We start from the raw sequence: 115,343 nt of genomic DNA, 5'->3' as shown, positions 1-115,343 counted from the left end.
TTCTTTCAGTTGGTCAATGGCCGCTTCTTTTTTTTGTTCTACAAGAATTGTCTTTTGCTTACAAGTCTTCTCATCAGCAGTGCTATTATCACTAATATAAATAAATGAACCGGCTGGGGTTGATCCCTGGCCTGCACATCCACTTAAGAAGACGGTTAAAAATAAAATTATAGCTGTTTTCTTAGCTATTTTGAGTTGCTTGATGCTCATGATCTCTACCTTCTTTATAAACCGGAAAGTAGTGTATTACTTTGTATTATTATACCACTTTTTTCATCATATTTTGACTTTAAGGATCTTATATGGGCACTTGACAATTCCTATTTATAAAGCCCTTACCGGAGACGGTAAGGGCTTTATAGTCAGGCATTTTTCCAAATCTTAACCTTTCCATTAAAAGAATAATCTGCTTTTTAAACAATGATTAGGAAAACAGAAAATACTTTCCGGGAGATACAAAAACCTCCCTTACTCTTGTATATAACCAAGCTTTCTCGATATCTCTTTTGTGTATTCCATAAGCGTTTTGCTAATATTTCGGGTCAATTCGTCACTCATCCGTGAAGTAGGCCCGGCCACACTGATAGCCCCAATCGGTTTACCCAGATGATTAAAAATGGGGGTGGCGATACATTTTAATCCCACTTCTAACTCTTCATCATCCTCAGCATAGCCCTTCTCCCTAGTTTTTAATAATTCCTTATACAACAAATCCGGATCGCAAATTGTTTTTTCCGTCCGTTTTTGAAAGGATGTCTTTTTTAAGATATCTTTAATTTCTTCTTCTTTTAAATGAGCTAAAATGACTTTACCCACGCCGGTACAGTAAAGCGGCAGCCTCTCCCCTACTTTTGAACAAATCCTCATGGAGTGAGGACTCTCGATTTTATCAAGATATAAGACATCACTGTCACTGTGCACAACAAGGTGCACAGTTTCTTTATAGATATCAGCCAAATTCTTGAGATAGGGTGTAGCAATACTTAATAGATCGGCCTTAACTTTCGTACCCAGCCGAAACAGTTCTATACCCAGGCGGTATTTCCCCGATTCTTTATTTTGTTCTAAAAACTGGTGTTGCTCTAATGTGGAGATAAGTCCAAATGTAGTGCTTTTGTTTAAACCCAGCAACCTGCTTATTTCTGATACACCTAGCTCCGGCGTCCTTTCAAAACACTGCAATATTGAGATAGCTCTACTTACCGATTGTACTAACCCGTTTTTTGCTTCTTTCACGTATAAACACTCCCACTGTTTATTCAAGGCTATATAAATTCTCAAACTTAGTAGCATGAAAATTCATTTCTACGTTGCTCCTCAATTTCCTTCCATCAAACAACACGTATTATGAGTTAAGAAATTAATTTATAATAGCCTGTCATGATTATCCTCCATGGATTTTACTTATTTAAAGAGCTGGAAGTCAAAGGTCTGGGTTATTATTAACGTTAAACCAGTTCTCGCTAAATCAAAAGCCCTGGCCAAACCGGCTGCATCACCGGCACATCCCAGCCCCCAAAGAGGTAAACGCTTGATATCCGGCCTCAACCCCATCACGTTAAAGAGGTGCGCATCGATGGCGGGTGTGGCAATTCCCATGGAAGATACAAAAATGAGAGCATTAATTTCCGAAGGTGCTAATCCAGCCCGCTCCAGGTAGTTATCGATAGCAGAAGCACTGAGACCCTCAGCATTCTCCAGGTAGAGCTCCTCCCAGCTATTGAGTAAAGAAGCAAAAGTGAGGGGCTAAAAGACCCTCATTTTTCATTCAATCCCAAAATACCGGTTAATGGCGGCAAAGGCTGTATTCACCATAAACTCAATGTCTTTTTCATCTACCACATAGGGAGGCATGAAATAAATCACATTGCCCAGGGGTCGAAGCAGTACCCCTTTGCCCAGGGCAATCCTGTAGATCTGGTAGCCTACCCTCTCTTTCCAGTCAAAGCCCTTTTTCAAGCGCTTGTCCTCTACCAGTTCCAGGGCCCCCACCATCCCAAGTTGACGGAATTCCCCAATGTACGGGTGGTTTTCCGCTTTTTCCCTGGATAAGAGAGCAATAAGCCGGGACTTATGACGGTTTTTCTCCAGGATATTTTCCTCCTGGAAAATGTTGAGGGATTCATTGGCCACGGCACAGGCAATGGGATTTCCCGTATAACTGTGGCTGTGCATAAAGGCTTTCAATTCCCTATAGTCGGCGTAAAAGGCCTGGTAGATTTCCTCCGTCACCAGGGTCAGGGCCAGGGGAAGATACCCTGCTGTCAATCCTTTGGACAGGCACATGAGATCCGGGCTAATTCCGGCATGTTCACAGGCAAACATTTTTCCCGTGCGGCCAAAACCCACAGCAATCTCATCGGCGATTAAGTGAATATTATACTCACTGCATAGTTCCCGCAGTCGCCTCAAATAAACAGGGGGATAAATCTTCATCCCGGCGGCTCCCTGGATCAAGGGCTCGATGATTACACCGCAAATCTCCTGGTGCTTCTCTTCTACCAATTTTTCCAAGTTCTCAAAACACTGGGCGGAACAGTCTTCTCTCCTTTGTCCATAGGCACAGCGGAAACAATCGGGCCCCTGCGCTTTATATGTCCTCATCGTCAATTTCTCAAAGACTCTGCTGTAAAGATCTAAATCCCCGACAGCCAGGGCCCCTAATGTCTCGCCGTGATAGGCATCGGAGATGGCCACAAACTTGGTTTTGGCTCCATGACCCGCTTGCTGGTGATACTGGTAACTCAGTTTAAGGGCAACTTCCACCGCCGAGGAACCATTATCGGCAAAGAATACCTTCTGTAACCCTGGCGGCGTTATTTCCACGATTTTCTCAGCAAGCTGGATAGCAGGCTTATGCGAAAAGTTGGCAAAAATCACATGCTCCAGCTCTTCACACTGCCGCCTGATGGCCTCGTTAATCCTTTTGTTACTGTGTCCAAAGAGGTTTACCCACCAGGAGGATACGGCATCCAGGTAAGCTTTTCCCTCCATGTCATATAAATAAGGCCCTTCCCCTCTCTCTATGACGATAGGGGGAAAATCTTCATAGTCCTTCATCTGAGAACAGGGATGCCAGACATACTGTAAATCCTTTTGCTGCCAGTGATTCATAGTTTCTTCCCCACCCTGTGTTTATTCTAGTATTGGCGCCAAAAATTTAATTCAGTAACAAAGAGAAATTCACATGGTTTTCGATCAGTTCCAAACAGTTCCCTGCCTTGCCGGCATCGACAACGATGTCACGTCCTTTGGGGATTACCCCCAAAGTGGGCACACCGGTAATTTGTTCAATAATTTTGGGGTTTGTCTTTTCCGCTAAGGTGGCGCTGTCCGCATTATAGCCGTTGTAAATAATGCCCTTAATCACCAGCCCCAGCTCTTGAGCGCACTTGACCGTCAGCACCGTATGATTGATGGTCCCTAAATTGGCCCTGGCTACGATGATCAGGGGTAAATTCAGGGCTTTGATCAAGTCCGGCAGTAAAAAAGAGGTGCCCGAGAGCGGGACATAGAGACCCCCTGCCCCTTCCACCACAATCAGTTCGTATTTTCCCGCCAGCGCGGCGTAATTTTTTAAAATGATATCCCGTTCAATGGTGACCCGGGAAATTTCGGCGGCCAGGCTGGGCGCTAAGGGGGCTTCCAGGGCATAGGTATTGTATTCATCAGGGGGTAAATCGCAAACCTTTTTGTAAAACTCCACATCCAGTGGAATTAAACCGTAACGGCCTTTAACAGCCCCGCTCTGTACAGGTTTAAAGGGAACGGCATTAACCCCTTTTGCTCTTAGGGCACCTACCAGGCCGGCAGTAACCACCGTTTTACCCACCCCCGTGTCTGTACCCACCACAAAAAAACCTTTCGTCATAATACCTCCCGAATATGTATTCTAAAAAAATAGTAGTGGACTGTAATGTAATTGTCAACCTCTAAAAAATATGGGTTGACGTTCAGGAACTCCAGGCCATATAATTTTGTATATAACTATGTGAACCATTGATCATGTCGAAGGTTACATTTAAGAGGGGAGACACATACTATGCGCCAAGCTCGAGACATAGCCTTAATTAGCCTGCTAGCCGTCATCATCGCTATCTCCGGTTCCTTTAAGGTTCCCAGTCCTTTTCCCGGCACGGAGTTTCAACTGTCTGCTCCGCTGGCCGTGGCCATCGCCGCCTGTTTTGGCTTTACCAGGTACATACTGGCAGGCCTGGTGGCCTCCTTGCTTACCCTTTTGTTAGGAACCCATACCGTCATGAACGTGATGATTGCTATGACTTTCCGCCTGGTGGCGGGAGGCGCCATTGCCCTTTTGGGCCCCCGTTTCTGGGTTGTGTGCCTGGCCGGGCCTCTCGGTTCTACTGCCGCCCGCGTAGTAGTATGGTTACTGCTGGGGAAAGGTTTACTGCCCCTGCTGGTGGCAAGTCTGCCCGGCATGATATTTACGGCCTTGACGGCCTGGCCCCTTACGAAAATCCTGGCCAGGATAAAAAACGCCACCTCCTGGAGAGATGTGCCTTATGCAGAAAAAACTGTATAACATCAGAATGAGAAGCGCCCAAGGAGGCAGCCACGAAAAAGGCGGCCAACACATCTCCGGGGCGGAAAGGATCGTACCTGAAGAAGACATTTTTCAAGCTGTGTCCAGCCTCTTAAAACGCTCCTTAACCCACAGTAAAGGGAAGGCTGATTTTATTAATATCTCACTGGAAGAAATAAAAAAAGAAGAGATCATTTATCTCTCCTCTTTACCCATCACCACCCTGGAAGTCAAAGACTACCTGGAAGGAAGAAAAGGGGCTATCCAGTGCTTACAAGCCGCCGGGCTGTCACTCCGGCAAGCCCAAGCCGTTTTAAATCTTTTAGTGGAAGCTCCCTCTATGCGGGGAGCCATGTTAGTAGATATCCATACCTTAAAGCGCCTGGAACCGGACCTCCAGCGGGGAGTGAGGGCTACAGGCATGGACTGGGCCCCGGAAATTTATCCCCAGCTGCACGCCTACCTGGAAGGAGAAGGCCTGAACAATACCCATGTTAGGGAGGCCCTGGCCTTAGCCAGCAAAGTGGCCAGAGCCCCGGGTATTGTGGCCGAAGTTTGCTGGTCCGATGACCCCGAATATATAGCAGGCTATGTGGCTTCCCCCACCTTGGGCTATGTGCGGCTAAACCATTTAAAGCCCGCCGGTGTCGACAAAGGAGGCAGGATTTTTTGCTTTGATCCCAGCAAAGCCAATTTGCAGGAATGCCTCCACTGGATGGAAGAGCAAATAACCATCATAAATGAGATTGGCCCCTATCAGGGGACATTCCCTTTAAAAAATTACTTTGGAGAAAAGGAGTATGGAACGAATCGTTGACCGCTTAACAGAGATAAAGAAACAGGGATTGTATAGAGATTTAAAATACTTAAGCGCACCCCAAGGTCCCCATACCGTTATAGACGGGCGGGAAGTTTTATTGATGGCTTCCAACAGTTACCTGGGCCTTTGTAACGATGAGCGGCTCAAAGCAGCAGCCATTAAGGCTCTCCAGGAATACGGCGTTGGCTCCGGGGGCTCCCGCTTAACCACGGGAAGCTACCGGCTCCACCAGGAATTGGAACAGGCCCTGGCCTGCTTTAAAGGTACGGAAGCCGCACTGGTCTTCAATACGGGATATATGGCCAACATAGGCGCTATCGCCGGTTTAGCCGATAAGTCCTGGGTTATTTTCAGCGATGAGTTAAACCATGCCAGCATTATTGACGGCTGTAAATTAAGCGGCGCCAAAATTGTCATTTATAAACACTGCGACATGGAAGACCTGTACCAAAAGGTAAAAGAATTTCAAGGTTGCCCCAGCCTCATTGTCACCGACGGTGTTTTTAGCATGGATGGCGATATTGCTCCCCTGGATGATATTGTCCGGATTGCCCAACAATTTGATGCCCTCACCATGGTAGATGATGCCCACGCCAGCGGGATTTTGGGTCCCAACGGTGGAGGTACAGGAGAACTCTTCGGTTTAAAAGACAAGATCGATATGCAAATGGGAACCCTGAGCAAGGCCTTAGCCAGCGAGGGTGGCTATGTAGCTGGCAAACAATGCCTTATTGATTATTTAAGAAACAGGGCCAGGAGTTTTATTTTTACCACGGCCCTGGCCCCAGCCACCGTCGCCGTGGCCCTGGCCGCATTAGAGATCGTAGAGCAGGAACCGGAACCGCGCAAGGTCCTCCTGGAAAATGCCCAATGGCTGTGTACCCGGCTTAAAGAAGCAGGATTTAAAATCCTGGAGAATAAAACGCCCATCATTCCCATCATCATCGGCGAGGCTGAGAAAGCGTTACAGTTCAGTCAAGCACTGCTGGAGGAGGGAATCTACATTCCTGCCATTCGCCCGCCTACAGTCCCTCCTGGCACCAGCCGTCTGAGGCTCACCTTAATGGCTACCCACACCCGGGAGGATTTAAACTATGCCTTAGCAAAAATAATTCAGGTAGCCAGGGAATTGACCATTATAAAGCCCTGAGAGAACGCATAATGCCCAGCATAAAAGACCCATCAGTATGGGTCTTTATATATTTCATTTTAGTATTTCTGACTGCTACAAAGAAAAACTCCAAATATTTTGGGGTTTTTCTAAAAAAAAATATTGATAACCTAAAAACTTGTACTTTCTGATATATAAATTAAAGCCGGCTCAGCCGGCTTTAATCCCTTTTTTGCCCCCAATCCCATCCTAACTTAAGGGCTTTAATATTTAATTCAGCCACTTTAGGTAACCTCAAAGCCACGGCTTTCTCCAGGGACTCCAGAGAAACAATATTGCCGGCACTGGCTAAAGCCCCTACAGCCAGGATATTAGCTGTCAATTCGTTTCCTATTTCCTCCCTGGCTAACTGTGAAACGGGCACCTTCACAATTTTAGCCTTTACTTGCGGTAATTCCGGCACAATACTGTTGTCTACTACGATCAGGCCGTCTTCCTTAATATTTGAAGCATAGATCCTGGCAGCTTCCTGTGACATGAGTAAAAGATATTCAGGTGTTGTTACCTTGGGATATTTGATGGTCTCATCACTGATAATAACCTCGGCCTTACTGGCCCCACCCCGGGCTTCCGGACCGTAACTTTGGGTCTGTACCACTTCTTTGCCGTCAAGGATGGCAGCTTCGGCCAGGATTATCCCCCCCAGGATAATACCTTGTCCCCCGGTACCACTTAAGCGTATAGAGAGTTTATTGGCCATCCCCTTCAGCTCCTTTCCTAAACCGGGCAATCAATTGCTCATAAAGTTCCGTATACTCAGGGGCAGTTTCTTTATGAAGTTCACCGATGATGATCTTGCCGGCAAGTTTTTCCGGCTCCATTTTTTGTGCAGCTTTCACATTAACGGCATTGTCACGCTGCCATTTGAGCATATCGGGGGCATTGCCCATCTTATTACGACGACCATAGGAAATCGGGCACATGGTTACAGCTTCTACAAAGGAAAATCCTTTGTTGCTAATAGCATTCTTTATCAGGTCAATAAGCATTTTGGTGTGGAAAGCCGTACCCCGGGCCACATAAGTAGCACCTGCCGCCTGTACAAGGTTACAAATATCGAAGGAACGTTCCATATTACCGTAGGGCGAGGTAGTAGCAAATTTACCATGGGGCGTAAGAGGAGAATACTGTCCCCCCGTCATACCATAAATATTATTGTTAAAGAGAATGACGTTAAGGTCAATATTACGGCGGGCTGCATGAATAAGGTGATTTCCGCCAATCGCGGCGCCGTCGCCATCACCTGTGATGACAAAGACATTAAGCTCAGGCTTAGCCAATTTCACACCGGTAGCGAAGGCAATGGCCCGGCCGTGGGTAGTGTGAATAGTGTCAAAGTTAAGATAACCGGTGGCCCGTGAGGAACATCCTATACCAGAAACAATCACGGTTTTATCCAGATCCAGGTTGCTCTCCCGGATACCCTCCAGAATAGCCTTCATGATAATCCCGTTGCCACAGCCAGGACACCAGATATGGGGTAAGCGGTGGGAACGCATTAAGTTTTCCACATCAATTAACATTGGCCCGCCACCTCCTTAATTTTCATTACTATTTCTTCAGGGGTAATAAGGTCTCCATTTATCTTATTTACACCGCTTAATGTTTGATTGGTGATGACTTTCTGGACCTCGCCTCTTAATTGTCCGGCATTTAACTCAGGCACTATCACTGCCTTTTTACCAGTACAAAACTCTTTGACAAGCTGTTCAGGAAAAGGCCAGATCGTCTGGAGCTGGAGCAGTCCCACCTTATATCCCTTACTTCTTGCCATATCCACAGCCTCTGCTGCAGACCGGGCGGTACAGCCAAAAGAAATCAGGAGGTAATCGGCATCCTCTGTACAGTAGGACTTATAAAGGGTAATTTCCTCCAAATAGGGATCAAGTTTTGTCAATAAGCGGGTCGCTTGTTTGTGAATCGTGTCGGCCTTGCCAGAGGGATTACCGTTTTCATCATGGAAGAGACCGGTAACATGCCAGCGGTATCCTGTTCCAAAATCAGCAATAGCGGGAATCCTCGTGCTGTCGGCTTCATAAGGTTTGTATTCTGCGGGTGGCAAATTCGTTCTTTTCCGTTCGATTAGAGTAAGTTCTTCCGGAGAAGGTAAAATCACTTTTTCCCGCATATGCCCGATAACTTCGTCCAGTAAGACGATAACGGGGACACGGAATTTTTCAGAGAAATTAATGGCCTGAACCGTTATATCATAACTTTCCAATACGGAGGCGGGTGACAAAGCGATAACGGGATGATCTCCGTGGGTACCCCACCGGGCTTGCATTACATCTCCTTGCGCAGGAGCAGTTGGTCCACCTGTACTGGGACCCAGCCTCTGTACGTTGACAATGACGCACGGTATCTCAGTCATAGCAGCGAAACCAATGTTTTCCTGTTTGAGAGAAAAACCTGGTCCGCTCGTGGCCGTAATGGCTTTAACACCAGTTAAGGCTGCACCTAAAATGGCCGCCATACCGGCAATCTCATCTTCCATCTGGATAAACTTTCCTCCCACTTTGGGAAGATTTTCTGCCATGAATTCCGCAATCTCCGTTGACGGCGTGATGGGATAACCTGCATAAAAACGGACACCCGCATCTATGGCCGCCATGGCACAGGCTTGATTACCTTGCAGAAGTTGTGCTTTTCTCACTTTTCTTCACCCCCAATTTTAATACAGTAGTCAGGACAATGTTCTTCACAAATCCTGCAGCCAATACATAGAGCAGGGTCTTTGACTACAGCTTTGCCCAGCTGGTCCTTGATTAGTACGCCTTTAGGACATAAGGCATAACAAATACCACAGCTTTTACACCATTGTTGTTTAACCTCAACAGTATATTTTTTTGTCTCTTTGTTCACTTCTCCCATTTCCTCACCTCCTCATTAAATTTTGGGCTTATTATTGAGGCCCCGAAAATTGTCATTACCCAGTGTGGTACGCTGGGCATACTTTTTAGTGTCAATACCACGCTGGGTGAGCCAGTTTTGCGTGTAACCAGTAATTACCACGGGAATAGAAGCTATATCTTCCATCTTCCCTGCGCCCGTAAGCAGCATGAGATATTGAATTTCTTTCTGCATGCTGTTTAAAAAGTCCAAAAGAGCTTTTTCTCCATAGCGGTCATATATTTTGAGTAAAACTCCCGCCATACCTGCGGCTTTAGCCCCCAAAGCCAGGGCTTTTATGATATCCAGGGCGTTGTAAATCCCTCCGGAAGCAATGACTGTAAAGGGTAAATCTAAGCTGTTCACTTCCAGTAAAGAAATGGCTGTGGGTAACCCCCAGCAGCGCAGGTAATCAAGGTGCTCCTGGGGGTTCCTTGCCAGTTCGATGGCTGCAAAATTAGTACCCCCTGCTCCACCAAGATCGAGAACGGTAAAACCTAATTGATACAGCTCTTGGGCTGTTTCTCTGGAGATACCGAAACCTACTTCTTTCAGGATAACCGGTACTTTCACAGCTTCCTTAATCTTTACCACATTTTCGTAAAGGGAGGCAAAATCCCTGTCACCCTCAACCATCAACAGCTCCTGCACCACATTTAAATGGAGCTGTAAAGCATCGGCTTCAATCATTTCTACAGCCTCTTTGGCGTATTCAGGTTTAACCAGGGCCCCCACATTGGCCAGGATAAGCCCCTCCGGATATACCTTTCTTACTACCTCGTAGGTATGTCGAACACCGGGATTATAAACGGCCGCCGTTTGCGAACCCACGGCCAGAGCGATACCGGTTTCTTTTGCCACGCGGGCTAAAGCTTCGTTAATTCGTTCCAGCCCGGGGGCTCCACCCGTCATGGCATTGATGATTAAAGGAAAATTTATTGTTTTGCCAAAAAGTTTTATAGTTGTATCAATACTGTCTGCATTTCCTTTGATCAGGGCCTGGTGGACCAATTCCACATCAGACCAACCCGCAGGCTTGGGACCTGTTTGTTCACGCAGGGCATGTTCCAGGTGATGATATTTTCTTTCTTCACGTTTTAAATCCATAACTACGCATTCCCTCATTAAAAAAACGTTATATTGGTATTTTTTATTGACAGAAAATGATAACTCAGTTAAAGACGAAAAAAGTATTCAAATATATTCGGTAATCAGACGTCGGAAGTCGGTAATCGGAAATCCAGCCCCACAGCGGCATTTATATACTGTACATCTTTGTTCACGATTAAAAGTATGGATGTATCGTTGTATCCAAGAAATCGAAAAGCTGGCAGTGCCAGCTTTTTTGCTAGTTTTCTTCTTTTTCTTTTAAAACATCACCGATGGTAGTGCCCGTTTCTTCCTGTTGTTGTTCCAAATACTCCTTAAATTCATTTTTCTCTGTTTCACTGACAACATCTTTAAGACTTAAACTAATGCGTTTATTGTCAGGATCAAAATCAATAATCTTGGCCTGAATTTTTTGCCCTACTGTCACAACATCCTCTACTTTATTGACACGCTTATTGGCTAACTGGGAAATATGGATAAGTCCATCTACTCCTGGCTCCAGTTCCACAAAGGCACCAAAAGGAGCAATTCTAACAACCTTGCCCTGTACCACCATGCCTACAGCGTATTTTTCTTTAGCCGCTTCCCAGGGACTTTTAATTAACTGTTTGAGTCCCAGGGAAACTTTTTCTTTCTCCCTGTCAAGTTTCAGGATATATACTTCAATTTCGTCCCCTTCTTTAACAACCTGGGAAGGATGACTAATACGACCCCAGCCCATTTCGGAAACATGGAGCAATCCCTCCACCCCACCAATGTCAACAAAAGCACCATAGTTGGTGAGACGTTTAACAATACCTTTCCTGGTTTGTCCCTCAGCAATATTGGCCCAGGTGGCGTTTTTCTTCTCCCGGTACTCTTCTTCCAATAATACTCTCTGGGATAAGACAGCTTTTTTCTTTTCTTTATCCAGCTCAATAACTTTTAAGCGCAATTCCTGATGCAAATATTTACTTAAATCATCTACAAAAGTGCGTTCCACCTGGGAAGCGGGAACGAAGCCACGGATACCCACATCCACCAGCAACCCGCCTTTCACAACTTCGATGACAGGAGCAGTAATTACGGCATTATTTTTCTTGGCTTCTTCCAGTTTAGCCAGAGCTTCATCAGCTAAGGCTCTTTTCCTTGATAAAATAATGTTCCCTTCCTTGTCCTCTTTCAGAACCTCTACCATGATTTCCTGTCCCACAGAGAACATGGTTTTCGGGTCAGCAACCCGCCTGTAAGCCAGCTCTGTGGCCGGAATGATCCCTTCGGATTTACCGCCGATATCCACTAAAACTTCATCATTGGCTATTTTGACAACAGTTCCTTTGATTACTTCGCCAACCTGGATATTTTTTAAGTTAAAATCCCCATTCATATCTGTAAAATTTGCTTCGTTGTGTTCTGTTGCTCCTATTTTAATTTCTTCCATTGTTTTAATAACCTCCTCAATAATCCATTGTGGTGTTGATGCACCGGCGGCAATTCCGGCAGTTTTTTTATTTCTAAACCATTCTGGTTTTACTTCTGCAGCATCCTCTACCAGATAACTGGGTACGCCTGCTTTTTCGCATATTTCCCAGAGCTTTCTGGTATTGGAACTTTCCTTCCCCCCTACCACAACCATAATGTCTGCTATCTTGGCTAATTCTTTTACGGCGTCCTGTCTCTGACGGGTTGCGGAACAGATGGTATTTAAAACTTTGACATGAGGAACCCTTTCCTGCAAATACTCAACCAGATCCTTAAATTTTTCTTCTTTCTCCGTTGTTTGGGCTAAGACGGCCACCTTACGAGCCAGAGGCAAACCTTCCAAATCATGGGCACCGGCCACCACCAGAGCATGATTATTGGTCCACTCTTTAATGCTCTTAACCTCCGGATGGTTCTTATCACCCAGTATAATGACCTGAAATTCCTCTTCCCAGGCTTCTTTGGCCAGGCGCTGGGCTTTCTGCACATAAGGACAAGTAGCATCGATAATTATGCTATTCCCCTGGCCTAATTTTTCATAGACTGTAGGCCCAACACCATGAGTCCTGATTAATACCTGGGAGTTTTCGGGGAGTTCATGATCAGCTAAAGTTTCCACCCCACGTTCCCCCAGGCGCCTAATCTCCTGGGGATTATGAATCAGGGGACCGAGACTAAATACCTGTCCTTTAATGGCAGCATCTTCCGCCATTTCGATGGCCCTTTTCACACCAAAACAAAATCCCGCATGTTCCGCTACAATAATCTTCAAATTTTACACCTTCCGGAAAACAACTAAAGAAAAATTGGGTTAAAATTAAACATTTATTATATATACAACACGAAAATACTTTTTCCTGCTAGTTAGTCTTTTAAATTTTATAAATACCGATAAATACTACTTCTCTTCCAGCAATTTTTTGACTTTCAGCATTATTTCCGCAGAGACACGTTCTAAATCCTCATTAGTTATCTTGTTATTATATAATCCTGGATATACCACAGGTTTACCAATTTTAACACGAACATTCCCTCTTATCGTTAAAGGAAAGGTAGTTCGTGTACCGATAAGCCCTACAGGTACAATGGGCGCCCCTGAACGCAAAGCAAACAAAGCCGCTCCGGGATGGGGCTGTAATAGTTCACCGCTCTTGCTGCGGGTTCCTTCCGGGAAAAGGCCTAATATTTCCCCCTTTTCCAGGTATTTGGCGGCCAGCCGCAGGGCATTACGGTCAGGCTTACCCCGCTTGACGGGAAAAGCACCCAGCGCTTTTATTATCCTGCCCAGAATTGGAATCTTAAACAGTTCTTCTTTAGCCATAAAATGAACAGGGCGCCGAATGGAGCAGGCTAAGAAAGGCGGGTCCCATAAACTGATATGATTGGCCACCAGCACCACTGGTCCACTTTTGGGAATATTTTCTTCCCCCGTTATTTCCCAACGGTTAAACAACCTTAAATAAAATGATACGAGAGCATGGATTACCTTATAAAACATTTTTACGACTCTCCTCTTCTCTGCCCAAGTAAACCCAGGATCTTTTGCAGTACTTCCTCCTGTGTAAGGTCCGTTGAATCAATGATAACGGCATCCTCCGCTATTTTTAAAGGGCCCGCCTCCCTGTTTTTATCCATTTCGTCACGCTGGGCCAGGTTCTCTCTGATCTTGGCATACTCCTCCGTATAACCTTTTAATAGTAGTTCATGATAACGCCGGGCTGTCCTCTCCTCAAGGGAAGCTGTCAAATATATCTTGCATTCCGCCTGGGGCAGCACTACGGTGCCGATGTCTCTGCCATCCATGACCACATTCTGATTGCTGGCCAGTTCCTGTTGTTTACGGACCAGGACTTCTCGCACACTGGAAAATTGTGCGATTTTCGAGACATTTTCACTGACATCGGGGCTTCTTATTTCTTCCGTAACTTCCCTGCCGTCACAAAAAATAAGCTGCCTGCCTTGTTTAGTACGCACAAATTGTATGGCAGTATCTTTCGCCGTGTTGGTTAAGGCTTCCGCATTATCGAGAGAAATCCCCTGCCGCAAGGCCTTATAGGTAATGGCACGATACATGGCTCCGGTATCTATGTAAACAAATCCCAACAGGTCTGCCAGTTTCTTGGCCACCGTACTTTTCCCGGCACCTGCAGGTCCATCGATTGCAATCTGTATGTTCCTCATTCCTTTCCTTAATTTAAACCAAGATTATTTTATCATATAGCACTATTATTTTTACAAATAAATTTAGGAAAAAAACATTCCCGGTATACACCGGGAACTAAGTCAGGCACTGCTTGATTTTATTAATTTCCTGCATCAATTTATGGAATTTGCCGGGGGTCAGAGACTGCTCCCCGTCGGAAAGGGCACAACTCGGCTGGTGATGGACTTCCACCATCAGGCCATGAGCCCCTACCGCACAGGCTGCCTTGGCCAAAGGCGGAACTAAAAACCATTTACCACAGCCGTGACTGGGATCAACGATGATGGGTAGATGGGAAAGGGTTTTTATGGCCGGTACTGCCGAAAGGTCCAGAGTATTCCTGGTGAAAGTTTCAAATGTTCTAATTCCCCTTTCACAAAGGATAATCCGGGGGTTCCCCCCCTGCATTATATATTCGGCAGCCAGCAGCCATTCCTCTATGGTAGCGGACAATCCCCTTTTCAGTAAAACGGGTTTCTCCAGGCGTGCCACTTCCTTAAGTAAAGGGAAATTCTGCATATTCCTGGCCCCTATTTGAATCATATCGGCATAGTAAGCCACCACTTCCAGATCGCGAACATCCAAAACCTCGGTCACTACAGGAAGCCCTGTTTTCTCTCTGGCTTTAGCCAACAGTTTCAGGCCCTCTTCTTCCAACCCCTGAAAAGAGTAAGGGGAAGTACGGGGTTTATAAGCCCCGCCCCGTAAGAGGACAGCCCCGGCTTCTTTCACAGCCTTGGCAATAATCATGACCTGTTCTTCATTTTCCACGGCGCAAGGCCCGGCAACGATCTGGAAATTCTCTCCGCCAAAGGGGATACCATTCACTTTGACCACTGTATCAGCGGGTTTGTATTCTCTGCTTACCAGCCGGTACGGCTTTTTTATGTTAATAATTCTTTCCACACCGGGAAGGATTTCTAAGGTCTCAAGGGAGAGATACTCGGCACCATCCAATACAACAATTACCTTTTTATCCTTTTCCTCATGGACCTGAATCATCACATTGAGCTGTTCCAGCCTTGCCATAACCGTATTAAGATTTTCCGTGGAAATATATTTGTCCAAAATGATTAACAATTGTGATGGCACCTTCTTTATCTTGGAAAGTCCAGGATGACACCCTGAGGTATGATTCTATGTTTTAGTACTTCTCTCCAGGGTAAAAATATTTTCAGTTCCGGGTAATTTAAAGCCATCTCCCCGGTATGATCAGCGTAGTAGTAGACATTTTGCGCGTAAGCTTTTTCCCTGGCTATGTTCCATACCACCGGGAGAAAATATTTGTCCTCTTCCCCCTCTTCCCGGTCTTTATCGAGAAAGAGCCACTGCAACCGGCAGAAGGAGGCTATTTCTTCTACCTCATATCTCTCATCGTCTCCAAAAAAACCTGCCCGGCCCAGATGAGGGGGCATTAAAAAACTAAGCTCCCTGGCCGCTTCCGCATTGATATGGCGAGGATTTTTTTTATCAAAAACAAACCCTATACAGTTAATCTTTAACTCCAGGGCAAATTTTAATTCCTCCTGGGTTTGCACGCCTCTCAGGATCAGATACATTCTTTCCTACCCCCGTGGTTTACAGTACTCAAAAATAAATCTCCCGATGTTCACCAGGAGAGAGTTTTTTGCACCATATCAGGACGTAAATTCACAGCCTCATTCAAATAAACATGTTTTATTTCGCTTCCCGTCTCCAGATAAGCATGGATCAGGATACGTATGCATTTGGGCAGTCCATGGGGTACATCGGCTTCCACGGTACCCAAAAGGGGAGTATTGTTTAAGCCCAGCTGGCGGGCGGCTTTGGCCGGAAATTCAGCATTAAGGTCGGGTGTGGTCGTAAAAATAATACTGACCACATTTTCCTCAAGCAGCCGGTTTTCTTGCATAATTGTCTCCAAAAGCCTGCCTGTCTCCTTTAGAATCTCCTGGCTTTCATTTTCCTTCACGGTGGTGGCCCCGCGAATACCATATAGCCTCAACACCATAAAATCACCCCGCATAAGGCGCTGCCCGGTGACTTAGACCAATGGCCACTTCATCCAGGTGTAATAAGCCAATACCAAGAAATACGGCCACACTGATATGGTCGTTTTGCCTGGCCATGCCAATTTTACCGCCTACATTGAGTCCCACCGCTTTAGGCATAATTTGCGAAAGGGCCTCACGCGTAGCCCCGGCAATAGCCCCTTCGTCATAATGGGTTTCTTTAATCACGCCTTCACGTTTCGCGGCCACAATGGCCCGCTCCACAATTTTTTTAACCGAAGTTATGTATTCACCACCGCAATCCACTGCGGCAGCCTTAATTCCTAAACTTTCCAATTCCTTTTTTAAAGCATTCTCTTCCTCTCTCGTTTCTGTGAGAGCCATTCTGATTGCTGCGGAAGCTATTTTTTTCGAACCGTAGGCCATACTCTCACCGTCCTTTAATACTAGTCCCGATTCACATGGAATTATATTATAGTATGGTAGAAATTGCAACTAGCGAATCACGATAGGGTCAAAATACATCCTTCCGGTGCCGTGTACCTGGCTGTAGAGGAGAGGTATGGTAATATTGGGCGTTTTCTTGGCAATAAAGACAGTAAGAGGAAGCTGGGTATGGGGATTTTGCACCATAATGATGTCCCCATGTTTAACCTTAAGGGTTAACTCTTTATGAAGAAAATTCCCAACCTCTTTACCCTCAATAAAAACCTTTAACTCGGGTATACTCAAATTCTCCCGCAGTTGCAGACTCACGGTAGCCCAGGGTGTGGCAGCAATACCCGAAGCATATTCCAGCAAATCCCGGGTATTCAGCGGTTCTCCTTCCATTCTTATGGCAGCATTTAAATGGGAACCCATATTGGGAATAAAATACAATCCTTGAACCATTATAAGTATGACAAGAAGTATATAGACCAGTTTTAAAACTGCCTTTTCAATGATATCCATAATATTTCTTCTCTTCATAACCATTATCCCGACCAGCCTACGTGTTCTTATTTACCATTATCATAACCCACAAGCTTTCCTGCTAATCAACAGCTGACTAATGGCAGCAAAAAAGGAGAAACCCGGAAGGATCCTCCTTTAAATTCATTTACTATTTTCTATTTCTATAGGATTCAGCCAGAAGCATGATGGTATGAACGATTTCCAGGTTCACATTGCCCCTGTTGAAACCGTCTGTCAACTGCATTCTGCAGGCACCGCAGCCTGTCACAACCTGGGAGGCTCCGGTAGCCTTAATGGCCTCCGTCTTATGTTTATGGATATCCATGGAAAGGTCATAATGGGTCAAACTGAAAGAACCTGCCCCGCCGCAGCAGCGGTCTGCATTCTTCATTTCTTTAAAGGTTAAACCGGGAATGGCTTTGAGAATGTCGCGCGGTGATTTGCTTACACCCATTCCCCGGTTTAAATGGCAGGGGTCATGATAAGTAACAGTTCTTTCTACAGGTCCCAATTTCTTGGGATCCAGACCAATCATCTTCACAATAAAATCAGCAATATCCAAAGTCTTCTTACCTATTTCCCCGGCTTTATCCCCGTAACCTTCTTTGTCTTCGGCCAGCAATTCCTGATAATAATGCTGCCAGGAGCCTCCACAGGTACCGCAGGCAGTGACAAGATAATCAAATTTTTCGGGGCTAAAAGCATCAATATTGGCTTTAGCCATCTCCCGGGCCGTCCCCACATCACCGTGGATATAGACGGGAGCCCCACAGCAAAGCTGCCCTTCGGGAATAACGACTTCTACGTTATTTTCTTTCAGGACATCGATGATGGCCTTACCCTGGTCCGTGTAGACATAGTTCATCACACAACCAGTAAATAAAGCCACTCGCTTTACAGGGTTCTGAACTTTTATTTCTTTGGGAAACTGTTGCCGTAAAGGGGTACTGGCCAGCGGCGGAACTACGCGTCTCATGTCTAACCCTACAGGGAAGCGGGGTGAACCTGCAAACAAAGTGGGATGCTTTTTAAAGGCCAGTCCCTGCAAAAGGGCGCCTGTTCTAAGGCCCAAATCAAAAAGCCCGCCACGCTTTAAAACAGAGAAAATCATTCTTTTTATGGGATGGAGGCCTTTTTCCCTGGCGATAGCAGATCTTGCGGCCAGGATGATTTTATCAACCTTTACACCACAGGGACATTTAGCGTTACAGGCCTTACAAGTCAGGCACAAGGCCAGTTTTTCGGCAAAACCGTCCCCAATCCTGTAAGCAAGTTTTTCATCCAGAACAGCTTCCACAAGTTTAATTTTACCTCTTGCCACCGTGGGTTCACGGCGCACCTCCAGGTAAATGGGACAGACTTCCTGGCAGTTACCACACTTCATACATTTCATTAATTCCGCTTTGACCTCTTTAAGGGAATCGTAAACCGTTGCCAAGACTATCCCCTCCCAACTATTTTACCAGGATTCAAAAGATAATTTGGATCTAAAGCCTCCTTAATTTTCCGCATCACTTCCAGTCCGGCTTTGCCGAACTCCCATTCTAAATATTTGGCTTTAGCCATACCGATTCCGTGCTCACCGGAAAGAGTCCCGCCAAGTTTCAAAGCAACTTCAAAGATTTCATCCACAGCCTTATGGACCCGCTCCATTTCTTCTTTATCCTCGGCATTTGTAAGAATGGTGGGATGAAGGTTGCCGTCACCGGCATGGCCGAAAGTGCCAATGGTAAGATTATATTTCTTGGCAATTTCCCTCAACGCTTTGATCATATCAGGTATTTTACTCCTGGGAACAGTGGCGTCTTCTAAAACTGTAGTGGGCTTAACCTGGGCCAGGGCAGGCAGGGCTGCTCTTCTTGCTGTCCATAAACCGTCTCTTTCTGCATCGGTTTGGGCCACCTTTATTTCATCGGCGCCGTTTTTCTTGCAGATTTCTTCTACAATTTCCGCTTCTTTTAAGACCACTTCTTTAATGCCATCCACTTCGATCAAGAGTATGGCTTCAGCCTGTACGGGCAAACCGATCTTCATAAAATTTTCTACAGTACGGATGGTCACGTTGTCAAGTATTTCCAGGGTGGCAGGTATAACCTTATTGCCGATAATATCCCGGATGGTATTAGCGGCTTTATCCAGGTCACTGAACACGGCCATCATTGTCTTTCTATATTCAGGAGCAGGAATGAGCTTTGCAGTAATTTCGGTGATAATGCCCAAAGTCCCCTCCGAACCCACGAATAACTTGGTCAAATCATAGCCGGTAACGTTTTTGACGGTTTTGCCGCCTACACGTACCACACTGCCGTCTGCCATGACTACTTCCAGGCCCATAATATAGTGTTTGGTCACACCATACTTGAGCCCCCTTAAGCCCCCGGAACACTCGGCCACAGAACCACCCATGGTCGCAGTGGTGACTGTGCCGGGATCAGGGGGATACATGAGCCCATAGGGAGCCACAGCATCATTGAGTCTTTGAATGACCAAACCAGGCTGTACGGTGGCAGTGAGGTTTTCCGCATCAATCTCCAGGATTTTATTAAGATTTAGCATGGACAGGACAATGCCCTTGTTAATGGGAATGGTGCCGCCGCTTAAATTAGTGCCCGAACCCCTGGTATAGATAGGTGTCATGTACTTATTGGCCAGTTTTACAATCTCCACGATTTGCTCTTTCGTATGGGGTGTCACCACCACGTCGGGCAATTCACTGGGCATGTCAGCCGTGGCATCGAAGGAATGACAAATTAAATCTTCTCTCGTCGTTAAAACATTATCCTTTCCCAACAGTTTAATTAAGTCATCAATGATGGGCTTTACCACAAAACTTCCCTCCCGCTCTAAATAAGATAAAAACCAGAAGGGGGGGAGCATATTCTCCCCCCAGCTAACCCTCCATGTTTACTTTTCCTAATTAATATAGATTTGTTACACCCATGAGGAACATCACGAAGAATGCCGCCGCAATAGCATAGATAAAACAAGGCACGGCATTCCGCTTAATAATCGTTCCTTCTACACCCATAGTACCCACGGTCGCACAGGCAGCAACGACGTTATTGACGCAAATCATGTTACCAACGGCGCCACCGATAACCTGTAAGGCTACAATGAGGGTATGGGACATTTTCAGTTGAGAAGCGACATCAAACTGGAAAGAGGCGAAAAGAATGTTAGATACCGTATTGGAACCGGATATGAAGGCACCCAGGACACCCACAAAAGGTGCAACGAGAGGCCAGGCTGCACCAAAGATGTCTGCTGCAGCTTTCGCCATGGTCACCATCATGCTGGGCATCTTGCTGGGGTTGATGTTGGAGTTCAGCATTAACTGTACCATGGCTACACCAAAGACTAAGGCAATGGTAGCACCAACCAGCTGCTTAAAAGTCATCTTCCAGGCCAGGGCAGCCTTATCGCCAGGCATTCTGTGCAGGAAGATGGTAAGTATGGCGACCAGAATAAAAGGTACGGTACCAGGCAAATACAAATAGGCTAAGTTGTAGGTAAAGGCTTTATAACCGAAGATGGCGGGAAGAGCGATAACCTGTTTAGTTAACCAGCCCTTAAGCCCCAGGGCAGGAACCCTGGTAACTACCAGGATTAAAGCGATCAGGGCATAGGGAGCCCAGGCCAGCCAACCAGGCATAGTTGCTTCCTCTTTTCTTTCTTTAGTGGCTGCCGTAGCGGCCATAACACTCTTCCAGCTGTTATCCCACCTGTTTTCGGGAACAAATTCCCAGGTAGTCTTGGGCATAAAAATACCATTTTTCGCTGCCCATAAAACAATGGGTAAGCCGATAAAGGCCCCTACCAGTGATGGGAACTCGTTACCCAGGAACCAGGCCGTAATCAGATAAGGAACAGTAAAGGCGAGACCGGCAAAAATGGCAAAAGGCGCAGCAGCCAAACCGGGTTTGATGGATTTTTCTTCGCCAAAATATTTTGTTAAGAAACAAATACCCAGCAAAGGAATAAATGTTCCTACTACCGCATGAGGCAGGGCTACGTATTTTGTTAACAATAATCTAAAAGCATCAGCTGACATGGGTGCACCTGCCGCAGTCAGGTTAGCTGATACCGTAGACATGGCGCCAAAAATGGGAGTACCAACGGCACCGAAACTAACGGGAGTACTGTTATAAATTAAAGCAACCATGGCCGCAGCCAGGGGCGGAAAACCTAAACCCACTAAAAGGGGCCCGGCTAAAGCCGCCGGAGTACCAAAACCGGCAGCACCCTCAATAAACGCACCAAATAACCAGCCAATGATAATGGCCTGAATGCGGCGGTCTTTGGTTACCCCCATGAAACCTTTGTTAATGGTAGCCATAGCCCCACTCTGTTTCATGGTATTTAGAATTAAAACTGCACCAAAAATAATAATGAGTACGTCTAAAGCTTTCAAAGCACCGAAAATAGTGGCGCCCAATACCGCTTTAATCTCCATACCCCAAGCCGTTAGAGCCACTATACAGGTCAGAGCCCAGGCTACAGGCAGAGCTTTTTTGGCAGGCCAGTTAAAACTGGCCATCAGAATAACCACAACCATAATCGGTAAAAAAGCAAGCAGTGCTAACATATCAGAACCTCCCCATCACAAAAATTACAAAAAAACACATCGAAGAAATAACCCCACTACCCTCCCTTCTGTTAGTTTTCTGAATTCCATGTTGTCAGACCACTATACCATCAGTAATTTAATATTCTCTATTTTTCAAAAAAATCCTTCATTTACTATACTATTTTTTTTAATCTTCCGGGGCATTATTGCAAGGCTGTCAGCTTTATCCCCTATATTTCTTCTATCTTTGTAATTAAAGCAAAATAATCAAGGTACTCTGATGGTGGTAAACCACCAATAAAAACCAGTTCTGTTTCCTGTTTCTTTTCCTTGATTAACTCTTCAAAAAGTTTTTGATAGAAAGTATAACAAGGGAGGAGGTTAGTGAATCCCCCCAGCATGATAATATCGTATCCCGTTCTCCTGATGACACCCATGGTTTCCAAATATATATTTGATTCAGACTTTTCCTTCCGACGCAAATCAATAACATCCAGCCATGCTTTACAGTTTGTGAAGATCGGTGTTACTGTTTCAAGCACTGCCATTTCTATCTCATAGATTAAAAGACAGGATTTAAGCCCGTGTCCCCAAGCTCTTAAACCCATACCCAGGGGAGCCAGGTAAGTCTCTTTGCCCTCCCCGGCATATAACTGAACCAAGCCCTTTAATCGATTATCCATATCTTCACTCCTCAATACTAAAATCTACGGAATAAATTCAGGTAACAGGTGAAAAAATAAGAAACAGATAATTTATAAGGATGTGAGATAATGAGACTGACAATAACCGCTCTTTTTAAAGGATATGAACAGGCTAAATTAGCCCTTAAAGAAGTGGCTTTGGAGAATCTGGCCAGCGACCATATTAGCTTAATTTGTCCCCGTGGTAAAAAAACTGCCATGGAAGCCGGTGCGGAGCTTTCTCCTACGGGGGCACCGACTCCGCAAGCTATGAGCGGTCTTCATGGTTATTTGGTTCAAATGGGCCCCTTAGCAGTTCCCGAGTTAGGCCAAATACACATTGCCGGTCCTTTGGCAGGTGACCTCACTACCGGTTCGGACCGTAGTCTGGTACAGGCTTTGATGGGATACGGATTATCCGAGGAATACGCAAAAAATTATATGGATGCTATTAAAGATGGCTGCCTTTTTACATTAATCACCACCTATTCCACGAAAGCCAGCGCCGTTGTGAACACACTATCCAGTTATGGAGGTAAAGAAATTACTAAGTGGAATAAAAATACGGGTAACAACACTAAGGTTACCAAATCACCTTAATACCTCTTCTTTAAGGCAAATAACCAGCCTGTCATCATAGCTGACAGGCTTTTTTTAGTTCCCTGATTTCGCCTTCCTCCAGTTTTCTGTATTGTCCCGGCTTTAATTGACCCAAAGACAGCGGGCCAAATTTAACGCGTTTTAAGCTCACTACAGGATGTCCCACAGCTTCACACATGCGCCGCACCTGTCTATTTCGCCCTTCGCGGATTGTCATCTCTAACCGGCTATAATCTTCCCCGGTCTCCAGTATAGTCACCTTAGCAGGCATAGTAAGTCCGTCTTCCAGTAACACTCCCTTTTGCAGCCGGAGGAGACTGTTTTTGTCCAGGATACCCTTCACTGTAACCAAGTAAGTTTTGGCCACCTTGTATTTTGGATGCATAAGCCGGTAAGCTAATTCCCCATCATTAGTCAATAAAAGCAAGCCTTCCGTATGATAATCCAGCCTGCCCACAGGATAAACCCGTGTCTTGATTCCCTTGAGCAAATCTGTAACTTTAGTCCGGCCCTGGGGGTCATGCATGGTGGTAACAACCTGCAGGGGTTTGTGCAAAAGGTAATATTCATATTTATTGGTAGTCTTTACAGGTTTTTGGTCAAAGGTCACTATATCTCTCTCTGGATCAATCTTACTGCCTAACTGGGTGATGGTAATCCCGTTCACTTTGACACGGCCTGCCAAAATTAATTCTTCCGCTTTCCGCCGGGAAGCTATACCGGCCTGAGCAAGATATTTTTGTAATCGTTCCAAGAAAAATCACCTTTCGGTCAGTCTCACTACCTATTTTGCCCCACAATTTATATTTCTTCAATGCAAAAAAACTTTATTAACGATATAAACGGAAGCCAAAAAGGTAGTCAGATCAGCCATTAACCCCACCGCCACTGAATGGCGATATTTCTTGATGCCTACAGAACCAAAATAAACAGCAAGGACAAAAAAAGTTGTATCAGTACTTCCCTGCATGGTGGATGCCAGGCGACCGATAAAAGAATCGGCGCCGTGGGTCTTAATGAGTTCTGCTGCTATGCCCAAAGAACCTCCGCCGGAAAAGGGACGCATAATGGCTAAAGGCAGTACTTCCGGGGGAATGTTTAAGACAGAAAAGAGGGGTGACAGTATTTTTACCATACTATCCATTACCCCGGAATGCCGGAATATACTGACGGCTACTAACATGGCAACTAAATAAGGGATAATCTTGATAGCAATATTAAACCCTTCCTCCGCTCCCTTGACAAAACTTTCATATACTTTAACGCCTCGCAAAGCCCCATAGGAAAGTATAAAAAAAAGCAAGAAAGGGATTGCCCATAAAGAGATGGTGTTAATAATATGTTCCAGCACGGTTCCACCTCCTGACTACCTAGAAAATCTCCGTAATATCTTGTCGGCGATAACGGCTACAGTCATGCCAAGGGTAGTGGCAAACACCGTAGTACCTACAATCTCCGTAGGATTCTGAGAACCTGCCGTTAATCTGATGCCGATAATTGTTGTGGGTAAAAGGGTTATACAAGAAGTGTTTAAGGCTAAGAAAGTACACATGGCATCACTGGCTTTATCGCTCTGCCCGTTAAGGGTTTGTAATTCCTGCATGGCCTTCAAGCCAAAGGGTGTGGCTGCATTACCCAAACCCAGGATATTGGCACTAATATTTAGAAGGATAGCTCCCAGTGCCGGGTGGTCGGAAGGTATAGAAGGAAATAGCTTCCCGGTTAAAGGTTTAATGAGCTTAGCTAATGTTGTAATCAATCCAGCTTCCTGGGCTACCTTCATGACACCTAACCAGAAGCTCATGATACCGATTAACTCTAAGGCATACCTAACGGCAACCTGTGCCGCCTGAAAAGCAGCGTCTGTGACAACCTGGGGTTTCCCCTGCCAGGCGGCCATGAAAACACCAGATAAAATCATGAATAACCAAATGATATTAATCATAACTACCTCCATCCTGTTCTCTTGTAAACTTATGAAAAAATAGTGCTGCCTAGAACAAAGATGGATGGCTCTATTTTTATCCAAAAAAATAACCGGTTTTTTCACCGGTTATTGTACTTCACGGGTAGTTCCTGCATTCTCGGCCCTTGCTTCAGGTGTCGGTTTTGTTGGTTCCTTGCCACGTCCACTTACCATGCCCTGGATACGGTCAACTACTTGCGGTGCCAAATCTACCAGTCTTTCCATAAAGGCGTTCTTACTGTCTACGGGCATTAACCTGACCTGTCCATTCCCCACGACCAAAAAGCCCACAGGCTGTACCGATACACCGGCTCCGCTGCCTCCGCCGAAAGGTAAAGATGTACCTTCGCCTTTTTCATTGACACCGGGATCAAACTCACTTCCTCCGGCGGCAAAACCGCAAGCCACCCTGGATACGGGAATAATGACAGTTCCGTCCGGAGCTTCGACAGCATCACCTACTACTGTGTTCACATCAACCATTTCTTTAATACTTTCCATGGCTGTCTTCATCAGTCCTTCAATAGGATGCTCGCTCATGCGCTTACCCCCCTTAATAAATTCCGTATCTGCCCAATATATTTCAACAATTGGTAAATGACAATAATAATATGGCCCATACGCAGTTCAAATATGCAGGAATAATCGACGACAACCAGATTAGTTCTTTTGAAATTAGGAATGACAGCAAGTTCGTTTTGGGCACAGCCCATATCAAAAAATTTTGCCATTTGACTGTAGATATTACCAAGCAAACCCCATACTACCCCCACAACAATAGCTGTTTCTGCCGCATCTTCCAGGCCGATTTCCGTATATATACGAAGCTTCTTAACTTTTACAGGTTTAGCGATTTTTTTGATGAATTGAAAAGTACCGAGATAAACCCCCCGGGATATCTTATACAAGCGCCACAGGCGAGCAAAAAAACGGGCCCAGGGTAAATTTGCGGCCCGTAAATCCTCAGGAGGTTTCTTTTTCCAGGGACGATTCCGGGAAAGGTTCCAAAAAAGACCGGTCATGGGGTTGACCAGTTTTATGCGAATGGGTATGAACCACACACGAATGTTTGCCTCAATGAGGATTAAATTAGGTTCACGATAAAAGTGAAAAAATAATTTGATGGGAAGTAGACTTATGCCAAGGATAATGATGAAAAAAAGGCCTATTGCTTTAAGCATAAGTCACCCCCTTTACAGCTTATTACCATATATTAGTATTCCTGGTATTTTTATGGGCTATACGCTGTGGGATGTCCGCTTTCCAATCTCCGACTTCCGAATAGAAAAAATAAAACTATAGCTGAAAGCCATAGTTCTTAACCATTTATTTGAAAATCGGATGCATCACAGGCGCAAGTCTCGCTACGTCGGTAGTCGGGGGGGAGGAGCAAAAATTTCATTTAGCGGTTAAAAACATCTCTTCTTGCTGAGGGGGGAGGTCCGCTAAAGATTTAAGACCGAAATATTTTAAGAATTCCTGTGTTGTTCCATAAAGAATAGGACGACCCGGTCCGTCCTTTCTGCCTACCTCCTCGATCAGGCCCCGCTCCAGTAAGGTGCTTACGGAACTATCGCTCTTTACACCCCGTATTTCATCAATTTCACTACGGGTAATCGGCTGTTTATAAGCAATAATGGCCAGAGTCTCCAGAGCAGCCTGGGAAAGGGCGCTAAGTTGGGGCTTTAATAATTTTTCCAAGTATACGGAATGTTCGGGTCTTGTGGCGAAAGAATAACCCCCTGCCACCTCTAACAGTCTAAATCCTCTGGTTTCTCTTTCTAACTGGGCCTTGATCTCACTGACAACGGCTACCACGTCTTTTTCATCAATTTCCACGATTTCAGCGATAGTTTTGGCTGATAAAGGATCACTGGAAACAAACAACAAAGCTTCGATAATGCTCCTAACCTCTTCAGGAAATAGCGTGGGCACTGGTGTGTCCCCCTTCAATCTGGCTTGAGAATATGAGAATTTCCTCAAATAATTGTGGTTGCTTGATGTGGATACGCCCTAAACGAATCAGTTCCAATAAGGCGAGGAAGGTGACGATGACCTCCTCTTTACTGGCTGCTTCGGTAAAGAGCTCTCGAAAAGGCAGTCCCAGGGGTTTATTTTTTACCTGTAATAAAATATAAGAAATCTTGCTGCGAATAGTAACCTGCTCACGTGGCAGTGTGAGAACTTCTTTTTTTTTCTCGATTCTGGCCAGTACTTTATGAAAGGCAAAGATTAAATGCTGTAAAGTTACATCACCTACGGGGTTGGGCGGTGGATAATCTTTTAGTAATTTTGCCTCATCAATGTGCCGCATAAAAATTTTAGCTTGACTATACTCCATTTCTTTAAAAACCGACGCTGTCTCTTTAAAAATTTTATATTCCAGAAGTTTTTCCACCAGTTCCTCCCTGGGGTCACCGCCAAATTCCTCCTCATTTTGCATAGTGGATTTGGGGAGCAGCATCCTGGCTTTGATAGAGAGAAGGGTACTGGCCATAATGAGAAATTCACTGGTAAGCTCCAGGTCCAGCTCCTCTGCCGCCGATAAATATTCTAAATACTGCTGTGTAATGAGGGCAATGGGAATATCGTAGATATCAACTTCGTTCTTATCGATGAGATGAAGTAAGAGATCCAACGGCCCTTCAAATACAGGCAATTGTACCTTGTAGGACATACTTTCACCACTTTATATTTTCATAACAGAACGTACTAAATCCAGGGTTTTCCGTGCTTCCGCCCGGGCCTTTTCCGCACCGTTCTCCAGTATCTCCTTTAAAAGCTGAGGCTTGTTTTCATAATAAACTCTTCTTTCACGGATAGGTGTCAGAAATTCCTCAAGCCTGCCGGCCAACCGCTTTTTACAGGCCACACAGCCTATGCTGCCGCTCCGGCAGGATAAGCGTATCTCCTCAATTTCAGCGGGATTATAGATATTTTGATAGGTGTGCACCAAACAAACTTCGGGATTTCCGGGGTCAGTTTTCCTGATTCTTGCGGGGTCTGTAACCATCATCTGTACTTTCTCCAGGATCTCTTCCACCGCCGCACCCAGGGGAATAAAGTTATTATAACTCTTGCTCATTTTTCTGCCATCTACACCCGGGAGCAAAGACACCTTGGCTAAAATGGCCTGAGGTTCAGGTAAGATATCAGTCTGGTAGAGGTGGTTAAAGCGCCTGGCTATTTCCCGGCACAACTCCAAGTGAGGCAACTGGTCTTCCCCTACGGGAACGGCATTGGCACGATAGATTAAAATATCTGCCGCCTGTAAAAGGGGGTAGCCCAGGAAGCCATAGGTGGAGATATCCTTCCCTTCTTTACCCAGCTGCTGAATCTGGTCTTTGTAGGTAGGTACTCTTTCCAGCCAGGATAGAGGAGTAATCATGGAAAATAAGAGATGAAGCTCAGCGTGTTCTTTCACATGGGATTGTACAATAATTGTACTTTTTTCCGGGTCTAAACCCACACTCAACCAGTCTAAAAGCATCAACCTGATATTCTCTTTTATTTCCGATGTATCTTCATAGGCCGTGGTAAGGGCATGCCAATCCACAATGCCAAAAAAACAATTATACTCATCCTGTAATTTAACCCAGTTTTCCAGGACGCTCAAGTGTCCGATATGAAGTTTTCCCGTTGGCCGCATGCCGCTAAAAATTGTGCCTTTCTTCATTACTGTCCTCCTTTAAATTAACTTCCTATGATCAATTGGCCAAAGCGTAAAATAGTAAGGATAATTCCCCGTGCAGGAGTGATAAGAAAATCTGTGATGTTTGTGACTATCAATAACATAAGAAGCAAAGGGCCATAGGCCTCTAATTGATATAAAAATCCATGCAGATGGCGCGGTAAGATACCAAAAACAATTTTGGAGCCATCAAGGGGAGGTACGGGTATCAGGTTAAACAAAGCCAAATAGACGTTAATGCTGGTCAAGGCCAGAGAAAACGCAGCAAGATACGTATATTTGTCAAATAGATTGTACAATATGCCACCCAGCAAAGCAACCAACAGATTAGATAAAGGACCGGCTAAAGCTACCAGCATCATTCCCCTTTGCCGGTTGCCCCGGAAATAATAGGGGTTCACCTCTACAGGTTTGGCCCAGCCGAAGCCTGCCACCAAAAGCAGCAAAGCACCCAGGGGATCAAGATGTGGGATGGGGTTTAGGGTTAACCGCCCTTGCTGGCTAGGGGTAGGGTCACCCAGGAAGGCCGCCATTCGCCCATGGGCATATTCATGTATGGTTACGGCTATCAGTATTACCGGTATTTTGATCAATAATTTGGTGATGGAAAGCATTATTATTTCCCCCTTTCTATATAGTGTCGTAGGTAAGCCAGGCCTTCCTCCCTCGTCGTAAATTTACCATGAAAAAAAGCCTCTTTTATTGTAATGAGAAGTCTTCCTATTTCAGGACCTTCTTTGAATCCTGCCCGGATCAGGTCTTTCCCGGTTAAAGGCAGCTCCGCAGCCTGCACTTTTTCGTAAAACTCCTGCCAGCTGCCTGCCCGCTCCCGGAGATGGTAATAGCAGAAATAAATCCCCTCCGGGGGAAGATCCCGCAAAGCATGATAAATCTTTCTTTCGGGGAGGCCTGGCCCTGTTTTTACTAAAGTAAGCACGGACAGGGTATGGGCCAATTCTTGCTCATCACGTTTGCTAATCCCCCAGTAATTGCTTAAAGCGGGGAGTTTATCCGGTTGTGTTTTGAGCAGAAACAGTAAATAGATGAACCAGAGACGTATCTTCCTCGTGTTTGGGAAATCTTGAAATGCACTTATCTCCTCAGTGTTTTCCCGCTGAAAGGATACATTGATGAACAAAAAAGGCCAGCCGCCCAGCTCATAGATATCATTTAGGCAGGCGCTTATCCGCGTTTCTTCACATAGTAATTTCCACTCATGGAACCTTCTGGCCGGGGACACCTGAGTGAGATAGGGCCAATCCTTTCGAAGGGAAGCTAACGTGCCCTCTTCTATGGTGAAACCGAGACGGTTTTTAAAACGTATCGCTCGCAGAATACGGGTGGGATCGTCACGAAAACTCCCCTTGTGTAAATAACGGATCATTTTCTGCCGCAGGTCTCGCTCTCCGCCAAAGGGATCAATTAAGGGGCCCCAGTCCCTCTTCCGGACAGGCATAGCCATGGCGTTAACCGTAAAATCACGCCTGGCCAAATCCTCTTGCCAGCTTGCCGGTGAAACTTTCGGTAGAGCGGCAGGTTTTTCATAAACTTCCTTCCGGGCCCGGGCAATATCAATGTTATAACGCCCCGTTACAATGGAAACTGTTAAAAAGTCACTGTTGATGCTTACCTCACCTTTGAGTACAGTCCCTAATTCTCTCCCCAGGGCAAAAACATCACCCTCTAGAAGAAAATCGTAATCGCGTATGACACCATCCAAGAGGAGATCACGCACTGACCCTCCCACGAGAAAGAAAGGGCCGTAATGCAAGAAGCGGCAAAGGGTTAAGATAAGGTCCTGATCCAGCATCTTTTCCTGTCCCAAATCTTTGCATAATTTGCTTTATTATAACACAAATAAGCGGAGGAAGCATGTTCCTTGTGTTTATACTTTTTTACTCACCTAAAAGAGAAACCAGGGTAACCCCTGGTTTTAACGGTTTTAAAACACTTACCCGCATTGGGTTTTGCTTTCTACTTTTCTTTGCAACAAGTCCACAAAGGCTTCTAAACGCGTCCCAATGCCTGCCTCACCTGACTGTTCATCGACATAAATGGTAAGTACCGGTATGCCATAATATTCGCTGACCTTGGGGAAAATGGTATGGGCCACGATTTCGGGCATACAGGTTAAAGGCGCCACCTGGACAATACCGTCATAGCCCTGTAAGGCGAAGGATGCTGCTGCCCCTATGGTTTCCTGGCCGTGCCCCCCCACAAAATGATTAAGGAAAGGGTTTGCGAAATCACTGAAAGAAATCTTTGCTTTCCTACGAAAAAGACCTATGAGCAAATGGCTTTCAATCCACTCACTTAAATACAAGGACCGGGTAACATGGGCACCCAAGTGAGCCAGTTTTTTCTCTATATCCACACTGGCAAAAGGTTCCAGTAGAGTATAAATCTCGCCTACCAGGCCAATCTTTAAAACCGGCTTCGTAGTATCTTGAGGAATATGGAGCAGTTTTTGTTTGGCTAGACCAAAAGCATCGTTCAAGTCCGGAATATTTTGGGCCCTGTCTATAGTTAACAAGGAATGGGCAAAGATTTTGTCGGCCGTACCCTGTACATATTCCCGCGGCCTAATTTCCTGTACCAGTTTTTCCAGTTCATCGACAAGACAGGCCTTATGGTAGCCAAAACGAATACCCTGTATGACCTTCCACCAGGAGACGGGGCCCACAATTCTTTTCACCCTTTTAATAAACTGCCACACACTGACATCAGGTGGTTCAATCACAAGGGATTCATAATCATAGCCCATGTCCACCAGTATTTCCTTTTCCAACTGGGCGTAGAGCCCGAATCTGCAGGGGCCTACCCCGCCGGCCATTAAAATCGTGTCTGCACCCAGTTTTTTTGCTTCGATAAAGTTACCCAGGTTGATTTTAAGCGGCAGGCAGGCAAACTCGGGTGCATGTTGCACACCTAAATTTAAGGTATTTTTACTGCTGGGTGGAGGTACTACCACATCAAGACCCATATATTCCAGCATACCTTTGATGGTTACCCAGGTATTCCCCATATGCGGAAATGTTATTTTCATCTATCTCCCTCCTCCACCTGAGTAAATCCAGAAAAGCCTCTATTCTCGTATTAATTCCTGCTTCACCGGTATGTTCATCCAAAGTGATATTAAGATAGGGTATTTTCATTTTCCCTAAATACCTAATTATCATATTCCCTACGATAGAATCAATACCACAACCAAAAGAAGTTAAAATGACCACTCCTTTGTTGCCAGGCATTTCCCGGAAATACCTGGCGGTACCCAAGAGTGATTTCCCGTAAGTCCAAAACATTCTTTTGGATAAAACCCGCGACTCTACCTGCTGGACATATTTAGGAACTTGATTGGACGTTATAAGGTTGCACCCCATTTGTTTCAACTTGTTTCTAATCCCCATATTTATATAATCATCGTAGAGGTTATACTCGTGGCCTAAAAGCAAAATATTAAGATCACCGCTGTTATCCAGGGTCTCACTTTTGAAAAATACCTCTTCCGGATAGATCCCCTGCAAAAGGTCAAGTTCATACTTTTGTTGCACTTTCATGGCTGACCGCCAGGCCTTCTGCACCCGATTAAAGTTTTCCCCCATTAGCTCGGCAATTTCCTTTAAAAATTGATGATGGTTTTCCTTTGCCCGCATATTTAAATTCGGTGAAAGAAAATCCGATTTAGCCGGTATGTTGGCCTTTACCATATCAGGAATGCCAATGATCTTTGGACATATATAAGAACCTTTTTCAATGCTCACCAATCTGGGGACGAAAATATAATCCAGTTCTCTTCCGGCTAATTCAGCCACATGCCCGTAAAACACTTTTACGGGAAGGCAGGCTTCATCTACAACCTTACTAGCTCCTTTATCCATAATGCCTTTATTCGTTTCAGATGTGGTAACAACTTCCATGCCTAAAGATTCAAAAAAAGAAGACCATAGAGGGGAAAAATTATAAAAAAGCAGTCCTCTGGGAATTCCTATGCTTTTAGTCAATACGCACCACCCTTAATCGTACGTTTTCTATATTTTTAACATATATTTTTAGTTCTAAACCTTTTACTCCTTATCTTTCCCACCTAATTCTGCATCAAAAAATTCCATATTCTGTTTTAAATCTTTCCCCAGTTCATATTGTTGTGTTGTTGTGGTCACACTGCTGAGCCTCCCAGTTTTTAATGACTAATTCTAAAGCTTTCGTGGTTATTTCCGCTCCTTTATAGGCGCTGTCCTTACCCTCCATTTTCCCGATATCTCCGATACCGACCACAACGGGGATGACATCTTCCAATTCATTTAATACATCGACAGTATCCCCCATAAGCGCATCGTTGTTGTAAGCGGGGTTCCCGCATTTATCTACCGGAACATCCACTACCTCTTTGTTTTTAGTCACCGCATAATCAACATGTATGCCTTCGATACTTTCGGTATTAGAAGCTACAGCCAGGACACCGATGACCTCAATATCAGGGTGTTGAGCCACGTATTCCAGTACCTCTTCCCCTTTCCCCTTCCTGCACGAACCTTTGTCGTCAACCATGACCACGACAGGGTCATGGTTCGCCTTTTTGACAAGATCTATTAACTGTTGTCCACTGATCGGTGTAGGATTTCCAGCCGAGGCCGAAATACACCTTCCCCCAATATTGCTGACCGCCTTTTCTACTGCCTTCCGGGCTATATCGTCACCATCAGTGACAAAGATGACTCTGTGTTTGCCTGCAGACGGTTCCATCATGTCCCTCACCCTATCCCTTGGGATTAAATAATGTAGCCACCACTAAGCCAAAGACAACAGCAGCGGCAATACCTACAGAAGTGGCTTCCAGTCCTCCTCCCAAAGCGCCTAAAAGACCTTTATTTTTTACAGATTCAATAGCTCCCTGGGCTAGAGAGTGGCCAAAACCTGAGAGCGGTACGGTAGCACCGGCTCCCCCCCATTCAACCAACGGCTGATAAAGACCCAGGGCACTTAATACTGCCCCCACGGTTACATAACCTACTAAAATATGACCCGGAGTAATGTTAAAAGGAGTTAAATCCATTATGAGTTGACCAAATAAACATAAAGCCCCACCTACCAAAAAAGCCTTAATTAAATCTTCCATCTCTTTTCACCCCTCAGCTGTATTCCAAAACAACCCCATGGGCTATACAGGGTATGGAGTTGCCTTGGAAGCTACTGGTAGGACTTAAAAGTGCTCCCGTACCTACCAGAAAAATTCTTTTGTATACACCTTTTCGCATTTGCTCTAAAAGATACCCTGCAAGCACCACGGCAGAACAACCACACCCACTGCCCCCTGAATGAGTGTCCTGTTCAGGACTGTAAATAAGAATTCCACAATCAGATACATTTCCTGTATCCATACCCTGTTTTTTAAGTAGTTCTTTTAAAATATTGTTGCCCAAGAGGCCTAAATCCCCCGTAATAATCAGATCATAGTCATCTATTTTTCTTCCAGTATCCTGAAGATGGGTTTGGATGGTATCAAAGGCGGCCGGGGCCATGGCTGTTCCCATATCATTGGCATTCATTGTCCCCATGTCTACCACTTTACCAATGGTAGCCTGGGTTATTTTAAACCCATGGGATTTATTCTCTACAACAAAAGAGCCGCAGCCCGTTACGGTCCACTGGGCCGTCTTGGGACGCTGTACACCAAGTTCCGTGGGAAATCTAAATTGCCTCTCCGCCGTGTCATGATGACTGCTGGCCGAAACCCCCACTTTGGCGGCATAACCCCCATCAATAAGAACTCCGGCTAAGGCCAAACCCTCCGCTAAAGTGGAGCAAGCGCCGAACAGTCCGAAAAAGGGAACTCCCAGGGAACCGGCTGTAAAATTGGCCGTAATGATTTGGTTCAGTAAATCACCCGCCAGGTAAAAATCCAGGTCAGTGGGTAATAGCCCTGCTTTTTCCAAAGCCAGTTCCATACTGTACTGCATTAACTTCTGTTCGGCTTTTTCCCAGGTTTTTTCCGAGCCTAATGTATTATCCCAGATCACGTCGAAGTAATCAGCCAAGGGACCCTGCCCCTCCATGGGCCCCACCACGGAAGCCCAGGATTTGATAGACGGTATACTATTGAATTGTAACGTTTGTTTTCCCAGCTTTTTCAGTACCATGTCTAATCCCTACTTTATAAAGTAATATATAAGACCAATAAAGATAGACACCACCGTACCATAAGTAATTACCGGCCCGGCAATGGTAAAGAGTCGTGCCCCTACGCCATAGACAAATCCCTCTCTTTTAAATTCCAGGGCTGGCGCCACCATAGAATTAGCAAAACCCGTAATCGGAATAATAGAACCGGCGCCGGCAAACTTCCCCAGTTCATCATAAAGACCTAAACCGGTAAAAAGAGCGCCGAAAAAGACTAAAGTCGCCGACGTAGCTGTACTGGCTTCTTTTTCCACTAGTCCTCCCTGTTGAAATAAAGCAAACATGACCTGACCAATCACACAAATTAAACCACCGACGACAAAGGCTAGGATAGCATTTCGCAATACTGTCATAGGAGGCGCCATTCGCACAGCCATCCTCTGATAATTCAATTGTTTTATTTTCAAGAGTTCTTGCTGCTGCTGTTCAATCTCGCTCTTGAGTTTAATGATTTCCTCCCTGTCATCCTTTTCTTTTTGTGCTTCTAAGAAGAGTACAGTTTGGTGATCCTGCTGTAATTCTTTGTTCAACTGTTGTTCCAGTTTTTTTTCCAGGTTTTCTCCCCGCTCTTGATAACGCTTAATCAGTTCCTGGCGTTGGGCCAGCCGTTCCTTAATTTTTTCCACATCGAGAACTTTTGCTGTCAATGTATCAACCTACCTTCGTTAAAATTAATCAATAAGTGACAACCTTTATTATTTATCCGAATCTGTGATGTTATACGTACTTCCTAAACAACGTGTAGCACAGGACAAAAACAAAAACCACTTTGTTAAGAAATTGTTAATTAGTCGAGGTGCCAGGCACCTAAACTTTCTGAATTTTTTTGAATTAATACAGGCGTTTCTATTGTTTTAGTAAAAAAACAGAGTCTTACTTTAAGACCCTGTTTGAAAGGCGTCACTTTGCAGCAAGTGCCGTATTTTTTTTAAGGCTTGTCTTTCGATACGGGATACTTGTACCTGGGATAATCCTACCAAAGCTGCCACTTCTGTTTGAGTTTTATCTTGATAAAACCTTAAAAGGATGATTTCCTTCTCCTTGTCAGGCAGCTTTTCCAAGATTTCTTTAAGGGCAATCCTGTCAAACCAGTTCCCGTCGTCCTTTTCATTACTCAGCTGGTCCAGTACATAAATGGGGTCCCCATCATCCTGGTAAAGGGTTTCGTGTATGGATGTGGGCAGCTGGACAGCTTCCAAACTGGAAATTATTTCTTCTACGGGTAAGTCTATCGCTTCCGAAATTTCTTGTAAGTTGGGTTCCCGCCCTAATTCCTTGGTCAGGGAATCCCTGGCTTTATTAATTTTATAGGCATTTTCCTTCAAGGACCGGCTGACCTTTACGGGATTATCATCGCGTAAAAAACGACGAATCTCACCTATGATCATGGGAACGGCATAGGTGGAAAATTTTACGTTATAAGAAAGATTAAACTTGTCAATGGCTTTGATTAAACCTATTGTACCAATCTGAAATAAATCCTCTAATTCGTAACCCCTGTTGGTAAACCTCTGGACGAGATTGAAGACTAGTCGTAAATTACAGTTGATGAGCTTCTCCCTGGCGGGGTGATCTCCCGCCTGGGCTCGGATTAAAAGATCCGTCATCTCATCATCGTTTAACAGGGGAAAACGGGGCAAATTCATCTCTGATAATCTAACATTCATAAATTTTACCCTCTCTTATGAGACGGCCTTTTGAATTCCGGCACCTTCTAGCTTTTTGGTAAGTATTACTCTGGTACCGTTATTGATTTCCGACTCTACTTTAACTTCATCCATAAATGACTGCATAAACACAAAGCCAAGGCCCATACGCTCGGGATCAGTGGTGAAGGCTGGCTGCATTGCTTGCGGAATATCAGCTATACCTACTCCCTCGTCAATTACCTCTATAACGATGGAGTCTTCATAAAGAGAACCAATCAGTTTAACAATACCCGCAGGCTTATTCCGGTAACCGTGGATAATGGCATTGGATACAGCCTCCGAAGTGGCTACCTTAATTTCTTCCAGGTCATTTAAGGTTAAATCAAGCTGCGAGGCTAAAGCAGCTATGGTAATCCTGGCCAGCCCCACATTTTCCGGTATACTGATAAATTCTAATTTTATTTGGTTTCTTACTATTTTATCCATTTTTATGCCTCCTTAAGTGACTTTCTCTCCAAATAAGTCCATGCTTCATTTTCGCTGTTAAAAGCAGGAATAATCGAGAGGATTCCTGATAGTTCCAATATTCTTTTGATGTTAGTGTTCATACCGTAAATAATCATGATTCCCCGCTTTTCCTGTATTTTACGGTACCTTCCCAAAATCACACCCAAACCCGAACTATCTATAAAGCTTACCCGTGTCAAATCCAGGAAAAGATTTTTCGTAAACATTTCATCTATGGCTTTATCCAGCCTTTCCCGGAATTCCTTTGCTGTTACCAGATCCAATTCCCCGGTAATTTTAACAAGCAATGTTCTGTTTTTGCTGTTAAAAATGAATGACATGTCTTTACCTCCTTGTCCACTTTATGGATAGGTATTCTCCAAAAACAGGCAAATTCCTGCTAATATCTGGAAATTGTTTTTATAAACATATAAAAAGGCGCTCCCAAGCAAATTTGGGTTCGCCTTTATTCACCATTAAGCTTATTTAACCATTTAACCGGTAACTACTCCCCGTACGACTTTGCTGAATTCTCGCCACCAGGAGCCTTTGTCCACACTATCTTTCGCTACTAAATTCACTCGCTCTATGATCTCACCATCTTTAAGGATGGAAATATGTCCCACAACTTGACCGGCTTTAACGGGGGCATTAAGGATGGGAACAGCCGTTACTTGCGTGGTCAAATTTTTGTCCTGACCTTTAGGCAAGGTTATCCCCACTTTTTTCTCGGGGATAGCTGCTACCGAGTCCACCTGGCCTTTACCGACCTTTACCTGGGTGATAATTTCGTTTTCTTTATGAAACTGTTTAAAGGTATATTGGGAGTACCCCCAGTTCCACAAGATTTTAGTATCGGCAAAATGCCCGCTTTTTTCCGGTGATCCCATTACGACAGAGACAAACCTTAAACCATTCCTCTCCACGGTAGCCGCCAGGCAATACTTAGCATCATTGGTCCAGCCGGTTTTAAAGCCATCAGTGCCCGGATACTGCCAGAGGAGTTTGTTTTTGTTATCATACTGAAAAGGCCGGTCCGTACCCTCACGAATACGGTAATGTTTTACTGAACAAAGTTCTCTTAATTCCGGATACCTTAAGGCATATAAAGCAATTTGGGCCAGGTCGTAGGCAGAAGTATAATGGTTGGGATCGTGGAGACCATTGCAGTTGACAAAATGGGTATTTTTCAAACCTAGTTCCGCGGCTTTTTTATTCATCATATCCACAAAAGCTTCATGAGTACCGGCAATATGTTCGGCAACTGCTACACTGGCATCATTCCCCGAAGCCAGGGCAATCCCTAACAGTAGTTCTTTGAGGGTAAGTTTTTCTCCCGGTGCCAGGTAAATCTGGGATCCTCCATAGGAGGCCGCATTGGGACTGGCGATAACCTCATCATTCATGCTGGCCTTCCCTTCTTTAATGGCCTCCATGGCCAGGACAAGGGTCATGAGCTTGGTGACACTGGCGGGAGGTAAGGTTTTATGAGGATCTTTCTCGTAGAGAATTTTTCCGGAATGGGCGTCTATGAGAATGGCTGATTCCGCTTTAACAGGTAATTCTACACCCAATACTTGTTGGGGAGCAAGGAACATAATTAATAAGATTACCACAAGGGTGGCATAAATATTTTTCAATTTTTTTGACATGTTTCTGCACCTCCTAGCAAACTAGTTCTAGTTTTCCCCCCGATGCTAAAGAAGTATGTAAAAACATATTACATAGTACGGAGCAACGAGGTAAAACTATGAGCAGGAGGTGACAATATGGAAAAGGCTATTGCATTTTTTTTATTATTGATAATAAGTGCCAGCCTGGTTTATCTCTTCGTAACCCACATACTCCTGGCAATAATAAAGTTAGTTAGACAACAACAGCAACTAAAGTAGCCCATTGTATGATTCACGTCCCTTCTTCGTCACCACACCATAGATGAGGGGGTTTTTCTCAACTTTGGAAGGAGAAAATGTAAATGCTTCCCGTACATATTTCATGGCTTCAGCCATTCTTTTTTCTTCATTATAGTAGAGAGTTAGCAAAGGCTGGTCCAGTTTAAAATAATCCCCTCTTCGACCATGAACTTTTAAACCAACAGCCAGATCAATGGCAGCATCTTTCGTTTCCCTTCCTGCCCCTAAAACCATGGCCGCTAAACCAAGGGCCTGTGCGTCAATTTCGGCCAGATATCCTTCAGCCCACGCTTTTACAATCAATTTGCCCCGTGCTTGGGGTAATAAAGTTAAGTTTTCCAATACTTCCGGATTGCCGTGCTGGGCTTCTATAAGTTCTTTCATTTTAGCAAGAGCCCTTCTCTCCTCAAGCAGCCCGGTAAGTATGCCTTTTGCTTCAGCAAAATCTTTTGCTTTTCCTGCAGCTAAGATCATATAGGAACCGAGCCCCAGGGATAACTCCCGTAAAGGGCCGCTCACTTTTCCCTGTAATACTTCAATGGCCTCTTGGACCTCCAGGGCATTGCCTATGGCCGAGCCTAATGGTTCATTCATATCTGAAATAATGGCTACTGTTTCCCTACCCGCTCTGGTACCAATTCCTACCATTGTCTCTGCTAACCTAAAAGCTTCTTCCGTGTCTTTCATAAAAGCTCCGCTGCCGGTTTTTACATCCAGCACGATGGCCTGTGCACCGGCAGCGATTTTTTTACTCATAATGCTGCTGGCAATTAGTGGTATGGAATCTACAGTGCCTGTAACATCACGTAAAGCATATATCTTTTTATCAGCCGGAACTAAGGCGCCGCTCTGACCGACCACAGCTACGCCGATTTTATTGACCTGCTCGATAAAGGCCTCTTTACTGAGTATAGTATGAAAACCGGGGATACTCTCCAACTTATCGATGGTACCGCCTGTATGACCCAAACCACGCCCCGACATTTTAGCTACGGGTACACCGGCAGCCGCTACCAGAGGGGCCAGCACCAGTGTTGTTGTGTCAGCCACTCCTCCGGTACTGTGTTTGTCCACAATAGTCCCCTTTATGGCGGTAAGGTCAATGGTTTCACCTGAATTTACCATGGCTAAAGTAAGATTGGTTGTTTCTTCCATATCCATGCCACGAAAATAGACGGCCATACAAAATGCTGCCATTTGATAATCTGGAATGTTGCCTTGAGTAAAATTATGCACTAAAAATTCTATTTCTTCTTTGGTGAGGCTATAACCGTTACGCTTCTTAATAATCAAGTCTGTTGTTCTCATAGGAGGCTCCTTTCCTCATAATCCTTATTTTTGTTCATTGCCATGAAGAAGCTCAGGGAGAAAACTCTCTCCCACACAGGTATAATCCAGGTGATAGAGTTCTGACAGGGTGGCGGCTACATCCGCAAATGTTCTGCGCGTCCCTAAATTTACATCTCTTTTTACCCCTTTACCATAAACCAGCAGGGGAACATATTCCCGGCTGTGGTCTGTACTGGCAGTGGTAGGATCATTGCCGTGGTCCGCAGTGATGAATAACCAGCCGTCCTCTGCTACAGCCTCTATGACATCCTTTAACTGGGCATCCATCTCTTCCAGGGCTTTAGCATATCCCACAGGGTTATTACGGTGCCCGTAGGTAGCATCAAATTCAACCAAATTGGTGAAAATCAAACCACTTTTGAGCTGTCCCCACAGTTCCAAGGTTTTTTCCATCCCCTCATTATTACTCTTGGTGGGGAAACTCCGGGTAAGGCCCTGCCCGGCAAAAATATCATATATTTTACCTACGGCGATAACTTCTTCCCCTTTACTTTTCAGGGCATCCAAAACAGTAGGTTCAGGGGGCAACAGGGAATAGTCGTGCCTGTTCGCCGTTCTGGTAAAATCCCCCGGTCTTCCTGCAAAGGGACGGGCAATCACCCGCCCTACCGCCCAGGGACCGGTTAATAAGCTTCTTGCTTTTTTACACATCTCGTAAAGTTCAGGAAGAGGAATGACTTCTTCATGGGCTGCGATTTGAAACACACTGTCCGCGGAGGTATAAACGATGGGAAATCCTGTCCTCATGTGCTCTTCGCCCAGTTCTTTAATGATTTCGGTACCGGAAGCCACTTTATTGCCCAACACTTTGCGCTTGATAAGTTTTTCAAAGGCTGTGATAATTTCGGGGGGAAATCCCTGGGGAAAGGTTGGCATCGGGTCGCGGGTCAAGATGCCGCTTAATTCCCAGTGACCTGTGGTGGTGTCTTTCCCTTTGGATAGTTCGGCCATACGTCCATACCCGCCTAACGCCATAACATCTCCCGGTACCCCCGGTATGTCCGTGATTTTGCCTAAACCTAAACGGGCCAAATTCGGCAGTTTTAAACCTTTAACGGCTTCCGCTATATGTACCAGGGTATTACTACCCTCATCGCCATACAAATGGGCATCGGGTAAAGCACCGATACCTACACTATCCATAACGATCAACATTGTTTTTGTCATGTGCTTATCCTCCTTTAAGTTGGGGACATTCCCGCCCCTTTTCTCCTTTGCGCTTTCCGACTTCCGATTTCAGAATTCCGCTGAAAGCCACTAGTAACTAGGAGCTATCCTAAATTATCAATCAGAATGAAGGTTTTACCACAAACGTTCCCTATCGGAGCATAGCTAAACAGACTTGGCGAAGTGAGGTAGAAAAATCAGATGGGCTGACAGGAGGTCAGACCCAACCCGAAGCCAGTCCACGGATGGACTGTTGAGGGTGGGCTGATTTTTCCCGAAACGAGCCTTAGTCTGTTCTATGCGAAGATCGGGATACGTGGTGGCAAACCTTAATAAATATTTTCTTTCTTCTGCTGGTTATGCCCGCGGATGAGTTTTGTTGTATACTTCTTTAAGCTTACTTTTCGTTAGGTGGGTGTAAATCTGTGTAGTAGAGATATCGGCATGCCCCAGTAATTCCTGGACAGATCTTAGGTCAGCCCCATTGATTAAGAGATGGGTAGCAAAGGAATGCCGCAAGGTATGGGGCGAAATTTCTTTATTGATGCCAACTGCCACAGCATACTTCTTTATAATTTTCCAAAAGCTCTGCCTCGTCATACGCTTTCCGTGATAATTGAGAAACAGGGCTTTTTCTCCCGTTTTTTTTACCAGGAGGGGCCGTGCTCTTTCTAGATACTGTTGAAGACTGTGGGCAGCCAAAGAACCTATAGGAATAATCCTCTCTTTGTTTCCTTTTCCGACACAGCGTACAAAGGCCAAATCAACGTCTACATGATTGAGGTCTAAACCGGTCAACTCCGAAACCCTCATGCCCGTGGCATACATCACTTCTAACATGGTCTTGTCTCTTAAATTTCCCGGGTCTGAACCCCGGGGCCCCGCTAAAAGCTTGTCTACCTCTTCCACCGTCAACACCTTGGGCAGTTTCTCGGTCAGTTTGGGGGCATCCAAGTGAATGCTGGGGTCTGCCTCCAGGTATTTCTCAAGGCATAAAAAGCGAAAAAAACCTTTGAGAGACGAAATTCCCCTGGCTACTGTAGCCGGCGAGAACGTGCTTTTTTTAAGATAAAAAACGTAACCAGCCAGTAAATCTTTGTCGATTTCCTCTATTTTTACTTTTTTCGTATTTTGCAGGTACATGAGAAATTTGGTCACATCTCTTTTATAGGAGTCCAGTGTATTGCGGGAAAGCCCTTTCTCCACCTGAAGATACTCTATAAATTCGGCCAAAAGCTTGTCCATGCAAGAAATGCCTCCCTTTTGTAGAAAATATATATTACCATTTCCACAAAAGAGAGTAATTTCCTCTTTACTTCTTGGGGACTGTGGTAGCCGGATTAGCATTTTTAGTCGGGGAGTTGGAATTAGCTGGTTGGCCTTGTACCTTTACCGGTTGTGTGGTTACATCCTTCTGCAGGTTATCGGAAGGAGCTACGGTGGCATTATCCTTGGGAGTCAAATACCAGTTCAAACCCAGTCCCAAGCCTACTAACAAACACACACATACCAGTAAGGCCAAAAGTTTTCTTTTCCACCTGGTTATCGTAATTAAAACCATAGTCATCCCTCCTTTTTTAGTTATATATGTGGTGTGATAAACTCTTAGAATATGTACACATTCTCCAGTCCCTTAAATTTAAAAATTTTTAGATGGACGATTTACTTATAACCCTTTGTGTTTTCGGTCATTCTATAGCTAAAGAACTTTGTTGGATTAAAACATGGGAGGGATAGCTGTGGAAAGGAAATGGAAACAAACGACTCAGGAAAATAACCGCGGTACCTGGACTATATTTCCCGATCTTTGTAAAGGCTGTGGCCTTTGTATTGAAAAATGTCCCGTGAAAGTCATATATTGGTCAGAAGAACTGGGCTTTATGGGGACACCCGCCGTTAAAACACGGATGGAAGGCTGTATTGTCTGCGGAATTTGTGAGACTGTCTGCCCGGAACCTGCTATCAGAGTGGAACGCAAAGCTAAAGAAAAAGCACCTACAGCCCGTGTGGTCAATGAAAGTTAGTTGAGATAGGTAAATTTCTTTGTCAACACACGTAAAAGACCAAGAGCTTTCATTTAACTTCTTGGTCTTTTGGCTATGAACATCCTATTGTAATATCCCTTTTAATCCTGACCGTAATTGCCGGTAATTGATTCCACCTTATAGAAACGTTCTCTTAAGTGCCTGATGGTGCCTTCCGGAACGCCAAATTCCCTGGCCATTTCCGTATCGCTTTTATTCTGAGCCAAGCCGTCGATGAACTGATCCGCATCGATACCCACTTCATCACATACAAAATGCATACCAGGTTCCACGCCCCAGGGCGGGCCCTTAAACCCGTGTTTTAGTTCAGTAGATCCTGTTTCATATTTGTAAGTACTGCCTTCACCGTCTAAGGCGACAAAGGCGGCTGACCCCATGGCTGCAGGTACAAAAATATGTCCGACGGGAGCATCGCCCAAGAGATCCTGTTTAGACTTTTCCATGATTATTTATTCCCCCTTTTTCCACTGGGATTCTACTGCTATTATTTACTGAGGAGAATGATTTTATTTCAAATCTCTTAAAAAAGGAAGGATTAGATTGTCTGCTTATCACGGCAAGAATACCCTTTCCACCATCCGGCCGGAGAACAGAGAAGAAGCACTGGTTAAAATTAAAACAAAGCCGGAACACATCAATTTTATCATCAAAATATTGGAAACCCACAGTCACCTGACCATTCCGGTACAACTGGATCCTCAAGAGGGATATGTAGGGTTACACACCCCCAAAGACCGATTACAGGAACTTCTCATCATTTTAGAAAATATTCCCCGGCCTTTGGAAATCATAAATAAAATAAATAAATAGAGAAAAGCACCCGGTTTTGGCCAGGTGCTTTTAACTTAATTCATTTATTATCCTCGAGCCTGTTCTTTAGCATAAAAGTTCTCAAAGAAGTCTTTGGTCTCCGATACTACTACTCCGCTTAATAAGAGGAGTCCTATGAGGTTAGGTATAGCCATGAGCCCGTTTAAGGTATCAGCCAGGTCCCAAACAAAAGAGAGCTTAGCCACAGCGCCAACAAGAACGGCGATGACCCACAAATAACGGTAAGGTTTGATGGCTTTGGTACCGAGGAGGTACTCAGCACATTTTTCCCCGTAGTAAGCCCAGCCTAAAATGGTGGAGTAAGCAAAAAGGATAATACCAATGGAGACGATAATTCCACCCCAGTTACCTGGTAAACCTTTACTGAAAGCGGCAGTGGTTAAAGCTGCACCTGTCAGAGTCTTGGGGTTAGCCATTTCCCAGGTTCCGGTGATGGTCAATACCAAACCGGTGATAGAACATACCACAATAGTGTCAAGGAAGGTACCGGTCATAGATACCAGTGCCTGGCGGGCAGGATGGTCAGTCTTGGCGGCAGCGGCAGCGATAGGCGCACTTCCCAAACCGGCTTCGTTGGAGAAAACACCACGAGCCACCCCGAAACGAATAGCTTGAGCCACAGCAGCACCGGCAAAACCGCCGGCAATTGGTTGGGACCCGGCAAAGGCGGCCTGGAGAATAGTGGCGATGGCCTGAGGCAGATTACTAATATACATTATAATGATAACTAAACCACCAAGGATATAAAATACGGCCATAAAGGGAACTAACAAAGCCGTTACCCGTCCTATACTCTTAATACCGCCCAGGATGACCAGGGCCGTTAAAATGGCGAGAACAACACCGCTGGCCCAAGTAGGCACCTTAAAAGTGGTTTCAATTGCTGCGGCTACAGAGTTGGATTGAACCATGTTGCCGATACCAAAACCGGCTGCTGCACCAAAGAAGGCAAAGAGTAAACCCAGCCATCTCATATTAAGTCCTTTTTCCAGGAAATACATGGGACCGCCGGCCATTTCACCGTTCTCATCAACAACCCTGTATTTCACCGCTAAGATAGCCTCGGCGTATTTGGTAGCCATTCCAACCAGGGCCGTTACCCACATCCAGAAAACAGCACCAGGTCCACCCAAGGTTACGGCTGTGGCCACACCGGCGATGTTACCGGTACCAATGGTAGCAGCCAGTGCCGTCATGAGAGCCTGGAAATGGCTGATATCCCCCTGTGAAGTTTGGTCTTGATTTTTGCTGAAAGCTAATTTCAAAGCATAAGGTAAATACCGGAAAGAGACAAATTTTAATCTAAGTGTGAGAAATAATCCGGTACCAACTAATAAGACCAGCATGTACGGACCCCATACCAGGGAGTTGACCGTACCTACAAATTTTTCAATGGCTTCCATCTGTTCACTCTCCTTATATTACTGTAAACAAAAAGATAATACCGCTAAAAGACCTGATTCACCCCCTCAATAAGAATAAAAGGAGATACCAGCATCATTATTATACTTAAAAAACATTGTCTAAACAACGGCTTTTTCGAAATTATCTCGCATATTGTATACAATTTGTTTCGTGTAGGAAAACACATGTAATGAAATTGTATACCAACTAAGCCAGGCTTAAAAGCCTGATAAAGACAGGGGAAATATATCCTTCAATGAAGGCCGCCCCCAGCATGAACAAGGATAGACCAAACATAATGATAGAGTAATGCAATACACCCCGTGAGATGGGTTGGGACCTGAGCCCTTCCCGTCCTCTGATTAAATACAGGGAAAAGTTTATAGCCGTAACCCCGGCCAGAATATAAGCCGGCAGTGACAAGATATTAGGAGGAACAATGGCTAATAAGGCCAGGACAACGCCCCGCCAGGCTTTCTCCTGGAGGATAAAGCCGATGGTAAAGCCTAAAACGAAACCTCTGGTGAAAATAATCACCAGAACCAGGGGCAAACCGATTATGGTAAGCCCTAAGATAAAAATTTTGCCCAGATTATAAAGATTTCTTAACATCGCCTGTTTCGTATTCATAGCGTAGTTAAGCTCCTCACTGATCTGGGTTAAACCATTATCTAAGTATTGATGCAGGGAAGAGGTCTGTTTACTGTCGAGGGCCTTTACTCCCAATGAACCAAAAATTAAGCCTGCCGTAAAACAAAGCAGTACAAAAAGATATACCCACCAGCTTGAACGGAAATGTTGTGTCATTTTACTCTTAAGCTTATCCACAGCTTACCTCCTCCTCTCCCTAAATGTTATGAAGAAAAGGAGGTAAATATAACTACTAGTCCATAAATTGACAGTAACCCCTGGCGATGAACAGTTGGGCTAAATAGTGTACGGCCAGCACATCTTCCAAAGCATTACTGCTGGCGGCCACCAGGGTAATCGGTGACTTCTTGGCCATGGCTATAGCCCTTTCTACTCCCTTGAGGGCGGGTTCTACCCCTTTCATCCCCAGGGTACGGGCAACAGTAGCTGTGGTTATCATCCCTCCCAATTGGTAAACGGCATCATAGATCACACCACCTGCATCAGTTACGGCTACTGCAACTTTGTTATGCCAATGGGTGAATTTAGCAGTCTCCGCACCCAAATTGGGCCAGATCTCTCCTACCGGGAGTCCCTCATTTTCTACACCCCTGATGACATCTGCGGCATTGGCCTTTCTCTCCTCGCAGCTCCCAACCCGTGGTTCTGTTATGATAACCACTTCTGCTCCTTTATTTTTAGCCTCCCTTGCTGCCAATTGTCCGATGCGAAAAGGGTTAACTAACGTGTTACCGGAAGCCTTGGGGGAGGGGCAAGCGCCCCAGATACCTACTGCTCCTGCTTCTGTGACGGCCTCTAAGGTGGTGGACATACTGATGACATCTACGACTACAATCAAAGCACTCTTTTTAACTGCCTCCAAGGCCCCTGAAAGATTATAAGCAATGGTGAGACGGCTTCTTTCACTCTCCCATGATCCGGCCATACTTTCCCCCCGCGCCAGCTTCAAGTTTAAGTTTTCCTTCCCTTGCTTTCATGATTAATTCCACGACTTCGTTACTTACTATTTTAGCCAATTCTTCCGGCCCAACCTGGTGCAGGATGCTCATCTCGCTGCCAAAAGTGAGAAGAAGCTTTTCAATGGTTTTCTTCCCTACACCGGGTAAAAACGGTAAAGGTACTTGATAATAATAAGGTACAGTACCGAACTCCTTCTCACCGGGAGGAGCTAGGGCCATAATCCGGTCCAACACGCCCACGACCACATGTTCCCTGCTGCCGCAGAACGGGCACGCAGTGACGGCTTCATCTTGAAGAAGTGAAACCTGGCATTTGTTGCAGAAACTGCGGTGATATTTTCCTAACTGTGGATCCAGGCCATAATTTGCTTTAAGATACCTTCCCTTCTTTTTTTCCAGTAGATAGAGAAATTCGTTAAAAGTGGGCTCTTCCAGTACGACCAGGTTGTATTCCCGTCCAATTTTCTCTAAGGAATGAGCGTCAGAATTCGAGAAAAACACTCTCTCCCTTAATTCAGGCAGCAGCATAGCCATATTCCGGTCAGCCGACAAACCCAACTCCACTGCTTTGATTGACTCTGCTTCAGCACCAAAGACCTGGGTAAGGGAAGAAGCACAAGCCCCATAAACTCCCTTATGCGGTGTAAAAACATGGGCAGGAATAAAAATTCCTCCCATGCTCTTAACTACCTTTAGCAGAGTTAAAGCCGGCAGGTTGGTGGCCTGGGTACTTAATTGCGGGTTTTTCACGTGTACTGCCACAAAAGCAGCAAAATCCAGAAGACGGTCCAGGGTAGGAAAAAAGGCCAGATAATGAGCCCGGCAGCCGGAGTCTTCCTTGGCTTCCATTTCTATTCCTGTGAAAATGGTTATCTTTTCCCCGTAGCGAAAACCACCCTGGGAAAGGGGTGCAAGTTTACCCTCTTGGAGAAGCGCGCGTAAATCTGCCAGTACACCGGGTGAACCACAGTCTACTACACCTATCATATCAATTCCCTTACGGGTAAGACATTCATTGAGTATATTGAGGAGGGTTAAATCACGGCTGGCTGTAATCTTAACGGGCAGCCCGTCACCGGAACGGCCAATATGGATGTGTAAATCGAGATAAAAGTTCTTCATGTCTCTAGTCCTTTCAGTTTAACGAGCCACAAAACACCGATAATCGTCTTAGCGTCAATGATCTCACCGTTTTTTACTTTTTGATAAACTTTGGCCAGGGGTAGCTTAACATACTCTATAATTTCGTCAGGGTCAGGAGAAGCTTGTTTTTCTTGTAAATCGGTAGCCAGGTACAGATGGATAATTTCATTGCTAAAACCCGGAGCTGTATAAAAAGAAATTAACTTTTGCCAGTTTGCCGCCGTAAACCCCGTTTCTTCCGCAAGTTCCCGCTGTGCACAACGAACCAGGTCTTCTCCCCTTTCCAGTTTTCCGGCGGGAATCTCCCAGGTTATCCTCCCAATAGGATAACGGTACTGTTTCACCAGAAGAATTTCTTCCTGAGAAGTACATGCTAAAACAGCAACAGCACCGGGGTGCTGTACCGTATCCCGTATGGCCTTCTTGCCGTTACTCATTATCACTTCATCTTGCCGGAAAGTGATAAAAGAACCTTCTTTTTGCAAAAGAATTTTACTGAACTTTTCCTCCATACTGCTCTCCTCCTGTCATAAAAATATGGTTTATACATATACTGGTTATAAAAACCACAGGATAAGGGGGAAATCATCATGGTCATCACCAGCCGGGGGCTTTTTATGGTGGGCAAATCCCATGACATATTACTGCAATTACAATTGCTTCAGAAACAATACAATTATCTCAAACAAGTGCTGCAAATAAAACTACATTAATTCACAATTTACCCTCCTGGCGACTTCTTCTCCGGCCGCGGCCCCTGCTAAAAAAAATAGTGGATCTTCTTCATAGCTTCTACCCATATGAGACATCATAAGTCCTAATTCACAGGCCAATCTTATACCGTCGTGTCCTCGTCCCCAGATCAGCCGGTGTTTCTCCATGCCTTCTCTTTTGAGCTGAGTAAGGACGATTTCTTTTTGGCCATCATTAAGTGCCGGTAAAACAATAGAGGCAGCCCCCAGCGCTACTTTGCCCAGGGCTGTTAAGGTATGATGGCTGATGCCTAAATGACGTGTGCGTTTTTCAGCAAAACTCAGGCGCGGGATGCAATAAGCCACCCCGTCCAGGGTGGTTACCGCATTGATGATCTGTCCCACTTCTAAGGCCGTATTGCCCCAGGTAGTACCGGTTCCTACCACGCCGGGACCCATTAAAACAATAATGACATCAGCTTTTAATATCTCCTTGGCTGCCAGTAACCCGCTGTATAAGTTCACTGCCTCATAGTCACCACCAAAAGCATGCCCGGTAGTAACAGTGCCACACAGCAGAGAATTCTTCTTTAAGCTGGCTACAGCCTGACTTAGGGCCAAGGGCAGTGCCCCCCCGTCTGTCATGACATAGGCTATCTTAAGCCTGGGATTTACGGAGACAAGCCCGCAAACACAGGGAATAAGCATGCTGTGGAGAGAACCGCAAATCACAGGCGTCCCGGACAAAGACTGGACCCGGACCATTAAGGCATGGTGGGGACTATCAGGTTCTTCCACCGCACAAACTTTTAATTGTAAAGGGGTATAACGTAACTTCATGATGTGACCGGGGGTAGTGTACTTCACCTGCTGATCTTGTAGTTTGCCCATGACAAAGTGATACCCCCCGCTGCCTAGCTTTAAGTCAACAGCAGTAGTATTTAATAACACCTCATCATTAGGCTGCAATTGACCCGTTAAGAAAGGAAAAACGTAGGCTTTGGCCTCTGCGCCCTGTATCTCCACAAGGGCCTCTTCCAGCCCTTCGGTAATTTTTTTAAGAGACTTCACAGTCCCTGTTTGTCTGTTTAGCATTTTCATCACGCCTGTTCGGTAAAGTGTATGTAAGCCGTATAGCCTTAAGGCAATTATCTTCGCCCCCAGTGATCAATCATCCTTAAAAAATAGTTTCTTTCAATGAGCAGGCTTAACGAAATTTTTTCACTGACGATATGAATAACAATTAAGAAGATCACCAGGCTAAGCCTGACTATTGCCGGTGTATGTAAGAATAATATGCCCACCGTCATTCCCAGGGGGTTAGCCCCCGTATCACCCAGCATGGCTTTACCTTTTAAATCGTAATGAGCATAGGCAAAAACAATCCCGGTTACGGCAGCTGCCAACCAAAGTACCGAAATCCGTAAGAAAACGGCAACTGAGACAAAAAAGAGGGTTCCTTTGAGGGCTCGCCCCGGCCTTAAATCCAGTAGGTTTATAAAATTTACGCTTAAAACGATTATAAGCCAGTTCATTACCGCGTAGAAGCCACTGTCACCGCGTACTAAGATAAGCCAGAAAGCGAGTACTCCTGTACCCAAAGCCTTTACAACGCCCGTACTCAATTTTTTCTCGCGCCAAAGAAAGAAAAAATGACCTTTTAAACCTTTTTGCCGGTTATCTCCCAGGAGATCGTCGAGCAAGCCCAGCAAGGTAACACCAAATATAGCGAATAAATAGACACTGATTTCAGGATTTTTTCCCATCCAGACCAAGGGGAAAGTAGAGAGGCACAAGACTACAGGAATAATAATACCAGCAACGGCCGGTATTATTTCCCCTTGCCAGTTTCTCTTTGTGGCACCGCCTCGCATCAATAATTCCAGAAAATAGGGGAAAAGCATTCTTGTTATCATAAAACTGGTTGCTGCAACCAATAAAATCAATATGGTCACCTCAAAGCCCGGCAGGTTAAAGTTGAACAGATATCATACATTTGTTTTCCCCGGTGTTTAAATCCGGCCCAGTTGCGTCCCGGAGGTGAATGGGACATATCCGTATCAACCTCTAAGATCCGGTAACCTTTCCTGAGGGCATCTATGGTCATCCCTACCTCCAGGCCAAACCGTGGGGAAAAAGGTAATAAATCCTTCACCATGTCTTTCCACATGGCACGCTGTCCCGAAAGTGGGGCACAAACATCCTGTCTCGTCAAGAGTTTTATCCCCCACTGGGCTGTTCTCTTGGCAAGGCCAAAACCCTTTCCGCTTTTCCCGGGTTTAAATTTGGCTATGGTCATATCGGCAGTACCAGCCCTAAGAGGTTCGATTAAAAGTACGGCTTCCTGTACGCTAAAGCCCAAATCTGCATCTAGGAACATAATAATGTCTCCCGAAACATAAGCTAAACCAGACATGAGCGCATACCCTTTGCCCCTGTTTTTGGGTAAGCGCAGTAGGTTTACTCCCCATTTGCAGGCAATCAGGGATGTTCTATCCCGGGAACCGTCATCTACCAGCAGTATTTCTTCAAGACCCTGCATTTTCGTTAAAGCTTCCAGGGTTAGAGAGAGACTGCCCTCCTCGTTATAGGCGGGAATAAGCACTGAAACGGACAAATAACCCTACCTCCTTTTACTGGTTAAATGCCGGCAAGATAAAATCAGCCGTGGCTTTAATTTCATAGTGCCCGTGATAACCTGCCATGGCCAGGATGAGAGCAATTTGTCCCGGTACTGTGTTGATATCATCAACTGTTGATACTGTAAACTCCTTGTATAAACGATCATTTACAGGATAACCCGTACTACCTTTTACCACATACACGGGTATACCCTGTCCCTGTAACTTCTGGAGTAAAATTTCTTCAATTCTCTGCGCTAATGTAAGATTAATACCGGCTGTATTCAAATAACCGTGAGTGATAAGAACACAATCCACTCTATCTCCCGTCCCTCCCAGAGCGCAGACTAAATCATCGATTCTTTCACTATCTGCATAAAGATCTGGGGAAAATTTGGTATAAGAAATAATCTCAGCACCGGCAATTTTAAGATTATAGAAAAACTGTTGGGGTATTTCCATGTCACCATTTTGGATAATGGCGATCCGCTTAGCCGGCAACTTATCTTTAAGCACGTAGGGAATGGATTCCTCCGCATAACGTTTATAAAGCTGGGCTGTTTCCTGTATGGCTGTCAACTGTTCTTGGTATTTTTTAGCCTCATTTTTTAAGGCTTCATAATCACCCTCAAGCTTACTCACCATGCTTTCCTGCTGCTCAACTATCTCCGCTACCAGGCTTTCGCCCACAATAGTACTACCGATAAAGATGCCCAAACCAAGGGCAAGAAAAACGGCAACCAGAGAGGCTACATGATATCTGATGTCAATAATCACATTAATTCCTCCCTAGATTCCTAATAAAAATCTGAACTTAAGCAAAAGGAGCCGTCCATATTGCGAGAGGGCCGTTGATACTGAGGCTATAATGAGAAAAGGAATAAAACTTGCTGCTACTACCTGTAAAACATGTCCAAAACCAACACTCTTACCATAAAGCTTACTGACTCCTTTAGCATCCACCAGGACGCTGCCTACTTTCATACGGGTTAAAAGTGTACTGGCCATCCCTCTTCTTCCCTTTTCCAGGAAGTCAATCATATTGGAGTGGGTACCTACCGCCACAATAAGTTCTGTCCCCGCTTCATAGGCCAGAAGCATGGCTACATCCTCACTGGTTCCCGGTGCAGGAAGAATGGTTGCCGGTAAATTCATCTTTTTGATCCGCTCATATCCCGGAGCACGGCCATTGGGGTAGGCATGGACAATAATCTCCGCACCACAGTTGAGGGTGGCATCACTGATACTGTCCATATCACCGATGATTAAATCTGGTTTATAACCGCATTCAATTAACGCATCAGCACCCCCATCCACACCTACCAGGACAGGTCTCACTTCATCAATATAAGACTTAATGGCCAACAAATCTTCACGATACGTTTTCCCCCTGATGACAATGAGCGTGTGCCTGTTCTTAAATTTTGTTTTAAGGGAACAGGGAACAATAAGATTTTTTAAGATCAGGTCCTGCTCCATCCGGGCATATTCCAAAGTATTATCCACAAACTTTTCTAGAACATGGTCAATATTGGCCCTGCTTAATTCCATCATTCTCGTAATAGTTTCTTTTGTTTGCCTGACACCGATGGCGTACAATTCCCCATTCACAAATATCCTGTTCTGCTCTATTTCCACAATCTCATCATCTTGTAAAGAAAGAATATCAGAACCCACGTTATCAATAAGGGGGATGTTATGGTTAAGGAGGGCCAAAGGCCCCAGGTTAGGATACTTGCCGGTAATGGAAGGTTTGACATTAATGACTGCTTTAACCCTGGCCTTGATAAGCGAAAGGGCAGCCACCTCATCTAAGTCGGCATGATCGATGACGGCAATTTCATAAGGTTGTATTCTTTTAACAAGATTTTTGGTTTTCCGGTCTACTTTTACTTTTCCTTTAAGTGTCATTTTACTTGTTATTTCCCTATATCACTCTTTGTTTTTATTATGTGCCCCCTTGACTTAAAATTTCCCCTGTCAACCCTGGTAATAGTTGCATAGCGAGACTAGGCGCGCATGCGACGTAGCGAGACTTGTGCCTGTAGTACAAAGAAAACAACAAAAAAGCCACCTAAATAAAAGATGGCTTGTAATAAAATTCTTTAACTGACTTTGGTGCCTATGCGCAGTTTGTCAGCAACCATGGCGATAAATTCTGAATTAGTGGGCTTCCCGCGCTGGAGGTTAATGGTATAGCCGAAGAATTTATTCATCATTTCTACGTTACCACGATCCCAGGCAAGTTCAATGGCGTGCCTGATGGCTCTTTCCACACGGCTTGGTGTGGTTTGGTATTTTTCCGCAATCATGGGATACAATTCCTTAGTAACAGCCCCCAGGAGATTAACCTCATTGATCACCAGTAAGATGGCATCCCTTAGGTATTGGTAGCCTTTAATATGGGCGGGGACACCCATCTGGTGGATAATATTCGTAACTTCCACATCCATGCTTCTTGTTCTCACCGGCGGCTGGTAAGGTGCAGGTGTACTGGGCTTACTGGTAGCCGTATAACCGGTGCCTAACTGGCGTACCCTGTTGGCTAGGGTATTCAAATCAAAGGGTTTCAGTATAAAGTAATCGGCTCCCAATTCTACCGCTCTTTGGGTCATAGACTCCTGACCGAAAGCCGTCAGCATAATGACTTTCGGTTTATGACCGAAATCAGATTGATTCATTTTCTCCAGAACCCCTATGCCATCTAAATGGGGCATTATTATATCCAGAACCATTACGTCCGGATTCTTGTTGTTCATTAAATCCAGGGCTTCCAACCCATTGTAGGCCACGCCTACAACAACCATATCGTCTTGTTTTTGAAAATAATCGGTTAAAATGTCTACGAAATCCTTATTATCGTCTGCAATTAAGAGCTTAGTCATTTTATGCATTTTTTCCCCTCCTGAAAATCTAAAGTTCTTAGTGTAATTTGAATTCGACAAATTGGATAATATATCCTGCAATATACTTCCAATTAACTGCAAATGTTTGCAAATTATTTTTCCCTAAATGTCGGGTTAAAATCTAAGAATGCCTAATAATTAAGACACAATCTACTATTTTTTTACAAAATATTATGTAATTCGCAATATCTGTTATTTTTATGCTCCAAATTCGTAATTGTTTTAATTTGGTAAAAAATAAATAGATTTCGCAAAAAAACCTTGAGGCCCCTGCCCCAAGGTTTTTTGCTGCTCTTGTAAAATACCGGCTTCAAAGAGCATATTTTCAATAAACACACCGTAACCTCGCGTAGGATCATTGACAAAAACATGAGTAACGGCACCAACGATTTTGCCGTCTTGAATAATAGGGCTGCCGCTCATTCCCTGGACGATACCGCCTGTATGATTTAGCAATTTTTCGTCAACAATACGAATAATCATATTCTTTCCATCAGCTCGTCCTGGCATAATTTTCTCAATCAAAATATTGAACTGTTCTATCTCTTGACCCTTCACTACCGTCAGAATCTGGGCATTTCCGGTGTGAATCTGGTTGAAATAAGCTGTGGGTAACGGGTCTTTGTATAAAGGATTGAATATGTCTTTACTCATAATACCGTATATTCCGCAGTTTTCGTTTTTTTCGATGTTTCCAAATTCGGTATTTTCAAGAAAGACACCAACTTTTTCTCCCGGTACACCACGTTTGCCCATTTGGATGTCTTCAATGGAGGCACTTAAAATTTTCCCCTGACGAATATTTAATTTTTGGCTTGTTTCCCCATCTGTAATGACATGCCCCAGGGCACCGTATTTTTTCGTTACCGGATCGAAGAAAGTTAGAGTTCCTACACCACCGGCATTGTCCCTGACAAATAAGCCAATACGATAAGATTTTGTATCCGTACAATACTGAGGATAGACCACCCGCTTATATAGTTTACCGTTTCTTTTGATTACAATGGTAGCCGCCTGTTTCTGCTGTCCGATTTTATTAATGAGTGTACCTACCTGATCATCCGTCATTACCTTTGTACCTTCGATTTCCAAAATAATATCTCCCACTTCGATATCAGCCTCTTTGGCAGGAAGCCGGGGTTCAGAGCTCTCATTTAGTACGGGAGAATGCCCTACAACCATTACGCCTTCGGTTCTAAGCAGTACACCAATGGAATGTCCGCCAGGCACTAAGGTAAGATTGGGTAACACATCAACATTAATTTTCTTTAAAGGGATAAAACCAAAAAGCCTTAATTCCAGACTGACTTTTCCCGGTTTAGTGACAACTGGTTTGTCGGAACCTAAAATGTAACTGCTTTTTTCTAATAATTCCCCACCTTTGAGTTTAAGAAGTTTTTCTTCATCTTTCACCCTAACATCTATGGTATTGAGAATGGTTAGGGGAAATTTCAGTGGCAGCTCCAGGGTTTCTCCCACGGCTATCAGTTGTTTATCTTGCAGTGAAAAAAAGCTTTGAGCTTGTGGTGTAAAAGAACTTGCCACTACTAATATCGATAAGAAAACTCCCAGGATTTGCCTCTTTTTTTTCAGCATACTTTATCCTCCTTATGCCGGCAAATCCTTCCTCTCTCATCTTAAGTTTTTGATGATTTTAAAGTGTCCTGAGTTGAATTCTTTTATGTTTGGCAGCTTAGCAAAAAAGGTGGTGTTTGTGTTTAAATCCACCATTACTCATAAAAGATGTTAGGTATAAGAGAAAAAACGCAAAATAAATAAAGCTCCCGGAAAAGGAGCTTGTAAAAAATACCAATTCTATCTTTTTTTCAAGATTTGTGAAGCATGCTTCCGTAAATCGGCTGTCTGCTTATCCCCACCTAACATACGGGAAATCTCATCAACTCTTTCCAATTCACCTAATATTTTTACCGTCGTTCTCGTCCTGCCTCCTTCCACCTTCTTTTCTAAAAAGAGGTGGTGATCGGCTAAGGCAGCGATAAGAGGCGAATGGGTTACACAGATAACCTGCTGGCTTTTGCTGATTTTTTCCAACTTTTCGGCAACTTTCTGGGCAGCCTTCCCGCCTATCCCTGAATCTATTTCATCAAAAATGAGTGTCCCCACGTCATCCAAATCGGCCGTAATTGTCTTCAGGGCCAGCATGATGCGGGAAAGTTCCCCTCCAGAGGCGATTTTGGCAACGGGTAAGAGCGGTTCTCCCGGGTTGGGTGAGATATAGAACTCGATCTTTTCCATACCCAGGGGTGCAGGTTCGCTAGGTAAGAAAGTCACTGAAAAATTTGCATGGGGCATGGCTAATTCTTTTAGTTCCCTGATGACTTTCTCTTCCAACTCTAAAGCTAATTTTTTTCTGGCCGTAGACAGTTCCAGCGCTGCACACTCATAAGTCTTCCAGGCGGTGGTAACTGAGTCTTCCAGTTCCAGAGCCCTCTCTTCACTCCACAACCAGGTCTTCAATTCTCGTTCCGCTTTTTCGGCATAGGCAATCACATCTTCCAGGGAAGGACCGTATTTTTTCGTAAGATCTTTGAGGTATTGGAGGCGCTTTTCCACCTGTTCTAATCTGGCAGGTGAAAATTCAATGTTTTCCCGGTAATTGCGCAGTTCACCGGCAACTTCCTCAATGACATACAAGCATGGCTCCAATTGATTGAGCAAATTTTCTAAAACAGGGTCTAGCCGGTTTAGCTCTTGTAAATTAATTAAAGCTTTACTTAAAAGATCATAGACTGATTGTCCTCTTTCACCGCTAAAAAGTTGGTTATATGCTAAATTAACGTAGTTGGCGATTTTCTCCCCATTAGCTAAAAGATTGGCTTCCCGTGCCAGTTCCGTGTCTTCACCGGGTTTTAGCCTGGCCTCTTTTATTTCATTAATCTGATAGGTGAGAAAATCTATTTTCTGCAGGCGCTCATGTTCTTTTTCCCGTAAATAGAATAATTCTTTCTTTAGCGACAGCCATGTTTCATATTTTTCCCGGACATCTTTCACCAGTTGCAGGTGCTCGGCCCCCCCGAGATTGTCCAGGATAAAAAGATGTTTTTCCGGCTGCAACAGGGATTGATGGTCGTGCTGGCCATGAATATCGATAAGACCGGTGCCAATGAGCCGATAGTTTCCCAATGTTACGATTCTTCCGTTTACACGACAGGTGTTTTTACCGTTGAGGGAGATTTCTCGTGATAAAACCAGGTAATCCTCCTCTGCCTCAATCCCTAACTCACTAAGTATCCCGTATGCCGGATGATGAGGAGGTAAAGAGAAAATACCCTCGATAAGGCACTTCTCTGCCCCCTTACGGACCATCTCCGTCTGGGCCCGTCCTCCCAAAAGGATAGTTACGGCATCGATGATAATAGATTTACCTGCCCCCGTTTCTCCCGTAAGAACATTAAAATCAGGGGCATAATCAATTTGTACCTCCTCAATGAGGGCAAAGTTCTTAATCAGTATACTCTGCAGCATACACAAACACCTACTCCATTAATTCTCTTATTTTTTGCATAAGAGCCGGGACTGCAGCGGTGGGTTTAACCACAAGAAGAATGGTATCATCACCCGCCACAGTACCAATGACTTCCTTCCAGTTGGCAGCGTCTATGAGGGAGGCTACACCGTGGGCATTACCGGGATAGGTTCGTAAAACCACGATATTTTCACTATAATCCATGCCAGTAACCAGTTCCTGCATCATCCGCCTTAAGCGGTCTTCGTTTTGCACAATTCCTTGCTCGTTAGGAACCCCATATTTATAGCTGTTCTGGCCTGTGGGAATTTTGACCAGGCGAAGTTCTTTAATATCCCGGGAAACGGTGGCCTGGGTAACTTCAAAACCTTCATTGCGTAGAGCTTCGGCCAACTCCTCCTGGGTAGAGATAATGTTGTTTTGAATGATTTCGATAATTTTTTTCTGCCTGCGTGTCTTCAAAAGGATTCCTCCTTTATTTAACCATCTTATAGAGCAACATTAAATACGGTCCACTCTGTGTACCGTTTATTTTTTGCCATTTCAGTACATGCCAGGGCGGAGAAGCCAGGCTTTTTACGAAACATTCCACTTCCTCCGCTTCAGACAAACCACCGGGATGACCACTATAGACCATGAGGGAAATGACGCCTTCTTTACTCAACAAATGAGTAGCCTGTTCCAGGGAACTTATAGTGGTTGTCCCTTGGGTAATGATACTTTTATCCCCGCCAGGCAGGTAACCCAAATTATACATGACACAACGTACCTGCTCTTTAATATATTGACCGATTTTTTCATGACCGTCATGAATAAATTCTACCTGGGCCAAACAATTGTGTTGTGCCAGAAGGCGCTCCGTTTTTTTGAGGGCCTCCTCCTGTATATCAAAAGCATATACCTTTCCCCGTATTCCTACCAGCTTGGCTAGAAACAGGGTATCATGACCGTTGCCGGCAGTGGCATCCACGACAACATCGCCTTCCCTGACCATCTCCCTTAAAAGCATATGGGCCACGACTGTGGTACGTAGTAATTTACTCATAAAAACTTCGTCCTTCGGCTTTTAGTTTTTCCCGTAAGATGGAGAAAAAGCTTTGCCCCTTAATCCTTATTAAGCGTGTGATAAAAGGAGCCTTACTGACAAAGATTTCATCACCGCTTAAAAGTTCAAAACTGCTTTGCCCGTCGATGGTGAGCATAGAGTCGGGCTGCTGGTTCATGACCACAACCCTGGTGGTTTTTTGGGCGGGAATCACCAGGGGCCTGGCGTGTAAGGTATGGGGACAAATGGGTGTTAAGAGCGTAACCTCTATTTCCGGGTAAACAATAGGTCCTCCCGCCGAAAGGGAATAGGCAGTGGACCCCGTTGGGGAAGCCAGTATAACCCCGTCGGCCGTATAGGTGGTAACAAACTCCTGGTCTACAAAAATATCCAGGGTAATTAAACGCGCCATGGGGCCTTTATTAATCACCACATCATTAAGTCCAATATAGGCAGCTACAGGCTGCTGTCCACGCGTTACCTTAGCCTCAAGCATCATGCGGTCCTCTATGTAAAAATCACCTTGTAATAACCGGGTCAAAGCTGTTTCAACTTCACTCAGTTCAATTTCTGTGAGAAATCCCAATGTCCCCATATTGATGCCCAGGATAGGAACACCGTAGGGAGCCATCATTCGTGCAGCTCGCAAAAAAGTGCCGTCTCCACCTATAACGATTACACACTGCACCAGCTTTCCCCAGTCAGTGACATTGCCAGGCCTATTGATGCCTATCATCCTGCTGTCTTCCTCGGGGGCATAGACAGCAATCCCTCTTTCCTTAAACCACTGTAAAAGCTGTTTGGCCAAGGAGACAGGCTGTTTCTTGCGCGTATTTAAAACAAAGCCGACGGCTGAGAGCATAAGATTATCCTCCAATGATATATTTGTACAGGATAAAACCACAGGCAAAACCAAACAAAGCGGTAATCACCAAGAGGGGGATCGTGGTGTATCGCTCCAAAGGCCCACCGGTAGCAAATGATATTTCATGAAGCTTTTTATGTTCCATATCCAAAAGCAGTATGCCGGAAGTCCGGTAAGCCAGGTAATATTCCAGAAGCTGCCGTCTGGTCTCCGCCAGGGTTGGTTTTATGGCATACTTGCCGGTTTTTACTTCAGCTACATAACTTTTACCATTTTTCTTTACCAGAAAATCTACTTTAAGCGTATTGGTATAGGGTGTGCCGTCAACCCACGTGGTGATGCTTTTTTTCTCCTGAATGCCGATGATTGCATAACCCCGCTCCTCTAAATATTTGGCAGCGGCCAGTTCACCCTTCCTTGCTTTCTTTAATCTTAGCTTAAGAATGAGCCTTTTATACAACTTGTTAAAATAAAATATAACAAAACCACCCAGGAGTATTCCTAAAATAAAAATATCGGTTTGGTTCATGTTTTCCACACCCTCTTTTCTCCTATTCGACAATAAGGCAAAACTTCCCTCTTTTCACTATGAAATAAAAAAGCGTGCCTGGCACGCTTTTATTGTTAGCAGTAGCATACATCACACATATTACCCCTGGTAGCTGTCATTAATTGAGGCACAGTAATAGGTACCGCGGAATTGGCAGTACCGGCAGCGGCGTAGACTACGGGAAACCTTTCAAGGCTTACATCAATGAAAACGGGAATCGTTACAGGAACAGCAAAAGGACAAACACCGCCCGGAGGGAAACCCGTTAAGGCTAAAGCCTCTTCTGCCGAGGCAAAGCGTGGCTTAAAACCCGCAACTTCCTTTAGTTTCTTTTGATCCACCTTCATATCGCCACTGGTTACCACCAGTACGGCCTGACTATCTTTACCCACAAACACCAAGGTTTTGGCAATCTGCCCCACCTCAACCCCTAAGGCCTGGGCGGCCAGCTGGGAGGTATGGGTGCTTTCATTAAACAAGATGATTTCCAGGGAGAAAGGCAGTGTCTTCATATACTCCCTGACCTTTTCCAAAGGGGACACCTTGATTTCCTCCTTAACCATGAAAATATGCTTATTTTAAGTTGCGATGGGCTTCATTGACGACTTCTTCTATTTTTTGCGGCCAGTGAATAGCCGAGGGAAGCCCCCCCTTCTCCAACCACAACAGATATTCAATGTTACCCTCTGGCCCCGTTATAGGTGAAAAATCGAGACCCCGGGGAATAAACTCTAACTCAAAAGCTGCCTGTATAATCTTTTCAATTACTTCCTTATGGATAGCCGGATCTCTTACTACACCTTTTTTGCCCACTTTTTCCCGGCCTGCTTCAAACTGGGGTTTGATTAAAGCCAGGACCCAGCCCCTTTCCTTTAAAAAAGGCGTCAGCACGGGTAAAATTTTTTCCAGTGAAATAAAGGAGACATCAATAGTGATAACATCTACAGGTTCCGGAATGATCTCAGGGGTTAAGTACCTGGCATTCATTCTTTCTAAATTTATTACCCGGGGATCCTGCCTGAGTGACCAATCCAACTGGCCATAGCCCACATCAATGGCATAAACTTTCCCGGCGCCATTCTGTAAGGCGCAGTCGGTAAATCCACCGGTGGAGGCACCGATATCCATGACTACTTTTTCTTGCAAGTCCAAAGAAAACACGCGTAAGGCTTTTTCCAGTTTCAAGCCCCCACGGCTAACATAAGGCAGGATACTCCCTTTGATTTCCACAAGACTTGTACTGTCCACCAGTGTCCCCGGCTTATCAATCTTCACTTGGTTCACATATACCAGACCTGCCATAATTAAAGCTTTGGCTTTCTCCCGGCTGGGAGCCAGGGCTTTTTCAACTAACAGCAGGTCCAAACGTTCCTTTTTCATCATTCATCCCTGTCATCAGCCTTGTTTATAGGCGAAGGTTAATGGCACTTTTTGCGGCTTTACTTTTTGTTCCGGCAAAGCAAAGTGACTTACAATTTGTTCAGCTATTTTTTCCGGCGTAAGCCCAATGGCCTCCTTTAAGATGTCTACCTTCCCATGGGTGACAAATTGGTCCGGAACGCCAATGTTCAATACTTTAACACCGTTGATACCGGAGTTTGTCAATAATTCCAGGACCCCGCTGCCAAACCCGCCGGCAATGACATTTTCTTCCATGGTCACCAAGCAGGGGTGGGTTTGGGCCAATTCAACGATTAATTCCTGGTCTAAGGGCTTGATAAATCTGCCGTTAACCACTGTACAACGGATACCTTTATATTCCAGGATCTTTTTCACCGTTAAGGCGGGATACACCATAGAACCCACAGCGAGGATAGCCAAATTGTCACCTTTAGCCAGGACTTCCCCTTTCCCCCAAGGAAGGAGCCTAAAATCCTCGCTGATATCCACACCTATGCCGGCGCCGCGGGGGTAACGTACGGCCACGGGCCCGTCATACTGTAAAGCGGTATAAATCATGTGACGGAGTTCTTCTTCATCTTTGGGTGCTAACACAGCCATCCCAGGGATATGTCTCAGATATGAATAATCAAAGACGCCATGGTGGGTGGGTCCATCCTCACCTACAAGACCGCCCCGGTCAATGGCAAAAAGCACAGGTGCTTTTTGCAGGCAGACGTCATGAAGGATCTGGTCATAAGCCCTTTGCAGAAAAGTAGAATAGATAGCCACTACCGGCCGCAACCCCTCCAGAGCCATGGCGGAGGCCATGGTCACAGCATGCTGTTCGGCAATCCCTACATCATAAAAACGTTGAGGATACTTCTTAGCAAAAGAGTTTAGTCCCGTCCCTTCGGGCATAGCTGCGGTGATGGCAATAATACGCTGGTCTTTTTCGGCCAGCTCGGTGAGGGCTTCACTAAACACACTGGTATAAGACGACGGCCCCGGATTCTTAATAATACAGCCCGTTTTTAGTTGAAAAGGAGCAACGCCGTGAAAGACAGCGGGATTACAAACAGCCGGTTCATATCCTCTCCCCTTTTGGGTAATGACATGAAGAAGCACCGGCCCTTTAAGTTTTTTCGCTTTCCGTAACACCATAGAAATTTCAGGGATATTATGCCCATCAATAGGGCCTAAATAGGTAAAGCCCAATTCTTCAAATAAAATTCCCGGTACTAAGAGATATTTCAGGCTGTCTTTTACCCTTTCCACAGCTTTCACCACAGTAGACCCAATGGCCGGCACTTTTTTCAAAATATACTCAATATCCTCTTTTCGTTTCGTATACATGGGGTCTGCCCGTAAACGGCTTAAATAGGAAGACATGGCCCCCACATTCTGGTCAATGGACATTTCATTATCGTTTAAAATAACTAATAAATCTGCCCCTAAATGACCGGCATGATTTAAGGCTTCAAAAGCCATCCCTCCGGTCATGGCTCCATCGCCGATAACGGCCACCACTTCATAATCCAGGCCCAGTTTATCACGGGCCTGGGCAAATCCCAAAGCTGCCGAGATGGAGGTGCTGCTGTGTCCCGTAGCAAAAACATCATGTGCACTCTCCTCCCGTTTGGGGAAACCTGATATTCCTCCATACTGGCGCAGCGTGGAAAATTCTTCTCTCCTGCCCGTTAAAATCTTATGGACATAAGATTGATGCCCCACATCCCAGACAATTTTATCCTGGGGAGAATTATAAACATAATGCAGGGCTAAGGTCAATTCCACCACACCCAGGCTGGGGGCAAGATGTCCGCCTGTAACCGAGACAGTCTCCAGGATTAATTGTCGAATTTCTTTGGCGATTTCATTTAACTGCTCCATAGAATATTTTTTAATGTCTTGCGGTTTATTAATCTCTTTGAGTAGTCCCATCTCATTCACCTGCCTCTTAACCCGCAATAGGAACACTAAAAAAACAGGCCAACCAAAAGCCCCAGTAAAGCGCCCATTAATACTTCGAAGGGGGTATGCCCGATAAGTTCTTTGAGACGTTCTTCTGATATTTGTGTGCCATGGTAGATATCACTAATAATCTGATTGATCACTTCGGCTTGTTTTCCGGCAGCCCTGCGCACACCGGCGGCGTCATACATCACTATGGCGGCAAAAGCAAGAGCCATGGCAAAAATGGGAGAATCCCAGCCCAGGTCTTGTCCGATGCTGACTGCCAAAGCAGTAACAAGGGCGGAATGGGCACTGGGCATCCCGCCGGCACCAACGGAGCGCATCAAATCCAGTTTTCCATGAACAAACACAGTGGTAATGACTTTGAGAATTTGGGCAATAATCCAGGCAGAAAAGGTTACCTTAAAAACATGATTATTAGCAATACCGTGGAAAAAATCTTGCATCTATCTCCATCCAATCCTTACCTAGCGTTTTACGTTTCCCGTTCATAGAGATACCTGGCTAATAACTCCAGCGGCTTTGTCTCACCAGGCAGTGGTTTCAGGCTGGCTACCGCCTTTTCTACCGCTTCTTTAGCCAGTTTTCGTGATTCTTCCAGTCCATAAAGCACAGGATAAGTGGCTTTTCGATTTCTGGAATCACTACCCACGGGTTTACCTAACTTACTTTCTTCCCCCACCACATCCAGAATATCATCTGTGATTTGGAAGGCCAAACCAAAGTTCTCGGCGTAGTTCGTTAAGGCCTCAAGGTACAGAGGTTCGGCTTCAAACAACAAGGCGCCCGCCCGCAAGGAAGCGCGGAACAGCGCTCCCGTTTTGTGGCTGTGGATATAAACTAAGGTCTTTTCATCAATATTCTTACCTTCTGACTGCAGATCTACTACTTGTCCACCAATCATGCCTAAAGTTCCCGAGGCTCTTGCAATTTCACCTATCACCTGGAGCACACTCTGGGCATTAAAGTTAGCATATCCATAGCGGGCCATCACTTCAAAGGCCAGGGTAAGCAGAGCATCACCGGCTAAAATAGCTATCCCTTCACCGTAAACCTTATGATTGGTGAGCTTGCCGCGGCGATAATCATCATTGTCCATAGCCGGGAGGTCATCGTGAATAAGGGAATACGTATGTATCATTTCTAAAGCACAAGCTATTGGCAAGAGCTTATGGCTTTCTCCCCCCACGGCCTCGGCCCCTGCCAGGCAGAGAATGGGCCTGAGCCTTTTACCTCCGGCAAACACGCTGTAGCGCATGGCTTCGTGTACAACATTAGGGTATACAGCCTCCTGGGGCAGCAGGGCCTGTAACGTTCCCTCGACTACTTGGGCTCTTTCTTTTAGGTAGCATTGCAAATCCACGCTTACTCCTCCCTGAACTCTTCCGTTACATCTTTAAGCTGTCCGTCCTGGGTCAATACCTGTATCTTTTGCGCCACGCGGTCCAACTGCTGCTGGCAAATTCTTACCAGGCCGATTCCCTCTTCAAAATAAGTGAGCCCTTCCTCCAAACTAATATCGCCCTGTTCCAGGCGCCGTACGATTTCTTCCAACCTTTTAATATTTTCTTCGTAAGTTGCCTTCCGGTTAGTCACACTCTTCCTCCTTTGCCACCACGATACAGCCGAGAGAACCTTTATATAACCGGACCTTTACCTGTTCATTGATCGAAACATGCCTGGCCTCAGTCACTATTTTCCCTTCACTGTTTTGGCAAAGACTGTACCCTCTCCCCAGCGTAGCCAGGGGACTCAGGGCATGCAGCCTGCCGGCAATCACGTGCAAATGATATTCTGCTTTGCCATGCAATTCCCTGGTGCTTTTATAGAGTGAGCTTTCACATCTGCTTAAATGATCTTGATAGCGGTTTAACCAGCGTTCCGGTTTTTTCATAACCCCCGCTTCTTTGAGATAAGCTAAGCGCATGTTCTCACGCTCCATCCGCCCTCTCGCTGCCCGCAATAATCTTTCCTTATACTTGGAAAGGGAATTTTCCAATTCCCAACGTACAGGTACTACAAGTTCTCCGGCCATAGAAGGAGTAGCCGCCCTTACATCGGCCACCAGGTCAGTAATGGTCCAGTCTATTTCGTGGCCGATAGCCGAAACGATGGGTTTCGTGGAGGCAAAAACAGCATCAGCAACGCTCTCTACATTAAACACACTAAGGTCTTCGGCGGAGCCGCCTCCTCTGGCCACGATGATTACATCTATTTCCTTTCTCCCATTTAAAGCCCTAATTCCCTCTACTATGCTTTGGGCCGCCTTTTCACCCTGAACCCCTGCGGGAAATAAAATAACCGGCATACCCGGGTACCTTTTTTGTACAACTCTATATATGTCCCTAATGGCAGCTCCCGCAGGTGATGTAACCACACCTATGGCCCCGGGCAGATAGGGTATGGGTTTTTTACGTTCCGGAGCAAAATATCCTTTTTTCTGTAATTTTTCTTTTAACTCAGCTAAGGCTAAAGCCTGCAAGCCCACACCCGCCGGAATAATCTCTTCTGCATAGAGCTGCACAACCGTATCTTTAGGATACGATGACACATAACCCCGGACCAGGCAATCCATACCATCTTTGGGCAAAAAATTCAAACGCCAGGTCTTGCTTTTAAACATCACGGCACGAAGCGTACATTCCTTGTCTTTTAAAGAAAAGTAGAAATGGCCTGTGGAATGATGCTTAAAATTAGATATTTCCCCTCTTATCCAGAGATTAGATAAGAGGGGATCATCATCCAGCAGTTTTTGAATATGAAAGGAAACTTCACTAACGGTTAGAATCTTATTTCCGCGCATAATTAATGGCCTCAAGTGTATTGAAAAGCAGCATGGTAATGGTCATGGGTCCCACCCCGCCGGGCACCGGCGTAATCCAGCCGGCCACTTCCGCAGCCGAGGAAAAGTCCACATCGCCCACTAACTTCCCCGTGGGCAAGCGGTTGATGCCCACATCCAGAACAACTGCCCCCGGTTTCACCATCTCACCGGTAATAAAATTGGGCTTGCCTACAGCTACCACCAGGATGTCGGCAGTCTTCGTTATCTCGGAAAGATTCCTGGTACGGGAATGACAAATGGTCACTGTGGCATGTTCCTGGAGGAGTAAGGCCGCCATGGGTTTCCCCACAATATTACTGCGTCCCACCACTACCGCCTGTTTACCGGCGATGTCCAAACCAAGTTCCTGTAATATTTTCAGGCAGCCATAAGGCGTACAGGGAACTAAACGGGGACTCCCAATAAAAAGCTGCCCCATATTAAGGGGATGAAAACCGTCCACATCTTTATCGGGGCTGATGGCCAGGATGATTTTTTCTTCATGAATATGTTTGGGTAAAGGAAGTTGTACCAAAATCCCATGAATGTCAGGTCTGGCATTCAGTTTTTCCACCAGGGCCAGCAGTTCCGCCTCCGAAGTGGAAGCAGGCAGTTTCATGACTTCAGATTTAATACCCACTTCCTGGCAAGCCTTAGCCTTATGCCCCACATAAACCTGAGAGGCCGGGTCCTCACCCACGAGCACCACGGCTAAACCGGGCAATATTCCCTGGCTCTTTAAGGCTTTCACCCTTTCCATAATGGCTTCTCTAAGCTTAAGAGCTATGGCCTTACCGTCAATCACTTGTCCGGGCATGAGCATCCTCCCTCATACTTGTTTCGTTTAACGCAAACCGTAAACCGTGAACGGTGAACAGTAATAGTAAACGTTTTCCGCTTTCCGACATCCGACTTCTGATTATTCAGTGACCAGAGACCAGTGTCGGGAGTCCGGTTCATAAACTGGTCACCGGTCACTGCTAACGAACTGCGAACTGTACTCACTTTTCAATTCCCTGGAGATACCGGTGAATGGCTCGGGCTGCTTTTTTGCCTGCGCCCATGGCTAAAATAACGGTAGCCGCGCCTGTTACAATATCACCGCCGGCAAAGACATTAGGTAAGGAAGTAGCTCCTGTTTCTTCATCAGCCTGGATATTGCCTTTTTTGGTGAGAATTAAACCCGGAGTAGTCCTGGGTACTAAGGGGTTAGGTCCCTGTCCAATGGCTACCACCACTGTATCTACTTCCATATCAAATTCGGAGCCGGGAATAGCTACCGGTTTACGGCGGCCCGATTCATCGGGATCACCTAAGGCAAACTTCTGGCAAGTCATAGCTCTTACATGCCCTTTTTCATCACCTTTATAAGCAACAGGACTAGTCAGGAAGAGGAACTGGACCCCTTCCTCCCTGGCATGTTCCACTTCTTCGTGCCGGGCAGGCATCTCTTCTGCAGAACGGCGGTAAACAATGTAGCTTTCCTCAGCCCCGAGACGGAGAGCAGTACGGGCAGCATCCATAGCTACGTTACCAGCCCCTATGACTGCCACTTTTTTACCAATTTTGATGGGCGTAGCATATTGGGGGAAGAGGTATGCTTTCATCAGATTGGTCCTGGTCAGAAACTCATTGGCTGAATAAATACCGTTCAAATTCTCCCCTGGAAGGTTCATGAAGTTGGGCAGTCCTGCACCTGTACCGATAAAGACTGCATCATAACCTTCCTCTAAAAGGTCAGCAATGGTTGCTGTTTTACCTACCACAAAATTAACCTGGATATCCACACCAAGTTTTTTAATATAATTGATTTCTTGCTGTACTACTTCCTTGGGCAAACGAAATTCAGGAATCCCATACATCAATACCCCCCCTGGCACATGGAGGGCCTCAAAAATCGTTACCTGGTAACCTAATTTGGCTAAATCGGCGGCCGCTGTTAAACCAGCAGGTCCTGAACCGATAATGGCCACTTTCTTGTTAATAGTTTCCACTTTTTCCGGCTTAAGATTCACCTGCTCCCGCTCCCAATCAGCGACAAAACGTTCCAGGCGCCCAATGGCCACGGGTTCTCCTTTTTTCCCTAATATACAGTGCATTTCACACTGGTTCTCCTGGGGGCAAACCCGGCCGCAAATCGCCGGAAGATTATTTTTGTTCTTAAGAATTTTGGCAGCCCGGGCCGGGTCATCTTCTTTTAAAGCTGAGATAAATTCGGGAATATCCACCTCTACCGGGCAGCCCTTTTTGCATAAGGGATTTTTACAATTTAGACAGCGACTGGCTTCTTCCCTGGCCATCTCGGACGTATAGCCCAGGGCCACTTCTTTAAAGTTCTTCACTCTCTCCTTGGGATCCTGGGCCGGCATTTCTACTCTGCTTTTTCTTAATGACATCCGCAGCCACCTCCACATTGGCCCTTGGCCAAAATTCGTTGTTCCTCATCTTTAAAAATGGCCAGACGTTTCATGGCAAGATCAAAGTCAACCTCATGCCCGTCAAACTCCGGGCCATCCACACAGGCAAATTTTGTTTCCTTCCCTACAGCTACCCGGCAGGCGCCACACATGCCGGTGCCGTCGACCATAATGGGATTAAGACTGACAATGGTCTTTACGGCAAAGGGCCGGGTCGTATTGGCCACGGCTTTCATCATCACCATGGGTCCAATGGCCCATACCCGCTCTATCTTCTCTTTTTCCAGCAAATCTTTTAACACATCGGTAACAAAACCTTTTCTCCCCTCACTCCCGTCATCGGTGGCTATGAGCAGCTCATCACTGACTGCGGCCATTTTTTCTTTCCAGAAGAGGAGGTCTCTAGAGCGGGCGCCGATGATGGAGATAACCCTGTTCCCGGCTTCCTTTAAGGCCCTGGCAATGGGATAAATGGGAGCTATCCCTACTCCTCCGCCGATGCATACCACTGTTCCGTAATTTTCAATTTCCGAAGGTACGCCTAAAGGACCTACCAGATCTAAAATTTTTTGCCCTGCCTCATATTCGGCCAATTCCCTGGTAGAAGCGCCAACAGCCTGGAAGATAATGGTGATTGTACCCTTCTCCCTGGAATAATCGGCTATGGTTAAAGGAATTCGTTCAGCTGTTTCATGGAGCCGGATGATGACAAATTGTCCTGCTTCGGCTTTGGCCGCAATTCTTGCCGCTTTTACTTCAAAGAGGTAGATATTGCTGCCCAGCACCTCATTTTTCAAGATTTCGTACACTCCTCATTCCTCCTTAATTTTTGCTCCTGTCCCGGGCAATAAGACTCACACCTACTGCGTTATCACTGCTGTATTTGGGTTCGGGAAAATACAGTTCTGCCCCCACAGCCGGGTGCTGTAAGCGTGTCTTAAGCCTTTCCCGGATATATTGGTTGGCTGCCACCCCTCCCACCAGTAAGACGCGGGTGGTTTTCAACTCCCTCAGCGCAGAACGTATGATCTTTTCTAAGGATAAGGCTATACAGTGTTCCACTGCACGCGCTACAGCGGCTGGTGTCTCTCTTTTCTGCAGCATTTTTTTGGCCATTGTTTCCGCTCCGGAAAAACTTACATTATACCCCTTGACATAGGAAGGTATCATAATCTCATGTTTTTCCCCGCACTGGGCAGCTAATTTTTCCAGATGAGGTCCTGCGGGAAAGGGAAGCCCCATAGCCACACCTACCCGGTCGATAAGCTGGCCTGCGTGAATATCTAAGGATGCACCCAAAGTCTCCACCAGGTATTCCCCGGGATTTTCTCTTTGGGCCTGTACAGCCAGGAATTCCGTAGTTCCTCCTGAAAGATGTACCACAAGAAAGCTGTCCCAGTCCTCTGCTTTCGCGGACCAGAGACCGGCTTTCACATGTCCCTCCTGGTGACTGGTTTTAAATAAAGGAACTTTGAGCAGGTTGGCAAAGCTTTCCGCAAAAGATAATCCTGCCGTAAAAACGGGCATATAGGAATCTTCGCGGGGCCTGGGCCGGGAGCTTACACCGATAGCTTTAATATCCCGGACAGGAATATTTTCAAACAAGTTGTACGTCAATTCAGGGAGGTTCTTTAGATGCTGAAAAAGGGCTGCCGATTGTCTCAGCCCTTGTTGGCCTTTAGGTACGGGTAATAATTTTCTCAGGTCTCTTAAGAGATTACCCTCATGATCCACTATGGCCAGGGAAGTGGTATAACAACTTGTATCCACACCTAAATAGATATCCATAGCCTATTCTTCTGTCTTCGCCACTTTCTTTTTTATTTCCGGTAAATGCTTAATTATATTACCTAAAATCCCGTTGGTAAAGCGGGCCGATTCTTCACTGCCATAGCTTTTGGCTAACTCTATCGCCTCATTGGTGGCTACAGCTTCCGGAACATTATCGGAATATAAAATTTCAAAAAGGGCCAAGCGCATAATATTCCTATCCACAGTGGCCATTCTTTCCAATTCCCACTCCACGGCAAACTGCCTGATGATCTTATCGATCTCAGCCAGGTGAGCAACAACACCGTTGATTAAATACAAAGCAAAATTCTTGGTAGAGTCGTTAACATTTTCTTCCAGAACCAGTTGTTCCAGAGTGGTAATAGGCTCGTTGCCGCTAATATCCCGTGCAAAGAGCGCTTTCAGGGCGAGTTCTCTAGCCAGCCGCCTTTTCAAAAAAGTTATCCCTCCTTTTGTTTCCCTTATACCACGGCATAAGTGCAACTAAGGCTTCCGCCTACGCTTACGCTTGGCCCAAGCCAAGTTTTCTTTATCTCTCCCGGAAAATTCTTTCCATAACTTCTTTAAGACTTTCATTGTCATCCACACGTTTACCGATAATATACCCTACATAGATGCAACACGCAATAAAAATTGTTTGTAAAAAGCCTACGGTAATAACAAGTATACTAAACAAAAGCCCGAAAAATATACCAAAAATCTTTCCCCGGTGAAAGCGCATCAGTTCTGTTAATACTTTTTCCCACATCTTACTACCCCCTATTCTACCCGGGCCTTATTTTCCCAGCTCACTTTATTCACCAGGACCCTTACTTCTTGGACGGTAGTGCCGGCGGTCTTCTGCATATAATCCCTGATGGTTTTCTGGAGATCAGCAGTAATATTGGGTATGTTTACATCAGGCAGCACTTGTATTTTTAGTTGTATGGAGAGCCCGGTGGGTGTGTTATTGATAAACGGTTTGATATCCCTGATCCCGTGTATACTCTTAGCCGCTTTTAAAACTAAATGTTCCAGGGCAGGCAAAGTAATCTTGATTTGCCCCAGATTAGTTTCATGGATGGCTGTCTGCATGACGGGTTTCTTTTTAAAACTGCTTAAAAACAGGGTTAAGGAGGCTATAAAGACAAAGCCCCCTGTTAACCCAAGCACCCAGGGATTAGTACGATATAGGTAGTTTTCTACGTAAGTGACAGGGGTTGTCCAACCTAGAGCAGCCAAGACCAATACCACAGAAATCATTAAATACCCAAGGGACATGATACCGATAAACATGCGATCCCAATTATAACCCATGCTAACCCTCCTCTTTTAGCAAAAGACCGGACATATAGTATCAGGCAGTTTACCCTTTAAGGAAGTAGGCCCGGCAGGGCCTACTTCTCATTTGACACGGGGATGTTCCTCGTCGCGTAGTTCATGGGGAAAGGCTACCCCCTGAACATGTACATTAATCTCAACCACGCTTAATCCTGTCATGCTTTCGATGGACTTTTTCACATTTCTTTGTATTTCATGGGCTACTTCCGGAATTCTCACCCCAAATTCCACAATCACAAATAAATCAACGGCGGCCTCCTTTTCTCCCACCTCTACCTTCACGCCTTTAGAGGGGTTCTTCTTCCCAACCAGTTCTGCAATGCCGCCGACAATACCGCCACTCATACCTGCCACACCTTTGACTTCCGTTGCCGCCAAACCTGCAATAATGGCCACTACTTCATCAGCGATCTTAATCGAACCGACCTCAGTAAACGTCGTTTTTTCCGGCAGGTCCTTTTGCATCTCAACTCCACCTCCCTCAGTCTACCTTGAATATTATACCAAATTCCCGGTCTCTTCACAAACAATGGTTATATCTGAGAAGTAAGAAATGAGATGTGGGAACATCTCACCTCTCATATCTATTTGGTTTTAGGAACTATCACCACATCCTCCATTTTACACCCCACCACTTTTACCACCATATCCGCAATCCGGGCAATTTCATCCTGGCGAAGGCCATTGGAGGCGATGATCACCATCACAGATTCCGGCTGTATAACGACGACGGCGTCTTTAAACCCTTTGGCGATTAAAGCATTTTCCACTTTATACTCTTTTTCCAGGTTATCCGCAATCTTGATCAGCTTCTGTTGGGCTTCTTGACGCATTTGCGCTGAGGAATTGGGGTTGTTCACGATCTCTCTTAAGATTTCCACTTGTTCGCTGCGGGTCCTGTCCCGCTCGATCCTGTATTCCCCGAAAAAGCTGTCACTGGAACTTTTCGTTTCTTGAGGCACAATGGTTACAGTGGGTGAAGGCTCGGTATTGTTAGCCGGTGCGGTAACAGGTTCCGAGATCGGTGCTTTATCTTTTAGAAGTGATGCTTCTTTGGCCTTATCCAATCCTATGTACCCTAACCACACAAAAGATATACATAACAAAACCAACCCAAACAAAATGAGGTTCTTCATTCTAATAAATATGGTCGTCATCTCTTTCTCACCTACTTTCCTTAGGAAGTACCATAACCCGGTGGGCAGGCAGGTCTAACATAGACTGGACGGCCCGGCTTAGCTTTGAGCGGATTTCCACATCCTTGGCGCCTTCAGCTACTACCACAATTCCTTTGATCTGGGGACCCAGTTCTTTCACGATGACCGGTTCTCCCTTCCCCTGGGCAAACACTAATTCCGCTTTCTGGTTCATTTCCGTAGTGGTTCTGGTTCCCCCCCCGGTGTCTTTTTCCTCAATGGTGGACTTGCTGTCCGTTGTATTACGGGCATAATCGTGGGCGGGTCCTGCCGTGAGACTGACAGAGACCGTTACCTTGCCGGCCCCTTCCACCTGGCACAAGATCTGGCTTACCTGCTGGGCCAAAGCGCTTTCTACCGTACTTAGAGGATAAGGGGCCTGTTTGGGATCTGTCTTCTCCAGTACCAGATTGGGAGCCTGGGACAGCGGTTTACTCTTACCTAAGAAGAGTCCTGGCATGACCAGTAAAGCAATCCCAAAGAGGACTACCACTCCCACACCCCAGTAGCCGTATTTTCCCCTGGGATTCGTTAATGTTTTGAAAAACTCACTCATTTTTTCACCTCCGCTCTTATGAAAAAACAACTTTAATAATTTTAGGATTTATGCCGAAATAATTGCTCAAAGTGTTCTTTATTTCCCTTTCCATGCGCTTATGTTCCTCGTCAACAGTTGCCTGCGCGTCTTTGGCTCCTTCACTTCCCGCTGTTCTTTCTTTACTGCCTATGCGTACCGGTTCAACGGGCTTCACCGAACTGCTCTTTTCTCCACTTGCTTTTGTATCTACCATAACCAGAACACTTTCGATTCCTTCCAAGGCGCCCAACTGCTTCCCTCCTTTGAGTTCTACCTGTACCTCCACTTCTTTAATGCCTTTCACCAGTTTTACCAAAGCCTTCATTTGTCCCTCGATACGCCTGCTGTAATTTTCTAAAAAAAGGGATTGATTGGTGGCAGTCAGTTGATCACTTTGGGCCAAAACGGTGTTGGCTGTGGAAGTGCTGGTTTTTAACTGCCAGGTCATGACTTCAAAGTCCTGCCCTTTGGTAAAAAGATTCAAGATAGGATTCAAGAGGGTCACCAGGATGAAGAGTCCCATCACCACTTTCACAAAACGCTGCATGCTGCTGGAGGGCATAATCAGGTCGATAAAGGTTGTCAACAGAACGATGATCACCACGTTACGCACAAGTTCCTTCAATATCTCCAGGGAACTCACCTACCTTAACATCACTGTGAAGTTGGCCGCCCCAACGATGATGGTTATAGTGAGGAAAAACATAATGGCCACACTGGTTACGGCGGCAAACACCATAAATAAGCTTCCGGCCATATCTTCCAGGGTATCAGCTATTAAGGAGTCACCCAAGGGCTGTAAGAGGGCGGCAGCCAACCTGTAGATTACCGCCACTGCCAGTATTTTCAAAACAGGAAACAGGACAATCACACTTAGTACCAGAACCCCTGTTAAACCTATGGCATTTTTTAATAATAAGGAACCTCCGATGACCGCATCCAAAGCATCGGCAAACATGCTTCCCGCCACCGGAACAAAAGCGCCCGTGACAAATTTGGCGGTTCGCAAAGAGACGCCATCAACCACGGCGCCCGCTACACCTTCTACAGTAACAATGCCGATAAAGATAGTAAGAACGAGACCAATCCCCACTTTGGTAAATTGCTTTAGCAATCCGGCCAGGCGGGAAACTTTAAAACGGTCGGAAATATTATTGGCAATGGAAATAACAGCACACAGAAAAATCATAGGAAAGATGATTGTTTGAATAAAAGTGGCCATGACACTGAGGGAGACCATCAGAAAGGGCTGGAGGAGAGCCACACTGGTCAAACCTCCCATAGCCGTAAGCAAAGCCAGTAACACAGGTAACAACACCTGCATAAACTCAACCATTTTATCAATAGTGGAAAGACCCGTAGTGACCGCCACTTTAAAGGAACCGATGGCCAAAGTAATTACTACCAGATAACATACAAAATAAGCCAGTTTGGCTACTGTCCCGTTAGCAAAGGCCGACTGGAGATTTTGCAAAACCACACAGACGACAGCTACAATTAAAAGCTTACCCAGCAGAGTTAAGTTGCCTAATATCTCCTGGAAAAGGTACTGGAAAATACTTTTTAATACTTCCTGGGGAGATAAATCCAACTGGCCCTTCTTAAAGTTTTCAATCATCCGCTCCAAGGAAATGTCTTTAATATAACGTCCTACTTCCTGGTCAACCTGGATAATAAACTCTTCCAGGTCATGGAGGTTCAGGGTATCCAGCTGTTTTTCCATAACCGACTGGGGTGTCAACACTTCATTTTTTTCTGAAGCGGCGCTGAGGTGGCAAGGAAACAGCAAACACAAGGAAATAATAAGATATATTAATATTCTTCTCATAATTGATCACCTTAAGGAATGAGCCGGAGAACAGATTCCAAAATCGCCACGATAATGGGCAGGGCCAAAACCATCACTAAGATTTTTGCTGCCAGCTCTATTTTGGTGGCAATTGATCCTTCCCCCGCGTCTTTGCAAACCTGAGCCCCAAACTCTGCAATATAGGCAATGCCAATTATCTTGAGGACTGTCGTCAGGTAGAACATATTAATGTTAGCCCGGGATGCCAGTTCCTCCAACACTTTTATCACAGCACTTACCTTGCTGACGGCAAAAAGGAAAATTAAGAGCCCCGTAGCCATACTGATAAGGAGGGCTATTTCTTTATTCCGCTCCTTGACGAAAACGGCTAATATGGCCCCAATTAAGCCGATGCCCACTATCTGCAGGATCTCCATAAGACACCCCTACGACAAAAAGAAGACACTTTTTACCCTGGTCAGGAGATCAGCGATGAGCTGAATGACCATAATCAGGGCGATGGATACACCGGCCAGGGTAGCAATAAAGGAGTATTCCTCTTTACCCGCCTGTTTCAGTACAGTATGAAAAATTGAGGTAAGGATGCCTATCCCGGCTATCTGAAAAATTAACTCAATATTCATAGCTACTCCCCTTTTTTAAATCAAGATAAGAACAATTACGGCTCCCAAACAGAATCCTAAATACTGCCACATTCTCTGGTATTTTTCCATCCTCTGCACGGCTGCCACTTCGGCCATGTGGAGTTGTTCTTTCACCAGGGCCAGGTTTTTTAGCTGGTCTTCTTTGGCGGAAATCCCCAGTCCATAGCCAAACAATGTTAAGATATTGATTTCTTCGTTGGTCAGGGGTATCTCCTTGACCAGGGCCTTGACTCCCTCCCGCCAGGCCTCACCTGCGGTAACACCTTTTTTATTTGTTAACAGCCTGGCCGCATGTTCAAACAGTATCCTGCTTTCGCTGTGTAATTTATCGGCTACTCTCTTTAAAGCCAGGGGCAGTGGTGTAGAAGTGTAATTGATTTCCGTTTCCAGTAAATTCAATCCACTCTGTAACATCCGTAACAGTTCCACTCTTTTTTTATACATCCGGGCAATATTCAGCCCCAGGTAGCCGCAGCCACTGATGATACACAGAGCACCGATGAATTTCACCATTAGCTGCTCATCCTTTCCAGTGTTTTTCCGTCCCACACCGCTTCAATGGTTCCCACTCCCCGGCGGCGGCTCAGGAAAACCAAACGCTCAAAATATCCCCACCGTAAAAGCTCTTTTAACACAGGCCTTTCCTGGAGTTCCTTGAGACTATGGCCATGGACGGTGGTAATCACATTTACTCCCGCCTGCAGGGCCTGGTAAAGGGCTTCTATATCCTCTTCCCTGCCAATTTCATCGGTGGCCACCACCCGCGGCGACATGGAGCGAATCAACATCATCATCCCCTGGGCTTTGGGGCAGGCATCCAAGACGTCAGTGCGTAAACCAATGAGAAACTGAGGTTGTCCCTGGTACATACCGGCAATTTCTGATCGTTCATCCACCAGGCCTACATTGACCCCCGAAAAATGCATACGGGGGATACCGTCACTTAACTGGCGTACCACATCTCTCAGCAAGGTAGTCTTGCCGCACTGGGGCGGCGATATTATCAGGGTGTTGTAAATGCGGCCCTCGTTGATTAAAGAGGGCAGAAGCTTGTCAGCACAGCCTGGAACCTCACGCCCAATACGATAATTTAAGCCGGAAATTTCTTTTAGGGTTTTGATTCTTCCCTTGTCCAAAACACCTTTACCTACGATCCCCACCCGGTGCCCCCCCGGTATGGTCAGATAGCCGTTCTTTAACTCGTCTTCCCAGGCATATAGAGAACTCTGGCTTAAGATTTCCATGCCCTGCTCAATATCCTCACGCCTGACAAGATAACCACGGCCATAATCGTTGGTAAGTTTGCGGTCAGGGTCAACGGTTACTTCCTTTAACCCCATGCGGATAAGCAGGGGGCGCTCAATGCGCATCCGTATTTCTTCAATATCTTGGAGGTAAAACTTTAAATTGTGCTCCATTAAATGACGAATATTATTTGGCAATGCTTGTAACCAGGTATTGGGTTCAAAAACCTCACTGCTTATCATTTTCGTTACCTTGTTTTCTTTACTTATAGTAATGGTCGTCACACTGCTGCCACCCCCATGTGTACCGATATCCGATATTCCCCTTTCCGACGTCCGATTTTTTGGTAACCGGAGCCCAGTGTGCGGTGTCCGGTTAATTTACTGGTCACAGGTCACTGTAAAAATATCTACCAACCAACAACTAACAACTACCAACTAACTTTGCTGGACAATAAAATATATTGTCCTCTGCCTGATTTTATGCAAAAAAAAATAGACAGCCTTTTGCTGTCTATTCCTCATCTTTTTGTTCTTCTCCGTCATTGACATAGACGACTTCATCACAGTTCGGGCAGGTGACCTCAATCACGTCATCATCGGCCAGGATACCCGCTTCAAAACGGACGATGTCGTGGCATTTGGGGCACTCAATTTCTACAAAGCTGCCCTCCTCCTCGTCGTCTTCGTTGTCCTCGTCGTGGTCATGGCAGCAGCAGCCTTCTTCATAACCGTAAACTTCGTCTTCCAGATCGCCTAAATCCTCATCAACTGCCTCAATATATTTTTCCAATTCTTCCTGGTATTGAGCCATTTCATCCACGGCTATACTCATTTCTTCCAGGACATCGATAATAGCGGAAATAATTTTCCCTTCTTTAGTACCTTTATCCAGGTCTAAACCTTCCGCCAGGCCCTGGAGATAGGCTATTTTTGCCTTTAAATCACTCACAGTTTTATCCTCCTTAATGAGTATTACTGCTATATTATACCTTATTTATCTATAATTAAACATTAAATCCACTTTAAAACTAAGCACGGCTTACATATTGCCCTGTACGGGTATCAATAATGAGGGTATCACCTTCATTGACAAAGAAAGGAACCTGTACAACCAGGCCCGTTTCCACGGTGGCTGGCTTACCGCCGCCGGAAGCCGTATCTCCCTTGATGCCGGGTTCCGTGGCTACCACCTTTAATTCCACTTGCTTGGGCAGGTCCATGCCAATGACCTGGCCTTGATAAAAAAGGATTCCTGTATTCATATTTTCTTTTAAGTACTTGGGGGCATCTTCCAGAACACTTTCCGGCAAGGAGATCTGTTCATATGTCTCTGTGTCCATAAATACCCAGTTGTCTCCTTCTTTGTAGAGGTACTGCATTTCTTTACGTTCAATGTGGGCTTTTTCAAATTTTTCGCCTGGGCGGAAAGTTTTCTCTACCACAGACCCGGTTTTAATGTTTTTGAGTTTACAGCGTACAAAAGCTGCACCTTTTCCCGGTTTAACGTGCTGGAACTCCAGGAGCTGCACTACATCTCCTTCCAGTTCAAAAGTTAAGCCAGTGCGAAAGTCTGATGTTGAAATCATATTTTCCCTCCTACATATACATTACTTTTTCATCAGAAAAATATTTTTAGGGGATTTAGTTAAGATTTCACAACCGTCAGGGGTTATGACCACCAAATCTTCAATTCTTACACCGCCCCACCCGGACAGATAAATACCGGGTTCAACAGAGACAACCATTCCCGGCTCCAGGATAGTCTCATCACTGGGGGCTAATCTGGGTCCTTCATGAATCTCCAGGCCTACACCGTGCCCCAGTCCATGACCGAAATTCTCTCCATATCCCGCTTTGCTGATGATGTCCCGGGCCACCGCATCGGCTTCCCTGGCTTTCATACCAGGCCTGATGACTTTATATACTTCCTCCTGGGCTCTTAAAACCAGGTCATAGATCTCTCTTTGCCGTGCATCGGGTTCACCCATCACCACTGTCCTGGTCATATCGGAATGACAGCCGTTGTATACTGCGCCAAAATCAAGGGTTACCAGTTCCCCCGGGGCAATGGTCTTATTGGTGGCTATTCCGTGGGGTAAGGACGAACGAACACCCGAGGCCGCAATAATATCGAAGGCATTCTTTTCCGAGCCCAAACGGCGCATAAAAAACTCCAGTTCCAGGGCGATTTCTTTTTCCGACAAACCTACCCGAATAAAATCCATAATATGTAAAAAGGCCTTGTCGGCAATTTCCACGGCTTTCTTCATATACGTGATTTCTTCCGGTGTTTTAATATACCGCAGCTCTGCACAGAAGTCCTTAACCGGCACCAGATCAACTCCGGGAAGATTCTCGTGGAGCTCCTGGTAGACAGCAATGGTGATAAATTCTTTCTCCAGGCCTAACTTTTTAACTTCATATTTAGTCACTAACTCCTGGAGAGTTTTAACCAGGGGAAAGCTATGTATCACTATTTGAAACTCAGGAGCCTGCTGGGCCGCCTGGTCTTTATAGCGGAAGTCTGTAAGCAGAAGATTGGCCTCCGGAGTAATGAGGAGCATGCCACTGGTCCCCGTAAAACCGCTTAAATATCTCCTGTTGGTAGGTTTTGCGATCAAAAGAGCATCCAGGCCTTCTGCCTGAAGTGTATTTTTTAATTGGGAGAGTTTATTCAAGCATTGTTCCCCCTTGTTTCAAATAATAAGCTGCCGCCTCCAAAGCCAGCTCATAACCCAGGGTACCCAAACCACAGATCTGTCCCTGGACAATGTCAGCCAGCAAGGATTTATGCCGGAAGGACTCCCTGGCATAAATATTGCTGATATGTACCTCAATAACAGGAATCTTAACGCCCAAAATGGCATCACGAATGGCCACACTGGTATGGGTATAGGCAGCGGCGTTAATAATAATATAATTATAGATTCCTCGGGCTTTATGAATAAACTCTACAATCTCTCCTTCATGGTTAGACTGAAAACAGGTAATCTCCAGGTTTAAAGTCCGGCCTTTTTGGATGAGCCTTGCGTGGAGCTGTTCCAGGGTTTCCTGACCATAAAAAGATTGTTCTCTCTGTCCTAAGAGATTCATATTGGGTCCTTGAATTACACAAATCTTGGCCATCTTGTCCACCCGCTAATTCCGTAATTTTCCTCAAGCATTTTACCATAAACCCATTGATTTTCCTAGTCTTTTCTTTAAGTACCGCTGATGCTCATGGATTTTATCCTGATGGTAGGGGCGCCCTTGGCCACGTAGAAGGTCAGGTCATTGCCTACCATGTCGATATCCAGAAGCAAATCTTTTAAATTGCCGGCCATGGCTACCCCCCGGACGGGCCGGGTCATTTCGCCATTTTCTATAAGTAAGCCCGAGGCCCCCAGGGAAAAATCTCCCGAAATAGGATTGGCCGTATGCATTCCCATGACATCGGTAATATATAACCCCTTCTGGATATCTTTGATAATGTCCTCTGGGGAGACAGGACCCGGTTTTAAATATAAATTGGTGATACCTACTTCAGGTGTCCCTTTGTAGGACCCGCGCACGGCATTGCCCGTAGATTTCAGCCCAAACTTTTTGGCCGTGTAACTATTATGCAGGAAACCCATGAGTTTCCCTTCTTCGATCAAAGGCGTGGCAGAAGTGGGTATACCTTCGCCGTCAAAAGGCGATGACCCCAGCCTCCCCGGCATAGTGCCGTCATCTATAATGGTCACAAGAGGATTGGCTACTTGCTGTCCTTCTTTTCCTTTAAGAAAAGATTTGCCTTTTAAGACGGCTTCGCCGCTAAAAACATTTTGTAAAACACCCAAAAAATTCGTTACGATATAGGGATCCATAACCACGGGCATACGGGCTGAAGGGATGGTTTTCGCTCCCAGCATGCGAATGGCTTTTTGCCCGGCTTCCCTGCCAATTTTTATAGGGTCTAACTCCTGATAACGCAGCGCATACTCCATGGCAAATCCCGTTTGGTTATCGTCATTCTCCTGTCCCACCACCACAGCATAACCGCCGCAGTAGGATCCGCGGTATGCGGCCTGTAGGCCAAGGGAATTAAAGATACAGATCTGATAGCGGGAGTCTTGGTATGCTGTCCTTTCCGTTATTTTGACCCGGGGGTCAAAGGCACGGGCTGCCTGCTCGATTTCCTGCGCAAAACGAATTTTTTCCTCTACCGGGGTCTCGAAAATACGCTCATCGTATAAAGCCATTTCATGATAGGCCGAAGGCGGCGCCGGCAGTTCCCAGTTAGTATCGCTGACAGATTCCCGGGAGTTATGGAGAGCCATTTCCACCACTTTGTTCAAAGCCTCTACCGACAAATCGGAAGTAAAAGCATAACCCAAACGGTTGTCCACAATTACCCGCAAACCCAGGCCCGACTCCTGGGCCAGTTTCAGATTCTCTACCTTCTGCCGGGCTACCTGAATGGTAAGCTCCTCCGAATTCACCAGAAATACTTCGGCGAGAGAAATCCCCTTGTCTTTACTCTTTTCCAAAACCTGCTGGGCTAAAGAAAGATATTTTGTCTCAGTCATAACCCCATGAACCTCCCGCTCAGTTTCATAATAAAGGCTAAAGGCTCCCCTATACTCTTCTGATCTTCACCTGTCCATTGCCGGGACCGCCGGTTCCGCCAATAATCAATTCTTTAATGCTCATGGTAGGCTGAGCATCGGAGACGGGCGCCCCTTGCCCTTCTTTGCCGCATACGCCAATGGTAAAGCCCAGGTCTTTCCCCACCCTTTCCACCAGCTGCAGAGTTTCGGGGCCGTTGCCGGTAAGGGTTGCCCCCCTTACGGGATGAAGGATTTCTCCGTCTTTGACCAGGTATCCTTCGGCTACGTCAAAGACATAATCCCCGTTGGTTGTATTCACCTGTCCGCCGCCCATGGCAGTGACCAGGAGCCCATATTTTAATTCCTTGATCATTTGTTCCGGATCTTCCTTGCCAGAAGCGATATAGGTATTGCGCATCCGGGGAATAGGCCTGTCCTTGTAAGATTCCCGGCGACCGTTGCCTGTGGATTCCCGTCCCTCTTCCCTGGCTGTCTGGTAATCATACATATACTCTTCCAGTATACCCTTGTTAATGAGAACTGTTTTCTCCGTGGGGTGTCCTTCGTCATCATAACGCAAGGAACCAAACTTCTTGGGAAGGGTGCCGTCATCGATAACCGTGACCAGGGGTGAAGCTACCTGTTCACCTTTTTTACCTGCATAAACAGAAAGCTTTTTCTGGACAAGATCAGCTTCCAAACCGTGGCCGCAAGCCTCGTGTACCATGGTCCCTCCTGCCTGTCCCGCCATGACTACGGGCATTTTTCCCGTAGGAGCGGGTTGGGCCGAGAGCATCAACACTGCCCGTTGGGCAGCCTTCTCCCCGAGGCTGGCCGGGTCATTTTCTTCCAACAGTTCAAAACCCATGATTCCCCCCACAGACTGGAACCCGGTCTGGATGACTTCACCTTCGGCAGCCACGGCATTGACGGATAGACGGGTCCTCACCCGGGTATCCTCGACAAAGATATCATTCGTATTGGCGATGGTGACCTTTTGGATCACATCTCCATAACTTACAGAAACCTGACGAATCCGGGGATCCACAGCACGGGCAGCATTATTGGCTTCCATCACCTTAGCCGCCTTGCTCTTTATGTCCACGGTATCCGGTAATTTTTCCACGGTAAATTCCAGTTTAGAAACCGGGGTGGTAAAATTCAAGGCCTGAAAACTCGATTTTGTTTTCTGGGCCGCTTTGCCGGCCACTTCCGCCACCTCTAAAAGCCGCTGCAGACTCAAATCGTTGGTGTAGGCATAGGAAGTCTTATCCCCGGCTATCACCCTGATGCCCACACCTTCATCTATCCCGGAATTAATCCTCTCGATACGGTTATCTTCACAACTGATACCGGTAGTCACTTTATGTTCCCAAAAAAGCTCGGCAAAATCTGCCCCATGACCCATGGCCCGCTCTAAAATCCGGGCTATATCTTTTTTATCCATCATCTCACACCTCGAAAACCTAAAAACCACCCATGCCTAGAAGGCACAACCAATTATGAAAATATGTAGAAGTGATTACAATGGTCTAATTTTCTGCTACATTGGAATTATCAGGGACAAAGGTTGATTGTATTTTGATGGTATAACCTCGACTAAAAACCTAACCTGATTGCCTTTGAGCACGGCCAATTGTCGCCCCTTGTTTTTAAGGACTTGGGAACAGCACGGGTACTAAACTCCATATTTTCTCGGGCAATCATCCCTGAAATCCATTGGAGCAGGAGTGAGTCGTATGCAAGACATTCTGGAAATTTGTTGTGGTCTTGATGTCCACAAGGAAACTGTTGTCGCCTGCTTATTAAAAGGCAATGTTGACGGGGAACCAGTTAAAACCATCCGCACTTTTTCCACCCTTCTTGCTGGACTTGATGAACTAAAAGCCTGGCTGGAAGAGGAAAACTGCCGGAATGTGGCTATGGAAAGTACTGGTGTTTATTGGCAGCCTGTATATAACGTACTGGAAGAAGCCTTTGACGGCAGTATGGTTTTGATTGTTACCAACGCCCGGCACATGAAGAATGTTCCTGGCAAAAAGACCGACATGAAGGACGCTGAATGGATAGCCACTCTCTTGCGTGCCGGATTGTTAGAAGGAAGTTTTATCCCCTCGAAACCTATCCGGGAACTCCGTAATCTGACCCGGTACCGTAAAAGCATCGTCGAGGAAATTACTTCCCAGAAAAATCGGATTGAAAAGCACTTACAAAGCTGCGGCTTTAAGCTGTCAACATTTCTCACCGATATATTCGGCGTATCAGGCCGAGCAATTATAGATCACCTTTGCTGCTACGGGAAGATATCTGCCCGCGAAGTAGAAACATTTGTAAAGGGGCGCGCTAAGAGCAAGCTCCATGAGATCAAACAGGCTGTCAATGGTAAAATGGATGTTCACCAAAGGGAGTTCCTCAAGCTTTTGCTAGGGTGGCTGGATCAGCACTACGAGCATCTTCACCAGGTAGAGCAAAAGCTTGAGGAAAAACTCAAGCAATATCAAAGACAACTGGAGCAACTGGACGGCATCCCGGGGATTGACAAAACCGCCGCTGCTGCAATCTTGGCGGAAATCGGCATTGATATGAGCCGATTCAAAACCGCGGAACATATCTGTTCCTGGGCGGGCTTAAGTCCTGGTAATAATGAAAGTGCAGGAAAAAAAAGTCCACCCGTACCACCCATGGCAACACCTATCTAAAACGAATCCTTTGCGAAATTGCCTGGTGCATCACCCGAATACGCGATAGCTATTTATCGTCTTGGTACTGGAAGATAAAACAACGCCGCGGGGCCAAGAAAGCTCTCATTGCATTAGCCAGAAAGCTCCTCGTGATCATTTACAACTTATTGAAGAAAGATGTTGACTACGACGAGACATCCTTTGAAAAAGCTAAACAAAAACAGGAAAAATTCCGTGTAAAAAGAATTATTGCCGAAGCTAAAAAACTCGGTCTGGAGGTGAGAGAAGTCCAGTAAGCTGTCTAACAGTTATATCCTCCAGAAGGATTAATCCGTCAGATGCATGAACTTGCATCTGCTAGTTCGTTATTGTCTTTTTTGCCTTACAAGCATATTGATTATTTGATAGGGTTATTTTCGTACTAACTCAAAGATTACTCTCAAGCTATACTTTTCCATTTATTTAAAGGGATTATCCCTCACCGGCAGGGAACTTACATCTTTTTTGGCATAATTCTCGGGAATAGCCATGAAAGTCAGCTTCATTTCGGCTGTCAGCTCTTTACTGTCTTTTGCAGGCTGGATAGTTAAACCGGACATGCCCGCAAAAGATGGATATTCCTCCAGGCTCTTTAGTAGGGCCAGGATAGCCTGGTACGAACCGGCAAAGGTGACCTTCATACTGCGCTGTTCTAGATTTTCTTTGGTCACCACAGGCTCAAAAGTAATGTTTTGAATATCCACTTGGGCTAGCTTACTTTTATCTTCCAATAATATGATAATTTCCTGGGAACTTAAACCTACCCCCAGGCTCTGCCGAATAGTCCTTAATTCCTGGACCATCCGGTCTCTTTCTTCGGTTGTAATAGCACCGGTGAATTTATAAATATGGGTTAACTCTTTATCTAAAGCGGCTAACCTGTTCTTCAAGTTTTCCCGGTAAGCCAGCTGGGGTGTTAAGACGTACACATATAAAACCCATACTGTACAAACCAAAAGCAAAGGCAGGAGAATTTTAAGGCGTGGATTCTTTTGCAGGAGGCTTTTGCCCATCCGGTTTACCCCCTTCCTTTGGCAAGGCAGCCGTTAACTCAAAGGTTATAACGCCTTTATCATTTCTATTCACTTTAATTACTTCTATACTGCTAAACCAGGTAAGCTCCCGCAAGACAAAAGCATACTGGGCTACCAGAATCCGACTGGTACTCTCACCCTTAATCACTAATCGGTCGTCTTCTTTAAGGCTTACCTCACTGAACTTGACACCGGGAGGAATGACCCTGGCTATATCGGCCAGTATCTTGGACCAGTCTATTTCATCCTGTTTGACCATACCGGATAATCCCCGTAATCGAGTAATCTCATTTTGCAGGTTTTCCAGTTCCCTCACCCGTTCCCTTAACTGGGTTAACTGTCCCAGGGACTGGGTAAGATTCTGGGTCTGGTTTTCCAGTTCTTTAATTTCCCACTGGAACTGGGCGTATATAAATCCTAACCAGAAAAAAAGCGCAACCCCGGCAATGGTCATCAAGAGCCTTGGTATATGTACCAGGGGTTTAGGCTGAAAAGCCGGCGGCAGGAGGTTGGGTTTTTGGATCAAAGTACCACCTCCCGCAAGGCCATGCCTAACGCCAAAGTGGCAGAATCATCAATTTCACCGGAATAATTTAAAACTTCTGTTAGTGAGGAAATGGGCAAATAGGTGACGGGATAGGTTAGCCCCCCCTGGAAAGAAGCCAGGGCTTGTCCTGCCCCTTTTCCCCACAGGTAGACATTGCTGGTTTGCGGGCGTTTAAGATTAAGATGGTAATAATCAAAGGAACGCTGCACTTCCCGGAAAATATCTCCCATCAGATAAGGGTCGTTGTTATAAGCAAGAGGAATGGTATGGACAAACTGCAAGGTATCTCTTTGATAAAAAGCTACCGTGGTTTTCTCGGCGCTTAACTCTACGCTGGCCCAGGTGTCTTCCAGGGCAGGCCAAACACCCCTGGCAGCGGCAAAACTCCGCAAATACAAGTAAGCCATAGGCTCCACGTCTATGGCCAGTATCTTAAGTCCAGCTTCTTTTAATAAAAGACATAACTCATTTAAGACATTCTCTTTGACAGCCACAATGAGAAGGTCCTGGTAGATAGCTCCTTCCACATCAATGACACCCAGCTTCAGGTAATCCATGGTGAACTGGTTGTTGGCCAGGGCAATGTACCTCCTGGCTTCCCATTCCAGGGCTTGCTTTAATTCTTTTTCAGGCATAAGGGGCAGCCTGACAGAACGAATAACGGCCTGGCGGGAATTCACGGCGATACTGGCCCGTACACCCTTGAGACGGTTTTCCTTAACCAGGGGGGCCAGGATATGAACTAAAGACTTGCGGTCTGCAATGACCCCATCGGCATAAGCACCCTCAGGTACAGGCAGAGATATAACTTTCCCCAGTCCCAACTCTTTTTTTCTACCCTGTTTCACATGGACTAATATCATTTCTTCCGTTCCTACACTAAGGCCTATATATTCCCTGGTCCTAAAAAGCATGATGACAACTCCTAGAATGTTTGTTTATGCTAAATGACGGGGATTTTTACTTACCTGTTCCATGGCTTTAACGACTTCCGCGATGACATCCGTATTCTGCTGCTGTTCCAGCATTTTGATCTTGGTGTAGACACTGCCATGCTGGCTTACCACGTAGTTGGGCTTCAGCCTGTTCAAGGCCATAGCCAGCATATCCAGGCGGCACTGCTCGCATGTGCAAATATCCCTTCTCTTAGCCAGCATCTCATCCAGGACTTGTCTTACCCAAATTTCTGTATAGTTGACCAGTTCCATACTTTCTCCTCCTTACACACTACAAAGTGTACTTGTATCCCCATGAGTCCAGACTCACGACGATCTCGCTAATTTCAGCGGGTACAATCGGTACGGATATATCCTCTTTATAAGTAATCGTAGCATTACTGTTTACGGTTAGACTGCTGCAAACCACGCTTCCTTCAATTTCTACATTGGAATTAACCACCAAAGAATTTTTCGTAATAAGAATTCCCGTGAAATCCACATTGCTGTTTATAATGGTATAGCCGGTATCGTAGATAAATAAATTATCAGCATCCGTGTTTGAATTTAAGATTATATTCTTACCTGTCAATACTAAATTTTCTAAATCAGTGTTGCTGTTTACTGTTATCCCTTGATTTGCAGCCATAGTAAATCCCTTAAAAGTCCCGTTTTCAAGATAAACTTGCCCCGTTGCCTCAATAATCGTGCCGTTTAAAGATAAATTACCATGGCGCAAATAAATATCCCCGTTAACTTTATAGTATGGAAAACCGGTTTTAAACACATTTAAATCAAAAACTGTACCGTTAATAACGTAAGGTGACCCTAACCCCGCCGGTTTATACCAGTCTGTGGGAAGTTCAGGAAATCCTATACTGTTATCCTGGTTATGGGGAGGATAAGTTGTATGTTTAATACGATGAGGATGATTGAACATGTAAGGACCAATTAAGGAATCCTCTTTAACAATGGTGCTCAATGTATTGCTAGATACCGCAAAGGCCGTCAATCCCCGGGACAAATAACCCCCGCCTTGTTTTACAGTGCCTTGAGCAGTCAGCGTATATTTGCTGTTGCCAACCATACCTGTGGATTCAATTTGTACAGTTTCACCACTCTTTGAAAACAAGGTAATCTGGTACTTGGCCTCCAGGTTGCCCGGGCCCACTATTCCCACAGTAACAGGGGTGTCTGGCGGATCATATGAAGGATTATCCTTTAAATGGGCCAGGGTTTCTTCTATGCCGGCCTCTGCAGCATAAAAAGCCTGGACAGACCGGATCTGGTTTGAAGCTATATTAGCCTCGGTAGCCCCTGTCTCCAAAAGGGTCATTCCCAGGGCAAGAATTAGGAACATGGCAAGGACGGTTAAGAGCAGGGCCGCGCCTCGTTCATTTTTTAGCATGGCCTCACCTCCGGGGGAGAAACTTGCCCCGCAGGGCTATACCAGTATTAATTTCTATCAGTTCTCCCGAAGGCAGTTCAGTACGCAATAGTACATTTACTTTCTCACAATCACGGTATGTACCGTTGGGTTCATAGGAAAACTCCACCAGCTTGAGATAGCTGGCCACAGGTTCAGCCTGTTTTGAGTCTTCCTTTCTTTCCAGCACTTTGCCCGTTAATCCCCCCGGACCCCAGAGGCTTTGCGTCACCAAATAATACTTTATAATTTTATTTCCCGGAAGTTTTAACTCCAATTCATCATGGTCAGAATTACCGGTCACTTCTAAAGCTAAGCGGATATCACGGGTTATTCGTTCCATGGCCAACCGTAAATTCTGCTGGGCCTCCACTTTGACCTCACCTTTGCCCCAATCACGCAAGCCGCTGTCCAGAAGGCCTCCCACGCCAGCCATCAACAATCCCAGGATGGTAATACTGACCATGAGTTCGATAAAGGTAAAGCCTCTAGTCATACCACTCACCCATTTTCGTTAATAAGCTTATGGAACGTTCTTGTCCAGCCAGGTTATAATATACAGTTACTTTTACCTGCTTCAGGCGTGAACCGGCACTGTTGACATGAACTTCATAAGAATAATCAGGATGGCCTGCTATTGCCTGGCGAGGACTTGAACCTAAGCCTATACCTTTCAGATGCTGCAGTTTTAGATCCTCCATAATTTCCTGAGCCAAACCCACAGCCTCTGTGGAAGAATTTCCATGTTTGAGGCTAAAATGGGCCGTAGAAAACATGCCAAGCATCGGCACTAAAGCAATGCCCAGTATTACAATAGAAACAACAATTTCCAAAAGGGTGAAACCTTGTTGATTTCTCATTTCATGACACCTTCTCTAAGGCGTGGAAGTAGGGGAAATCCGAATCCTACCGGATCGATATACAATTACATAGAGCATTTTGGAAGGATTATTTGTTAAGGCTAAAGTTACGGTACCGTTTTCTGCAGCCCCTAAGGCATTAAAATAAAATTGCGCGCTGCCGTTGAACTGAGCATAAACCATTTTAACATCAGCGGGTAAATACTTGGGACCCAGGATATTGGTGGTTCCTATGCTGGCTTTGTAATAGTTATTTAGAAGATCAAAATTGACCCTAACCGGGGTTTCTCTGGAAATAGCAATTTCTTGAGCGTTTCTTAAATCCGAGGCCAAAGAGCGGGCGGCAGCTTTTAGTTTCTGTTCCGCTAAAACATCACCAACAGAAGGCATGGCGACTGCCGTAAAAATCCCTATGATAACGGTTATCACCATAACTTCTAAAAAGGTAAAACCCTGCTTATTGTACACTTTAACACCCCTAAAACAAGTTCCAGTACCACTGGACAAATTGGTCCCGGAAAAAGAAAATTACGAGAAAACCAAGTACAAGAAAGGGCCCAAAGGGAATAGGGTCTCTCCTTTTTTTTCTCTTCAAAGCGATTAAAAGAATTCCTGTAATACTTCCCACCAGGGCTCCCACAAAGAGGGCATAGAACACGCCGGGAAAGCCCAGCCAGAAGCCCATGGCGGCTGTGAGTTTTATGTCCCCGCCCCCCATGCCTCCCCGGCTTACTACAGCCAGAAGAAAAGGAATGGCAAAACCCACAGCTAATCCTAAGATACGATTGAGAATACCCATTTCCTGGCTAAAAAAATGATAAACAACTCCCCCTGCCAGTAAAGTAATGACCAGGCTGTCAGGAATGAGGTAATGTTCTAAGTCGATTTGGCCAATTACCAGAGCCAAGGAAAAGAGAAAACACCCGGCGACGCCCCTGGCAGAAAGACCATAATAATAGATGATGGTCATCCAGCCCAGGGCATTGACAATTTCCGTCACGGGATAACACCAGTGTATCTTTTCGCCACAATAACGGCATTTTCCTCCAAGGAAAAGAAAACTAAAGACAGGAATTAAATCCCGGGGTTTAAGTTTTGTATTGCATGAGGTGCAGTGGGACGGGGGATAAGCGATGTTTTCCCCTCTGGGCAGGCGGTAGATAAGGACATTGAGGAAGCTGCCAAAAATAAGGCCGTAGGCAAATGTTAAGAATAACGTCATACCAAGTCTCCTTTACATAATAAAGGAGCCCCCGTAAGGGGGCTTTACTAGTATTATTATAAATTAGCCGAACTGCATACAAAAGATTCTGGTGTAGTGAATTGATATACAGTTTCACCTGAATCTAAAGCACCATTACCATTAGTATCACCGCATAATACTGCTACATCATTTGTAGGATCCCATGCATAGCTCTGACCAGCAACTGGAGATTCTGGCCATTTCTTTAAATATGCTGTAATTAAATTAGTAATACTATTTGGATAATCTCCTGTATTCACCTTATAAATTTCTGCAGCAGAAGCTATTGTTTTTAAATCGGCTTTAACCTTACTAATTTTTGCTTTTCCCGATTGATCACCCAGTTGTTGAACAGCTAATGTCGCTAAAATACCTAATACTACCACAACAACCATCAACTCAATTAACGTAAAACCTTTCCGGTTTTTCAGCATTCTCCAGAAAAAATTTAACATTCTCCTTTACACCTCCTTTTTTCTTTCTGTCGAAATATATGTATATTGTTAATTGTAAGGCTTTTATCCTTTTTCTACAAGATATGTCAAAACTAAATCCTGGTAAAATTTTTATTATATTCTTTATTTATCAATTAATTATTTAGGACTCGATTCTAGAATTGTCATTGTTAACCGATATTGGTAAAGACACTGAACATAGGCATGAGAATAGATACCAAAATAAAGCCGATAAAGCCCCCGAGAAAAACCAGCAGCACAGGCTCCACCAGCTTGGACAACCGCTCGGCCATTTCATCCACTTCCTGTTCATAGTGTCCGCTCACTTTAAGCAGCATCATATCCAGACTGCCCGATTCCTCCCCTACCTGCATCATTTGAATAACCATAGGCGGAAAAAATTTGGAGTTAACCAAAGGCGAAGTTATGCTGCGCCCGTTTTGGACAGCCTGGCGTGCCTTTAGGATTTCAGCGGCCACGATCTCATTGGCTACCACCTTGCTGACAATCTCCAGGGCAGGCAAGACCTGAACGCCTGTCTTTAGCAGGGTTCCCAGGGTCCGGGTAAAGCGGGCCAAAATAATGTTGCGAGAGAATTTACCAAAGCCGGGCACTTTTAAGACCAGGTGATCCAGGAAAAACTTACCCCGGGAAGTGGCAAACCAGTGCCGTAAACCCAATACTACAATCCCCAATAGCAATAAGGCCAGGTACCAGTAGGTATTCAGGAGATGGCTGGCCCCCAGGGCTATCCTGGTAGGGAGTGGTAATTCCACATTCATTCCCTGCAATATATCCACAAACTTAGGCAGTACATAGGTCAGGAGGACCACCACGGCCAAGAGAGCCACACAGGTGATGCCAAGGGGGTAGATCATGGCCGTTTTAATTTTTTCTTTGATCTGGTGTTCCCGGTCAAAGTGCTCGGCCAGGCGCACCAGGACCTCGTCCAGGATGCCTCCCAGCTCACCTGCCCCAATCATGTGGACAAAAACGGGACTGAAGACTGTATCCTGCCGCCCCGCCGCTTCAGCTAAAGTCCTTCCGCTGGATATATCTTTTATCACTTCCTGTAAAGCCTTTTTCAGGCGCCCGTTTGCAGCCTGGTCAGCCAGCTGCTGTAAACCTGTTAAAAGGGGAATACCCGCCTCCTGCATGACTGCCAGCTGGCGGCAGAAGGCCGCCATTTCCCCTTCTTTGATGGGTTTGGTCCGCCGGGTGAGCCACTTCTTAAAATCCAGGGTCACAGGAGCTTTTTCGGTAATGTCCACGATAAAAAGGCCTTCATCCCGCAGAAACGCCGCTACCTGCTGGATTTGGGCCGCTTCCCGCTGACCTTCAATTAACTGCCCCTTCCTGTCCCGGGCTTTATAATAAAATACCGCCATTTGCTTTACCTCAACTTCCTTATATACGACTTCCGCTTTCCGATATCCGACATTAGTGACCAGAGACCGGTGTCCAGTGACCAATAATCGGCACCCAGTACTCGATACGCGGTCTATTCTGCGAACTGCCCACTGCGAACTGCCAACTCGAAATTACGGTTAACTGTTAACGGTTCAAGTCAAAGATTACTACCAACTATCAACTACCAACCAGCAACTAACTAAAATCCCGTTGCATTCACCAGGCGGCTAAAATTTTCCTGGTCATTGGTATACTTAAGCGCCGTTTCCATAGTCACTGCCCCGGAACGCACAAGCTCGCGCAGAGCCATATCCATGGTCTGCATCCCCCAGCGCCCGCCTGTCTGCAGCACAGTCTGAATCTGGTGGGTCTTACCTTCCCGGATTAGGTTACGGACCGCAGGAGTGACAATCATTACCTCCGCCGCTAAAACTCTGCCCATGCCATCGGCCCTGGGCAGGAGCTGCTGGGTTACGACGCCCTGCAGGGTAGCCGCAAGCTGGACCTTGATCTGTTCCTGCTGGCCGGGTGGAAAGACGTCAATAATCCGGTCCACAGACTGGGCGGCACTGTTGGTATGGAGGGTGGCAAAGACCAGGTGGCCTGTCTCCGCGGCAGTAATGGCCGTGGCAATAGTCTCCAGGTCCCGCATTTCACCTACCAGGATAACGTCCGGGTCCTGGCGCAGGCAGGCCCGCAGGGCGCCGGCCAGGGAAAAGGTATCGCTCCCCAGTTCCCTCTGGTCCACTACACTTTTTTGATGTTGGTAAAGATACTCGATGGGGTCTTCAATGGTAATGATATGACAGGCCCGCTCCTGGTTGATTTTGTTAATGAGGGCAGCTAAAGTAGTGGATTTGCCGCTGCCTGTTGGTCCCGTGACCAGTACCAGCCCATTGGTTTTATCGGCCAGACCCACTACAGCCTGGGGAACCCCTAGGCTCTCCAGGGAAGGAATCTGGTAAGGCACAGGCCGCAGGGCCAGGCTCACACAGCCCCGCTGGCGGTATATATTAACCCTGAATCTCCCCACGCCAGGCAGAGAATAAGAAAAATCCAGTTCTCCTTTTTGCTGCCAGGCTTCCATTTGTTCCGAATTCATGAGGATTTCCGCCGCTTTTAGCGTGTCTTCCCTTTTTAAGGGCAGGTTTTCTCCTTCTTCCGGCACCCATCTCTTCAACTGACCATTAATACGAAACATGGGATAAGCGCCTACGGAGAGGTGAATATCTGAAGCCCCAGCTTTAACCGCACTCTTTAATAATTCTATCACATCCATCTGTTATCTCCCTTCTTCCCAGTAGGCCACCCGTAAGACCTCCTGAACAGTGGTGGCGCCTTGCAGTATCTTTTCCACTCCATCCATATAGAGGTCTTCCATTCCCTGGGCCATGGCCAGTTCCTTAATTTTTTCCGCTGAAGTCTTACGCAGTATCAGTTCTTGTATCCCGGCATTAACAACCAGCAGCTCATGGAGCGCCAGCCGTCCTTTATAACCCGTAAAACCACACTGGGCACAACCCCTTCCACGTTTCAACCTTAAAGGCTGTTCATCGGGTATTTTTAAAAACAGGCGTTCCTGGGTCCCGGGGGGAACGTCATATTCTTCCCGGCAGTAAGGACAGTTGCGCCTCACCAGTCTCTGGGCCACAATACCCACAACAGAGGAAGCCACTAAAAATGGCTCTACTTCCATATCCACCAGCCTGGTAACGGCTCCTGCCGCATCATTGGTATGTAATGTACTGAAAACCAGGTGTCCGGTGGTGGCAGCCCGTACGGCAATGCTGGCAGTCTCTTTGTCTCTTATCTCTCCTACCATGATCACGTCGGGGTCCTGGCGTAAGATAGAGCGCAGGCCTGAAGCGAAATCCAGGCCGGCTTTAACGTTGGTCTGTACCTGGATAATTCCCGGTAAAATATATTCTACCGGGTCTTCGATGGTAACGATGTTGCGGCCCACCTGGTTAATCTCGCCCAGGGAGGCATAGAGGGTCGTCGTTTTCCCGCTTCCCGTGGGGCCTGTCAAAAGGATCATCCCATAAGGAGAAGCCAAAACATTTTTGAACTTTTCCAGGAGCTTGGGCCGGAAACCTAATTGTTCTAAGCTTAAGAACTGATTCTCCTTATCTAAGAGACGAATCACTATTTTTTCCCCAAAGATAGAAGGTAAGGATGACACCCGCAAATCAATATTTCTCGTGCCATATTTAATCATAATGCGTCCATCCTGGGGCAAACGCTTTTCCGCAATGTCCATTTCCGCCATAATCTTTAACCGGGATATCATAGGGGGATGAATATTTTTAGAAAGTGTCATGGCTTCCCGCAAAACCCCATCCACCCGCAGTCTTACCCTGAGGTCATGCTCCCGGGGTTCAATGTGAATATCACTGGCCCCTTCTTTGACCGCAGTTTGTAAAATAGTATTAACGGCTTTGATCACCGGAGCGTCATCTGTGCTGGTACTGCCCTGGTCAATATTAAAAAAACTGACTGTTTCCGTCTTGCTGCTCTCATAGGCACTTTTCAGTTCTTCAGGCAGACCATAATAACGCTGAATGGCAAGTTCTATTTCCCTTTCTGTGGCAATGCCCGCTTCCACCTCTAACCCCAAAGCCAGTTCCAGGTCCTGGATGGCTACCAGGTTTAAAGGATCGCTCATGGCCACCAGCACTTTGGCCCCCTGTACTCCCACAGGAAAAACCTTATGTCTCCGTACCAGTGATTCAGGTGTTTTCTCCAGCAACGCTTTATCGGGAGTCAGGCGGTGCAGGTAGAGACGGGGAATCCCTAACTGGAATTCCAGGGTGGTAATGATTTGTTCTTCTGTGGCAATGTTATTTTCTATCAACACTGTTCCCAATCTTTTGCCGCTGCTTCTTTGGATCTCCAGGGCTTTTTGCAATTGTTCCCGGGTTATGACATTGGCTTCCACCAAAAGGTCGCCCAAGCGTTTTCTTTCACGTGGTATCATGGAACCACTCCTTCCCTCCCTTCTTCTTCGACAGCAAACAGCAAATTCCTCTCATCTATTATTTTGGGGAAAAAGAAAAGAGCCTTGCAGCTCAAGTTTTACATTCTTTATCATCCTGTTCTTGGGACTCGTATTTTTCCAGGAAAGCCAGTATTTTTTCAATTACTTCGTGAAAATCCAGGTTAGAGGTATCAATATGAACGTCTGCACATTTATATAATTCTTCCCGCTGTTTCATGAGTTCTACAATGGTTTCGTAAAGATCCCCTTTTTTTAAAAGAGGTCTGTTATTACGCCTTTTCACCCTTTCATAAATAACCTGAGGGTGGGCGGAAAGACAGATGATAATTCCTTTTTCCGCCAGCATCTCGATATTCTCCTTATCCAAAACCATACTTCCGCCGGTGGCAATCACACAGTTTTCTTTTTGGGAAAGCCTTTTAATAGCCAGCTGCTCCTCGGAGCGGAAACGCACTTCTCCATATTTGGCAAACAGCTGGGGAATAGTCATATTTGTTACAGCTTCAACTTCCTGATCTGTATCATAAAACTCCTTATTTAACACCGCGGCCAGTCTTTTACCCACAGCCGTTTTACCGGTACCCATAAAACCCACCAGTACGATATTCGTTTTCATCATCTCACCTGCCTTGTCTTCTGTCAGTCATATGAAAAAAATCATTCTCCTTCTATTTGTTTAACCCTTAACCTGGTACGGAAAAATCCTAAAAGCCCCCTGCTCTGTTCCTCCCACAATTTCTCTTCTATCTCGTTTTTGGCCCGCTTTAAGTTTTGTACTTCACGGGATAACTTATCCGCTTCTTTACGTGCCTCCTGGAGCTCCGAAAGGATGGAAGAAAACATAAAAACAACGGTAGTCTTAAAGTTATGATCCACTCCCAGGGAATCACCCACTGTCCGGTCCAACTCCAAACGGCGCCTGGCCCCCTTTATAGTATACAACTCTGTATGAAGTAATTCACGAATTTTGGTAAACATCTCTATGTTTTCCTGGGTATAACGGTTTCTTTGACCTTTGTCGGCCTTGATCAGCAGGAATTCCGCAAACTCCTTTTCCCAAAAACGTACAGTGCTTTCTTCTACTTGCAAAATTCGTGCAGCTTCTTTAGCTGTCAGCTTTTTTTCCACATTAGAACCCCCCTTGTGAATATTAAGTAACACTTAAAAATAATTCACCTGGCGGGGTTTATTTTCCTTTTTTTGCCATAAACTTTTTAGCAACACTTTGAGACAAATTGCACAAAAATTATAGCTTTTGCAAGCTAATTTCGACAAATGGTACGCATAGTCTAAACTATTTTTTGTTCATACTATATTAAAATGATTAAGGAGGTGTTTTATGACTACGCAAACTACACCCCGGAAAGACTATCAATTTGCCAACCTTAGCGACTCTCAACTGCAAAAATTACGGGAAGTCGAACAAAAGCTTAACACGGAAGCAGGTAAAGAAATCATTGTCCTGGCCTATACTAAAGATTAGTTAGGGAAATGACCATCATTACGCCTAATGATGGTCATTTTTATGTATATACTTTATAGATTGCGTCTCATCACCTTACGTTCCAGAAAGCGCATGAATCTGGTACCGATAAATTCTTTGTTCAGTAAAGGTGGCACTAATATAGTATAACATTTTACCAGGTTACCCCCAAGTATATCGGTAAAAATCTGATCCCCCACCACCACCACTTGAGCACTGGGTAATTGGAGGATCTTTAGTGCAATTTTAAAAGATAAAGGACAAGGTTTTAACGCTGGAGCCAAAAAGGGTAACTGGTAAAAATCAGCTATTTTTTTTGCCCTGCTCCTGGTTGCATTAGATAATAAACACAGGGAAAAGCCTAAATTTAAAGCAGACCTAATAAAGGTATCAGCTTCTGCTGTTATTTCCTCGGTACGCCAGGGAGTAATGGTATTATCCAAATCCAGAATGATACCGCGCTTCCCCATATCCCAGAGTTTTTTCAGATTAATAGAAGCGAGACACCCCGAAATCTCTGCCGGTTGAAAATATCTCATCTTTACCTCCCTTTTAGACACTGTTTTGAAAGACGTTGGTTATTCGTGCGACTTTAATAGTTTAACACAAGTTACAGTTAATACCAAATATTACTGGTAAGGGAAAGAGTTTTTTCCATATTTTTGACTGACAACATTTACTTTTAAAGCTTTTTGTTGTATACTTTTAAGTGAACTTATATCTTTCCTTATTTATATAAATTATTTTAAAAGCTGACCCTGCGGGGTCAGCCTTTTTCTTTCTATTTTTTCATCAATTTATCGTAACGGTTCGTTATTCCACATTGAGGACATTTAACATTAACCTTAACTTTTAGATAAACCCCATCTGCACCATTTAAGAAATCCGTGGTAACAATCTCAGGCACAATAACCCCTTCCTCTGCTGCTTGTGCCTGGACAGGAAACGAAGCGGCCCATACCAGTTTGTCATTACATAGCCTGCAGGCATTTTCCCCGCTGATGACGCTATTTGTCATGTTACCCCCTCCTTTATGTATTAATTTCGGCGGAGGTGAAGGTTTTCCTTCTATAATTTACTATTCTCACCTGCAGTTTTTTTCGACAGCAATAATAGGTGAAAGGAAATAATAGAAAACGGTTCTATGATAGCCCTTTTATCAATTTTTCCAGGGCTCTCTTCTCAATGCGGGAAACATAAGAACGGGAAATTCCCAGCATTTTGGCAATTTCACGTTGTGTTTTACGAATGCCATTTAGCAAGCCAAAGCGCAATTCTAAAACTTTTCTTTCTCTTTTTCCTAAATATTTAATTTGTGCAAGCATTTGTTCAAATTCCACATTATTCTGAACCATTTCTGGAACAATGTCAGGATCTGTACCCAGGACATCGATGAGGGTGATTTCGTTTACATCAATATTTTATCTGTTTAATATATACTATTTACCAGGAAATGTTATAGACCGCCAGGGTTAAAACCCTTGCGGTCTATGACAGAAACTGTAAAAACAAGTGTTCTTAAGAAATTTAGCCGCCTTGACTCCCCATTAAAATGGGAAGGATGCGGCGGCTATGTCCTCAAGTCAAAACACCAATCTTTAAATGCAAAAAACCCTTTTCCCTTAAGAACGTGGCTGGGTCACAAATTCTCACGCTTCTATATATTGCCAATCTTATTAAATCATTCTTATAATCAGATGTGATAAAAGCGTTAGCCTTAGCGCAAACAGCACATTCCATAAACATATTGTCAGAGGGATCTGATGAAATTATTAAATTAAAAGAAGGAGATACCATTTTAGAATTTTCCAGTAATATCCTTAATTGTAATAAATTTTCAGCGCTAAGAAACTCAGGAAATTTCTTTCCTAAGATATAGGCATATTCTTTTCTGATTCCTTCAGAATATACCATTTTAAGAGTCCCATTTGATATTAAATCAAGTATTCTTGCGGCGTGTGGGTCTATACAAAAAAGTCCATTAATAAGGACATTGGTATCAACTACTACTTCCATAACTCTTGACGGGCCTCACATACTCTTTTTCGTACTTCTTCCTTTGTTAAGCCCATGCTCTTTGAATATTTTTTTCCATTCTCCATTAATTTTTCAAGAGCTGTTTTAATTTTAGAGCGAGTAATATGCCCAGCAGCTATCTTCTCAATAGCAATTGCTGTTTTCACTTTGTTATTCCTCCCTCCTGATCTTCTTGTTCTCATTATATAACACCACCAATCTCCGTCAAGAAAAATTCCTCAACATCACTATAATTTTCCTAAAAACCACCCATGCCTAGAAGGCACAACCAATTATGAAAATATGTAGAAGTGATTACAATGGTCTAATTTTCTGCTACATTGGAATTATCAGGGACAAAGGTTGATTGTATTTTGATGGTATAACCTCGACTAAAAACCTAACCTGATTGCCTTTGAGCACGGCCAATTGTCGCCCCTTGTTTTTAAGGACTTGGGAACAGCACGGGTACTAAACTCCATATTTTCTCGGGCAATCATCCCTGAAATCCATTGGAGCAGGAGTGAGTCGTATGCAAGACATTCTGGAAATTTGTTGTGGTCTTGATGTCCACAAGGAAACTGTTGTCGCCTGCTTATTAAAAGGCAATGTTGACGGGGAACCAGTTAAAACCATCCGCACTTTTTCCACCCTTCTTGCTGGACTTGATGAACTAAAAGCCTGGCTGGAAGAGGAAAACTGCCGGAATGTGGCTATGGAAAGTACTGGTGTTTATTGGCAGCCTGTATATAACGTACTGGAAGAAGCCTTTGACGGCAGTATGGTTTTGATTGTTACCAACGCCCGGCACATGAAGAATGTTCCTGGCAAAAAGACCGACATGAAGGACGCTGAATGGATAGCCACTCTCTTGCGTGCCGGATTGTTAGAAGGAAGTTTTATCCCCTCGAAACCTATCCGGGAACTCCGTAATCTGACCCGGTACCGTAAAAGCATCGTCGAGGAAATTACTTCCCAGAAAAATCGGATTGAAAAGCACTTACAAAGCTGCGGCTTTAAGCTGTCAACATTTCTCACCGATATATTCGGCGTATCAGGCCGAGCAATTATAGATCACCTTTGCTGCTACGGGAAGATATCTGCCCGCGAAGTAGAAACATTTGTAAAGGGGCGCGCTAAGAGCAAGCTCCATGAGATCAAACAGGCTGTCAATGGTAAAATGGATGTTCACCAAAGGGAGTTCCTCAAGCTTTTGCTAGGGTGGCTGGATCAGCACTACGAGCATCTTCACCAGGTAGAGCAAAAGCTTGAGGAAAAACTCAAGCAATATCAAAGACAACTGGAGCAACTGGACGGCATCCCGGGGATTGACAAAACCGCCGCTGCTGCAATCTTGGCGGAAATCGGCATTGATATGAGCCGATTCAAAACCGCGGAACATATCTGTTCCTGGGCGGGCTTAAGTCCTGGTAATAATGAAAGTGCAGGAAAAAAAAGTCCACCCGTACCACCCATGGCAACACCTATCTAAAACGAATCCTTTGCGAAATTGCCTGGTGCATCACCCGAATACGCGATAGCTATTTATCGTCTTGGTACTGGAAGATAAAACAACGCCGCGGGGCCAAGAAAGCTCTCATTGCATTAGCCAGAAAGCTCCTCGTGATCATTTACAACTTATTGAAGAAAGATGTTGACTACGACGAGACATCCTTTGAAAAAGCTAAACAAAAACAGGAAAAATTCCGTGTAAAAAGAATTATTGCCGAAGCTAAAAAACTCGGTCTGGAGGTGAGAGAAGTCCAGTAAGCTGTCTAACAGTTATATCCTGAACTTGCATCTGCTAGTTCGTTATTGTCTTTTTTGCCTTACAAGCATATTGATTATTTGATAGGGTTATTTTCGTACTATATATTATGAACAATGACAAAAGATTCCATACAAATAAAACAAATAAATCGAGTGAGGTAAAGCCGAAGTAATTTGCTTCGGCTTTACCTCACTCGATTTATTTGGGATAGTACGATTACAATAAACTGGACATCATCGGATATTCTTCTTCTCCTACTCCACCGCTAAGAGCCGGGATCCTAGAGTGGGCAAATACGGCCCGGGTGATGGCCTGGGGTCCATATTTCGACCTTATATAATCTACAGCATTATCCAGTGCCCGCATTTTTACCGGGTCCTTATGAGAAAACAGAGACAATTGCACATAATTACTAGGTGATAGGTCAGAAACACGAACTCCTAAATGCCGAAGGGGTTCCCCTTTCCACATCTCCTTAAAAAGCTCCTTTGCAGTACAATATATTTCATCTGTGGAATCTGTCGGTGATTGCAGTTTTCGCTGGTGAGAATAGTATCTGAAATTGCTATTTTTGAGCCCGACCGAGACCAGGCTGCAGCAGAAACCAGCCTCCCTCAGACGTGTTGCTACCGTTTCAGTCAATGACAAAAGATACTTATTAGCCGTCTTTATATCCTCAACATCAAAGGGAGTTGTAGTTGAATTGCCTATACCTTTGATGCCAATATGACTATTTCGGACTAATGAGTTTTCTATCCCATTTGCATATTGCCAGATCAACACTCCATGACTTTTGAGTCTCATCTCCAGACTTTTTACATCATATCTGGCTAAGTCGCCAATAGTCCTTATACCTAACATATGCAGCTTAGGTGCAGTGGCCCAGCCAACCATATACAGTTCTTCTACCGGAAGAGGCCACATCTTTTCCGGAATTTCTTCGGGATAAAGAGTATGAACCTTATCGGGTTTTGAAAGCTCCCCGGCCATCTTGGCGAGGAGCTTATTATTTGAAATGCCGATGTTTACGGTAAAACCCAGCTCATCCCGGATACGGTTTTTTATTACATGAGCAGCTTCTACAGGATAGCCAAAAAGCTTCTCCATTCCGGTATAGTCCAGGAAACATTCATCTATTGAAATTGGTTGCCAGCCATGAAAGACTGTGCATAATAAATGCAAGGTCTGCTTTTGATTTAGGTGCAAGCACCCCAGCCGGCGAGAAGCGAGGATCGTTTATCAGAATCGGATCGCTATCGCCTTTCCATTTGATGGAATAGGGGGGATTAGAAACAATGACCTCGAATGGTTCTTCATCCCAGTGCTGAGGGTCAGTCAGTGTGTCGCCCAGAGCTATGTCAAACTTGTCATAATCAATATCGTGCAGGAACATATTAATTCGGCACAGGTTGTAAGTGGTGATATTGATTTCCTGCCCGAAAAAGCCAAGGCGAACATTTTCTTTCCCAAGAATTTTAGCAGACTTCAGCAACAGGGAACCTGATCCGCAGGCAGGGTCATAGACCTTATTAACCTCGGTTTTCCCCACTAATGCAATGCGGGTTAGCAATTCAGATACTTCCTGCGGTGTGAAATACTCACCGCCGCTCTTTCCGGCATTGGAGGCATACATACCCATCAAAAATTCATAGGCATCACCGAAGGCGTCGATTGTATTGTCTTTATAGTCAACAAGCTTCATTTCAGCAATGGCATTCATTATCTTGACCAGCTTTTCATTACGTTTTGCTACTGTGCTGCCGAGTTTGTTGCTATTAACGTCGATATCGTCAAACAGGCCCTTTAAATTATCCTCGCTGTCCGTTCCTTGAGCCGACGCCTCAATATTACTGAAGACACGCTCCAGGGTTTCGTTTAAGTTTTCATCATACTTGGCGCGTGCGCGGACATTCTCAAAAAGTTCACTTGGCAGAATAAAGAAGCCTTTTGTCTTTACCAAATCCTCCCGGGCCAGTTCTGCTTCGCTGTCGGAGAGTTTTGCATAGTCAAAGTCAGTATTTCCCGCTTCGTGCTCTCCAGCGTTAATATAGGCTGTTATATTCTCTGATATGTAGCGATAAAAAAGCATTCCGAGCACATATTGTTTGAAATCCCATCCGTCCACACTGCCTCTTAATTCATTGGCAATATTCCATATCGTGCGGTGCAGTTCCGCGCGTTCTTGTTCTTTTCTGTTGTCAGCCATTTTTGATCCCCTCTCTTGTAAAATATTTTAAATGCGATTACTGTTTCGTGCGTTCAAGTCCAGTGTGGTGTTAATATTTTGACAAAGGTATTTCCTGTTGAAAATTCCACACATTTGCATTATTTTCCTGCAAAAAAGACCGATTAAATAACAAAACATGCTAATCAGAAGAAGATAAAATATCAAGCGTTTTCTCCCCTCGCCCACGGAAACATATCCATTTCCTCCCAAAAGCTCATAAAGCCTTGCTATGCAAGGCTTTATGAGCTGTGTTTTCTTTTGAGCGATACTACGCACTCGATGTGCTTCGGACTGTGAAAAGCAAGCAAAAGAAAACACTGGATATGGATCAAACGCTTAGGGGATAGGTGTGTTCTTTTTGACGCTTACCAGTTTTTATAATCCCGTAAACAGCACCCTAATTAAAATGCAAAATACCATTCCCGTAATTCCTTAATTCTACTGGGATCTTCAGAATACTGTACGATCTCTTCCCTACCGTCCTCATATATAAAAGGATTGTATGAAAGGAAGTTATAACTTCCTTGAAGATAGAATTTGTCATCACAGATAAAAATTTTTGTATGGGTGTTTCCTTTAAAAGTTTTAAACTGGCCAGACTTTTCGAACTTACTAAATTTTTGATGAAGTTTCTCCGCAACTTTGTCAGTTATTTTGCTTCTATCTTTTCCTCCTGAGTTCCCCGAATAACCATGAATGCCATAGTGTATCTTAACGATAACACCTCTCTCCATGGCTTTCTCCATGAGTTTTTCTACTTCTTTATCGAGCGCATAACTCGTGATCCAAGCACAGGCAATGTCTATTTCTGTTTTGGCAATCTTAAGGCCTTCTATCATCTTATGACGGATATCTTCGTTCCTATAAAAACGAACATTGTTAATACTAACAATTTGTTTAAAAAGATCATATATTGTCTCACGAATAACTTCCTTAATCTGTTGAACACTAATGTTTTTCTTTACTTCCAATTTTTCTGCTAAAATTCGTTCAACCTCATTAAGGATTAGTTTTGAATTAGCTGCTGTATCTATGGAACCTTCCAATAATTTTTTAATTTCTTTAATGTCAAATGTATCCTGGTGTTTCTGAGCAATCGCATTGAGAAGGTTCAGTTGCACATAATAGATATCACTCCCACCCCAGGGGAGTTCGGCGAAAAAATCGCGAATTTCCCTATACCTCTCAACATAAATTTTCAGTTCCTCTTCGTCATTGGCGTTAATAATGTGTTCCATGTTTTCAAGTTCTTCATCATACTTTTGAATCACACTTTGGGTTACATTATTAAGTGCTTGTACAGTTTCATCCCATAGTTGCTTTATTTTCTCCTGATACTGCTCCAACACTTTCTCTATTATGAAAGTCTCGTGTACCTGCTTTGCTAATCTGCTTTCCCATTTTTCGCCGAATATTTTTTTGAATAATAGAAAAGTTCCTACGCTAAGTGCAATCGCAATTGTGACCGGTCCTCCTATTGCTGCCACAAAAGAACTGGCAGCAGCCGTACCACCCACTGAGATACCCAATGCTGAAAGTATACTTACCCCTTTGGCTACCAGGATATATCCTCCCAGACTACCAAAAGATGCAGCGCTAAGACTAAGTGCTCCAAGCACCCCAGCTCCAGCCAGGCCACCTACCCATGCGCCTTTTACATCAAATGGGATTTCTATCCTGCCTACGTCTGTTTTGTCCCATTCATCCATGCTAGCCTCTAAATCAGCAATTGCCTTTTCCACTTGTACCTGGAATTCTAAGACTGATACTTTCACCAACTCTGATGTTTTGGCCAAATAAAGGTCCGCTACATTTGAAGCGATATATTCCTGTGCCTTTTTCTTATCATATTGCTTGTCCCTGATTATCCGTTCAATGAATTTTGGGGTCACTACTTCAGTTTCCCATCTTTTTAAGTCTTCACAATCGGTCTTACGGAAATGATTGGCAAGATTTACCAACCGTTCATTCTGTTCGTTTACTTTTTTTACGAATGAATTCCTGTTGTCCTTTTTGATCCGGTACTCAGCAATTACCCGACTTCTATCCTCCAGCATTGATTCATATTTTTTGATTTGTTGCCCGAGTTCTTTTTTGGTTTTTGCCTTGAACTCAGCAATTCCTTTATCCATTACCTGAGTACGGTACTTAGGCATGACCTCACTAAGTATATGTATTAATTCTCTTTCAAACTCCTGTCGCAGCAGAGAGTTTTCGATGGAATAGGAGAAGAATCGCTTCTCCAGGTAATTAACAAATGTGCTTTTGTCCATCTCGAACTGTTTTCTGATTACCTCATCAGACAACTGCTCATATAAGGCGTCTTTCCCTCTTTGGAATATTGCAAGGAGATTTTTTTCTCCCACAATATGCGCTTGGGTAGCAACAATTAGAAGGTTTGACAATGGTTGTGCATCCTCATTAAGTCGAATAGTAGGTAGGTTATGGATCACATCTTTTAGGAAAATAATATCATTATTCTTGTTAAAAAACCCATTGGCCTGACAACAGAAGACAACTATATCAGCTTTTTCCCTAGCTCTTTGGGCCTGTAAGTCTTCAGCATAACTTTCTGTACCAAAACCTGGCAAATCGATAATGTCACAACTTCTTAACACTTCTGAATCCAAAAAAACAACCGCAGAGTCAACGGATTTACTTTTTGAACTCTTGTTTCGGTTACAGTAATCGTTTAATATTGACAAATCTCCCCCCGCCAACTTCAGAGACTTACAGTAATCATAATCATTAAAACGTCTGAAGTCCCATCCATTGTCCTGGTTTTCTGCTTTAAAAATCCACACGACATCATTGTTCATCCATGAAGGTTTATCATCAATATGTTTTAACAGTACTGTTGCTGCTGTAGTAGGTGTCCACTGAGTTAGCAGGGCATCAAGCCCCGTAATGGCATTAATAAGGGTGCTTTTCCCTGCATCACTAGGACCAAGAAAAGCAACTACTGGTTTTGCAATGGCTTGATCTATAAAACGATATAGTTCTTCTATGCGGCCGACCTCAGCTTTAGTATATTCATCTGCTTTATAGTCTTCTATCGCAGGCTTCACATAACTATCTAACAAACGTTTGCGCAATCGCACTTCTCTGTATACATCATTCATCTGCATCTTTTTGATTTTTGGCGAGTCATATTCCAAAATAGTATTTGGATCTATCTCAACAATCTTACAATATTTGGTTAAAAACCTAACAGGGGGCTCGAATTTGCCTTCTTCTATTTCTCGATATTCTTCTTCAGTCATATCAAGACGGGCGGCTATTTCCTTACAGCTGATTCCACGTTTTTCCCGGAATATTTTGAAATTCGTAGCCATGTATTTTTATCCCCTCCATCAAAGCCAAGCTATTCTGTAAACTTAAATGAATATTGAGAACCTATTATCCTCTCCGGGGGCCACTCGGAAAGTTCTCCCTATAATTTTTTATCAATTGTCAGACTTAGGTACTAGTCATTTAATCTTAGATTCGTAAAGTAAACTTGAATAATCTGGTTTAAATCCATATCCCATAAGGGTTTTAAGACAATATTTTTTGTAAAAATTTTAGCAAAAAAGAAGAACACACCTATGTTTTGCGGAATTAGTAAGTGCCTAAAACAAACCATCCGAAAGCAAAGGGAGTGCCCTCTAAATGAGGTTACCACTTACTGGTGAAGTTTTTCAAGATACAATTTTAACAAGACAACAGAAGCGTAAATTGGAGCGCATGCAAAAGAAAGAAGAATCAAAACTCAAAAAAGTGCTGAAGAAATTTTCTCTACCGGTTTCATTTGACAATAATACTGTAACTGCTTACGGCCCATTCGGTTATTTTGAGGCATTTAAGAAATCTATTGGCCTGACTCAAATAATTAATAGCACCCTTAATGTGAAAAGGCATCACAACTGTTATTACAGTACTTCAGAATTAATAGATTTTTTTATAGACAGTATTTCTGTAGGACTTTTTCGTTTTTATCACATGGACGGGCTTCAATCCGACCCAGGGTACAAAATGCTTAAGAATTTTCGTGGCGGTAAGGTTCCGGATGAAAGTACGGTGCGATACCTGCTTTCCCAATTAACTGACGAAAACATTTTAGAACTGCAAAAAATCAATCAATCCCTTTTGTCCTTGAAGGCATCTATGGAAAAACCCAGGGAAGTCTGGCTGGATTTAGATGATACTGTGATCACGGTTTTTGGCAGCTAGGAGGGAAGTGTCGTAGGCTACAATCCCCGTTATCACGGGAGACCTTCATACAAGGTAAAAGTTGGTTTCATTTCCGAAACAGGGGAACTGCTTAACCTGGGTATATATAACGGAAAAACAGCCAGCAATGGTTGCTTCTTAAAATTCTTAAAACAGAGCCTGGCGATGCTTCCCCAACGTTTTGTTGCCCATGGAGTACGGATGGATAAAGGTTTCTTTGATGAAAAGAACTTTAATTATCTTGAAGATCAATGCCTCCAATATGCATTGAGATTGATTTTGGATTAAAAGAAAACAGTTAAGTAAAGTGTAGTAAACTTTCTAAAGGCTATACTTTTAGGAGCAAATGTTAATCATTTCCTTTGCTAACTGTCACCAAAATATAAATTTGACGACAAAACTCCACATTTCTATCACCATTTGTGTAGCCTATCCAATTTTTCATCCTACACTAGGCATGTAGCTTAATTTAAAAACCCGCAAATTGTTGGTATTCCTGAGTTTAAGAAACTTTTTGTTAAAAAATCCTAAAATGGAAAAAACCTTGTCGGTGAAATGCTATGTCTGCGACCACACTTACCGAAAAGAGAGTCCTGCCACTATGGTAACATATTTCTCTACGGCCCGTGCAGTTTTAAACATGTCTGAGCTACAAGAATTAAATCCCAATTTATTTATTCAGCCCTGCTTTCCCGAATACTTATTTAACAATCGGTCCAGGCGTTGACTTAATCTTACCACCTCAGGATCCGTGAGATACTTATTTTTTGCTAGCTCATTAAGTTGTTGACGCAACTTTTCGATAACATAAAGCAACTTATTTCTCCTATATTCCAAAGCAATTCTACTTCCTTCTTAGCTAACAAATTAATTCACATACAAAATTTTACTTAAATCGCTAAGCTGTATCTATAGGAAATTTTGTCGGATACTCTCGAAAAGTTTTGACATACTCCCACGAATGAATTCGTGGGAGTATGTCAATGCATTTAAAATTCAAAAACTTGCACTCCTTTTCAATTGCTCTTTGATATTATAGGTTGTTAAAAATGTAAATCTACACTGTAAATCTACACTTAGGATAACTACTACAACCTTTGAATTCACCGTACTTACCTTTTTTAACAACTAATTTACTTCCACATTTGGGACAAACATTCTCGTCAATCTTTATTTCTTTTTCTTCTTTCCTTTTATGAATCGCTTGAACGTGCTGCTTTCTTACTTCTTTAGTGTTATTATTTAGTTCCATAATTTTTGAATATATAAGGTCTTTATCATAATCACTTATTAATATTGTCTCGTACTTCTTGATTGTCTTTAATAGATTCACTGAGTAAACAACCTCTGAGTTTGTCTTTACCTTCAAATCTGCATTTATTGAAAATACAACTATGGGTATATACGGAATGTCCGGATACTCCACAAGGTGTTGTTTAAGAGCTTGGACATGTCCATAATTTTGTCTCACTGGGTTATAGAGTTTTTCCTTTCTTTTAAATATGACCTGAGTCCAATAATCACTATAATCGTCACCATATATTAACCCTTTATAATTCTTTGTTTCAATCACAAATATCCCATAATTAGATACCACAACATGATCTATTTGTGAGGTTTTCCCTTCTACACATAAAACGACATCATTAATTACTTTATACTTGTTGGAATCTAACATAGCAAGAATAGCTGAAATAGCCTTCTCTCCCATATATCCTTTAATCCTCGGCTTAAATATGGAATAAAGACCCACTAATAAAACTAATAGCCAGAGATACCAGAATGTTGTAATCATTTTAAGTATACTTTCCATATTCATGCTCCTTTTCCATTCAAAGTGATTTCAGCTAACGGTTCTGCTTACTGATGGTCCCTGAGCCTAAATCAAACTCCGTATAGAACAAGGTTTAAGTCAAAAAAACTGGCAATTAAATAACAGTAGTTATGCAGTTTCAGGATAATTTTCCCAATCCCATAACCTAAGCTCCAAAGAATGTGGCCAGAATTTATCAATAAGCCTTGAAAAACGCTGGGTTGCCGTGTCAAAATAGACTTGGATCAACTGCTCGCAACAGCGGATCCGACAACCGGCGTTGAAGAAGTACCTTATCACTTCGCAGAGGGAGGGGGCTTGTTCGGCGCCTTCTTTATTGCACTCCCAAGAGGCATAACAAAGAAGGGTCTTCGCTGTAAACAAGAGCTCCACATGTGCGAAATGAGCTGTTTCAGACTGAGCATAGCAAGATGTTAAACCAAGATTCTGTTTAGCGGTGCGGTAAAAAACTTCTATTCTCCATCGTTTAGCATAGGCAGTTGCAGCTTCTTCCGGCGTATCTACGCGATTGCTTATCAGGAGATACGCATCCTTGAAGGTTGCCGGGCATTCTTCCTCCGGAAGAACTATGCTGCCCTCGACAGCCTGCTTCTCATAAGTGGCTGCAATGGCAGCTATGGGTAAAAAACGTTGTCTAGTAATGGGTTTTCCCTTGCGTGTTAAGGTCTCATAGGGCATTTTGATGTAAATGTCCGGAATACTGAGAACCGATTCTTTGCCAAGGACTCGAAGCTGGGAATAAACTTCTCGCAGCAGTTGCTTCGGATTAAGTTTAATGCAGCGTTCCTTTCCTAGTACCGGGTCGTAGATTTTCTTGAATAGCGCCGTGTTACGTTTGGCTTTGGTAACCCAGTCAAAATTTTGACCCGTCAGCCAGTTCAGGAACTTTTTACACAAAAACCAGCGATCCATGGCTATCCACAGTCTGGCCTTGTTCAGCTGACGCACCTCTGCGAGCATCTGTTTAGCAAGATCAAGCTTGGTTTGTTTTTCATTCTCCTGACCGGTTTTAACCCAGAAGCGCCACAGCATGGGATATTCGAGCCCATTCTTTAAGACAGCCAGGGTCGACACAAGATTAATGCACCATACATTGCACTTATCCGAACTGTCAAAGAGCCAACAGAGAAAAGGGATTTTTTTACCGTGAGGATGCTCAATTTTGGTATCGTCTAAGGCAATGATATCGCCGTCGGTCAGCCTGCTATCCGTGTTTTCTTGTAACCTGGCAAATCTGCCCAAAGAGAACCGGAGCCACTGAAAGGGCTTGGAGAGAAACCGGCTGAAGGCACTTTGAGAGATGATTTGCCCGGAAAGCAGTTGTTGTAAAAATGGAGCTTCCGTTGAAAACTTAGCATTTTGATTTGCAGAACTTGAATGATTAACAAGGCCGCAGATGTAGGCAAAAGCCAGGAGCCACGCTGGAATTCCGGAGTGTTTGCGTATTCCGGACTGGGAAAACAGCAGAGAAGGTCAAACAAATCCCAAATTGTCTTGAGTACCGGGATTCCGGCACCTTGACCGTGATCTTTTTTCTCGAAAGTTGGTTTACACAGTTTCTTCATCAACATCACCCATATCGCTAGAGTGATGGTAGAAAATACCATCCAAAGCGATTATGGGGGCTTTTCGAAAAAGTCAAGCCTTTTTTGTCGAAAATTAGGATCTTTTTTAAAATATTCTTTGAGTTATTATTTTCTATTTATTTCCACCAACTGCATAACTCCTGTAATTAATTGTATTCTTTTTAGGACGGGATTGGGGCTTGTCCCCTCCTCATACTTAAGCGAATCTTAAAAAATTAAACTTCCCATTACCCCTTTAGTCCTTTAATTCTATTTATATGGTATAGTAAATTTTGCTTTGCTCTTTCCATATTGTTATTATCTTGTGTGCCAAGTACTCTAAAATCATACTCGATCTTCCGAAGCCCATAAGTCATCTCTGGCATTAAATTTTCAATATCTATATCATTCTTAATTAATTCAATCAGCATCTCCGCCTCTGATGAGATTAGATTTATCTCTCGAAGACAATTAGCCTCGTATTTGTAGGCCCTCATTTCAAACTTATATTTTTTGAACCTACCCTCGATATAAGCGGATTCACCTTCAATTAACTCCTCACGAGGGCAATCATGGTCTCCTGCCTTTTTTTCGTAGTGGTATTCTTTTCTTTTACTACGTAAACATTCGATGGACAGTTGTTTTTCGAATAATGAACTTCTTGAAATTGCGATGATAATCATATAAGGTAGTTTTAAACTTTTTGCATATAAAACATCCATGTTACTAGGTCCGGCCCAACCATTAAAGCTCAAAGTATTTGGGTGACTATGATAGTCACCGTAACATTTTGAGGTAGATAATAAATGTTTTGCATTCTTAATAGCCTCATCCACTTTGGGGTTATTTTTTATTTCATCGTCTTTTCTATATGCTACATTCCCAACAGGGAAAATATAATCACACTCAAAAATACCTTTTTGAATATTACCAAATAAAAGACCATGCGACTCAGCTTTATGTCTTTTTGACTCCTGAGGATAAAACTGAATAGCGTCTAGAAGTATTGTTGTGAAGCTGTTTTGAATTAACATTAACGTATCCGGATAGTTATTGTGTTGTTGATCGGCCATATCATTACACCTCGTATAACCTCGTATACAAAATATCCCAAAATAATCACATTGAAAAATTGTTAACTACATGGGAGCCAATCAATTTCCAAGTGTATTCCCCAACTGTAACCGGACCATATCTAGTATTAATCTCTTCTGCTGTACGCATATGGGCTGCTTTAACCTTGAACTCGGGCGGACATTCAAGTCTCCTAAATCTTAAATTGACTTGACCTTTATCAATTTCACAAATGACTACTCCCCTAGCAACTAACTCGTTTTCATATATGTTATATGGAGCACCAACATAAGTAGCGAGTATTTTATTTCCTTGTTTCAAGAATCTGGTGTTATGATCATGGCCTAATAACACCAGATCTGCCTTCCAATGAGCAATATCATGCGTACTCACACTGATTCCAGCATTTCGTTGTTTGTCAAGTTGAAGTTCTCTAACAGCTAAATGCCCACAAATGATGTTAAACCCACTCTTCTTATCCTCATTCCAGTCAGCTAAATCTAAGCCTTTTTTATGGTCATAGGCGTAAACTGTTATGTCATCAGATATCTTTCTTGCCATGGATTCATTAAAAAATGTGATTTGGGGTGAGTTAAGATTAATTCCTAAATCATGGTTTCCGGGAAAGATATAGATATGGGTTTCTTTAAGTTGGCTGAACTTATCTAAACAAATCTCCTTAATATTTGAACTAATATCATCTGAGTCAAACAGATCTCCTAGTATAAACAGACAATCAACCTGTTCTTCCTTGGCGGTATGTACAATATTATCCAGTATTTTGGTATCTCCTGTTATTAACATATCTGGGTTGAGTCTTCTACGTTTACGTCCCAAATGGAGATCTCCAGTACACAGAATTCTCAAATCAACACCCCAATTCGATCAAAATTCTTCCTCCTAACACATCGTTAAGTTCTACCTCGCCAGCCGAAAATCAATAACATGGTTCTTCCACAGTGTACACAGGCTAATTTCCCTGGCTGTGACGGTCTTTAGCTTGACAGAGTACCCTTGCGAACCCGTACCGTTCAAGAGTAGATATGACCGGGTCTGGAAGATGGAAAACACCCTGAAGTAGAAGGACAAAAGCGACCAGTTCTCAGGTCTGAGGACAAGCTCCCCGAGAAATTTTCGGACTGCATTCAATGTATCTTCTCCAGTCACGTAGCTTGCCTTGCGTTCCACATCCTTGCTGTCGGCGTAATGCTCAATTACCTCGGCGATCTTCATGACCTCATCCGCCGAGAGCTTCTTTAAGTCAATCTCCAACACTTTTGCGCCGCGTTTGGCTTTCTCTTCGCCCAATTCCTTCAACTCCTGCATGCGCTGTTGGGTATTGGGAAAATAGTAACCGAATTCCCGATCCAGAGTGTTAACCGCATACTTTGCCAGGTCCCTTTTGATCTTATCCGTTATCCATGTGCGTTGCAGAATGACAAGATGCTCTAGTGTGGGTGTGATGGTAGCAATCTTCTCGTCGATAAAGGCGTAGAAGTCGGGCCAGCTGACATGCGCAATCCGGCCGGGATAGTCCGTCTCTGCCCCGCGAAACTCCTCGACTGTTCCCGGCTGGGAGACGTCGGTTTTGTCCTGAAAGCACTGCTTATTAAACTGTGTCAGGTAGATGAAGTAGATATCCTGGCTGTCCTCGCTTTCTCTTGCTGCCTCGAAATAGGTCCCGATCTGGTTGAACTTGTAGCTGTCGTAGTCATGGACCTTAACCTCAATCAGCACAATAATCGACCTGCCAGATGCGTGTTTCAGCCTGATGTAGATATCGATGGCCCCCTTGCCTTTATACATCTTTTCACGTTCTATAGACTCCACCCGGTAATTCTGGGGATTTAACGGACCCAGGCCTTTTTTGTACATGTATGCTAAAAACTTAAGGCAGTTTTCTCCTTGGCGCAGAAACTCCATCAGGATGTAGCTACTGGATATTTCTGAATGAAAAATGGGAGTCAGTTCTTCAGGATTAAAATTCATTGATGCACCCCCTAAATACACGTATTGTTGTAAACCTTCACAATCCCCTCTACCGTTTTTAACACCTGCTCTCGCAGCTCCGACGGGGCCAGCACCTCCACCTTGTTCCCCCACTGCAAAAGCCAGCTGATGAATTCCACCGTACCCGTCAGGCAAAAGCGGACAACCACGGAACCGTCGGGCTTTTCTTCCAGGATCTCCTGGCTGGGGTGGTACTGGACTTTCTTCAGGCGGTAGCCCCCTTCCGGGGTGAAGCGCAGGATGGCTTCCACGACTTCTTCGTCCTGGATGACGCCCCAGCTGTCATGGGCATAATCGCTGACGGAGAAATCCCTGGGGTAGACAAAAGGCTTTTCTCTGTAGAGCAGGGCTTCTTCTACCTGGTCCAGGCGGAAATTGCGCAGTTCTCCTTTGTCCAGGCTTTTGCCGATTAAGTACCAGTTGTGATGCTTGCAGATCAGGCCGTAGGGCTCCACCAGGCGCTCCGTCGTCTCCAGGCGGTAGGCTACGAAGTATTTGATCTTTAATGTCAGGCCTTTATCCAGTCCTTCCAGGATGGTGAGAAAGCAGCGCCCCACCCGCTCCTGCTCATAAAGGCTTTGATCAACAATGTGGATGCGCTCCTCCAGCTTGTTCAGGGAAATATCCCGGATGCTGTAGCGGTTCTTGCTCAAGGAGGTCAGCAGGGCTTGCTTGATCTCGGTGATTCTGCCGGCAAGAGGCGTTCCCTTTTGCTGCAGCAGGCTGAGATAGATGAAGAGGGCTTTATCGGGGCTGACGGGAGGAAGGTAGGTGTTCTCCAACCTGTATCTGCCCTTCTTACCCGCAATTTTGTCCGGCCTGATTATTTTCACGCTTAGCTCCAGCTCAAGCTCACAGAGGTCCCTGTAGACGGTTCTCTCCGTAACTTCCAGCTTCTCCGCCAATTCCTGTAGTGTTGCTCCCCCCGCAGGAGTCCGCTGGTTTAAAATGTTGATGAGTTTGGCCAGACGGGCCGATTTGTTCATGTCCTTGCTGATCCTGACTCTGTTTTCAGTGTTATACTGTCGAACAGTTTCCCGACACAGCAGATTACCGTTGTGGCAAATCCGGCTCACATCAAGGGCCGCATCTGCAGACTCCAGATAAGTAAAGAGCGTCTTTTCGTTAATCCCCAACAGAGTGCATAACTCACCGGTTTCT

General features: G+C 44.8%; 131 protein-coding genes and 5 pseudogenes (2 of these 136 running past the window's edge). 12 read left to right on the top strand and 124 right to left on the bottom strand.

What is annotated here, in order from left to right:
- The 5 genes and pseudogenes from BR63_RS04330 to bioD form a co-directional block, all read right to left on the bottom strand.
- Positions 1-210, bottom strand: the beginning of a protein-coding gene (locus BR63_RS04330; RefSeq protein ID WP_051965605.1) for a polysaccharide deacetylase family protein. It extends 699 nt beyond the left edge of the window; only the first 210 of its 909 coding nucleotides appear in the window; it begins with the start codon at positions 208-210; its stop codon lies beyond the left edge, outside the window.
- Positions 211-468: 258 nt separating this feature from the next.
- Positions 469-1,236 (bottom strand): IclR family transcriptional regulator, encoded by a 768-nt coding sequence (locus tag BR63_RS04325; protein ID WP_034421365.1) that lies wholly within the window; start codon positions 1,234-1,236, stop codon positions 469-471.
- 168 nt (positions 1,237-1,404) lie between these two features.
- A pseudogene (locus BR63_RS04320) lies at positions 1,405-1,713 on the bottom strand (hypothetical protein); the annotation flags it as partial.
- 51 nt (positions 1,714-1,764) lie between these two features.
- A complete protein-coding gene (gene bioA / locus BR63_RS04315; protein ID WP_034421367.1) occupies positions 1,765-3,114 on the bottom strand; it encodes an adenosylmethionine--8-amino-7-oxononanoate transaminase in 1,350 nt (449 codons plus the stop codon).
- 46 nt (positions 3,115-3,160) lie between these two features.
- Complete coding sequence (bioD, locus tag BR63_RS04310) at positions 3,161-3,871, bottom strand: dethiobiotin synthase (RefSeq protein ID WP_034421369.1); 711 nt, start codon at positions 3,869-3,871, stop codon at positions 3,161-3,163.
- A gap of 171 nt (positions 3,872-4,042) precedes the next feature.
- On the opposite strand from bioD, the gene BR63_RS04305 reads away from it, so the two are divergent.
- The 3 genes from BR63_RS04305 to bioF are packed head-to-tail and all read left to right on the top strand — an operon-like array spanning position 4,043 to position 6,513.
- Positions 4,043-4,543: a hypothetical protein gene (locus BR63_RS04305; protein ID WP_034421371.1), complete on the top strand. Its 501-nt coding sequence runs from the start codon at positions 4,043-4,045 to the stop codon at positions 4,541-4,543.
- Positions 4,524-5,360, top strand: coding sequence for a 6-carboxyhexanoate--CoA ligase (locus tag BR63_RS04300; protein ID WP_081908093.1), 837 nt, complete (start codon positions 4,524-4,526; stop codon positions 5,358-5,360). Before BR63_RS04305 ends, BR63_RS04300 begins: the two co-directional genes overlap by 20 nt.
- A complete protein-coding gene (gene bioF, locus BR63_RS04295) occupies positions 5,344-6,513 on the top strand; it encodes an 8-amino-7-oxononanoate synthase (protein ID WP_034421372.1) in 1,170 nt (389 codons plus the stop codon). Before BR63_RS04300 ends, bioF begins: the two co-directional genes overlap by 17 nt.
- A 181-nt stretch (positions 6,514-6,694) precedes the next feature.
- Here bioF and BR63_RS04290 read toward each other — a convergent pair whose 3' ends face one another.
- From BR63_RS04290 to BR63_RS04210, 17 genes are all read right to left on the bottom strand, one after another.
- Positions 6,695-7,234: a 2-oxoacid:acceptor oxidoreductase family protein gene (locus BR63_RS04290; RefSeq protein ID WP_034421373.1), complete on the bottom strand. Its 540-nt coding sequence runs from the start codon at positions 7,232-7,234 to the stop codon at positions 6,695-6,697.
- Positions 7,224-8,057 (bottom strand): thiamine pyrophosphate-dependent enzyme, encoded by an 834-nt coding sequence (locus BR63_RS04285; RefSeq protein ID WP_153802051.1) that lies wholly within the window; start codon positions 8,055-8,057, stop codon positions 7,224-7,226. The genes BR63_RS04290 and BR63_RS04285 overlap by 11 nt, the downstream gene beginning before the upstream one ends.
- Positions 8,051-9,187, bottom strand: a complete 1,137-nt coding sequence (locus tag BR63_RS04280; RefSeq protein ID WP_034421375.1) for a 2-oxoacid:acceptor oxidoreductase subunit alpha — start codon at positions 9,185-9,187, stop codon at positions 8,051-8,053. The genes BR63_RS04285 and BR63_RS04280 overlap by 7 nt, the downstream gene beginning before the upstream one ends.
- Positions 9,184-9,405 (bottom strand): 4Fe-4S binding protein, encoded by a 222-nt coding sequence (locus tag BR63_RS04275; protein ID WP_034421378.1) that lies wholly within the window; start codon positions 9,403-9,405, stop codon positions 9,184-9,186. The genes BR63_RS04280 and BR63_RS04275 overlap by 4 nt, the downstream gene beginning before the upstream one ends.
- A gap of 15 nt (positions 9,406-9,420) precedes the next feature.
- The gene (gene fni / locus BR63_RS04270) at positions 9,421-10,530 is read right to left on the bottom strand and encodes a type 2 isopentenyl-diphosphate Delta-isomerase (protein ID WP_051965607.1); all 1,110 of its coding nucleotides are present in this window, start codon (positions 10,528-10,530) and stop codon (positions 9,421-9,423) included.
- Between the two features lie 241 nt (positions 10,531-10,771).
- The gene (locus BR63_RS04265; RefSeq protein ID WP_034421380.1) at positions 10,772-12,766 is read right to left on the bottom strand and encodes a bifunctional 4-hydroxy-3-methylbut-2-enyl diphosphate reductase/30S ribosomal protein S1; all 1,995 of its coding nucleotides are present in this window, start codon (positions 12,764-12,766) and stop codon (positions 10,772-10,774) included.
- Between the two features lie 126 nt (positions 12,767-12,892).
- Positions 12,893-13,492, bottom strand: coding sequence for a lysophospholipid acyltransferase family protein (locus tag BR63_RS04260; protein ID WP_034421382.1), 600 nt, complete (start codon positions 13,490-13,492; stop codon positions 12,893-12,895).
- A 2-nt stretch (positions 13,493-13,494) separates the two neighbouring features.
- Positions 13,495-14,175, bottom strand: a complete 681-nt coding sequence (cmk, locus tag BR63_RS04255) for a (d)CMP kinase (protein WP_034421384.1) — start codon at positions 14,173-14,175, stop codon at positions 13,495-13,497.
- A gap of 97 nt (positions 14,176-14,272) precedes the next feature.
- Entirely contained in the window at positions 14,273-15,277 is a 1,005-nt protein-coding gene (gene aroF, locus BR63_RS04250; RefSeq protein WP_034421386.1) for a 3-deoxy-7-phosphoheptulonate synthase, read from the bottom strand.
- A 17-nt stretch (positions 15,278-15,294) separates the two neighbouring features.
- A complete protein-coding gene (locus tag BR63_RS04245; protein ID WP_034421387.1) occupies positions 15,295-15,756 on the bottom strand; it encodes a beta/alpha barrel domain-containing protein in 462 nt (153 codons plus the stop codon).
- A gap of 50 nt (positions 15,757-15,806) precedes the next feature.
- A complete protein-coding gene (gene aroH / locus BR63_RS04240; RefSeq protein ID WP_034421508.1) occupies positions 15,807-16,187 on the bottom strand; it encodes a chorismate mutase in 381 nt (126 codons plus the stop codon).
- Between the two features lie 4 nt (positions 16,188-16,191).
- Positions 16,192-16,614: a HutP family protein gene (locus BR63_RS04235; protein WP_034421389.1), complete on the bottom strand. Its 423-nt coding sequence runs from the start codon at positions 16,612-16,614 to the stop codon at positions 16,192-16,194.
- 69 nt (positions 16,615-16,683) lie between these two features.
- Complete coding sequence (locus BR63_RS04230) at positions 16,684-17,157, bottom strand: hypothetical protein (protein ID WP_153802052.1); 474 nt, start codon at positions 17,155-17,157, stop codon at positions 16,684-16,686.
- Between the two features lie 133 nt (positions 17,158-17,290).
- Positions 17,291-18,580, bottom strand: a complete 1,290-nt coding sequence (locus tag BR63_RS04225) for a (Fe-S)-binding protein (protein ID WP_034421393.1) — start codon at positions 18,578-18,580, stop codon at positions 17,291-17,293.
- Between the two features lie 2 nt (positions 18,581-18,582).
- A complete protein-coding gene (locus tag BR63_RS04220; RefSeq protein ID WP_034421510.1) occupies positions 18,583-19,968 on the bottom strand; it encodes an FAD-binding oxidoreductase in 1,386 nt (461 codons plus the stop codon).
- A gap of 91 nt (positions 19,969-20,059) precedes the next feature.
- The gene (locus tag BR63_RS04215; RefSeq protein ID WP_034421399.1) at positions 20,060-21,727 is read right to left on the bottom strand and encodes an L-lactate permease; all 1,668 of its coding nucleotides are present in this window, start codon (positions 21,725-21,727) and stop codon (positions 20,060-20,062) included.
- 212 nt (positions 21,728-21,939) lie between these two features.
- Complete coding sequence (locus BR63_RS04210; RefSeq protein ID WP_034421400.1) at positions 21,940-22,392, bottom strand: cob(I)yrinic acid a,c-diamide adenosyltransferase; 453 nt, start codon at positions 22,390-22,392, stop codon at positions 21,940-21,942.
- Positions 22,393-22,482: 90 nt separating this feature from the next.
- Between BR63_RS04210 and BR63_RS04205 the strand changes: the two genes are divergently transcribed.
- Positions 22,483-22,992, top strand: coding sequence for a hypothetical protein (locus BR63_RS04205; protein WP_034421401.1), 510 nt, complete (start codon positions 22,483-22,485; stop codon positions 22,990-22,992).
- Between the two features lie 34 nt (positions 22,993-23,026).
- Here BR63_RS04205 and BR63_RS04200 read toward each other — a convergent pair whose 3' ends face one another.
- The 24 genes from BR63_RS04200 to BR63_RS04085 all read right to left on the bottom strand — a co-directional run bounded on the left by BR63_RS04200 (position 23,027) and on the right by BR63_RS04085 (position 42,973).
- Positions 23,027-23,746 carry a pseudouridine synthase gene (locus tag BR63_RS04200; RefSeq protein WP_034421403.1) on the bottom strand — a complete coding sequence of 240 codons (720 nt, stop codon included), beginning with the start codon at positions 23,744-23,746 and terminating at the stop codon, positions 23,027-23,029.
- Positions 23,747-23,803: 57 nt separating this feature from the next.
- A complete protein-coding gene (locus tag BR63_RS04195; RefSeq protein WP_081908100.1) occupies positions 23,804-24,340 on the bottom strand; it encodes a spore maturation protein in 537 nt (178 codons plus the stop codon).
- Positions 24,341-24,358: 18 nt separating this feature from the next.
- Positions 24,359-24,937, bottom strand: coding sequence for a nucleoside recognition domain-containing protein (locus BR63_RS04190; RefSeq protein ID WP_034421407.1), 579 nt, complete (start codon positions 24,935-24,937; stop codon positions 24,359-24,361).
- 108 nt (positions 24,938-25,045) lie between these two features.
- The gene (gene ytfJ, locus BR63_RS04185; protein ID WP_034421408.1) at positions 25,046-25,498 is read right to left on the bottom strand and encodes a GerW family sporulation protein; all 453 of its coding nucleotides are present in this window, start codon (positions 25,496-25,498) and stop codon (positions 25,046-25,048) included.
- Entirely contained in the window at positions 25,495-26,139 is a 645-nt protein-coding gene (locus BR63_RS04180; RefSeq protein ID WP_051965609.1) for a DUF2953 domain-containing protein, read from the bottom strand. Before BR63_RS04180 ends, ytfJ begins: the two co-directional genes overlap by 4 nt.
- A 217-nt stretch (positions 26,140-26,356) precedes the next feature.
- On the bottom strand, positions 26,357-26,893 hold the full coding sequence (scpB, locus tag BR63_RS04175; RefSeq protein WP_034421410.1) for an SMC-Scp complex subunit ScpB: 537 nt from the start codon (positions 26,891-26,893) through the stop codon (positions 26,357-26,359).
- The gene (locus tag BR63_RS04170; RefSeq protein WP_034421412.1) at positions 26,874-27,635 is read right to left on the bottom strand and encodes a segregation and condensation protein A; all 762 of its coding nucleotides are present in this window, start codon (positions 27,633-27,635) and stop codon (positions 26,874-26,876) included. Before BR63_RS04170 ends, scpB begins: the two co-directional genes overlap by 20 nt.
- Before the next feature lie 12 nt (positions 27,636-27,647).
- Positions 27,648-28,634, bottom strand: a complete 987-nt coding sequence (gene trpS, locus BR63_RS04165; RefSeq protein ID WP_034421413.1) for a tryptophan--tRNA ligase — start codon at positions 28,632-28,634, stop codon at positions 27,648-27,650.
- A gap of 17 nt (positions 28,635-28,651) precedes the next feature.
- A complete protein-coding gene (locus tag BR63_RS04160) occupies positions 28,652-29,263 on the bottom strand; it encodes a site-2 protease family protein (RefSeq protein ID WP_034421415.1) in 612 nt (203 codons plus the stop codon).
- Between the two features lie 2 nt (positions 29,264-29,265).
- Positions 29,266-30,459, bottom strand: a complete 1,194-nt coding sequence (locus BR63_RS04155; protein WP_081908096.1) for a CCA tRNA nucleotidyltransferase — start codon at positions 30,457-30,459, stop codon at positions 29,266-29,268.
- 141 nt (positions 30,460-30,600) lie between these two features.
- The gene (locus BR63_RS04150) at positions 30,601-31,695 is read right to left on the bottom strand and encodes a CoA protein activase (protein ID WP_034421418.1); all 1,095 of its coding nucleotides are present in this window, start codon (positions 31,693-31,695) and stop codon (positions 30,601-30,603) included.
- Positions 31,622-32,650, bottom strand: a complete 1,029-nt coding sequence (locus BR63_RS04145; RefSeq protein ID WP_051965610.1) for an acyl-CoA dehydratase activase-related protein — start codon at positions 32,648-32,650, stop codon at positions 31,622-31,624. The genes BR63_RS04150 and BR63_RS04145 overlap by 74 nt, the downstream gene beginning before the upstream one ends.
- 133 nt (positions 32,651-32,783) lie before the next feature.
- Complete coding sequence (spoVAEA, locus tag BR63_RS04140; protein WP_034421419.1) at positions 32,784-33,395, bottom strand: stage V sporulation protein SpoVABEA; 612 nt, start codon at positions 33,393-33,395, stop codon at positions 32,784-32,786.
- 10 nt (positions 33,396-33,405) lie between these two features.
- A complete protein-coding gene (gene spoVAE / locus BR63_RS04135) occupies positions 33,406-33,765 on the bottom strand; it encodes a stage V sporulation protein AE (protein ID WP_034421421.1) in 360 nt (119 codons plus the stop codon).
- 13 nt (positions 33,766-33,778) lie between these two features.
- Complete coding sequence (spoVAD, locus tag BR63_RS04130) at positions 33,779-34,786, bottom strand: stage V sporulation protein AD (RefSeq protein ID WP_034421423.1); 1,008 nt, start codon at positions 34,784-34,786, stop codon at positions 33,779-33,781.
- Between the two features lie 9 nt (positions 34,787-34,795).
- Positions 34,796-35,473: a stage V sporulation protein AC gene (spoVAC, locus tag BR63_RS19945; RefSeq protein WP_420825491.1), complete on the bottom strand. Its 678-nt coding sequence runs from the start codon at positions 35,471-35,473 to the stop codon at positions 34,796-34,798.
- Between the two features lie 231 nt (positions 35,474-35,704).
- Positions 35,705-36,493 (bottom strand): RNA polymerase sporulation sigma factor SigF, encoded by a 789-nt coding sequence (gene sigF, locus BR63_RS04120; protein ID WP_034421424.1) that lies wholly within the window; start codon positions 36,491-36,493, stop codon positions 35,705-35,707.
- A gap of 15 nt (positions 36,494-36,508) precedes the next feature.
- The gene (gene spoIIAB / locus BR63_RS04115) at positions 36,509-36,961 is read right to left on the bottom strand and encodes an anti-sigma F factor (RefSeq protein WP_034421426.1); all 453 of its coding nucleotides are present in this window, start codon (positions 36,959-36,961) and stop codon (positions 36,509-36,511) included.
- 2 nt (positions 36,962-36,963) lie between these two features.
- On the bottom strand, positions 36,964-37,323 hold the full coding sequence (gene spoIIAA / locus BR63_RS04110) for an anti-sigma F factor antagonist (protein WP_034421428.1): 360 nt from the start codon (positions 37,321-37,323) through the stop codon (positions 36,964-36,966).
- Positions 37,324-37,476: 153 nt separating this feature from the next.
- Positions 37,477-38,634 carry a D-alanyl-D-alanine carboxypeptidase family protein gene (locus tag BR63_RS04105; RefSeq protein ID WP_034421429.1) on the bottom strand — a complete coding sequence of 386 codons (1,158 nt, stop codon included), beginning with the start codon at positions 38,632-38,634 and terminating at the stop codon, positions 37,477-37,479.
- Positions 38,635-38,865: 231 nt separating this feature from the next.
- Positions 38,866-40,203 (bottom strand): pyrimidine-nucleoside phosphorylase, encoded by a 1,338-nt coding sequence (locus BR63_RS04100; protein ID WP_034421431.1) that lies wholly within the window; start codon positions 40,201-40,203, stop codon positions 38,866-38,868.
- 24 nt (positions 40,204-40,227) lie between these two features.
- A complete protein-coding gene (locus BR63_RS04095; protein ID WP_034421432.1) occupies positions 40,228-41,412 on the bottom strand; it encodes a phosphopentomutase in 1,185 nt (394 codons plus the stop codon).
- Between the two features lie 357 nt (positions 41,413-41,769).
- On the bottom strand, positions 41,770-42,657 hold the full coding sequence (gene xerD, locus BR63_RS04090) for a site-specific tyrosine recombinase XerD (RefSeq protein ID WP_034421434.1): 888 nt from the start codon (positions 42,655-42,657) through the stop codon (positions 41,770-41,772).
- A 67-nt stretch (positions 42,658-42,724) separates the two neighbouring features.
- On the bottom strand, positions 42,725-42,973 hold the full coding sequence (locus BR63_RS04085; RefSeq protein ID WP_034421435.1) for a hypothetical protein: 249 nt from the start codon (positions 42,971-42,973) through the stop codon (positions 42,725-42,727).
- Positions 42,974-43,151: 178 nt separating this feature from the next.
- Here BR63_RS04085 and BR63_RS04080 point away from each other — a divergent pair, with 178 nt between their 5' ends.
- Positions 43,152-43,436 (top strand): 4Fe-4S dicluster domain-containing protein, encoded by a 285-nt coding sequence (locus BR63_RS04080; protein WP_420825490.1) that lies wholly within the window; start codon positions 43,152-43,154, stop codon positions 43,434-43,436.
- A 101-nt stretch (positions 43,437-43,537) separates the two neighbouring features.
- Here BR63_RS04080 and BR63_RS19440 read toward each other — a convergent pair whose 3' ends face one another.
- Entirely contained in the window at positions 43,538-43,900 is a 363-nt protein-coding gene (locus BR63_RS19440; protein ID WP_243270062.1) for a hypothetical protein, read from the bottom strand.
- Positions 43,901-43,997: 97 nt separating this feature from the next.
- Here BR63_RS19440 and BR63_RS04070 point away from each other — a divergent pair, with 97 nt between their 5' ends.
- Entirely contained in the window at positions 43,998-44,267 is a 270-nt protein-coding gene (locus BR63_RS04070; RefSeq protein ID WP_034421438.1) for a DUF4911 domain-containing protein, read from the top strand.
- A 47-nt stretch (positions 44,268-44,314) separates the two neighbouring features.
- On the opposite strand, the gene BR63_RS04065 is transcribed toward BR63_RS04070, so the two are convergent.
- The 5 genes from BR63_RS04065 to BR63_RS04045 all read right to left on the bottom strand — a co-directional run bounded on the left by BR63_RS04065 (position 44,315) and on the right by BR63_RS04045 (position 48,957).
- Complete coding sequence (locus BR63_RS04065) at positions 44,315-45,691, bottom strand: alanine/glycine:cation symporter family protein (protein WP_034421440.1); 1,377 nt, start codon at positions 45,689-45,691, stop codon at positions 44,315-44,317.
- Between the two features lie 208 nt (positions 45,692-45,899).
- Positions 45,900-46,520, bottom strand: coding sequence for a stage II sporulation protein M (gene spoIIM, locus BR63_RS04060; RefSeq protein ID WP_051965611.1), 621 nt, complete (start codon positions 46,518-46,520; stop codon positions 45,900-45,902).
- 55 nt (positions 46,521-46,575) lie between these two features.
- On the bottom strand, positions 46,576-47,268 hold the full coding sequence (locus BR63_RS04055) for a hypothetical protein (RefSeq protein WP_034421442.1): 693 nt from the start codon (positions 47,266-47,268) through the stop codon (positions 46,576-46,578).
- The gene (locus BR63_RS04050) at positions 47,246-48,424 is read right to left on the bottom strand and encodes an endonuclease Q family protein (RefSeq protein ID WP_034421443.1); all 1,179 of its coding nucleotides are present in this window, start codon (positions 48,422-48,424) and stop codon (positions 47,246-47,248) included. Before BR63_RS04050 ends, BR63_RS04055 begins: the two co-directional genes overlap by 23 nt.
- Positions 48,421-48,957, bottom strand: a complete 537-nt coding sequence (locus BR63_RS04045; RefSeq protein ID WP_034421445.1) for an NUDIX hydrolase — start codon at positions 48,955-48,957, stop codon at positions 48,421-48,423. Before BR63_RS04045 ends, BR63_RS04050 begins: the two co-directional genes overlap by 4 nt.
- Before the next feature lie 78 nt (positions 48,958-49,035).
- On the opposite strand from BR63_RS04045, the gene BR63_RS19715 reads away from it, so the two are divergent.
- Complete coding sequence (locus tag BR63_RS19715) at positions 49,036-49,158, top strand: hypothetical protein (RefSeq protein ID WP_276568948.1); 123 nt, start codon at positions 49,036-49,038, stop codon at positions 49,156-49,158.
- Here BR63_RS19715 and BR63_RS04040 read toward each other — a convergent pair.
- The 41 genes from BR63_RS04040 to BR63_RS03840 all read right to left on the bottom strand — a co-directional run bounded on the left by BR63_RS04040 (position 49,150) and on the right by BR63_RS03840 (position 83,812).
- Positions 49,150-50,232, bottom strand: coding sequence for a DUF3866 family protein (locus tag BR63_RS04040; protein WP_034421446.1), 1,083 nt, complete (start codon positions 50,230-50,232; stop codon positions 49,150-49,152). The genes BR63_RS19715 and BR63_RS04040 overlap by 9 nt on opposite strands.
- Before the next feature lie 53 nt (positions 50,233-50,285).
- Positions 50,286-51,083, bottom strand: a complete 798-nt coding sequence (locus BR63_RS04035; RefSeq protein WP_051965613.1) for a hypothetical protein — start codon at positions 51,081-51,083, stop codon at positions 50,286-50,288.
- 5 nt (positions 51,084-51,088) lie between these two features.
- Positions 51,089-51,754 (bottom strand): glycosyltransferase family 2 protein, encoded by a 666-nt coding sequence (locus tag BR63_RS04030; RefSeq protein ID WP_034421448.1) that lies wholly within the window; start codon positions 51,752-51,754, stop codon positions 51,089-51,091.
- 16 nt (positions 51,755-51,770) lie between these two features.
- Positions 51,771-52,535 (bottom strand): copper transporter, encoded by a 765-nt coding sequence (locus BR63_RS04025; protein WP_034421450.1) that lies wholly within the window; start codon positions 52,533-52,535, stop codon positions 51,771-51,773.
- 12 nt (positions 52,536-52,547) lie between these two features.
- Positions 52,548-53,669: a putative cytokinetic ring protein SteA gene (gene steA / locus BR63_RS04020; protein WP_034421451.1), complete on the bottom strand. Its 1,122-nt coding sequence runs from the start codon at positions 53,667-53,669 to the stop codon at positions 52,548-52,550.
- A gap of 194 nt (positions 53,670-53,863) precedes the next feature.
- Positions 53,864-54,652 (bottom strand): sporulation transcription factor Spo0A, encoded by a 789-nt coding sequence (spo0A, locus tag BR63_RS04015; RefSeq protein WP_034421452.1) that lies wholly within the window; start codon positions 54,650-54,652, stop codon positions 53,864-53,866.
- A gap of 234 nt (positions 54,653-54,886) precedes the next feature.
- Positions 54,887-56,260 (bottom strand): SpoIVB peptidase, encoded by a 1,374-nt coding sequence (spoIVB, locus tag BR63_RS04010; RefSeq protein WP_034421453.1) that lies wholly within the window; start codon positions 56,258-56,260, stop codon positions 54,887-54,889.
- Between the two features lie 219 nt (positions 56,261-56,479).
- Positions 56,480-58,150 (bottom strand): DNA repair protein RecN, encoded by a 1,671-nt coding sequence (gene recN / locus BR63_RS04005; protein WP_034421455.1) that lies wholly within the window; start codon positions 58,148-58,150, stop codon positions 56,480-56,482.
- A 10-nt stretch (positions 58,151-58,160) separates the two neighbouring features.
- On the bottom strand, positions 58,161-58,613 hold the full coding sequence (gene argR, locus BR63_RS04000) for an arginine repressor (protein ID WP_034421456.1): 453 nt from the start codon (positions 58,611-58,613) through the stop codon (positions 58,161-58,163).
- 13 nt (positions 58,614-58,626) lie between these two features.
- A complete protein-coding gene (gene mnmM, locus BR63_RS03995; RefSeq protein ID WP_051965614.1) occupies positions 58,627-59,196 on the bottom strand; it encodes a tRNA 5-(aminomethyl)-2-thiouridylate-methyltransferase MnmM in 570 nt (189 codons plus the stop codon).
- Positions 59,189-60,058 (bottom strand): NAD(+)/NADH kinase, encoded by an 870-nt coding sequence (locus BR63_RS03990; protein WP_034421458.1) that lies wholly within the window; start codon positions 60,056-60,058, stop codon positions 59,189-59,191. Before BR63_RS03990 ends, mnmM begins: the two co-directional genes overlap by 8 nt.
- Positions 60,059-60,062: 4 nt before the next feature.
- A complete protein-coding gene (locus BR63_RS03985) occupies positions 60,063-60,599 on the bottom strand; it encodes a hypothetical protein (RefSeq protein ID WP_051965616.1) in 537 nt (178 codons plus the stop codon).
- A gap of 86 nt (positions 60,600-60,685) precedes the next feature.
- A complete protein-coding gene (locus tag BR63_RS03980) occupies positions 60,686-61,153 on the bottom strand; it encodes a YbaK/EbsC family protein (protein ID WP_207724764.1) in 468 nt (155 codons plus the stop codon).
- Positions 61,154-61,184: 31 nt separating this feature from the next.
- Entirely contained in the window at positions 61,185-61,994 is an 810-nt protein-coding gene (locus BR63_RS03975; protein WP_207724763.1) for a TlyA family RNA methyltransferase, read from the bottom strand.
- A 12-nt stretch (positions 61,995-62,006) separates the two neighbouring features.
- Entirely contained in the window at positions 62,007-63,935 is a 1,929-nt protein-coding gene (gene dxs, locus BR63_RS03970; protein ID WP_034421462.1) for a 1-deoxy-D-xylulose-5-phosphate synthase, read from the bottom strand.
- Between the two features lie 35 nt (positions 63,936-63,970).
- The gene (locus BR63_RS03965) at positions 63,971-64,414 is read right to left on the bottom strand and encodes a divergent PAP2 family protein (RefSeq protein ID WP_034421464.1); all 444 of its coding nucleotides are present in this window, start codon (positions 64,412-64,414) and stop codon (positions 63,971-63,973) included.
- A 29-nt stretch (positions 64,415-64,443) separates the two neighbouring features.
- A complete protein-coding gene (locus tag BR63_RS03960; protein ID WP_034421466.1) occupies positions 64,444-65,331 on the bottom strand; it encodes a polyprenyl synthetase family protein in 888 nt (295 codons plus the stop codon).
- Between the two features lie 2 nt (positions 65,332-65,333).
- The gene (locus BR63_RS03955; protein WP_034421468.1) at positions 65,334-65,564 is read right to left on the bottom strand and encodes an exodeoxyribonuclease VII small subunit; all 231 of its coding nucleotides are present in this window, start codon (positions 65,562-65,564) and stop codon (positions 65,334-65,336) included.
- The gene (gene xseA / locus BR63_RS03950) at positions 65,557-66,771 is read right to left on the bottom strand and encodes an exodeoxyribonuclease VII large subunit (protein WP_034421469.1); all 1,215 of its coding nucleotides are present in this window, start codon (positions 66,769-66,771) and stop codon (positions 65,557-65,559) included. Before xseA ends, BR63_RS03955 begins: the two co-directional genes overlap by 8 nt.
- Complete coding sequence (gene folD / locus BR63_RS03945; protein ID WP_034421471.1) at positions 66,758-67,609, bottom strand: bifunctional methylenetetrahydrofolate dehydrogenase/methenyltetrahydrofolate cyclohydrolase FolD; 852 nt, start codon at positions 67,607-67,609, stop codon at positions 66,758-66,760. Before folD ends, xseA begins: the two co-directional genes overlap by 14 nt.
- A 184-nt stretch (positions 67,610-67,793) precedes the next feature.
- Positions 67,794-69,188 carry an NADPH-dependent glutamate synthase gene (gene gltA / locus BR63_RS03940; protein WP_034421473.1) on the bottom strand — a complete coding sequence of 465 codons (1,395 nt, stop codon included), beginning with the start codon at positions 69,186-69,188 and terminating at the stop codon, positions 67,794-67,796.
- A complete protein-coding gene (locus BR63_RS03935) occupies positions 69,179-70,018 on the bottom strand; it encodes a sulfide/dihydroorotate dehydrogenase-like FAD/NAD-binding protein (RefSeq protein WP_034421475.1) in 840 nt (279 codons plus the stop codon). Before BR63_RS03935 ends, gltA begins: the two co-directional genes overlap by 10 nt.
- Before the next feature lie 13 nt (positions 70,019-70,031).
- The gene (locus BR63_RS03930) at positions 70,032-70,997 is read right to left on the bottom strand and encodes a Kae1-like domain-containing protein (RefSeq protein ID WP_034421476.1); all 966 of its coding nucleotides are present in this window, start codon (positions 70,995-70,997) and stop codon (positions 70,032-70,034) included.
- Positions 70,998-71,000: 3 nt separating this feature from the next.
- Positions 71,001-71,435: a transcription antitermination factor NusB gene (gene nusB, locus BR63_RS03925; RefSeq protein WP_034421478.1), complete on the bottom strand. Its 435-nt coding sequence runs from the start codon at positions 71,433-71,435 to the stop codon at positions 71,001-71,003.
- Between the two features lie 94 nt (positions 71,436-71,529).
- Positions 71,530-71,748 carry a DUF2273 domain-containing protein gene (locus BR63_RS03920; RefSeq protein WP_034421479.1) on the bottom strand — a complete coding sequence of 73 codons (219 nt, stop codon included), beginning with the start codon at positions 71,746-71,748 and terminating at the stop codon, positions 71,530-71,532.
- Positions 71,749-71,759: 11 nt separating this feature from the next.
- The gene (gene amaP / locus BR63_RS03915) at positions 71,760-72,296 is read right to left on the bottom strand and encodes an alkaline shock response membrane anchor protein AmaP (protein WP_034421481.1); all 537 of its coding nucleotides are present in this window, start codon (positions 72,294-72,296) and stop codon (positions 71,760-71,762) included.
- An 87-nt stretch (positions 72,297-72,383) separates the two neighbouring features.
- Positions 72,384-72,785 carry an Asp23/Gls24 family envelope stress response protein gene (locus tag BR63_RS03910; RefSeq protein WP_034421482.1) on the bottom strand — a complete coding sequence of 134 codons (402 nt, stop codon included), beginning with the start codon at positions 72,783-72,785 and terminating at the stop codon, positions 72,384-72,386.
- A 119-nt stretch (positions 72,786-72,904) separates the two neighbouring features.
- A complete protein-coding gene (locus BR63_RS03905) occupies positions 72,905-73,477 on the bottom strand; it encodes a SpoIIIAH-like family protein (protein WP_051965617.1) in 573 nt (190 codons plus the stop codon).
- Positions 73,478-73,484: 7 nt separating this feature from the next.
- Entirely contained in the window at positions 73,485-74,072 is a 588-nt protein-coding gene (locus tag BR63_RS03900) for a hypothetical protein (protein WP_051965618.1), read from the bottom strand.
- Positions 74,073-74,088: 16 nt separating this feature from the next.
- Positions 74,089-74,718: a stage III sporulation protein AF gene (gene spoIIIAF / locus BR63_RS03895; protein ID WP_161781864.1), complete on the bottom strand. Its 630-nt coding sequence runs from the start codon at positions 74,716-74,718 to the stop codon at positions 74,089-74,091.
- Between the two features lie 18 nt (positions 74,719-74,736).
- On the bottom strand, positions 74,737-75,921 hold the full coding sequence (gene spoIIIAE / locus BR63_RS03890; protein ID WP_034421485.1) for a stage III sporulation protein AE: 1,185 nt from the start codon (positions 75,919-75,921) through the stop codon (positions 74,737-74,739).
- 11 nt (positions 75,922-75,932) lie between these two features.
- Positions 75,933-76,319: a stage III sporulation protein AD gene (gene spoIIIAD / locus BR63_RS03885; RefSeq protein WP_034421487.1), complete on the bottom strand. Its 387-nt coding sequence runs from the start codon at positions 76,317-76,319 to the stop codon at positions 75,933-75,935.
- Between the two features lie 9 nt (positions 76,320-76,328).
- Positions 76,329-76,526, bottom strand: a complete 198-nt coding sequence (gene spoIIIAC / locus BR63_RS03880; protein ID WP_034421489.1) for a stage III sporulation protein AC — start codon at positions 76,524-76,526, stop codon at positions 76,329-76,331.
- A gap of 15 nt (positions 76,527-76,541) precedes the next feature.
- Complete coding sequence (gene spoIIIAB / locus BR63_RS03875) at positions 76,542-77,060, bottom strand: stage III sporulation protein SpoIIIAB (protein ID WP_034421491.1); 519 nt, start codon at positions 77,058-77,060, stop codon at positions 76,542-76,544.
- Positions 77,060-78,076: a stage III sporulation protein AA gene (spoIIIAA, locus tag BR63_RS03870; RefSeq protein ID WP_207724762.1), complete on the bottom strand. Its 1,017-nt coding sequence runs from the start codon at positions 78,074-78,076 to the stop codon at positions 77,060-77,062. The genes spoIIIAB and spoIIIAA overlap by 1 nt, the downstream gene beginning before the upstream one ends.
- A 229-nt stretch (positions 78,077-78,305) precedes the next feature.
- Positions 78,306-78,743 carry a CD1247 N-terminal domain-containing protein gene (locus BR63_RS03865; RefSeq protein ID WP_034421492.1) on the bottom strand — a complete coding sequence of 146 codons (438 nt, stop codon included), beginning with the start codon at positions 78,741-78,743 and terminating at the stop codon, positions 78,306-78,308.
- 79 nt (positions 78,744-78,822) lie between these two features.
- On the bottom strand, positions 78,823-79,380 hold the full coding sequence (gene efp, locus BR63_RS03860) for an elongation factor P (protein WP_034421494.1): 558 nt from the start codon (positions 79,378-79,380) through the stop codon (positions 78,823-78,825).
- A 21-nt stretch (positions 79,381-79,401) separates the two neighbouring features.
- The gene (locus tag BR63_RS03855; RefSeq protein WP_034421495.1) at positions 79,402-80,472 is read right to left on the bottom strand and encodes a M24 family metallopeptidase; all 1,071 of its coding nucleotides are present in this window, start codon (positions 80,470-80,472) and stop codon (positions 79,402-79,404) included.
- On the bottom strand, positions 80,465-80,920 hold the full coding sequence (gene aroQ, locus BR63_RS03850) for a type II 3-dehydroquinate dehydratase (protein WP_034421496.1): 456 nt from the start codon (positions 80,918-80,920) through the stop codon (positions 80,465-80,467). Before aroQ ends, BR63_RS03855 begins: the two co-directional genes overlap by 8 nt.
- Positions 80,921-80,994: 74 nt before the next feature.
- On the bottom strand, positions 80,995-82,341 hold the full coding sequence (locus BR63_RS03845) for a TldD/PmbA family protein (RefSeq protein WP_034421498.1): 1,347 nt from the start codon (positions 82,339-82,341) through the stop codon (positions 80,995-80,997).
- A gap of 49 nt (positions 82,342-82,390) precedes the next feature.
- Positions 82,391-83,812 (bottom strand): TldD/PmbA family protein, encoded by a 1,422-nt coding sequence (locus tag BR63_RS03840; RefSeq protein WP_034421500.1) that lies wholly within the window; start codon positions 83,810-83,812, stop codon positions 82,391-82,393.
- Positions 83,813-84,101: 289 nt separating this feature from the next.
- On the opposite strand from BR63_RS03840, the pseudogene BR63_RS03835 reads away from it, so the two are divergent.
- Positions 84,102-85,339 (top strand): annotated as a pseudogene (locus BR63_RS03835) (IS110 family RNA-guided transposase).
- Between the two features lie 162 nt (positions 85,340-85,501).
- On the opposite strand, the gene BR63_RS03830 reads toward BR63_RS03835, so the two are convergent.
- The 15 genes from BR63_RS03830 to BR63_RS03760 all read right to left on the bottom strand — a co-directional run bounded on the left by BR63_RS03830 (position 85,502) and on the right by BR63_RS03760 (position 97,118).
- Complete coding sequence (locus tag BR63_RS03830) at positions 85,502-86,095, bottom strand: hypothetical protein (protein ID WP_034425526.1); 594 nt, start codon at positions 86,093-86,095, stop codon at positions 85,502-85,504.
- Positions 86,058-86,642 (bottom strand): PilN domain-containing protein, encoded by a 585-nt coding sequence (locus tag BR63_RS03825; RefSeq protein WP_034425524.1) that lies wholly within the window; start codon positions 86,640-86,642, stop codon positions 86,058-86,060. Before BR63_RS03825 ends, BR63_RS03830 begins: the two co-directional genes overlap by 38 nt.
- Entirely contained in the window at positions 86,639-87,577 is a 939-nt protein-coding gene (gene pilM, locus BR63_RS03820; protein WP_034425521.1) for a type IV pilus biogenesis protein PilM, read from the bottom strand. The genes BR63_RS03825 and pilM overlap by 4 nt, the downstream gene beginning before the upstream one ends.
- A gap of 24 nt (positions 87,578-87,601) precedes the next feature.
- Complete coding sequence (locus BR63_RS03815) at positions 87,602-87,871, bottom strand: late competence development ComFB family protein (RefSeq protein WP_034425519.1); 270 nt, start codon at positions 87,869-87,871, stop codon at positions 87,602-87,604.
- Between the two features lie 19 nt (positions 87,872-87,890).
- Positions 87,891-89,006, bottom strand: coding sequence for a PilX N-terminal domain-containing pilus assembly protein (locus BR63_RS03810; RefSeq protein ID WP_034425517.1), 1,116 nt, complete (start codon positions 89,004-89,006; stop codon positions 87,891-87,893).
- Positions 89,007-89,010: 4 nt separating this feature from the next.
- Entirely contained in the window at positions 89,011-89,520 is a 510-nt protein-coding gene (locus tag BR63_RS03805; RefSeq protein ID WP_034425514.1) for a PilW family protein, read from the bottom strand.
- Positions 89,513-89,884 carry a type IV pilus modification PilV family protein gene (locus BR63_RS03800; protein WP_034425510.1) on the bottom strand — a complete coding sequence of 124 codons (372 nt, stop codon included), beginning with the start codon at positions 89,882-89,884 and terminating at the stop codon, positions 89,513-89,515. The genes BR63_RS03805 and BR63_RS03800 overlap by 8 nt, the downstream gene beginning before the upstream one ends.
- Before the next feature lie 15 nt (positions 89,885-89,899).
- Positions 89,900-90,352 (bottom strand): GspH/FimT family pseudopilin, encoded by a 453-nt coding sequence (locus BR63_RS03795; protein WP_034425507.1) that lies wholly within the window; start codon positions 90,350-90,352, stop codon positions 89,900-89,902.
- A gap of 10 nt (positions 90,353-90,362) precedes the next feature.
- Entirely contained in the window at positions 90,363-91,106 is a 744-nt protein-coding gene (locus tag BR63_RS03790) for a prepilin peptidase (RefSeq protein ID WP_034425505.1), read from the bottom strand.
- Between the two features lie 56 nt (positions 91,107-91,162).
- Positions 91,163-91,582 (bottom strand): competence type IV pilus major pilin ComGC, encoded by a 420-nt coding sequence (locus BR63_RS03785; RefSeq protein ID WP_051966237.1) that lies wholly within the window; start codon positions 91,580-91,582, stop codon positions 91,163-91,165.
- 170 nt (positions 91,583-91,752) lie between these two features.
- Positions 91,753-92,970 carry a type II secretion system F family protein gene (locus BR63_RS03780; RefSeq protein WP_034425538.1) on the bottom strand — a complete coding sequence of 406 codons (1,218 nt, stop codon included), beginning with the start codon at positions 92,968-92,970 and terminating at the stop codon, positions 91,753-91,755.
- A 221-nt stretch (positions 92,971-93,191) separates the two neighbouring features.
- Complete coding sequence (locus BR63_RS03775) at positions 93,192-94,271, bottom strand: type IV pilus twitching motility protein PilT (RefSeq protein WP_034425503.1); 1,080 nt, start codon at positions 94,269-94,271, stop codon at positions 93,192-93,194.
- A gap of 3 nt (positions 94,272-94,274) precedes the next feature.
- A complete protein-coding gene (locus tag BR63_RS03770) occupies positions 94,275-95,969 on the bottom strand; it encodes a GspE/PulE family protein (protein WP_034425501.1) in 1,695 nt (564 codons plus the stop codon).
- 91 nt (positions 95,970-96,060) lie between these two features.
- Entirely contained in the window at positions 96,061-96,633 is a 573-nt protein-coding gene (locus BR63_RS03765; RefSeq protein ID WP_276568978.1) for a shikimate kinase, read from the bottom strand.
- 14 nt (positions 96,634-96,647) lie between these two features.
- Positions 96,648-97,118, bottom strand: coding sequence for a MerR family transcriptional regulator (locus BR63_RS03760; protein WP_051966231.1), 471 nt, complete (start codon positions 97,116-97,118; stop codon positions 96,648-96,650).
- 211 nt (positions 97,119-97,329) lie between these two features.
- On the opposite strand from BR63_RS03760, the gene BR63_RS03755 reads away from it, so the two are divergent.
- On the top strand, positions 97,330-97,473 hold the full coding sequence (locus tag BR63_RS03755; protein ID WP_153802185.1) for a hypothetical protein: 144 nt from the start codon (positions 97,330-97,332) through the stop codon (positions 97,471-97,473).
- Positions 97,474-97,526: 53 nt separating this feature from the next.
- Here the strand turns inward: BR63_RS03755 and BR63_RS03750 are convergent, their stop codons facing one another.
- From BR63_RS03750 to BR63_RS03730, 5 genes are all read right to left on the bottom strand, one after another.
- Complete coding sequence (locus tag BR63_RS03750) at positions 97,527-98,012, bottom strand: YqeG family HAD IIIA-type phosphatase (protein WP_051966230.1); 486 nt, start codon at positions 98,010-98,012, stop codon at positions 97,527-97,529.
- 242 nt (positions 98,013-98,254) lie between these two features.
- Entirely contained in the window at positions 98,255-98,491 is a 237-nt protein-coding gene (locus BR63_RS03745) for a hypothetical protein (RefSeq protein WP_034425500.1), read from the bottom strand.
- A gap of 124 nt (positions 98,492-98,615) precedes the next feature.
- Positions 98,616-98,828, bottom strand: coding sequence for a sigma-70 family RNA polymerase sigma factor (locus BR63_RS03740; RefSeq protein WP_081908323.1), 213 nt, complete (start codon positions 98,826-98,828; stop codon positions 98,616-98,618).
- A 223-nt stretch (positions 98,829-99,051) separates the two neighbouring features.
- Positions 99,052-99,489: a putative toxin-antitoxin system toxin component, PIN family gene (locus tag BR63_RS03735; protein ID WP_034425499.1), complete on the bottom strand. Its 438-nt coding sequence runs from the start codon at positions 99,487-99,489 to the stop codon at positions 99,052-99,054.
- A complete protein-coding gene (locus tag BR63_RS03730; RefSeq protein WP_153802184.1) occupies positions 99,480-99,656 on the bottom strand; it encodes a hypothetical protein in 177 nt (58 codons plus the stop codon). The genes BR63_RS03735 and BR63_RS03730 overlap by 10 nt, the downstream gene beginning before the upstream one ends.
- A gap of 365 nt (positions 99,657-100,021) precedes the next feature.
- On the opposite strand from BR63_RS03730, the pseudogene BR63_RS03725 reads away from it, so the two are divergent.
- Positions 100,022-101,259 (top strand): annotated as a pseudogene (locus BR63_RS03725) (IS110 family RNA-guided transposase).
- A 217-nt stretch (positions 101,260-101,476) separates the two neighbouring features.
- On the opposite strand, the gene BR63_RS03720 reads toward BR63_RS03725, so the two are convergent.
- From BR63_RS03720 to BR63_RS03710, 3 genes and pseudogenes are all read right to left on the bottom strand, one after another.
- On the bottom strand, positions 101,477-102,367 hold the full coding sequence (locus BR63_RS03720) for a DinB/UmuC family translesion DNA polymerase (protein WP_051966301.1): 891 nt from the start codon (positions 102,365-102,367) through the stop codon (positions 101,477-101,479).
- Between the two features lie 34 nt (positions 102,368-102,401).
- Positions 102,402-103,466, bottom strand: a pseudogene (locus BR63_RS03715) (type I restriction-modification system subunit M); the annotation flags it as partial.
- Between the two features lie 422 nt (positions 103,467-103,888).
- Positions 103,889-106,822, bottom strand: a complete 2,934-nt coding sequence (locus tag BR63_RS03710; RefSeq protein ID WP_034425911.1) for a dynamin family protein — start codon at positions 106,820-106,822, stop codon at positions 103,889-103,891.
- A 316-nt stretch (positions 106,823-107,138) separates the two neighbouring features.
- Here BR63_RS03710 and BR63_RS03705 point away from each other — a divergent pair, with 316 nt between their 5' ends.
- Both BR63_RS03705 and BR63_RS19940 read left to right on the top strand, forming a co-directional pair.
- Positions 107,139-107,699, top strand: coding sequence for a transposase (locus BR63_RS03705; protein ID WP_051966308.1), 561 nt, complete (start codon positions 107,139-107,141; stop codon positions 107,697-107,699).
- Between the two features lie 27 nt (positions 107,700-107,726).
- Positions 107,727-107,987, top strand: a pseudogene (locus BR63_RS19940) (transposase); the annotation flags it as partial.
- 390 nt (positions 107,988-108,377) lie between these two features.
- Here the strand turns inward: BR63_RS19940 and BR63_RS03695 are convergent.
- The 8 genes from BR63_RS03695 to BR63_RS03660 form a co-directional block, all read right to left on the bottom strand.
- On the bottom strand, positions 108,378-108,515 hold the full coding sequence (locus BR63_RS03695) for an aspartyl-phosphate phosphatase Spo0E family protein (protein WP_420825489.1): 138 nt from the start codon (positions 108,513-108,515) through the stop codon (positions 108,378-108,380).
- Between the two features lie 241 nt (positions 108,516-108,756).
- Positions 108,757-109,512 carry an NERD domain-containing protein gene (locus tag BR63_RS03690; protein ID WP_034425913.1) on the bottom strand — a complete coding sequence of 252 codons (756 nt, stop codon included), beginning with the start codon at positions 109,510-109,512 and terminating at the stop codon, positions 108,757-108,759.
- A gap of 129 nt (positions 109,513-109,641) precedes the next feature.
- A complete protein-coding gene (locus BR63_RS03685) occupies positions 109,642-110,775 on the bottom strand; it encodes a transposase (RefSeq protein ID WP_243270061.1) in 1,134 nt (377 codons plus the stop codon).
- Positions 110,730-111,098 (bottom strand): hypothetical protein, encoded by a 369-nt coding sequence (locus tag BR63_RS03680; RefSeq protein WP_207724761.1) that lies wholly within the window; start codon positions 111,096-111,098, stop codon positions 110,730-110,732. The genes BR63_RS03685 and BR63_RS03680 overlap by 46 nt, the downstream gene beginning before the upstream one ends.
- 248 nt (positions 111,099-111,346) lie before the next feature.
- On the bottom strand, positions 111,347-112,171 hold the full coding sequence (locus BR63_RS03675) for a Mov34/MPN/PAD-1 family protein (protein ID WP_034424776.1): 825 nt from the start codon (positions 112,169-112,171) through the stop codon (positions 111,347-111,349).
- Positions 112,172-112,217: 46 nt separating this feature from the next.
- A complete protein-coding gene (locus tag BR63_RS03670; protein WP_081908276.1) occupies positions 112,218-113,039 on the bottom strand; it encodes a metallophosphoesterase family protein in 822 nt (273 codons plus the stop codon).
- Positions 113,040-113,090: 51 nt separating this feature from the next.
- Positions 113,091-114,161: a PD-(D/E)XK nuclease family protein gene (locus BR63_RS03665; RefSeq protein WP_034424780.1), complete on the bottom strand. Its 1,071-nt coding sequence runs from the start codon at positions 114,159-114,161 to the stop codon at positions 113,091-113,093.
- Positions 114,162-114,172: 11 nt separating this feature from the next.
- On the bottom strand, positions 114,173-115,343 hold the 3' portion of the coding sequence (locus BR63_RS03660) for a helix-turn-helix transcriptional regulator (RefSeq protein WP_051966137.1). It continues 71 nt past the right edge of the window; 1,171 of the gene's 1,242 nt are visible here — the last part of the coding sequence; its start codon lies beyond the right edge, outside the window; the stop codon is at positions 114,173-114,175.

Source organism: Thermanaerosceptrum fracticalcis (genome assembly GCF_000746025.2).
Classification (GTDB): Bacteria; Bacillota; Peptococcia; order DRI-13; family DRI-13; genus Thermanaerosceptrum; species Thermanaerosceptrum fracticalcis.
Note: the sequence above shows the minus strand (reverse complement) of the source record. Positions and strands in the feature narration are given on the sequence as shown.

Bases quoted from the DNA above. Each gene is read 5' to 3' on its own strand.
- bioA (WP_034421367.1), bottom strand. From the start codon at position 3,114: ATGAATCACTGGCAGCAAAAGGATTTACAGTATGTCTGGCATCCCTGT.
- bioD (WP_034421369.1), bottom strand. From the start codon at position 3,871: ATGACGAAAGGTTTTTTTGTGGTGGGTACAGACACGGGGGTGGGTAAA.
- BR63_RS04305 (WP_034421371.1), top strand. From the start codon at position 4,043: ATGCGCCAAGCTCGAGACATAGCCTTAATTAGCCTGCTAGCCGTCATC.
- BR63_RS04300 (WP_081908093.1), top strand. From the start codon at position 4,524: ATGCAGAAAAAACTGTATAACATCAGAATGAGAAGCGCCCAAGGAGGC.
- bioF (WP_034421372.1), top strand. From the start codon at position 5,344: ATGGAACGAATCGTTGACCGCTTAACAGAGATAAAGAAACAGGGATTG.
- BR63_RS04290 (WP_034421373.1), bottom strand. From the start codon at position 7,234: ATGGCCAATAAACTCTCTATACGCTTAAGTGGTACCGGGGGACAAGGT.
- BR63_RS04285 (WP_153802051.1), bottom strand. From the start codon at position 8,057: ATGTTAATTGATGTGGAAAACTTAATGCGTTCCCACCGCTTACCCCAT.
- BR63_RS04275 (WP_034421378.1), bottom strand. From the start codon at position 9,405: ATGGGAGAAGTGAACAAAGAGACAAAAAAATATACTGTTGAGGTTAAA.
- fni (WP_051965607.1), bottom strand. From the start codon at position 10,530: ATGGATTTAAAACGTGAAGAAAGAAAATATCATCACCTGGAACATGCC.
- BR63_RS04260 (WP_034421382.1), bottom strand. From the start codon at position 13,492: ATGTTTTATAAGGTAATCCATGCTCTCGTATCATTTTATTTAAGGTTG.
- cmk (WP_034421384.1), bottom strand. From the start codon at position 14,175: ATGAGGAACATACAGATTGCAATCGATGGACCTGCAGGTGCCGGGAAA.
- BR63_RS04245 (WP_034421387.1), bottom strand. From the start codon at position 15,756: ATGTATCTGATCCTGAGAGGCGTGCAAACCCAGGAGGAATTAAAATTT.
- aroH (WP_034421508.1), bottom strand. From the start codon at position 16,187: ATGGTGTTGAGGCTATATGGTATTCGCGGGGCCACCACCGTGAAGGAA.
- BR63_RS04235 (WP_034421389.1), bottom strand. From the start codon at position 16,614: ATGGCCTACGGTTCGAAAAAAATAGCTTCCGCAGCAATCAGAATGGCT.
- BR63_RS04230 (WP_153802052.1), bottom strand. From the start codon at position 17,157: ATGAAGAGAAGAAATATTATGGATATCATTGAAAAGGCAGTTTTAAAA.
- BR63_RS04215 (WP_034421399.1), bottom strand. From the start codon at position 21,727: ATGTTAGCACTGCTTGCTTTTTTACCGATTATGGTTGTGGTTATTCTG.
- BR63_RS04210 (WP_034421400.1), bottom strand. From the start codon at position 22,392: ATGGATAATCGATTAAAGGGCTTGGTTCAGTTATATGCCGGGGAGGGC.
- BR63_RS04205 (WP_034421401.1), top strand. From the start codon at position 22,483: ATGAGACTGACAATAACCGCTCTTTTTAAAGGATATGAACAGGCTAAA.
- BR63_RS04190 (WP_034421407.1), bottom strand. From the start codon at position 24,937: ATGATTAATATCATTTGGTTATTCATGATTTTATCTGGTGTTTTCATG.
- ytfJ (WP_034421408.1), bottom strand. From the start codon at position 25,498: ATGAGCGAGCATCCTATTGAAGGACTGATGAAGACAGCCATGGAAAGT.
- BR63_RS04180 (WP_051965609.1), bottom strand. From the start codon at position 26,139: ATGCTTAAAGCAATAGGCCTTTTTTTCATCATTATCCTTGGCATAAGT.
- BR63_RS04170 (WP_034421412.1), bottom strand. From the start codon at position 27,635: ATGTCCTACAAGGTACAATTGCCTGTATTTGAAGGGCCGTTGGATCTC.
- trpS (WP_034421413.1), bottom strand. From the start codon at position 28,634: ATGAAGAAAGGCACAATTTTTAGCGGCATGCGGCCAACGGGAAAACTT.
- BR63_RS04160 (WP_034421415.1), bottom strand. From the start codon at position 29,263: ATGCTTTCCATCACCAAATTATTGATCAAAATACCGGTAATACTGATA.
- BR63_RS04155 (WP_081908096.1), bottom strand. From the start codon at position 30,459: ATGCTGGATCAGGACCTTATCTTAACCCTTTGCCGCTTCTTGCATTAC.
- BR63_RS04150 (WP_034421418.1), bottom strand. From the start codon at position 31,695: ATGAAAATAACATTTCCGCATATGGGGAATACCTGGGTAACCATCAAA.
- spoVAEA (WP_034421419.1), bottom strand. From the start codon at position 33,395: ATGATGGAACCGTCTGCAGGCAAACACAGAGTCATCTTTGTCACTGAT.
- spoVAE (WP_034421421.1), bottom strand. From the start codon at position 33,765: ATGGAAGATTTAATTAAGGCTTTTTTGGTAGGTGGGGCTTTATGTTTA.
- spoVAD (WP_034421423.1), bottom strand. From the start codon at position 34,786: ATGGTACTGAAAAAGCTGGGAAAACAAACGTTACAATTCAATAGTATA.
- sigF (WP_034421424.1), bottom strand. From the start codon at position 36,493: ATGAATGTTAGATTATCAGAGATGAATTTGCCCCGTTTTCCCCTGTTA.
- spoIIAB (WP_034421426.1), bottom strand. From the start codon at position 36,961: ATGGATAAAATAGTAAGAAACCAAATAAAATTAGAATTTATCAGTATA.
- spoIIAA (WP_034421428.1), bottom strand. From the start codon at position 37,323: ATGTCATTCATTTTTAACAGCAAAAACAGAACATTGCTTGTTAAAATT.
- BR63_RS04105 (WP_034421429.1), bottom strand. From the start codon at position 38,634: ATGTCAAAAAAATTGAAAAATATTTATGCCACCCTTGTGGTAATCTTA.
- BR63_RS04100 (WP_034421431.1), bottom strand. From the start codon at position 40,203: ATGAGAACAACAGACTTGATTATTAAGAAGCGTAACGGTTATAGCCTC.
- BR63_RS04095 (WP_034421432.1), bottom strand. From the start codon at position 41,412: ATGACAAAAACAATGTTGATCGTTATGGATAGTGTAGGTATCGGTGCT.
- xerD (WP_034421434.1), bottom strand. From the start codon at position 42,657: ATGGACAAGCTTTTGGCCGAATTTATAGAGTATCTTCAGGTGGAGAAA.
- BR63_RS04085 (WP_034421435.1), bottom strand. From the start codon at position 42,973: ATGGTTTTAATTACGATAACCAGGTGGAAAAGAAAACTTTTGGCCTTA.
- BR63_RS19440 (WP_243270062.1), bottom strand. From the start codon at position 43,900: ATGGAAAAGTCTAAACAGGATCTCTTGGGCGATGCTCCCGTCGGACAT.
- BR63_RS04065 (WP_034421440.1), bottom strand. From the start codon at position 45,691: ATGGAAGCCATTGAAAAATTTGTAGGTACGGTCAACTCCCTGGTATGG.
- BR63_RS04055 (WP_034421442.1), bottom strand. From the start codon at position 47,268: ATGGCCGGATCATGGGAGAGTGAAAGAAGCCGTCTCACCATTGCTTAT.
- BR63_RS04050 (WP_034421443.1), bottom strand. From the start codon at position 48,424: ATGAAGAACTTTTATCTCGATTTACACATCCATATTGGCCGTTCCGGT.
- BR63_RS04045 (WP_034421445.1), bottom strand. From the start codon at position 48,957: ATGGAGGAAAAGTTCAGTAAAATTCTTTTGCAAAAAGAAGGTTCTTTT.
- BR63_RS19715 (WP_276568948.1), top strand. From the start codon at position 49,036: ATGGTCATCACCAGCCGGGGGCTTTTTATGGTGGGCAAATCCCATGAC.
- BR63_RS04040 (WP_034421446.1), bottom strand. From the start codon at position 50,232: ATGCTAAACAGACAAACAGGGACTGTGAAGTCTCTTAAAAAAATTACC.
- steA (WP_034421451.1), bottom strand. From the start codon at position 53,669: ATGACACTTAAAGGAAAAGTAAAAGTAGACCGGAAAACCAAAAATCTT.
- spo0A (WP_034421452.1), bottom strand. From the start codon at position 54,652: ATGCATAAAATGACTAAGCTCTTAATTGCAGACGATAATAAGGATTTC.
- spoIVB (WP_034421453.1), bottom strand. From the start codon at position 56,260: ATGCTGAAAAAAAAGAGGCAAATCCTGGGAGTTTTCTTATCGATATTA.
- recN (WP_034421455.1), bottom strand. From the start codon at position 58,150: ATGCTGCAGAGTATACTGATTAAGAACTTTGCCCTCATTGAGGAGGTA.
- mnmM (WP_051965614.1), bottom strand. From the start codon at position 59,196: ATGAGTAAATTACTACGTACCACAGTCGTGGCCCATATGCTTTTAAGG.
- BR63_RS03990 (WP_034421458.1), bottom strand. From the start codon at position 60,058: ATGCTCTCAGCCGTCGGCTTTGTTTTAAATACGCGCAAGAAACAGCCT.
- BR63_RS03975 (WP_207724763.1), bottom strand. From the start codon at position 61,994: ATGATGAAAAAGGAACGTTTGGACCTGCTGTTAGTTGAAAAAGCCCTG.
- dxs (WP_034421462.1), bottom strand. From the start codon at position 63,935: ATGGGACTACTCAAAGAGATTAATAAACCGCAAGACATTAAAAAATAT.
- BR63_RS03965 (WP_034421464.1), bottom strand. From the start codon at position 64,414: ATGCAAGATTTTTTCCACGGTATTGCTAATAATCATGTTTTTAAGGTA.
- xseA (WP_034421469.1), bottom strand. From the start codon at position 66,771: ATGCGCGGAAATAAGATTCTAACCGTTAGTGAAGTTTCCTTTCATATT.
- folD (WP_034421471.1), bottom strand. From the start codon at position 67,609: ATGCCCGGACAAGTGATTGACGGTAAGGCCATAGCTCTTAAGCTTAGA.
- gltA (WP_034421473.1), bottom strand. From the start codon at position 69,188: ATGTCATTAAGAAAAAGCAGAGTAGAAATGCCGGCCCAGGATCCCAAG.
- BR63_RS03930 (WP_034421476.1), bottom strand. From the start codon at position 70,997: ATGGATATCTATTTAGGTGTGGATACAAGTTGTTATACCACTTCCCTG.
- BR63_RS03920 (WP_034421479.1), bottom strand. From the start codon at position 71,748: ATGTGGGAAAAAGTATTAACAGAACTGATGCGCTTTCACCGGGGAAAG.
- amaP (WP_034421481.1), bottom strand. From the start codon at position 72,296: ATGGGTTATAATTGGGATCGCATGTTTATCGGTATCATGTCCCTTGGG.
- BR63_RS03910 (WP_034421482.1), bottom strand. From the start codon at position 72,785: ATGCAAAAGGACCTGCCGGAAAAAACGACGTTTACTGAGGTCGGTTCG.
- BR63_RS03905 (WP_051965617.1), bottom strand. From the start codon at position 73,477: ATGACGACCATATTTATTAGAATGAAGAACCTCATTTTGTTTGGGTTG.
- BR63_RS03900 (WP_051965618.1), bottom strand. From the start codon at position 74,072: ATGAGTGAGTTTTTCAAAACATTAACGAATCCCAGGGGAAAATACGGC.
- spoIIIAE (WP_034421485.1), bottom strand. From the start codon at position 75,921: ATGAGAAGAATATTAATATATCTTATTATTTCCTTGTGTTTGCTGTTT.
- spoIIIAD (WP_034421487.1), bottom strand. From the start codon at position 76,319: ATGGAGATCCTGCAGATAGTGGGCATCGGCTTAATTGGGGCCATATTA.
- spoIIIAC (WP_034421489.1), bottom strand. From the start codon at position 76,526: ATGAATATTGAGTTAATTTTTCAGATAGCCGGGATAGGCATCCTTACC.
- spoIIIAB (WP_034421491.1), bottom strand. From the start codon at position 77,060: ATGGTGAAATTCATCGGTGCTCTGTGTATCATCAGTGGCTGCGGCTAC.
- efp (WP_034421494.1), bottom strand. From the start codon at position 79,380: ATGATTTCAACATCAGACTTTCGCACTGGCTTAACTTTTGAACTGGAA.
- aroQ (WP_034421496.1), bottom strand. From the start codon at position 80,920: ATGGCCAAGATTTGTGTAATTCAAGGACCCAATATGAATCTCTTAGGA.
- BR63_RS03845 (WP_034421498.1), bottom strand. From the start codon at position 82,341: ATGACTGAGACAAAATATCTTTCTTTAGCCCAGCAGGTTTTGGAAAAG.
- BR63_RS03840 (WP_034421500.1), bottom strand. From the start codon at position 83,812: ATGATGGATAAAAAAGATATAGCCCGGATTTTAGAGCGGGCCATGGGT.
- BR63_RS03830 (WP_034425526.1), bottom strand. From the start codon at position 86,095: ATGGGCAAAAGCCTCCTGCAAAAGAATCCACGCCTTAAAATTCTCCTG.
- pilM (WP_034425521.1), bottom strand. From the start codon at position 87,577: ATGCTTTTTAGGACCAGGGAATATATAGGCCTTAGTGTAGGAACGGAA.
- BR63_RS03815 (WP_034425519.1), bottom strand. From the start codon at position 87,871: ATGGAACTGGTCAACTATACAGAAATTTGGGTAAGACAAGTCCTGGAT.
- BR63_RS03810 (WP_034425517.1), bottom strand. From the start codon at position 89,006: ATGCTAAAAAATGAACGAGGCGCGGCCCTGCTCTTAACCGTCCTTGCC.
- BR63_RS03805 (WP_034425514.1), bottom strand. From the start codon at position 89,520: ATGACTAGAGGCTTTACCTTTATCGAACTCATGGTCAGTATTACCATC.
- BR63_RS03800 (WP_034425510.1), bottom strand. From the start codon at position 89,884: ATGAGAAATCAACAAGGTTTCACCCTTTTGGAAATTGTTGTTTCTATT.
- BR63_RS03790 (WP_034425505.1), bottom strand. From the start codon at position 91,106: ATGACGTTATTCTTAACATTTGCCTACGGCCTTATTTTTGGCAGCTTC.
- BR63_RS03785 (WP_051966237.1), bottom strand. From the start codon at position 91,582: ATGTTAAATTTTTTCTGGAGAATGCTGAAAAACCGGAAAGGTTTTACG.
- BR63_RS03780 (WP_034425538.1), bottom strand. From the start codon at position 92,970: ATGGCGGTATTTTATTATAAAGCCCGGGACAGGAAGGGGCAGTTAATT.
- BR63_RS03775 (WP_034425503.1), bottom strand. From the start codon at position 94,271: ATGGATGTGATAGAATTATTAAAGAGTGCGGTTAAAGCTGGGGCTTCA.
- BR63_RS03770 (WP_034425501.1), bottom strand. From the start codon at position 95,969: ATGATACCACGTGAAAGAAAACGCTTGGGCGACCTTTTGGTGGAAGCC.
- BR63_RS03755 (WP_153802185.1), top strand. From the start codon at position 97,330: ATGACTACGCAAACTACACCCCGGAAAGACTATCAATTTGCCAACCTT.
- BR63_RS03750 (WP_051966230.1), bottom strand. From the start codon at position 98,012: ATGAGATATTTTCAACCGGCAGAGATTTCGGGGTGTCTCGCTTCTATT.
- BR63_RS03745 (WP_034425500.1), bottom strand. From the start codon at position 98,491: ATGACAAATAGCGTCATCAGCGGGGAAAATGCCTGCAGGCTATGTAAT.
- BR63_RS03740 (WP_081908323.1), bottom strand. From the start codon at position 98,828: ATGGTTCAGAATAATGTGGAATTTGAACAAATGCTTGCACAAATTAAA.
- BR63_RS03735 (WP_034425499.1), bottom strand. From the start codon at position 99,489: ATGGAAGTAGTAGTTGATACCAATGTCCTTATTAATGGACTTTTTTGT.
- BR63_RS03720 (WP_051966301.1), bottom strand. From the start codon at position 102,367: ATGGAGAAGCTTTTTGGCTATCCTGTAGAAGCTGCTCATGTAATAAAA.
- BR63_RS03710 (WP_034425911.1), bottom strand. From the start codon at position 106,822: ATGGCTACGAATTTCAAAATATTCCGGGAAAAACGTGGAATCAGCTGT.
- BR63_RS03705 (WP_051966308.1), top strand. From the start codon at position 107,139: ATGAGGTTACCACTTACTGGTGAAGTTTTTCAAGATACAATTTTAACA.
- BR63_RS03690 (WP_034425913.1), bottom strand. From the start codon at position 109,512: ATGGAAAGTATACTTAAAATGATTACAACATTCTGGTATCTCTGGCTA.
- BR63_RS03680 (WP_207724761.1), bottom strand. From the start codon at position 111,098: ATGAAGAAACTGTGTAAACCAACTTTCGAGAAAAAAGATCACGGTCAA.
- BR63_RS03675 (WP_034424776.1), bottom strand. From the start codon at position 112,171: ATGGCCGATCAACAACACAATAACTATCCGGATACGTTAATGTTAATT.
- BR63_RS03665 (WP_034424780.1), bottom strand. From the start codon at position 114,161: ATGAATTTTAATCCTGAAGAACTGACTCCCATTTTTCATTCAGAAATA.